Raw genomic sequence first — 112,398 nt, 5'->3', positions numbered from 1 at the left:
GCACGTCGCCGGTGTCGCGCATCCAGTCGCGGACGGATTCTGCGCGCTTGAGCGAAAGCACCTGGTTGGATTTGTCGTCGCCGGTGCTGTCGGTGTGACCGGCTACCACGATGAGCCAGCCGGGTTTCGCCTTGATGCCCACCAGCGAGTTCACCAGCAGCTTCGTCGAGCCGGGCTTCAGCGCCCATTTGCCGGTGTCGAACAGCGACATGCTGTCGAGGCGTACGATTTTGGGGACCGGAGCAGGTTTTGGTGCCGGAGGAGGGACCCAGGTATCAATGGCCTGCTGCAACGCCAGCCACAGGCGCTGTCCCGGGTAATAGCCCAGCCCGTAACGGATCGGTTCCCCCTGCCGCTGCCAGCGCTCAAGCAGAAGTGCATCCTGTTTCAACACCGCCAGCGATTCAGCTTTAGGACCGTAACGGTTCATCGGGATCGCGTTCCAGCGCTGTAGATCGGTGCCCACCTGACGGATCAGATCCCGGTTGTTAAGCGCAGAGATACCCAGCGCCACCAGGGCACATAACCACATCAGAAGAACGAGACGGCGGGTACGCTGCCCGCCCTGCACCAGAGAGGCAAAAGGTGCCAGCAGCGGCAGAACAGCATCAGGGAATTGGCTGGCCGGAGCAGGCAAACTGGCCTTCCGGGAAAACTGCAGACAGGTGCGGGAACAGAGCCAGCCTGACCAGACGGACTGCGCCTCAGGATTAACGGAACCCAGACGCATTGCCACGGCAAAGGCGTGAACAGGTGGCGTTAACCGGTCGGATTTCTCCAGCTCATCAAGCAGGGTATTGCGGATAAACAAAAATGCCTGACCGAGCACAGGCAGCGCCTTGACGTTTTCACCTTCCTGCTGCCAGTCAATGAGCGCCTGCGGCGAGGCGTTGTCCGGATACGCTACCGGTTTGTCTCCGCGCACGAGCACCCACGGCGTTTCAGGCCCGGAAAACTCGGCGCTCACCACAACCGGTAATGTAAAGCCCGTCAGCGAATGTATCTGTTTACTCTGCTGGCGGAGGGTTTTCAGCGTGGAGCGCAGAACGGCCTCATCCTGATGCAGATCGGGCTGGCAGACGTACATCACCGAGAGTTCGCCGACCTGCCGTGGGAACTGAACCTGAATGCTGCGGACAACGTCAGTTAAGTGAGCGACATCACCCGCCCTCAGCCACCAGCCCTGCGCGGTTTTACGCAGAGGACTCCCCTGAAATAGCGCATCAAGGCGGTCACCGCACACCAGCACCACCGGCCCCTGATTGTCCAGCAACGGCAGATCAACGGTTGCAGCGCTGTGGTCGGATTCTTGATCCCCGCGTCGGCAGCTTTTTAAAACAGTCCAGCACGCCAGGCCAGCAAGCAGCAGCGTGCCCAGCCCTTTCATCACATTCCCTGCAGGGATGAAAGACCAGAGCAACCACAGCAGCGTGGCGAGGCCAACAAGCGTGTGCAGGACAACCGAAAAAATGACGGATTTACGCATTAGCCGTGCAGCTCCGGTAATTGCGCCGAGAGCAGCGCCTGCAGCCACAGATGGCCTCCCCACCAGACCACACCCGTCATGATGATGGCCAGTACAATCCAGAACCAGACGGATCGCATCAGGCTCCAGCGGTGTTTACCCGTCCGATGGACAACCAAGGAGAGACCCGCATCTGGCTGAGAAACGCGCTCAGAAAGGGCTTTAACCACCTCATCCCGCTGCGCCTGGCTGACGGCGTTCAGGCTGTACAACCCCTGAAATCCCAGAGCGATCACCCGGTGATAGCAGGTCAGAACAGCCGTATTGGGCGCTGGCTGGCGCAGAACTTCCGCAATACGGTCCCAGAGTGCTTCACCCGCCCGAAGTGAGCCAAAGAAGCGGGCCTGGAGTGGAGCCCTGCGCCATGCCATCTGTCCTTCATCGACGGCGCTTTCTTCACCTTCTCCGGTGTTTTCAGATTTACGGCTCATCACCGTCTCGTCCAGCAATGCGCACTGTGCATAAGAGATATGGTCCACGCTGGCATCGTCGTATCCGGCGCGCTCCAGCGCTTCACGCACGCTTTCAACCTGCCTGACACATTTATCGTAAAGCGCATTGCCATTGTGGGTGACGGCACCTTTCTTCAGCATGGTGACGGTGAGCCAGGTCTCCGTCATTAACTGGTCGATATCAATTTCCGTTCTCATGAGCGCAGCACCGCAAACAGTTCAAGCTCCAGGGCGCCCAGCAACTCGGGCACGTAGAACATACACACACCCTGCTCCTGCATTTCATGCGCAGCAGCGCTTTCCATATCAAGCGCAAAGTACTGGTTTTCCATACGTACCGGCAGCGCGGCAGGAACTCTGTTTACCGGGATCAATGGAATGCCCTTGAGTGCGGCCCCGTAAATGACATTGACGTCGTCAGGGGATCCCGCCTGACAGAGTGCCGGAAACTTTTCGGCGACCTGCCAGGCCGGAACATTTGAGCGTACAGAGAGATAAAGGTCAGCCTCTTCACGCAGACGAATATCGTGGAGGTTTGCCTTCCAGGTCTGTCCGTCCGGTCGGGACATTTCCAGAGCGATAACGCGGGATGGCAGGCTTGCCTCCAGCAGTTCTGTGACCAGGTCAAAGAGTGGAGGAAAAGCACTGGCCGGCTCTGCATGGTCATAGCCCGGAATCGCGTCAAGATCGTGTTCCAGCGAGAAGGTCAGCATGCTTCCTGCCAGACGAGCGAGTTCGGCCCATACCTGTTCAGGCGGCCGTGCCGGGAACCGTTCATATTCCGTCAGGACCCTGGCGTGCGAGTTAAGCGCATTGAGAAGCCAGAAAAGAGAGACATCGGCAACCGCGAAATCGGCGAGCCTTTCGTTACTTTCGCGACGCATGGTCATCAGCCGCTGGCGTCGGGAGCGCAGCTGGCGATTAAGCAGCACGAGACGTTCACGCAGAACCGGACTGGCGGAAAATGACGCAACAGGAGGAATGAAAGACGGATCCTGCCGCCAGGCGTTTTGCCCGTCACGGATGAGTCTTGCTACCGGGCAGACTTTCCAGGCGTCATTATTTTCATGGGCAAACCGGATCGTGTAATTGAAGCGGGCAACCGCCATGGACTCGTCTTCAGAACCAAAGGCATCCTGCACGGCTACCCACTCTTCGCGATAGCGAAGTGGACGATCGGCAGCAGTCCCCTCCTGTTCCACGTTAATCACGCCAGGCTGCATATGCGGTAGTGCAATAACGACCGTTACAGTATCAAGACCCGCCAGTTGAGCAGGATCCAGCTCGCGAGGAGCAGGCGGCAAATCGCTTCGTTGAGCATCAATCAGCGTACCGTCATCCAGCCACAGACGTAGCTGTGAAATCTGGATCAGGCCCGATGAAAGAAGGCTGTCGTTAAACGCGATCTTTTCCACTCCCCACGGGAAAGGAGAAACCAGTGCCGATACGCCGGCACTGCGAAAAGATTCCCACTCAGCCTGCTGCTGGAACTGCTGAGGGGACAGCAGCGCCCCCTCGTTCCACAGTGGACGATAAATTTTCATCCCTGATACCGCCTTACGCTTTCGCTTTCGGCATCTGGCTGACCAGAGACAGGTTCACGTCCATCCCTTCCACCTGGAAGTGCGGGATCGCGTACAGGCGCACGCGGAAGAAGCCCGGGTTGTCCTCGATGTCTTCCACCACCACCTTCGCGTCGCGCAGCGGGTGTGACGCCTGCAGCTCGTCGCCCGGATCGGTCATTTCCGTTACCAGCCCGCGAACCCAGGTGTTCAGCTCCAGCTCGAGCAGGCGACGGTCTTTCGTCGTGCCGATGTTTTCACGCTGAATCAGCTTCAGGTAGTGCGCGATGCGCGACAGCAGGAAGATGTACGGCAGGCGCGCGTTGATGCGGCTGTTGGCAGTCGCGTCGGCGGTGTCGTACAGGGCTGGCTTCTGGGTGGAGTTCGCCGAGAAGAAGCAGGCGTAGTCGCGGTTTTTGTAGTACGACAGCGGAATGAAGCCCAGGTTGGCGAACTCGAACTCGCGGGTTTCCGGGATCATCACTTCTGACGGGATTTTCACCTGGTTGCCGGTGCCGAGGTCGTACAGGTGGATAGGCAGGTCCTTCACCGCGCCGCCCGCCTGCGGGCCGCGGATCTGCACGCACCAGCCGTTGTTGATGAAGCTCTTCACCATGTTCGAGGCAAAGGCAAACGACGCGCTGGTCCACAGGTACTTCTCGTGATCCGGGCCCTTCACCTGCTCAACGTAGTTGAAGCTGCGCACCGGTACGGTGTCCGGACCGTACGGCAGGCGACCCAGCACGCGCGGCATTACCAGCCCGATGTAGCGGGAGTCGTCGGTGTCGCGGAAAGATTTCCACTTGATGTATTCGGCGCGGTCGAAGTAGTTGCCGATGTCCTTAATCGCGGCCACCTCTTCCATCGACTCTTTCAGGAAGAATTTCGGACCAACGGCGCCGATGAACGGCATGTGCGCGGCGGCAGACACCTTGGAGATGTTGCGCAGCAGGGCGATGTCCTGCGGGCTGGCGTCGAATTCGTAGGAGGAGATGACCGAACCGATCGGCTCGCCGCCCGGGGTGTCGTACTCGGCGGTGTAGGTGTGCCAGTACAGGCCGCTCTGGATCAGCTCCGGCGCGTCCTCGAAGTCCTGACGCAGGTCGTCTTTGGAGACGTCCAGAATTTCGGTTTTCACGTTCTGGCGGTAGTCGGTGTTGTCCACCAGCTGCTTCAGGCCGCGCCACAGGGATTCCACCTTCTGGAACTCTTCGTGGTGCATCACCGCGTCGAGCTGGCGGCTGATCTGGAAGTCCAGCTCGGCGATGTGGTGGTCAATCAGCGACTTGTCGAGCTTTTCCACCTGCTGGCCGGACTTGCGGATGCAGTCCATGAAGACCTGCATCGCGGCGGTCAGACGTTCGCCCGCAGGAGTTTCCGACAGCGCCGCATCGTCCAGAAACGCGTTGATATCGCCCAGGCTTGACGCCGGAGCAAGATTAATTTTTTCAAACAGGGAGGCGTAAACGCCCTCTTTCTCAAGAACCGTGGTTTGCCCCTGTGCCGGGCTTGTTTCAGTATTAACAGACATCAGCATTCTCTCGTGTAATCCATTAAAAAACGTGCGCGCGGCTTATTTCGGGGCAAGCGCACTCATCTCATCGCGTAATTCCTGGGACAGGGCCGGATCTTTAAGAATTTTCTCGAGCTCTTTTCTGAAAGTGGCGTTATCCAGCAGATTGGATTTGAGGTCGCGTAATAAATTACGCATCGCCAGCATGGCGCGCAGCTGTGGAATTTGGCGCGCAACCTGCTCTGGCTCGAAGTCTTTCATTTCGGAGAAGCTTAATTTCACGCTCTCCTCCGAACCGTCACCCGCCAGTGTATTCTTAACGGTGAGATTTACTTCCGGGTTAAATTCCGAAAGTACGCTGTTGAAGTTATTTTTGTTGACGTTAATTTTCTCACGTTCCGATAATGGCCGGGACTCTTTGCCATTACTGAAATCGCCAACGGTGAGTAATTTAAGCGGCAGTTCGACTTTCTTCTGCGCGCCCCCGGTATGAAGGCTTAATTTTAAATTAATACGTGCCTTAGGCACTTCGTTCTGGAATGTATCGGCCATAGCGATCCCTTTCCCTGAAGAATGAATGGTTGAATTAATAGAGTTTCTTAACAAAAGCATGTTAGAACAAAATGCCACTCAAGATCAACTTCTCAGGCCTTAAGTCCAATTTAAGACATTTATTAAGAGCCTTCCTCTAAATGTAAAAAAACAAAGAATGCTAAAAAGGCATTTCAGATACGAAAGCTCAACCATTTCCTTACAATAAAGCAAACATAAAAACTAACAAACACGTCATAGCTGAATACATACTAAATTTTTATAATTCATGGTCACAATTCAACGAAACTGGCAGACCATGATTACTATTGTTTTTTGAATAGTATTATTCACAGAATTTACATTTGGCTAATCGTATTACAGATCGCCACAGCGAAATAGCCCATGAATATATAATATATTCAAAAGCACCATAGAAAGGCCTGGATAAAATAACCTGTACTTTCCCTGCAAACATCAGCATTCAATCATACAGATATTTTTTCTGGCCAACGCTGGACGGATAAATTAACCACTCTGCCTGCGGAGAGTAAAGTACGTTTACGGATGACTAAAGTTATGATTATGCGGAGCCGGGAATAAAGCGATGACAGCCTTTCAACAGGCACGACTATCCCGGCAGCGCGATCGCCTGCTACGCTTTTCTTATGGACTGAGACATGAGATGACGATGGATGAAAAAAATAGCGATTATTGGCGCAGGCCCGACCGGAATCTATACCCTTCACGCGCTTCTGAAAAACAACGCGCCCCTTGCCATCACCGTTTTTGAAAAGGCAGACGAAGCGGGCGTCGGCATGCCCTACAGCGACGAAGACAACTCCCGCATGATGCTGGCAAACATTGCCAGTATTGAGATCCCCCCTGTCTTCATCAGCTATCTCGACTGGCTGAAAGAGCAAAGCGAAGCGCACCTTACCCGCTTCGGCGTGGATAAATCCACGCTCCACGACCGACAGTTTTTACCGCGCATCCTGCTCGGCGAGTATTTCCGCGACCGCTTCCAGGCGGTGGTTGACGAGGCCAGAAAGAAGGATTTCCAGATAACGGTGCATGAATCTACCGAAGTCACCGACCTGAAAACCACGCCTGAAGGGGTAACGGTGGTCGCGGAGGGATTTTCCGATCCGACACCGTTCGATCTGGCCGTTATCGCCACGGGCCACGTCTGGCCGGAAGAGGATGAAGCGACCCGCGCTTATTTCCCGAGCCCCTGGTCCGGGCTGATGGACGCCACCATTCCCGCCTGCCGCGTTGGCATCATGGGAACCTCCCTCAGCGGGCTGGATGCCGCGATGGCGGTGGTGCTTCAGCACGGCACATTCATTGAAGAGGCAAATCCCCCCACCGTGTTCCGGCTGGATGAAAGCAGCGAAGCGCTAAAAATCGTCCTGATGTCGCGCACGGGCATTTTGCCGGAAGCCGATTTTTACTGTCCGCTCCCGTATGAACCCCTCACTGTTCTCACCGACGCGGTGGTCGAGCGCGAAATTGCGAAGGGGCAGCAAGGGCTTCTGGACCGCATTTTTGCTCTGATGGTGGCAGAGCTTGAGCTTGCCGACCCCGACTGGTGTAACGACGTCGCCCTGCGCACGCTGGACGCGGACAGCATAAGGGGCGCCTGGTTTGCGGACCGTAAAAAGCACGATCCCTTCACGTGGGCAGAGGAGAATCTCAAAGAGGTCGAGCGCAACAAGCGCGAAAAGCGCACCGTCGCGTGGCGCTACACCGTGCTGCGTCTGCACGAGGCCGTGCAGGAGATGGTTCCTCTTCTCGACGAAAACGACCGCGCCCGCTTCAAAGCGGGCCTCGAGCGCATCTTCATTGATAATTACGCCGCCATACCGCCGCAGTCCATTCGTCGGCTGCTGGCGCTGCGCGAAGCCGGGATCGTCAGCGTCGCCGCGCTGGGTGATGATTACGAAAAAACGTTCAGCAGCGATCGCACCGTCATCAGCGCATCAGGCAAGACGTGGCAATTCGACGTCTTTATCGATGCCCGCGGGCAGAAGCCGTTGAAAACGAAAGACCTGCCCTTCCCCACGCTGCGCCAGCAGCTGCAGTCTACCGGAGAAGATATCCCAGAGGTGGGCGAAGATTACACGCTTAAAGATCCTGAGATCCTGCGCGGGAGAATCGCGTTTGGCGCCATACCGTGGCTGATGCACGACAGGCCATTCGTTCAGGGGATCGTTGAATGTGCGGAAATTGCGGAAGCGATGGCGAAATCAGCGGCGCAACTGGCTTCAGGGGCGCGGCGCAAGCTGCCGTGGGTGGAGCGCTAACGGGGCTTCCATGCCCTCCACGCGCGTTATTCGAAGAATACGCCCGGGTTTTCCGACAGAGATATGAAGGTTTTCGTCTCTTTGTCCAGCGCGCGAATGTCGCCGCTTTCGATGTCATATACCCAGCCGTGCAGGCGGATAGCGTTGTTGCGAAGGCCTACCGCAACGGACGGATGGGTTTTGATGTTGCTCAGCTGGGCGAACACGTTTTCCTGCACCATCGCGTTCACCTTGTCGATCGGCTTATCCCACGCTTTTTTCTCGACCACCGCTTTCGCCGCGTCGGAGTAACGCAGCCAGTGGGAAACCGCTGGCATCGGGCCGAGGTCGGCATTGTCGGCGATCGCCTTCATCGCGCCGCAGTTTGAGTGGCCGCAGATGACGATATCGGTCACGCCAAGCGCCACGACGGCGTATTCGATGGTTGCGGACACGCCGCCCGGCTCAGGCCCGAAAGGCGGCACGATGTTGCCAGCATTGCGAATGACAAAGAGCTGTCCTGGCTCCTGCTGCGTCACCAGCTCAGGGACCAGGCGGCTGTCGGAGCAGGAGATGAACAGCGCTTTGGGATTCTGGCTGGACGCCAGGCTGCGGAAAAGCTCTTTACGTTGCGGGAAAATCTCTTTTTGAAAGCTGAGAAAACCTTCAATGATATGTTGCATAGCAATATCTCTTTTATCTGTTTTAGTTTAGACATGATCGAGATCACGCTCTTAAAGTTTACCCACCGCGCTTTACTTCATACAAGCAATATATTTCTGGCCCGACCGGCGCACGATCTCGCTGGCCTCCGCGAGGATATTCTGGCCTTCAAACGCGCCGTAGAGGCGCGCGTACGCTTTGCCCTCAAGCCGCGCCGTTACCTGTTCCACCGTGCGCGCGGGCAGCGGGAGCATGTTCGGATAGCTCCACATAAACGAGACGGCATCCTTCCCCGGCGTCACCTGCAGAATATCGCCCGCCAGCAGTACGCCCTCGCCCTTCTGCCAGTGAAGCACCGTCCCACCCGCGAAATGGCCTCCGAGCCGCAGCAGCGTCACCTCAGGCATGACGTCAAGCGCATCGCCCTCCCAGAAGCGGATCGCCGGGCTTTCGCGCATCACCCACTCGCGATCGCTGGCGTGAAGATAGACGGGGGCAGCGAACGCGTCGGCCCAGTCCTGCAGCGTGGTGTAATAATGCGGATGCGAAATGGCGATGGCGCTGATGCCGCCCAGCGCGTCAATCAGCGCTTTGGTCGCCGCATCCAGGTTGGCGATGCAGTCCCACAGCACGTTGCCGTGCGGGGTACGCAGAAGCAGCGCGCGCTGGTTGATGGCAAACGCGGGGACGGTCTTAAGGCTAAGTAAGTCTGGCTCCAGCTGCTGCCATTTGTTGGCGTGGGTTGCGGTAACGGTGTCAAAATCGACCCACGCCTGGCCGGTAGCCGGAACGTACTGGCGTTCATCTTCGCAGATGGGGCAGTGGTCGGGCTGATGGTCGTAGGAGGTCCCGCAGGTTTTACACAGAATAATCATCGGCTTTCCTCAGCACCAAATCACTGAGTATGGCAGGGATTATCCTTATGTGCTGCGAGGTACATTGTCTCCGTTTTTTCCCCTATACTGTGCTGGTATCAAAAATTACATTACGCGGGTGTACTATGGAAATTGATCTCGATAACCTGGTCTTTAACGGCCTGGACGAAGCAGAAGAACGTAACGCAGAGCGTCTGGAAGACGCGGACAAAAAGGCTCAGGCGGTTATCGCCGATGACGACTGCGGCGATGCCTGCAAAATCTAAAGAAAAAGCACCGGTTTCCGGTGCTTTTTTTTCATCTCGCGTTTGCAGGCTTCAAATTTCCGGCGTCTTTTGGTACCCGGACAGCATCAGAATCAGCCCTTCAGGAGATGAGGCTGGCTCAAACTGATAATGATTCCCCTGACGATCGCCGCCGATATACCATGAGATCTCCGTTTTCCCCTGCGCCAGCGCCTTGCGCACGGCCTTATCGACATCGACCATCCGGTATTCACGCTTGTGGTTGAGGTACAGCACCGCATCGGATTTGTAGTTGCACGATGGCCGGGATCGCCAGTGCACGCTGGCCGGATCCCAGTCGTTGCTGGCCGGATAGAAGAAGATCTGGTCGGCCCCGTCGGTTTCCACTTTCCCGCCGTAGATACGCACGCGATATTTAAACAGGGACGGATCCTGTCCGGCCGGCAGCGCGGGGATCTTGAATTTCACCAGCGACAGGGTTTCGGCGTTTTTCATGCGCCCGCCGCTTTGCCAGTTGTCTTCCACCAGCAGATGCTGCGCGTTCGGCTGCGCGGCGTCCGGCTCAAGGCTGCTTAGCCAGACGTTCGCCTTCGCGTTTTCATAGCCGTAAGGAACGGTGGTACCGCAGTCCAGTCCGCGGTTCATGCACAGGTCGGTCATAAACCGGGCAGCATCCTCCGTCCAGCCGTTCATAAAGTCGGCGTGCGCCGTATACAGGCTGCCCCAGCGCTCTTCGCGTTCGTCGCCGCGCATGGTCGGATCGAGCGAAAGCTGGGCTTTGCTGGTGTCCAGCGACGATATCATCGGCAGCACGTAGGCGATGTTCATATTGACGGTTGGGATTTTCACCGGGTACGCATCCGGGCACACGCCCTTCACGTCGTAGGTGGCGTTGGCCAGGCCGTGAGCGGGCTTCAGGTTTACGCCGTCCCAGCAGTTCGGGAACTGAATGCCGATATTAAACTGCACCGCGTCTTTTGCCTTTCTCAGCCCGCAGACCTCGCCCACTTTGGTGGTGTAGCCTTTGCCGTTGGCGCATAAAAACGTGATGTGCGAATTGGGTGCCGCCCCGTGGTGATCCCCCGCCAGCAGCGCCAGCCCGGCCGGGAACGGCGTCAGCGGCGCGGTATCAACGTGCGACGCCTGATAATAGGTTTTCTGATAGGCCGGTTTTACCACCGTTCCGTCGGGCAGACGCAGCGACGGCGCCCAGTAGGCGGAGCTGTCGGCTTTGTTATCGCAGGTGGTGCGTTCAAGCCTGCGCAGGCTATCCCGGGTGGAATCCGCATCGGTATGGGCATTGCCAAAGAAGTCGTGCAGCATGGCATGGTTGGGCATGCCATACATCATGATGGCGTCATCGCCGAGGGTATGAGAGTAGCCGCACACCACGTGGGCCTGCGGCGCGGCGTGTGCCGCCTGCATAGCAAACAGTAAGACCGGGCACGCGAGCGCGGTAATTAGCATGGTCCGTTTCATCATTTTCTCCATGATATGAAAGGACACATTGGTAACAAAAGTGCGCTAACTCTCCGAGTATTTCAGCGCCTTATTTTACGTGCTAAATGTCTTTACACCCGCGCAGCACACCTCGTTCCAGTAGGTTTCGCGCGTGCGGCGCAGCTCAGCGTGACGTTTTGTCATGGAACCACTCCGGGTCAATGTTCGCGACGTCGACGCCGTACAGGCTGGCGACGGGCAGAATCGACTCCAGAACACGCTGCGCGCTGTTCTCCGCACTCGATGGCTCAGGCGCAAAAAACCGCCGTAACGTGCTTATCCACTTTTTCATCTTCTTTCCCCGTCGCTTAACGTACATTCAGTTAAGCACCCGCCGCGCGTCAGGGGAAATATGAATATCGACTGTTGATGTGCAGGATAAGCAAATGGCCGCGCGGCTTACCCGGCCAGCGCTTTCACCACCGTTTCCATCGCCTGGGTGGTGAGTTCGCTGCGCTTAACCCGCTGGTTCGCCAGCGCGGTCCGCACCACGCCCGCAATCACGATATGCTTTGGCTCCTGGCCTAAATCGCGCATCTCCAGCACCACCTTGCCGACAACCCGGCACATCTCCTGATACAGCGCTTCGTCTTTGGTCACGTTACCCATTGCCATCACTCCATTGCCCGAAAAACTCAGCTTAATTCATTCGCTGGCGCTATACAAAAAAGAAGCCCGGCGAGCGACTCGCCGGGCTTCATCTTGTAAATCAGGTAATTAATTATTTACCGGGATCACCGCGCCTTTGTATTTGGTGCGGATCCAGTCCTGAATCTCTTTCGAGTGCAGGACGTTCACCAGCGCGACGATATCTTTTTTCTTCTCGTCACCGCGATGCACGGTAATGATGTTGGCGTACGGGTTGTTTTCACCGCTCTCCACTGCAATCGGGTCGTGAACCGGGTCCAGACCGGCGTCAATCGCGTAGTTGGCGTTAATCACCACCGCCGCGCCTTCGTCGTTGTTATACATCTGCGGCAGCAGGGAGGCCTCCACGTTAGGCGTAAACTGCAGCTTTTTCGGGTTCTCGACGATATCGCTGATGCGCGCGGTCACTTTGTCGATGCCCGGCTTCAGCTTGATCACACCCTCTTTCTCGAAGATAGAGAGGATGCGCCCCTCTTCGGACACCGCGTCGCGCATGATGATTTTGCCGCCTTCCGGCAGATCCTTCAGCGACTTATATTTTTTCGAGTAGATGCCGATTGGCTCAATGTGGATCGCGCCCGCGCTGACGAAATCGTAATCCTTGTCGCCCGCGTGATCCTTCAGGACGCTGTTCAGGTAAGGAATATGCTGGAAGTAGTTGGCGTCGATGTCGCGGCCCGCCAGCGCGGTGTTCGGTAAGATGTAGTCCTGGAACGGTTTGATCTCCAGGTCGATGCCCTGCTTCGCCAGAATCGGCTTGGCCTGCTCGAGAATTTCCGCGTGCGGCGTGTTGGACGCGCCCACGGTCAGGGTGTCGGCCCAGGCGGCAAAGCTCAGGGCGCTCAGGGTTGCGGCGGCGATCAGCGTCAGCGTTTTTTTCATGATGATGGTTCCTGTGTGTTATTAGAGATTATCTTTTGTCTAACAGTGAAGTAATGACATCGCCGCAGAACTGGATAATGAAAACGATGATCAAAATGGTCACCGTTGCCACCAGCGTGACGTCACCGTGGTTGCGCTGGAATCCTTCCAGATAAGCCAGATTTCCCAAACCACCGGCGCCAATCACCCCTGCCATGGCGCTGTAGCTGACCAGCGCGATGAGCGTCACCGTAATACCTGAAACCAGTGCAGGTGATGATTCCGGCAGTAAAACCCGAAACACGAGCGTGCTCAGCCGCGCGCCCATTGAGCGCGTAGCCTCAATAACCCCTTTGTCGACTTCGCGCAGGGCAATCTCGACCAGGCGAGCGTAGAACGGCGCGGCGCCTACGATTAGCGCCGGTAGCGCCGCGTTTGCGCCGAGAATGGTCCCGACGATAGTCTTGGTGAACGGGATCAGCAGCACGATCAGGATGATGAACGGGATGGAGCGGAACACGTTCACCACGATCGAAATCACGCCGTAGACCGTGCGGTTCTGGAACAGCCCGCCGCGGGCGGTTAAAAACAGCGCCAGCCCCAGCACGATGCCGAGCACAAAGGTCGCCACGCCGGAAAGCGCGGTCATGTACAGCGTCTCCTGGGTGGCCGACCACAGCTGGTCCCACTTCAGGTGCGGAAAAAGATCCTCAGCCATGCTTAATTACCTCGCCTTCAATATCGCTTTGCTTCAGGTCGGCGAGGATATTGTTCAGTTGTTCATCTGATGCCACGACGTGAACCCAAAGCTGTCCGAAAACGCCGTGGGCGGTTTGCGTCATTTTTCCGTGCAGGATGTTGAACGGCAGGCCGTAGCGCAGCGTAAGCTCTCCTACGATCGGCCTGTGCGTGCTGTGCCCGGTAAACGTCAGCCTGATCACCGCGCCTTCCAGATCGTTTGCCAGCTCCGTATTAAAGGTCTCCTCTTCGGCGTACTGGCTGACCTGGCGGACAAACTGCCGGGTAATCGGCTGCTGCGGATGGGTAAAGACGCTCAGCACGTCGCCCTCTTCCACAACTTTGCCGTTCTCCATCACCGCCACGCGGTCGCAGATTTTGCGCACCACGTGCATTTCGTGGGTAATCAGCACGATGGTCAACTGAAAGCGACGGTTAATATCCAGCAGCAGATCGAGGATCTGATCGGTCGTCTGCGGATCGAGCGCGGAGGTCGCCTCATCGCAGAGCAATACGTCAGGACGGTTGGCCAGCGCGCGCGCAATGCCCACGCGCTGCTTTTGCCCGCCGCTCAGCTGCGACGGATAGGCGTTTTCGCGCCCCTTCAGGCCGACCAGCTCCACCAGCTCGGCCACCCGCGCCTGAATTTTGGCTTTAGGCACGCCCGCGATTTGCATTGAGAAGGCAATGTTTTCGTTCACCGTGCGCGACCACAGCAGGTTGAAGTGCTGGAAGACCATGCTGATCTTCAGGCGCGCCTGGCGCAGCGCCTCGCCCTTCGCGGCGGAGATCGTCTGCCCGTTGATGGTCACGCTGCCCTGAGTCGGTTTTTCCAGGCCGTTCAGCAGGCGGATCAGCGTGCTTTTCCCGGCCCCGCTGTAGCCAATAATCCCGTAAATCTGTCCCTGCTCAACCGTTAAGTTCACGTTGTCGACAGCGGTCAGCGCGACTTTGCCGTTGTCAAAAACCTTCGAAATATTCCTGAGTTCAATCATTCTTATTTAATATCCGTAACACATATGGCGGTTTAGCAGTATGGATGTCCAAACGATACTAATCAGGCTATCTGCGGATTTAAATGAACAAAAAGGCATGTCTTATAGCGCCAGGGAATAAGAAGCGAACTGTGCGGCGAGAAGCTAATAGAAGAATTTCAGCAATGGATATCCGACGGATGCATATCGCGCCTCGCTTCGGCGGCAAAAACGGTTAATTTATCCTCATTTCGTGGGGTTATGGCCATCCTCACATCCAGACAACTTTACGTCTTGCTGTCCTTACCTCCAAAAGCAGGCCAAATATTCCTTTCCGTTCTAAAGGCCAGTGAAACGTTCTTTATTGAGAAATTTTCATGGTCCTATCATCCGCTCATCACCTCCTGAAAGGACAAGACCATGACGATCTATCACTCCGTCACCGAACTGATTGGCCGCACGCCGCTCATCCAGCTGCACAAGCTTGATACCGGCCCCTGCTCGCTGTTTCTGAAGCTGGAAAACCAGAACCCCGGCGGCTCGATCAAGGATCGCGTTGCGCTGTCGATGATCAGCGAGGCCGAGCGCAGCGGCAGGCTGCAGCCCGGCGGGACCATCATCGAGGCCACGGCGGGCAATACGGGGCTGGGGCTGGCGCTTATCGCGGCGCAGAAAGGCTATTCCCTGATCCTGGTGGTGCCGGACAAGATGAGCCGCGAGAAGATTTTCCACCTGCGGGCGCTGGGGGCGCAGGTGGTATTGACCCGCTCGGACGTTAACAAGGGCCATCCGGCCTACTATCAGGATTACGCCCGGCGGCTGGCGGACGAGCTGCCCGGCGCGTTTTATATCGACCAGTTTAACAACGAGGCCAACCCGCTGGCCCACCGCACCACCACCGCGCCGGAGCTGTACGAACAGCTCGACGGCCACATCGACGCGATTGTCGTCGGGGTCGGCTCCGGCGGCACGCTCGGCGGGCTGCAGGCGTGGTTTGCCGAACACTCTCCCCACACCGAATTTGTGCTGGCGGACCCGGCGGGTTCGGTGCTGGCCGACCAGGTAGAAACGGGCGGCTATCACGACGCGGGCTCATGGCTGGTCGAGGGGATTGGCGAAGACTTCATCCCCCCGCTGGCGCACATCGAAGGCGTTAACCGCGCCCTGCGCATTAGCGATCGCGAAGCCTTCGCCACCGCCCGCGCGCTGCTGAAAACGGAAGGGATCCTGGCAGGTTCCTCCAGCGGCACCCTGCTGGCCGCCGCGCTGAAGTATTGCCAGGCGCAAACCGCGCCTAAACGCGTGGTCACCTTCGCCTGCGACAGCGGCAATAAATACCTGTCGAAAATGTTCAACGACGACTGGATGCGCCAGCAGGGGCTGATTGCGCGGCCGCGGGCGGGCGATCTCTCGGACTATATCGCCTTGCGCCACGATGAGGGCGCAACCGTCACCGCCGCGCCGGACGACACGCTCTCCACCGTGCTGGCGCGAATGCGCCTTTACGACATCTCGCAGCTGCCGGTGCTGGATAACGGTCGGGTCGTGGGCATCATCGACGAGTGGGATCTGCTGCGCCACATCGGCGGCGACGGCAGCCGCTTCGCCCTCCCCGTCACGCAGGCCATGACGCGCCAGGTGGAGTTTCTCGACAAGCGTGCGCCGGAAAGCGCCCTGCACGCCATCTTTGACCGGGGCCTGGTCGCCGTGATCAATGACAACGATCGTTTTCTGGGGCTGATTACGCGCAGCGACGTTCTGACCGCCTGGCGCAACCGCCTCTCACAATAAAGGAATACGCGATGAAAAATATAGCCACGCTAAGCGTGCACAGCGGCGAATTTACCGACCCGCACGGCGCGGTGATGCCGCCCATTTACGCCACCTCGACGTTTGCGCAACCCGCACCGGGGGAGCATACCGGGTATGAATACTCCCGCAGCGGTAACCCAACGCGCCACGCGCTGGAAACCGCCATCGCCGAGCTGGAGGGCGGCACGCGCGGCTATGCGTTTGCCTCCGGGCTGGCGGCGATTTCAACGGTGCTGGAGCTGCTGGACAAGGATAGCCACATCGTTGCCATTGACGACGTGTACGGCGGCACGTACCGGCTGATTGAGAACGTGCGCAAACGCTCCACCGGCCTGCGGGTCAGCTGGGTGAAGCCGGATGATATCGCTGGCCTTGAGGCCGCCATTCGCCCGGACACGCGGATGATCTGGGTCGAAACGCCCACCAATCCGCTGCTCAAGCTGGCGGATCTGGCGGCCATCGCCGACGTTGCCCGCCGACATAAGATTATTAGCGTGGCAGATAACACCTTTGCCTCTCCGGCGATCCATCGCCCGCTGGCGTTTGGCTTCGACATCGTGGTGCATTCCGCCACCAAATATCTTAACGGCCATTCCGACGTGGTGGCCGGGCTCGCCGTCGTGGGCGATAACCGCGCGCTGGCGGATAGCCTGGGCTATCTGCAAAACGCCGTGGGCGGCGTGCTCGACCCGTTCAGCAGCTTCCTGACGCTGCGCGGTATCCGCACGCTCTCGCTGAGGATCGAAAAGCACAGCGCCAACGCGCTGGCGGTTGCGCAATGGCTGGAGCAGCACCCTGCCGTTGAAAAAGTCTATTTCCCGTGGCTGGAATCGCACCCGCAGCAGGCGCTCGCGCACAGGCAGATGGCCCTGCCGGGCGGAATGATTTCCGTGGTCGTCAAGGGCGACGCGCAGCGGGCCAGCGAGGTTATCCGCAGGCTGAAGCTGTTTACCCTTGCCGAAAGCCTGGGCGGCTTAGAGAGCCTGGTCAGCCAGCCCTACAGCATGACGCACGCGTCTATTCCGCTGGAGCAACGTCTTGCAAACGGCATCGTGCCGCAGCTGATCCGCCTCTCCGTCGGCATTGAGGATAGCCGCGACCTGATCGCCGATCTGCAGCAGGCGCTCGATTAATGAGCAAAACGCGGCGGGTGACTCCCCCGCCGCGATAAGATTTTAATGTACCTTAACGCCTTGATAACAATATTGTGAGGTTCTGCACAGATTGTTTTTGAAACACCGTTTCCATTTTCCTTTTTGCAGAAAATCGGCGTATAATGCGCGCCTAATCCCTGGTGAATGGTTTCAGCGCTTGGACGATAAAAAACAACGTACACATTCTGCTCTCTCTCCTTGGGCTGAAACTCAGGCACACTTTCTTCTGCACGCTCATTTGATGTCACCTATCCTTACTGCGTGCCATAGTCAATTTTGCAACACAGGTTTGGCTCTGCGGCGGCGCGCCCCCGGAGCGAGATTTCCATATCCTTCCCAACTTAAAGACTAAGACTGTCATGAAAAAGACGAAAATTGTTTGTACCATCGGCCCAAAAACCGAATCCGAAGAGATGCTGAGCAAAATGCTGGATGCCGGCATGAACGTTATGCGTCTGAACTTCTCCCACGGTGATTACGCAGAACACGGTCAGCGTATCCAGAACTTGCGCAACGTGATGAGCAAGACCGGCAAAAAAGCCGCTATCCTGCTGGATACCAAAGGTCCTGAAATCCGCACCATCAAGCTGGAAGGCGGTAACGACGTCTCTCTGAAAGCGGGCCAGACCTTCACCTTCACCACCGACAAATCCGTTGTGGGTAACAGCGAAATCGTTGCCGTGACCTATGAAGGCTTCACCAGCGATCTGTCCGTAGGCAACACCGTGCTGGTCGACGATGGTCTGATCGGCATGGAAGTGACCGCGATCGAAGGTAAAAACGTTGTGTGTAAAGTGCTGAACAACGGCGACCTGGGCGAAAACAAAGGCGTTAACCTGCCGGGCGTTTCCATCGCGCTGCCAGCACTGGCTGAAAAAGACAAGCAGGACCTGATCTTCGGTTGCGAGCAAGGCGTTGATTTCGTTGCGGCCTCCTTCATCCGTAAGCGCTCTGACGTCGTTGAAATCCGTGAGCACCTGAAGGCGCACGGCGGCGAGAAGATCCAGATCATCTCCAAAATCGAAAACCAGGAAGGCCTGAACAACTTCGACGAAATCCTCGAAGCGTCCGACGGCATCATGGTTGCCCGTGGCGACCTGGGCGTTGAAATCCCGGTTGAAGAAGTGATCTTCGCGCAGAAGATGATGATCGAGAAATGCGTTCGCGCGCGTAAAGTGGTTATCACCGCAACGCAGATGCTGGACTCCATGATCAAAAACCCACGCCCTACCCGCGCAGAAGCCGGTGACGTGGCGAACGCCATCCTCGACGGTACCGATGCAGTTATGCTGTCCGGTGAATCCGCAAAAGGTAAATACCCGCTGGAAGCCGTTGGCATCATGGCAACCATCTGCGAGCGTACTGACCGCGTGATGACCAGCCGCCTGGACTTCAACAACGACAGCCGCAAGCTGCGCATCACCGAAGCCGTGTGCCGTGGTGCCGTTGAAACCGCAGAAAAACTGGACGCGCCGCTGATCGTGGTTGCTACCCAGGGCGGTAAATCAGCCCGTGCCGTGCGTAAATACTTCCCGGACGCCACCATCCTGGCGCTGACCACCAATGAAACTACCGCGCGTCAGCTGGTGCTGAGCAAAGGCGTTGTGGCGCACCTGGTTAAAGAAATCGCCTCTACTGACGATTTCTACATTCAGGGTAAAGCGATGGCGCTGGAAAGCGGTCTGGCTCAGAAAGGTGACGTTGTCGTTATGGTTTCCGGCGCGCTGGTACCAAGCGGAACAACCAATACTGCATCTGTTCACGTGCTGTAATAATTCCCGAACGAATTAATTTTGTGAAAAGCGCCCTCTGGGCGCTTTTTTATTTTCTGGCTTTAGCCAATTTCATTCAAAAAGCAAATCGGGTTTTTCTATTTAATTGCGATTTATCTAAGATGAATCCGATGAAAAATGCCTTTTTTAACATAGCTTTTTGTTCAAAAACGCCAAATCCGATGCTTCTTTGAGCGAACGATCAAAAATAGGCGTATTCCCATCAAAAAAATATTCTCAACCTAAAAAACTTTGTGTAATACTTGTAACGCTACATGGAGATTAACTCAATCTAGAGGGTATTAATAATGAATCGTACTAAACTGGTACTGGGCGCGGTAATCCTGGGTTCTACTCTGCTGGCAGGTTGCTCCAGCAACGCTAAAATCGATCAGCTGTCTTCTGACGTTCAGACTCTGAATGCTAAAGTTGACCAGCTGAGCAACGACGTGAACGCAATGCGTTCCGACGTTCAGGCTGCTAAAGACGACGCAGCTCGCGCTAACCAGCGTCTGGACAACCAGGCTACTAAATACCGTAAGTAATAGTACCTGTTAATAAAATGGCGCACATTGTGCGCCATTTTTTTTATCTCAATTCTGCAACGATTACTGCGTTACCTTCTCGCCTTCATTCTCTGCAATCGCCTCCGTCACGCGGCTGTTCTGTACCGACTGCACGCTGGTGCTGGCCGACGCGCTGCCCTGTGCATTTACCGCAACGGGGATCCCCGCCCGGCGCGCCAGGGCTTTATCAATAAGCGCTTTATCGCTCCCGGATTGCGAAACAAACGACGCAAACGCCGCCGAGTGCGTTATTGGCGAGGTTTGAGGATTTTCTCCCTCCTCCTGCGCCAGCGGCCTGTGCACCTCGATATAGCGCTTACCGTCCGGCTCGACGGCATATTTCACCGGCTCATTAATAATCTGCACGCGCGTGCCGACGCGCACCTGCGCAAACAGCGCCTGAATATCCGGCGCGTTCATCCGCATGCAGCCGGAGCTGACGCGCAGCCCAACGCTGTCCGGCGCGCTGGTCCCGTGGATAAGATATTCCCCATTACCAATACCTAAACGCAGCGCAAAGCGCCCCAGCGGGTTATTTGGCCCTGCGGGGACAACCGGAGGCAGCTTAATTCCCTGAGCCAGAGAGCGGGCTCTGATTCCGGCCGTTGGCGTCCAGGTCGGATTAGGTATTTTTTGACTGACGCGGGTCGTACTGACCGGCGTTTCAAGCCCCAGTTGCCCGATACCGAGCGGGAAAACCTGAACGATATTCTCGCCCGGCGGGAAATAATAGAGCCGCAGCTCCGCCAGATTGACGACGATGCCTTCGCGCGGCGTGTCGGGCAGCAGCATTTGTGAAGGAATGACGATCGCCGTTCCGGGCGCGGGATTGACCGGCGCAATGGTGTTATTGGTTTCGAGAATAAGCTGCGCGGCCGTATTAAACCGGCGAGCGATCGTTTGCAGCTTATTGTCCCCCTCCTGCACCGTATAGGTTTGGTTTTGACCAATAAGCCGGCTGCCCGCAGGCGGCAAGGGATAATCCACCGCCCAGGCCGAATTAAGGGCGTTGAGCGAACCAAGGAGTAATAGAGTTATTAGAGACGCGCGCTTCATGCTGAGATTCCTTATTCACTGACAGAACGCCAGAAAGCTGAAAAACCAGCGAGGCGGAAACCACCTCGCGAAACAGAATGAATGCTGTTTTTTAAGTCTAGCTAAGGATTGCGGCTTTGGCGCGAATGGCGCGAATCATTGCTTCCAGCCCCTGGGAGCGGGACGGGGTGAGGTGTTGGGCTAGCGCCATTTTTTCAAACCACGGGCGCACGTCGAACGCCACAATGTCCTGCGCCGACATCTTATGGTAAAGAATGAAGACGACGGCAATCAGCCCTTTGACAATGGCGGCGTCGCTGTCGCCGTGCAGTTCAATCGTGCCGTCGTCAGACTGCGTCATCACAATCCACACCTGGCTCTGGCAGCCCTGAATAATGTTCTCCGGGCTGTGCGCCTCTTCGCTGAGCGGCGGTAAGCGCTGCCCCAGCTCGATGATGTAGAGATATTTCTCTTCCCAGTTTGCGCAACGCCCAAAGTTACGCAGCAGCTTTTCTTTGTCCGGCAGCTCTGCCATCTCTTGCTCTCCCTTAGCCCAGAAGCTGGTGGATGCGCTTCAACCCCGCCACCAGCCTGTCGACCTCTTCCGTTGTGTTGTACATTACCAGCGACGCGCGGCACATTGCCGGCACCTGGTAAAACGCCATCAGCGGCATCGCGCAGTGGTGCCCGGTACGCACGGCGACGCCGTAGTTATCAAGGAAACTGCCAACGTCATAGGCGTGATGTTTCCCCAGATTGAAGGCTATCACGCCCTGGCGCTCCGCCGGGCCGTAGAGGGTCAGATCCGGCACGCTGGCCAGCTCCTGTAGCGCGTAGCGCATCAGCTGCTGTTCGTACGCCTGAATGGCGTCAAGGCCAATCGCAGAGACGTAAGAGATCGCCTCACCGAGCCCGATAATGCCGCCGGTGTTTGGCGTACCGGCCTCAAAGCGCCACGGCGCGCGCGCGTAGGTGGTGCCCTCGATCAGGCTGACGGTGGCAATCATCGAGCCGCCCCCTTCCCACGGCGGCATGGCCTGCAGGATATCTTCCTTCACGTACAGCACGCCGATGCCCGTCGGCCCGTAGAGCTTGTGGCCGGAGAAGACGTAAAAATCGCAGTCCAGCGCCTGAACGTCCACCGCGTGGTGCATCACCGCCTGCGCGCCGTCAATCAGCACCTTCGCGCCCGCCCGGTGCGCTTTACCGATAATCTCTGCCACCGGATTTTCGGTGCCCAGCACGTTAGAAACCTGCGTTACGGCAACCAGCCGCGTGCGCTCGTCAAGCAGAGCGTCAAGCTGCTCAAGCTGCAGCGTGCCGTCCTGATTCAGCGGGATCACCCGCAGCTGCGCGCCGGTGCGTTCACAGAGCATCTGCCACGGGACGATGTTCGCGTGGTGCTCCATCTGGGTGATGATGATGTTATCGCCCGCGTGGACCTGCGCGTTGCCCCAGCTGTTGGCCACCAGGTTGATGCCCTCCGTGGTGCCGCGCACGAAGACCAGCTCCTCCGGCGATCGTGCATTCAGGAAGCCAGCGGCCTGGGTGCGCACGTTTTCCATGCGCTGGGTCGCCTCGGCGCTCAGGGTGTGAATGCCCCGATGCACCGCCGCATAGCCGTGGCGATAAAATTCCGTTTCGGCGTCTATCACCTGATTCGGCTTCTGCGCGCTGGCCGCGCTGTCGAGATAGGCCAGCGGCAGGCCGTTTACCTCCCGGGCCAGAATGGGGAAATCGGCCCGGACTTTTTCTACCGGAAAACTCATGCATCGCCTCCAGGCAGACGCTGGCCAATCCGCGCCAGCACCTGCTGTTTTAACTCGCCGTCGCGCAGCGCTTCCGTCAGCTCGGCCGCAAAGGCGTAGATAATCATCTTCTGCGCAGACTGCCGGTCGATACCGCGCGAGCGCAGGTAGAACATCTGTTCGTCGTCGATTCGCCCAACCGTGGCGCCGTGGCTGCACTTCACGTCGTCGGCGTAGATCTCCAGCTGCGGCTTGGTATCCACCTCTGCCAGACGTCCCAGCAGAAGGTTGTTGTTGGTCATCTGCCCGTCGGTTTTAACGGCGTGCTGAGCCACGTTGATCAGGCCGTTAAACACCGCGCGGCCCTTATCGCTGACGATGGTTTTATGCAGCTGGCGGCTGTTGCAGTAGCCCTTGTTGTGCTCAAGCCAGGTGCGCGTGTCGCACACTTCGGACTTGACCGGCATCGCCAGGCTGTTGATGCGCAGCGTGGTGTTTTCCCCGTTAAGCTGCGTGCTGGTGTTGTGGCGCAGCACCGCGCCGCCGAGCAGGAAGCTGTGGCTGTAGGCCGCGGCGTCCTGGCCGAGCAAAATGTCGTTGTGGGCGAAGTGGTGGCTCGCCGGGTTTTCAAACGCCAGCTTGATGTGATGTAGCTGGGCGTTGGCCGCCACGTTCATGGTCAGCCGCGAACCGGTAAAGTGGCGGACCTCGTTGAGGCTGGCGTAATGCTCAATCACCGTCGCCTCCGCGCCCTCTGCCAGCTCAAGATGGTGACGATAGTGCGCCGTGTTGATCTCGTCGCCCTCCAGCCCCTGCGTGATGTGCAGCAGCAGCAGCGGCTTCGCCGGGCGCTGGTTGCGCTTCACGCGGATATGCGTGACCGTCTGCGCGAGGCTCTCGGTGAGGTGTAAGAACACCTCCGGCTGAACGGCGGCGGTCAGGCTCTGGCGCTCGTCGTTAATCGCAATCTCGAACCCGCTCTCCCGCGCGTCGTCGCTCAGCTCGGGGGAATAAACGCCGTCGACAAAAACCAGCCGCACCGCGTCCACGTTCAGCGCCAGCGCGTCGCGCTGGGCCGGACCGATCGCCGCGTGCCGGGTGACAAACTCGCCGCTCAGCAGGCCGTCGAGCGGCGTGTATTTCCAGTTCTCATGCTTGCGCGTGGGCAGGCCGAGGCGCAGCATCTGCTGCAGGTGCTGCTGGGCCTGCTCAGAGCGGGCATCGCCCTGCGCTTCAAACAGGCGGTGCCACTGCTGGAGCGCATTACTGCTGTTCGGTAAGCCAGCCATAGCCCTGCTCCTCCAGCTGTTTCACCAGCTTAAAATCACCTGATTTCACAATACGGCCCTGGTAGAGCACGTGGACGTAGTCCGGCTTGATGTAGTCCAGAATACGCTGGTAGTGGGTCACGATAATGAACGAGCGCTTGCCGTCGCGAAGCGAGTTCACGCCGTCGGCGACGATCTTCAGGGCGTCGATGTCCAAACCGGAGTCGGTTTCGTCGAGAATGCACAGCTCAGGCTCCAGCACCGCCATCTGCAGAATGTCGTTGCGCTTTTTCTCGCCGCCGGAGAAGCCCACGTTCACCGAGCGGGTCAGCAGATCTTCCGGCATCTTCAGCAACTTGATCTTCTCTTCCATCAGATCCTGGAAGTCAAAGCGGTCCAGCGCCTCGAGCCCGCGGTACTTGCGCACCGCGTTCAGCGCGGTTTGCAGGAAAAACTGGTTGCTCACGCCGGGAATTTCCACCGGATACTGGAAGGCCATAAAGATGCCCTCGCCCGCGCGATCTTCCGGCGACATCTCCAGCAGATCTTTGCCGTTGAACTCGACCGAACCGCCGGTCACTTCGTAATCTTCCCGTCCCGCCAGGGTCGCCGAAAGCGTACTTTTCCCGGAGCCGTTTGGCCCCATGATGGCGTGGACTTCGCCCGGCTTAACGTCAAAATTGAGGCCGCGCAGGATCGCTTTATCTTCGACGCCAACCTGTAAATCTTTAATGCTTAACATGTGCTTTCCTTAACCGACGCTGTGTTCAAGACTAATGGCGAGGAGTTTCTGAGCTTCTACGGCAAATTCCAGCGGCAGTTCAGAGAACACGTCCTTACAGAAGCCGTTCACAATCATTGAAATCGCATCTTCTTCGCTGATCCCGCGCTGCAGGCAGTAGAAGAGCTGGTCTTCCCCAATGCGCGAGGTGGTGGCCTCGTGCTCAAGCTGGGCGCTGTTGTTGCGGCACTCGACGTACGGGAAGGTATGTGCCCCGCAGTCCGCGCCGATCAGCATGGAGTCGCACTGGGTAAAGTTGCGGGCGTTGGTTGCCGTCGGCATGATTTTTACCAGCCCGCGGTAGCTGTTCTGGCTGTGCCCGGCGGAGAGCCCCTTCGAGATAATCGTGGATTTGGTGTTTTTACCAATGTGGATCATCTTGGTGCCGGTATCCGCCTGCTGATGGCCGCTGGTCAGCGCCACCGAGTAGAACTCGCCGATGGAGTTGTCCCCGCGCAGAATGCAGCTCGGGTATTTCCAGGTGATCGCCGAGCCGGTTTCCGACTGGGTCCAGGACATTTTGCTGTTTTCGCCTTCGCACAGCGCGCGCTTGGTGACGAAGTTGAGGATGCCGCCGGTGTTCCCGTCGCCGGGGAACCAGTTTTGCACCGTGGAGTATTTCACTTCGGCATCTTTATGGATGATGACCTCCACCACCGCCGCGTGCAGCTGATAGCTGTCGCGCACCGGCGCGGAACAGCCTTCGATGTAGCTCACGTAGCTGCCCTCATCGGCGACGAGGATCGTGCGCTCGAACTGGCCCGTTTTTTCCGCGTTGATGCGGAAATAGGTGGAGAGCTCCATCGGGCAGCGCACGCCTTTCGGCACGTAGATAAACGTCCCGTCTGACGCCACCGCCGCGTTGAGCGCCGCAAAGAAGTTGTCGTTGCTCGGCACCACGGTGCCGATGTATTTTTTCACCAGCTCGGGGTGATCGTGGATCGCCTCGCCGAAGGAGCAGAAAATGATTCCCTGCTCCGCCAGCTTTTCGCGGTAGGTCGTCGCCACCGATACGGAGTCAAAGATGGCGTCCACCGCCACCTCTCTCCCCTCGCGAACCGGAACGCCCAGCTGGTTAAAGGCCTCTTCAACCTCTTTGCTCAGGAAGCTGTTCTCGGCGCCCGTTTGCTGCACCGCGCCGGGCTGCGAGGCGCAGGTGTCGTCGCAGCTGCCGCAGGACGGCGCGGAGTAATAGCTGTAGTCCTGATAGTTAAGCTTGTCGTAGTGCGCCTTCAGCCAGTGCGGCTCTTCCATCTCCAGCCAGGCGCGGAAGGCGCTCAGGCGAAATTCAAGCATCCACTCCGGCTCGTTGCGCTTGGCCGAAATCGCGCGGACGACGTCCTCGTTAATGCCCTTCGCCAGCTCGTCCGTTTGAAGCTGCGTGAAGAACCCTTCTTTATAGTTGAGGTGTCCGCCGCTCCAGGTGTTCACATCGCTCGTTGCTTCAGTATGTCGAGACATAGTACCGCCTATACCCCAAAACTTTCGCCGCAGCCGCATTCGTTCTGGGCTTTCGGGTTATGAAATTTGAAAAGCTGATTTAAGCCTTCGCGCACGTAATCCACTTCCGTCCCGTCAATGAAGGGCATCGCCTGAAGGGCGACGTACAGCTTCGCGCCGTCGGTTTCAAAGACTAAATCGTCTTTTTCAGGCTCCGTGACCGTATCAAGAACATAGCCGAAGCCCGCGCAGCCGGTTTGCTTAACGCCCAGGCGCACGCCGAGAATGTCGGGCTTCTTCGCCACCAGCTCGTGAATATGTGCCGCTGCCGCAGGCGTAAGCGTAAGGCCACGCCAGGCAAAATCAGCAGGGTTAAAGGTTTCTGATTGTAATTCCATAGTTCCACCTCATGTCGAGAGCCGCAGGGGCATAACACCATGTTAGTGATAACGATTATCACTTCAACCCCCTGACAGCAGGGGCTTTGCGCGTAGTCGCCCTTTTTGGCACCTTTTACTAAGCATAGACCCTGTGAAGAGATAAGGTCGGCAGGAAATAAATTGTTCAATGCATTGATAAATAATGCATTTCATTCTGAGAAGAAAACGTCACAACGGAAAGTTAAAATATGCATCGAAAATGCCTATTTTTGAAATAGAGGATTATTTTTTGCGCAGGTCAGCGCGATCGAACGAAATCGGGAGATGGAGGAATAAATAAAAGGTCCTTTCGGACCCGTTAAATAGCAGGATGAAACGATATTGCGAAGCCTTGTTCACGCCAGTGATCAAGCTGCTCCTGCTGGCGAAGCGTCATCTGCTTGCCCGTCCAGACGAAGATTTTTTGCCCCGGAAAAAGCTCCGGACGCGGTGAATCAATAGGATCTGCCAGCACGTCGATATGCCAGCCGTTGTGTGCAAGGCGGGCGGCTTCCAACCAAAGGTGCGTACGATCGTCACACTCCCAGCCGATAAGCAGCGCATCTTTTCCCGCTTTTTTGCGCGATTCCGTCAGGCTGGCGATGGCAAACTCAATCAACACGCCGTCGAGCAGGCTTGCCATATGGCGCACCGTGTTCTGATCCTGATTCATTCGCTGGCGCACGGGCGTGATGATGTTGTCGATCAGCACGTCCATAGCGTGGTCACGCCGGAACTCGCCAATCTTCGCTCGCAGCTTCGCGGGGTTCGCGTAGCGCAGAACGGTCATCATCTCTTCCTGCAGCGTTGCCCAGTTCCCCTGAGTCAGCACTTCCTTATTGCCCAGCAGCGCTTTTACTTTTCCAACCGACACGCCGCTTTTCATCAGGCGCTTAATTTCTTCGATACGCAGGATATCTTCATCGTCGAACTGACGATGGCCCCCCTCGCTGCGCTGGGGTTTCAGTAACCCATAGCGTCGCTGCCAGGCACGCAGTGTAACGGGGTTGATACCGCATCGTTCGGCGACTTCACCGATACTGTAATAGGCCATTAACTCCCTCACGCTCAACACTTCCATACCTAACCGATCCAACCTTATCAGATTGTACAACGCTTTTGTATAACTAATACGTTGCTATGAGACAAGTGGATGGTGTAAAAACCCATCCACTCGTTAATACATTGTTGTATAAATTCGACGATGCGTACAGCTAAGCCGCAAGGTTTGTGTACAGCTTCATCAAAATCCGAACAGTTTTTCCGGCCAGGCTATCGCCGGAATGGCCCCCAGGCGCGGGCTGGCAAACAGGTTTCCCTGAAACTGGGAAATCCCCGCCGACTCAAGCCACATCCACTCTTCAGCCTTCTCCACGCCCACGGCGCAGAACTGAATTTCCAGCGACGTACAGCACTTGATGATCGCCTGAATAATCCCCTGTCGCGGGCCGCTCTTGTGCACGTCGATAATCATATCGCGGTTAATTTTTATTCTGTCCGGCTGGAACTGGGCCAGCAGCTGCAGCCCGGCAAAGCCCGCGCCGAAGTGGTCGATGGTCACGCTGATGCCCGCGCTTTTGAGCTGCCTTACCGCGCTGGTGAAATCTTCAAACCGGGAGATAGCTTCGCTCTCGGTAAATTCCACCACGATCTGTTCCGGTACGAAGCCATTCGCTTCGATGGCCGTGAGCAGGAAATCCACCGCGTTAGGCACATTGACCAGCGTCATCGGCAGTAAGTTAAGGGATATCGTTTGATTGCCCAGCCCCAGCGCGCTGGCCATCGACAGCGCGACCTGCTTGCTGTTCAGATCGCGCTCGTAGACTTCCTCTCGCGGTAAAGCCCCAAAGTAGGCTTCCGGCGAGCCGCCGTCTGGCGTGCGCAGAAGCGCTTCCCAGGAGACGACCTCCTGCATAAACGGGTCGACGATGGGCTGGAAGGCAAAGCTACAGTCTGCGCCCGGGGCGACAACTTCTGGCTGCGCGGAAAGCGGCGACGCCTCAGGAAGAAATTCCCAGGAATCCGCGGACGGCAGCTCGAAATAGTTCGCTTTTTCAGTGGCTTCAACGAAGGTGCGGAAAAACTTCAGCGCGCGATCGTTATAGGTCATCTGGTATTTGGTGGTGCCCTTGTCGAGAACCCGCTGAAGCACTTCATCCCTGTCGTATTGGCGTAAATCGAACAGCTCCATGCCGGCGTTACCAAAGCGCCGCAGCGGACCGTGATCGCTTAGCAGCTCGACCACGTTATGATGGCGCGGGTCACGGCAGATGTGCTGATAGATAGCCTGCACGCGATCTGCGGGCCCCTCAAGCAGCTGGAAAAAATGCGTGCCGTTGAATAACAAGATCCCGGTGACATCTTCCCGCCGGTTATGATTATTTGCAGCAGCTACCATGTCTTCCAGTGCTTTCACAGGCACGTCATCGCAGATATGACTGCGGTAAATGATGGTTGTTAGCATGCTATTCCTGAGGTGTGGGGTTGACCATAAAAACGTGCGTTTCGTGTACTGTTATAGCACATTATTTGCCTAACAAATAATTTACATCTCAATGATTTAACGTCATTCAATCCCCTTTGCCACCCCTTTGCCACCCCTTGTACAACTCTGTCCCTGAGCAACATCTTGTACAATATATCGCAACATTCATCGATAAAAAACAGCAGACGTAACGCATTGTATATAAATGACTTAATAAGAAAATATGACAATTCATTAAAAAATTGTACATTTTGCATGTACAGATTTGAAAAAAGTGTATACCTTAATTGTAACGTTAGTGATTACGGGTTTTAACAGGAGCGAAACATGCACCAGAACGGTTATGCCGGAGATTCCGCCGCAGCGATTGCGCAGTATTTCGATAAGGCAGCGCTTCCGACCCAGCAAGAGACGCTGGGCCAGGTGGTTGTAGAAATTCTGAGCGATGGGCGCAATCTCAATCGTAAATCGCTCTGCACCAAATTGTTAAGCCGCCTCGAAAAGGCCTCCAGCCCGGAAGAGGAACAACACTATCACATGCTGCTTGGCCTGCTTTTTGAGCGATAAATACGCCGCGATGAAAAGCAGTGACCTGGACAAGCTCACGGATGCACTGATTGGAGAGGCCGTTCTTTCTCTGCTGAAAGAGCGCGGCCCGCTGACGATAAGTGCATTGATTGAGCGTCTATGGAGCATCAAGACGCATGAAAAGGATCCCCGGCGGCGGGAACTGCTCGCAAGAGTTATCACCGACATTGGTGAAAACCGCGTCGCACTTAAGCGTCGCAAAGCCGCACACGGAACGACTGACGGAGAGGGATCTCTACGGATAAATAGAAACAATGTAGTGCCCTTGTTTGGTGATGGAAAACCGTCCAACCCAAAGAAAATACATTGACTACAACCTAACAGCTACGGTGAGAATAAATGAGACAGAATATTCAGATTCAACCCGAATACACATCAGCATTTAGCGACAGCCCTCTGTCGGAGTATTTCCGCCACGCCGGCGATCGTTTTGCTGAAGAGTCCGCTATTTTCTCTACGGCAGTACGTTGTGTCCAGGCCACTGAAGGGCATATCACCAACAAGGCGATTATCATGTGGCTGATCCAGACGCTTGAAGTGACGCAGGACGTCGTTCAGGCCGATGTTATCCGCAAAACCCTCGAAATCGTCGTGGGCTACACGATGGACGATCTTTAACCTGCCTTCATAACGTGTCATCGTCATTTGTGACGAATTTCCTGACGATGACACGCCTCCCCCTTCGATAACCCCTGTTATTCAACGCACCTGAATGTGGCACGGATCCTGCTATATGCCGGATACGGGACTGGATTTATCCGGTTAAACATCGCTTCATTTCTTAACAGGTCTGTTATTGATGAAAAAAATCGCCACCGTCTGCCCCTACTGCGGCGCAGGCTGCAAGCTTAATCTTGTCGTTGAAAATAACCGTATCATCCGCGCCGAAGCGGCAGACGGCGTCACCAACCAGGGCACGCTCTGCCTGAAAGGATTTTACGGCTGGGACTTTTTAAACGACACCCGCCTGCTCACCCCTCGCCTGACGCAGCCCATGATCCGCTATCGTAAGGGCGACCCCTTTACGCCGGTGACCTGGGAAGAGGCCATTCGCTATACCGCCCACAGGCTGAGCGGCATTAAGGCGGAGTTCGGCCCACGCGCCATCATGACCACCGGTTCGTCGCGCGGAACGGGGAACGAAACCAACTACGTAATGCAAAAATTTGCCCGCGCGGTGCTGCACACGAACAACGTCGACTGCTGCGCGCGCGTCTGCCACGGGCCGTCCGTTGCTGGCCTGCAGGAGACGCTCGGCAACGGCGCAATGAGCAACGCCATTAGCGATATCGAAAACTCAAAATGCCTGCTGATCTTTGGCTATAACTGCGCGGATTCCCACCCAATCGTCGCCAGGCGCGTGCTGAAGGCGCGTGAAAACGGCGCAAAAATTATCGTCTGCGATCCGCGCCGCATTGAAACGGCCCGCATCGCCGACCAGCACCTTCAGCTGAAAAACGGCAGCAACATGGCCCTGGTTAACGCCTTCGGCTATGTGCTGCTGGAAGAGGAGCTGTACGATAAAAACTACGTGGCGCGCTTTACCCAGGGGCTGGACGCCTACCGAAAAATCGTCGAGAACTACGCGCCGGAGCGCGTGAAGCATCTGACGGGCGTACCGGCCCAGGAGATACGCCAGGCGATGCGCACCTTCGCCGCCGCCCCGTCGGCGACGGTGATGTGGGGAATGGGCGTGACCCAGTTTGGTCAGGCCGTCGACGTGGTGAAAGGGCTTTCCAGCCTGGCGCTGCTAACCGGCAATCTGGGCCGTCCGGCCGTCGGCGTTGGCCCGGTGCGCGGGCAGAACAACGTGCAGGGAGCCTGCGACATGGGCGTCCTGCCCAACATGTTCCCGGGCTATCAGGAGGTTACTGACCCCGCGGTCAGGCAGAAGTTTGCCGATGCGTGGGGGATTGACGCCGACCAGATGGACGCCCGCGTCGGCACCCGCATCACCGAAGTCCCGCACCTGGCCCTGGAAGGCAAAATCAAGGCCTATTACATCATGGGGGAAGACCCGCTCCAGACCGAAGCGGATTTAGGCCTGGTTCGCCGCGGCTTCGACGCGCTCGATTTTGTGGTGGTGCAGGACATCTTTATGACCAAAACGGCGGAGGTGGCGGACGTGCTGCTCCCCGCCACCTCCTGGGGCGAACACGGTGGCGTATTCACCTGCGCCGACCGCGGCTTCCAGCGCTTCGGGAAGGCCATCGACGCCCGCGGCAACGTCAAGCGCGACTGGGAAATCATCAGCCTGCTCGCCAGCGAAATGGGCTATCCGATGCGCTACGACTCTGAACGCCAGATCTGGGATGAAATGCGCGAGCTGTGCCCGCTGTTCTACGGCGTGACCTACGAGAAAATGGGCGAAATGGGCCACGTGCAGTGGCCGTGCCCTACCCTCGATCACCCCGGCACGCCCTACCTGTACAAGGACAACCGCTTCGACACCGCGAGCGGCAAGGGGCAGCTTTTCGCCGCCGAGTGGCGCGCGCCCGCGGAGATCCCGGACGCGGACTATCCGCTGGTGCTGTGCACGGTGCGCGAGGTCGGACACTACTCCTGCCGCTCGATGACCGGCAACTGCGCGGCGCTGCAAAGCCTGGCCGACGAGCCGGGACGGGTGCAGCTAAACCCTGTCGATGCGGACAACCTCGGCATTGCCGACGGCCAGCTGGTGTGGGTCCGTTCGCGCAGGGGGAAAGTCATTACCCGCGCCAGCGTCAGCGAGCGCATCAACGTCGGGGCGGTCTACATGACCTATCAGTGGTGGATCGGCGCCTGCAACGAGCTGACGCAGGATAATCTCGATCCGGTCTCCAAAACGCCGGAGACGAAATACTGCGCGGTTCGGCTCGAGGCGATTGACGATCAGCGCTGGGCGGAGGATTTCGCCGCGGCGGCCTATCAGACCATGAAGACGCGCCTGCTCGACGCGGCAAACGTCTGATAAAAAAGAGGCTCGCGCGGCGGGCCTCTTCGCGTTTTAGCCAATCAGCAGCAGGCAAGAAAGATCGTCACCGCCGTTGATTTTATCGATCGCAAAATCCATACGCGCGTCGATGGTCTGGTTGTGGAGGGTCTTTTCCGAGAAGCTGGCAATGGTTTTCATCACCGTCTGCTGCTCAAGCTCATCGTGCATGGATTTGACGCTCAGGAACGTTTTTAAATAGAAGAAATCGAGGACGATGCGGTAGAACTGCCGCATGATCGTTGCCGTCTCTTTGCCGGGGAAATAGCCGCTATACAGTTTGTAGAGCAGATAGTTGCGCAGCACGTGCGGCTCTGAAATACAGGAATCCTGACACAGCCTCTGCCACTGCTGGTTAATGCCGACGAACTTCTCGTCAATCTCCCCCGGGTCGGCCAGGCTACTAACGTCAAGATACTGCGCGATTTGCCGGTGCCCTTCCAGAACGAAGCTATCCCGGGCCGAATCGCGGGCCACGTTGGTGCCCAGAATAGATAATGCGAGGTATTTCATCGTGCTTGAGCGCGCAACGTTGTTTGCATCCAGCAGCGATTTTCCGCTCTGCAGTTCCCGAAGAAGCCCCTCATAAAATTGCTCAACCTGCTCGTACTGGCCGTGCAGGTCAAAGCCGATATGCTGCAGCATCAGGATAAGCTGCGCCAGCGCCATCAGGTTTTCTTCCACGCCCTTCGAAGGCGATTGAATCAGATTCCAGGCCATAAGGTGGATCACCTGATTGGCCTGCGGAACGGACTGGCGCTGGCCGATAAGGTTGGTTTTATGCACCGCCAGCAGCGCATCCTGCTCCTGCAGCAGCATCGCCTCAGGGTCGAACAGCACGCGCCGCACCACTTCCGGACAGGAAAGCGTCATATTTTTGCGCGTTTCGTCCTGATAGCGTGACGATAATCGCGGGTACGTCGCGCAGGTTGGCGATAGCGCCTCTTCGCCTAAATCCCTGTGCACCCTGCACAGCTTATTCTCATCGATAAAAGGACAATCTCCCTTTTCGTCCAGCCTGATTACGGAATAATTATTTTTGCCTTTCCGCTGAGGGATCAGATTATCTTTTGCGATTGCGGCTATTTCCGGGTGTGCAGACAGGACATACTTTTGATGGGTTTTCTTATCAATACTGATTGTCCAGCCGCGGCAGCAGGAAATTAAGCATTCCGGGCCTACGCATTTGAACTTACTCACGAAAATCGGTGTGGTGGTTTTATGAATTTGCATCGTTAAAGGGTCACGTATAAAAAGCAAAAATTACCATGGCCCTCACGTTTATCTATAGGCGCATAACCAGACACTCTATTTCGCTATTCACGGCATCAGCCCCTGAGCGCCGAAGCCGCTGCGCTTTTCCACCATTCGATTTAAAAAAAGCGTCAGCTCGTAGTCGCTGCGCAACCTGTATTTCTCCATGACCGCATACTTATGGGAAAAGACCGTCTTAATGCCAATTCCCAACCGCTGCGCGGTATCGGCGATCGACTGCCCCTTATGCAGTTCATCCATCACCCTCACCTGCTGGGGCGTAAGGCCCCGGTGTCGGCAGTCAAAGCACGAGGAGGGACGGCGATAAACGTCATGCAGCAGGTGTCTTGCCCATGCCTTTTCCAGCGTCTGCCGCATCTGCGCCAGCGATGCGCGCCGCGAAATAAAAAGCATATCCTCAAAGCAGGAAGGCAGCGCATCCGCGTCAGGGCACGCGTCAACGATCCCGATCGCAACCCCCTTTCGGCTTGCCAGAGAGGGCGTGAAGCAGGTAAAGCACTCGCCGGGCGCGAGGGAAAGCACCAGCATATCCGCCAGCAGAATGCCCGCAGGCGAGGAATGCGCGTCAACGCGAATCTCCCGACCTCCCTTTTGCGCAAAGAAGTCGGCCAGCAGGCGCGTGAACCCATATTGAAACAGCCCGTCGGGCTCGTTAGTCGCGATGTTGAGCATAGTCGTCGGTTCCGATCAGTTGTACTGCAGGGTCAGCATCACCACCGCGCTAATCGTCCCTGCCGTGGCGCCTCCCGTCGTCGACGCGACCATCGCCTTCATCGGCATCGTCGCCGTTCGGTCAGCGGACACGCTTTGGGAAATGGACGAGCCCGTACCCTTAAGCTGCCCGCTTGTCGCGTCGATCATCGCAATCGCCACGCTGCGCGCGGTTCCGCTGTTGATGTAGTAGTCGTTGCCCGCGGCGGGATCGGGCGTGCCGGTGAAGGTAGCCGTCACGCTGCGGGTTCCCGCCGGACACTGGGTAAACGACAGGCTAAAGGGAACCGGCGCGGACGTTGAGCCCGGCGTCACCATGTTAGCGGCGTGTATATCGCCAAGATCGATATTCACCGCTGAGCTGCCGCTGTTGAAGAGGCAGGGGGAGGCCACGATATTCCCCGTTACGCTCACGTTCACGCCGTCCGCTGACAGCGCGCTCGCGCTCATCATCGCCGCTGCCGCGGCCAAACTCGCCAGGGTTTTCATGTCATTACGCCCCCTACTGATAGGTCACATTTAGCGTCGCAGACGCATTGGCAGAACCCGGCTCCACCGCGGTGCGGGTCTGGTAATACCGCGCCGTGATGGGAAAGGACTCTTGTCCACCGGCGGCGGCCTTGAGCGCGAGCCGCGCGTTCAGCGCCAGCGGCGTACCGTTATACAAAAGCTGGACCCCGACGCCCTTCGCGACGCCGTCCGCCCCCTGCCCGGTCAGGGCCAGAACGCTGGTATTGGCGATATCCGGATTCTGAATGCCGCTCAGGGTGACGTTCACGTTGGCGCCCGCATCGCAGTTCAGCCCGAGATTTTGCGTATTTTTCGCACCGGCTGGCGTCGTCCCTACCGTTGAACCAAACGTCGAGGCGGAAATATCCCCTATCGGAAAGGTCAGGCGGGGCGTGGTCATGGTGCAGGCCACCACGTTAATCACGCCGTCGGTTATCCGCGTCGTCAGGGCATCGCGAAACGCGCCGTCGGCGCCCTGAAGCGTCACCACGCCGACCACGCCGGGCGTTAGCGCGCCCGAGGCGACCGGCCCGGTGACCACCAGCTCAATTTTTCCGCCCCACCATTCGACGTAAGAGGTCTGCGGGCTGTAGGCGAACGTATAGGCCGGGTTTTCAAAGTAATTGCCGGATGAAAAGCGAATCCCTATCCCGGCAACGTTGGTGTTATAGACGTGGCTGCCGTAGGCGCTCGGCGTCGCGCTGAGGTAGCGCATGCTGAACCCGAGCGTTAAGGGGCTTGTGCACTCCGTCAGGTACGATTTGGTTGACGTCGCCGCGCGCGAAAAGATCACCGTGCCGACGGGCACGTCCCGCTGCACCGTCAGGGTCCCGACGGACAGCGTGGACTCCTGAGGCACAATGGTGTTACAGGTTCCGGCCTGCGCGGAATGCCATCCCGACGCGACGCAGAGCAGAACGCTTAAGAGTAGTGTTCTCATGATTGATTCCCTAAACGCAATTGACGTTAACTTCGGCTATGCCGTCCAGGCGTGACCGCGCGGGCAAAACGTACGGCGCGCGGCACTGCTGCCCCGCCTTCGCGCCCCACGTTACGAATAACGTGCCCTGCGTCTGCAGACCGGCGAGGTACACCTGGCCGTTGTCGCCGACGATGCCGCCGTTTTCGCCCCCCTTCATCTGCGCGGCGATGGCGCCAAAAGGAACGAACTGGCCGCGATGGATAATGCTCATCAGCACCCGCTGCCCGACCTTTGCCAGATACTCGGCCTTCACCACCGCGCCGCGCGTCGGTATTACCGTCCGGGTGGTCATCTCCAGCTCGACGTCGCCCGGCATCGTTTCCGGCGCGAGCGAAAGATCGTTTGTCCGGTAGTTCGACAGATTGCTGACGGCCGTATACCCCCGATAGTCCGTTCTGACGCCGGGCTGGTTGCGAATATCCACGTCGTGAGCGCCGGGCGCTTTCACCAGCGCGTTGGTCTCGCCCAGCGGCTGGGAGAACGTCACGCCATCCTCGTGAAGCAGAACGCCGCCCTGCAGGCCATAGTTCAAACGCTGACCGTTCTGGTCGTACCCGTAGCCCGTCGTGGCCTCGCCGTAGGTGCCCTTGTAGTCCGCGCTCAGGTTGCCGGTTGCGCCCGCGCCGCGGGTGCCGTAGCCCTGCTGCGCGCTCCAGCTTAACGCCCTGTTCTCCAGCGCCACGCCGTTCAGGCCGACGCTGTGGGTCGCGCCGCCATTCCTGCTGGCGGTCAGGCCGTAGCTGGCCCACGTCTGCGGCAGGAATTTATCCAGCGGCACGCTGAGGTTAAAGGCCAGCAGCCGATCGCTGTCGCCTTTCGTCTGGCTCCCCTCACCGCCCGCGCTGGCGTTTTGGCTGTAGGTCCAGGTGAGCCCGTAGCTCATGCCGCGCCAGGCGTTGTTATAGCCAAGGCTGTAGGACGCCGTAGACCTGCCCCCGTCCCAGTACGCGTCCCGCGCCGCGCTGACCATCAGCGCGCCCGCGTCGTCGCCCAGCGTCTGGCCTATCGTCACTTCTACCCGGTTCTTGCGCTGCTCCTGCGGCGCGCTGCCGTCGCCGTAGGCATCCAGAACCTCCTGCATGCTGTAAAAGCCGCGGGAAGAAAAGCGATACCCCGCAACGGTCAATTGCGTTCCGCTCGCCGCCCCGGTTTTGCTGTAGCGAACGCGCCAGGACTGGCCGCCAGACTTTCCGCCGTCGGGCAGCGCCGACCAGCCCTGGGTCACGTCGGCCGAGAACGCGCCGGCCTCCCCCAAGTTCTTGCCGAGGCCCAGCGCGAGCGCCCGATAGTGGCCCGACGACTGCGCGCCGCCGTAGGCGGTGACGCCCTGCGGCAGGCCGTAGATCCCCGAGGCCTGGGCAAACGCGGCCTTATCGACGCTGCTGTTCCAGGAACGGTACTGCCCGCCGGTGAGCGCATATTTTCCGCGCCCTTCCCGCTGCAGCACCGGCAGCGAGGCGTACGGCAGCGTAAAGCGCTGCTCGCTGCCGTCGGCTTCCAGAACGGTGACGTCCAGATCGCCCGCGCCGCCCGTGGGATACATATCCGTAATCTCAAACGCGCCCGGCGCGACAAACGTCTGGTAGATCTGATAGCCGTTTTGCCGCACGGTGACCTGCGCGTTGGTGCGGGCAATGCCCCGCACGACGGGAGCGTATCCTTTCAGCGAATCGGGCAGCATGTCCTCATCGGACGCCAGCTGCACGCCGCGAAACGGCACGCTGTCAAAAACGTCAGCGGGGGCGGAGCTGTCCCCGAGAGTCAGCTGCGCCTGAAGAGGGATGATGGCGCGCTGGGCATAGCTGTAGACCGTATCCCATGCGTTCTGCCCGTCATCACCGCGCGTCCAGGTCGAATAGCTGCGCAGCCGCCAGGGTCCGACGTTGATCCCCTGGCGCAGGTTGGCGTACTGGCTCCGGCTGCCGGAGCTCTCACCGGCATGTGACAAGGCGTTAGCCCCGTTCAGGCTGTAGTTCAGCATGGCCGCCGTGATGCCCTCGTCCCACAGTTCAGGAGAAACCTCGCCCCGGGCGGGCAGCGAGACCGCGGCCTGGGGAATGCTTAAGACCAGCCGCTGCGCGCCAAACTGAAAATCGGCGCGGGCGTCAGGGATCGCCTCGAGGCTGGCACAGGGGCTATTGGCCTTCTCGATCTGCGGAAACAGCGCGGTTTTAACGCCCCACGCCTTCAGCTGCACCACGCTCAGGCACGGCTGGAGCCGATCGGCACCGTCCTGGATAAACACGACGTCGCGGGTCTCCACCTGCCGTTCGTTAAGAATGATGTCAACGTGGTATGTCCCCGGCGCCTGTGAACCCGACTCAAAGGCCGATAAATCGGCTTTGCCCATCCCCGGGTTATCCAGCTCGACCAGCTCGGCGTTAAACGTTTCCCGCGCGCTGGCGTCAGGCGCAGCGGCCAGCGCAAGGGCGATATAACACGCCAGGCGCGCGGGCTGCCGCGTATCAATTTTCGTTGCCATCTTTCTTAACCTGACCGGTAGCCGCCGTGTCCCGTGCGCTAACGCTACAGGCTGGCGTGATGCGACGGTCCTGGACTCCCGTAGTCGTTAATTAATTTGAAGGTAATCTGCCCGCGTCCGCTGCCCGCCGGCAGCGCAAACGTCGCCGCCGCGCCGGGCAGAGCCCACGAGACGTCGTCCAGCTTTACTCCGCCCACGCTGATTTCATTGAAGTTCATCACGTACTGCGACGGGTTCGTCACCTGAAGGCGATCGCCATTGCGCGACCACACCAGCCTGTCCGCCTGCTCTTCGGGCATCGCGGCGCTCAGGCTCGCAGGACGATAGATAAGCTTGATGCGCGTTTTAACCGCAATCTGTAACGTGTTCACCTGCGTCGTCGCCGAAGGTATCGATTTAATATTCAGCCAGAACAGGCTCTCTTTATTCTGCGGCAGCGTGCCCGACAGCAAAATTCGCTCGATATTTTTTTGTCCGGCGTCCAGCCGATACAGCGGCGGCGTGACGATAAAGGGAGCCTTAGCGCCATTTCCCTCCGGCGACTCAACCCACGACTGAATTAAATACGGCGTTTTATCGATGTTATTTACGTCGATCGTTGCCTCTTTATTCGCGCCGGCGAAAATAACCCGCGTGCCGCCAATCACCACCCCGGCGTGAACAACCGACAGCGAGGCCATGAAAAGCGCCGCGGTTAAAAGGGTTCTATTACTTACTTTCATTATTCATCTCTAAAAGAGGGCTCAGTCAGGCCCCTGCTGACAGGCTGGCGGCACGGAAAAGGCGCGTTTAGTTATAAACCACCGAGAAGTTGGCCACGGAATTAGCGGGCCCCGCCGTCACCGACAGCGCCGTTGAAATATATTGCGCGTAAAAGTTAAGGGTATTATCCGCCGTGCTGCTCAGGGAATAGGCGTAGCTATTGCTGCCGTGCAGCGGCAGATCGACCTTGTCTGCGGTCATCAGGTTGATGGCAACGCCCGTTGCCGCCCCCTGGACCGAGGAGTCAATGGCCAGCAGGTTAGCGTTGCTGCCGTCCGGTGAGCCGTCGAACCGCACTTTGGCGGTGTTTACCGCGACCGGGCAGTTTTTCAGCACAATAGCGAACTGGGTGGCGGGCGTCCGCGAACCGGCTGCGGTAAAGTCGTTTTTGTAGTAATCCCCTAATACCACCACCTGATTCTGAGACGCCACGGCGACATCGCACGCCGAGTCCAGAATATTCCCGGAAAAATTAACCGTGCCCGCCGCGGCGAACGCGCCGGAGGCCGTTAATGTCAGGCACGCTGCGGCCAAAGCCTTATTAATCTTCATTATTTAATTATCTCTTCGCTTATTTATTCAAAATCATCACGCAGCAGAAACCGATAAAAGAACGATAGGCTCATTCTTTTATGACTCATTTTTTAATTGCGTAATCCATCAACTGGTCAAAATTTATATAATCACCTTCGCGAAAACAACTGATTTATGGTCTAGCTGTAGACCGCCATTTAACGAAAGAGCAACATTTTCTGCGTGGTTAAATTTATTGATTGGGTACATAGGTCTATTATTAGACCCAATGCCTTTATGATGAATTTCAGCGAGTTATATTTTTTACCGCATTGGGTCTATTTTTAGACTGCGGCAAACCATTCCCTGAATGATTAATTTTTAAGATAATTCTCTAGGCGATACGAAAAACGATCGCACCTGTAATATGAGGTATCTTATGAATACGCGCCTGGCCGCACCGCCGAACCGTTCCACGTCATCCGTTATTGAATTAAAGCCTTTAAATCATATTGAGAAGCTCGTTTCGCTGATTCTCCCTGGCGCAGAGAGAACGGTGCTCGGTCGGGGAGACGTTGTCCATTATTTCAAAGACGACGTTCGTCAGTGCTTCTTACTTTTACAGGGCAGCGTGGCGCTTCACCGCCGCGGCGACGGTATTGTCTTAAACTCTGAATCTGCGCCGTTTATTTTAGGCGTTAGCAGTCAATTCTCATCAGAGCACCTGTACGTTCGCGCCCTGGAAACATCAGAAATAGCCCGCGTACCGCTGGAGGCGTTTAATCAGATTATTGCGCAGCAGGATCTCTGGGAGCATTTTTCGAAGCTGCTGATCTATACCGCCTCGCGCGTGTATGAGCACTGCGCGAAAATATCGCAAATGTCGGCCTACGACATCATTCGCTTTCAGCTGGTTGAGCTGATGCAGGAAACGGAAACTATCCGCAACAATATTACGGCGGCGGCGTATATCAAAAGCCGTACCTATCTCTCACGCAGCGGAATTATGCGTATTTTGTCCGAGCTGCGTACCGGAAAGTACATCACGATGGAGCGCGGGGTGCTGCTGGACGTTCATCATTTGCCACGAAAATACTGACGGCGGGACGTGCCTGCAAATGAGAGTAACGCTATAATTAAAGAGGTCATTTTTTAGGTCATTGACGATGTCTTCTTCCGAAAATCCTCACCGCGGTTCCCCCTACGCGCAAGCGCTTATCAGCCACCTGCTGCCCCACTGCACGCCGCGCAAAGCCGCCCGCGGGGAACAGCTGGATTTCCAGGTTAACGGCCAGGGAATGTGCTATTTACTGCTGGAAGGCACGGTTGCCCTCTATCGCAGAAGCGACACGATGATGTTGTCGACCGCGCGCGCCCCCGCCGTATTTGGCATCGCCAACCTGACGGATATTTACTTCGACGATTACTTTAAAACCGTCACCCCCTGCACGATTTGCGTTATTCCCGCTGAGCGCGTGCACGAGATTATCAATGAGAAATCGCTGTGGGACCTTTTCTCAAAGCAGCTGATGTTCGTATACAGCCGATTGTACAAAAATATCATGCCCCAGGGCGCGCCAACCTCCTACGAGATGATCCGTCAGCAGCTGCTTAAGCTGATGGACGAAGATGAACACTATCGGGCGAACATCACGGCCGAGCGCTATATCAGAGAGAAAACCCAGCTTTCGCGCAGCGGCGTAATGCGCATCTTGGCGGATCTGCGCACCGGGGGATTCATCGACATTGAGGACGGAAAGCTGATCAAGATTAACAAGCTTCCCGCAAGATACTGAACGTCAGAGACAAAAAAGGCCGCAAACGCGGCCTTTTTCTCAGGGTCAATGGACGTGAACGCCCAACCGCCAGGCAAAGTAAATCTCTTCTTTAAGCTCGTTAGAAGAGAGCGCGAGCAGATCGGCAAACTCAAGCTCAAGCTGTTTCAGCTTTTTCAGGTACTGAGCCGGAGAGAGGTTGCTCTTGTCGCGACGTAAATATTCAATGGCCAGCTGGGTTGGGGTTATATCGGTATCCATAATGTCCTCGGTGTTAGTACAAAACGTCGCCAGTATATCACACTTTGCTGACGATTTTTTGACCAGAGGCAAAATAGCGTAGAACGTTACACCACCGCCGTCGTCAGCCGCGACGAGCAGCAGAGCCGTTCCTGCTCGTCGAGAATGTCGATTTGCCAGACCTGATGGCGACTGCCGGCGTGGAGCGCGCGGCAGATGCCCCGCACGCGCCCGCTGCGCACCGAGCGGAGGTGGTTGGCATTCACCTCCAGCCCGACGACCTTCTGTTCCCCTTCGGTGCATAGATACCCCGCCACCGACCCCAGCGTTTCGGCCAGCACCACCGACGCCCCGCCGTGCAGCAGGCCAAACGGCTGATGGGTACGGCTATCAACGGGCATGGTGGCTTCCAGTTCGTTCTCGCCGATGCGGGTAAACTGGATATCCAGCAGGCCGACCATGTTCTCTTTGCCCATCGCATTGAGCGCCTCAAGCGTCACCGAGCGTTTCCAGATCATCCGATAATCTCCAGTAAAGCCTGTAGAGGGTGGCGCACGCCGTTGCCTTCAACGCGCTTCACCTGGCTGCGGCAGGAATAGCCGGTCGCCAGACAGCGGTTTCGCGGCAGGCGCTGCATCGCCTGATGCCATGACAGCTCGTAGATGCCGAGCGAGCTGGCGTGATTTTTCACTTCATGTCCGTAGGTTCCCGCCATGCCGCAGCAGCCGACGCTGACGTTCTCCAGCTTCGCGCCAACGCGCGCGAAAATCGATGACCACTGCGCGGGCGCGCCCGGCAGCGCCGTCAGCTCGGTGCAGTGGCCGAACAGGTACCAGGGTTCGCCGCTGATATCCGCGCGGGTCGAATCCTGCAGCACCGAAGGCAGCCATTCGTGGACCAGCATCACGTGGAAATCCCCGCGCTGTTCGCCGAGCGTCTGCCTGTACTCGTCGCGATAGCACAGCACCAGCGCCGGATCGACACCCACCATCGGCATGCCGAGCTGCGCCACACGGTTAAGGAACTCCGCGGTTTTACGCGCGGTTTTGGCGAAGCGGGTCAGGAAGCCTTTAATGTGCTGCGCTTTGCCGTTGGGCGAAAACGGCAGCACAACCGGCTGATAGCCCAGCTTTTCCGCGAGGCGTATAAAATCGGCCACCACCTGCGCATCGTAATAGCTGGTAAACGGATCCTGCACCACCAGCACCACGCGGGACTTCTGCTCCGGCGTGAGCGCCTCAAGCTGTTCCAGGGTCATGTTCGCCGAGCGGTGCCCCACCAGCTGGCGCTGGAGCGACGGCGCTGAGAGCAGCGGCAAATCCACCATCCCAATGTGCTTTTCGGACAGCTTGCGCACCAGGGGCTGGTTAATAAAGAAGTTGAAGGTCTTCGGCGCGCGCGCCATCAGCGGGGCGTAGCTTTCCACCGTCGCCACCAGATGATCGCGCATCGGGCGCAGATAGCGCGTGTGGTAAAGCTGGAGGAAGCGGGAGCGGAACTCCGGCACGTCGATTTTAATCGGGCACTGGGTCGAGCAGGCTTTACAGGCCAGGCAGCCGGACATCGCCTCTTTCACCTCGTGGGAAAAGTCGTATTCCCCTTTGTTCGCGTGCCAGCTGTTGCGGGTGCGCTCGATAAGCGAGCGCAGGCTGGCGCGTTTTTCCGGCAGATCTTTTTCAAGCTTCAGCGGATCGACCCCGCGGTCGGCCAGCAGGCGCAGCCACTCGCGCACCAGCGTCGCGCGGCCTTTCGGGGAGTGAATGCGGTTGCTGGTGATTTTCATCGACGGGCACATCGGGCTGTTCACGTCGAAGTTAAAGCACAGGCCGTTGCCGTTGCACTCCATCGCGCCGCGCCAGGCGCCGCGCACGGCAACCGGGATCTGACGGTCGTACGTGCCGCGCTTGACCGCATCGACCTGCATCATCGGTGCGTCCACCCCTTCCGGCGGACAAATTTTTCCGGGGTTGAGGCGGTTATCCGGATCGAATGCCGCCTTCACCTTGCGCAGTTCGCCGTAAAGCTGTTCGCCGAAGAACGCCGGGCTGTACTCCGCGCGGAAGCCTTTACCGTGCTCGCCCCACAGCAGGCCGCCGTACTTCGCCGTCAGGGCGACAACCTCGTCGGAGATCTGCTTCATCAGGATCTCCTGCTGCGGGTCGCACATGTCCAGCGCCGGGCGCACGTGCAGGACGCCCGCGTCAACGTGGCCGAACATGCCGTAGCTCAGGCCGTGGTTGTCCAGCAGCGCGCGAAACTCAACGATATAGTCCGCCAGATGCTCGGGCGGCACGCAGGTATCTTCGGCAAACGGAATCGGCTTGGCGGCCCCTTTGGCATTCCCCAGCAGGCCAACCGCTTTTTTACGCATCGCGTAGATACGCTCAATGCCGGAAAGTTCGTTACACTGCTGCCAGCCGATTACCCCGCCCTCGCTGCTGGCGATAAGCGCGTCGAGGCGCTGGCAGAGCGTGGTGACCTGCTCGTCAATCAGCGCTTCGTCATCACCGGCGAACTCCACGATGTTGAGGCCGAGCATCTCGCTGTCCGGCACGTCAGCAATCAGCTCGCTCACCGAATGCCAGACGATGTCTTCCCGCGCCAGGTTCAGCACTTTGGAGTCGACGGTTTCCACCGACAGCGCCCGCGCCTCCACCATAAACGGCGCGTTGCGCAGCGCGGAATCAAAGGAGTTGTATTTGACGTTCACCAGGCGACGCACCTTCGGCAGTCGGGTAATGTCCAGACGCGCCTCGGTAATAAACGCCAGCGTGCCTTCGGAACCGGTCAGCACGCGGGTCAGGTCAAACTGGCTCAGATCGTCGTTAAACACGTGGCGCAGATCGTAGCCCGTCAGGAAGCGGTTCAGCTTCGGGAATTTATCGAGGATCAGCTGTCGGTTGTCGCGGCAGCGCTCCAGCACGGTGCGGTAGATGCGCCCGGTCACGGTGCTCTCCTGCGCCAGCGTTTCCGCCAGCGCCACCGGCATTGGCCGGGTATCAAGAATATCGCCTCCCAGCAGCACGGCGCGCACGCCCATCACGTGGTCGGAGGTTTTGCCGTAGACCAGCGATCCCTGGCCGGAAGCGTCGGTGTTGATCATCCCGCCGAGCGTGGCGCGGTTGCTGGTCGACAGCTCCGGCGCGAAAAAGTAGCCGTAGGGTTTTAAAAACTGGTTGAGCTGGTCTTTAATGACGCCCGCCTCGACGCGCACCCACCCTTCTTCCGGGTTGATTTCGATGATGCGGTTCATATAGCGGGACATGTCAACGATAATGCCCTGGTTCAGCGCCTGCCCGTTGGTGCCCGTGCCGCCGCCGCGCGGCGTGAAGATTAAAGAGGTAAAGCGCTCCTGCGACGCCAGGCGAGCAATCAGCGCGACGTCCGCCGTCGAGCGGGGAAAGACCACCGCGTCCGGAAGCAGCTGGTAAATACTGTTGTCGGTCGCCATCGTCAGCCGGTCGGCGTAGCTCGTGGCGGTATCACCTGTAAAACCCTGTTGCTCCAGCGCCTGCAAAAAATTAAGCACCAGCTGAACGACGCCGGGTGCTTGAGAAATTTGTGGGATCATGACCGTCGACCCTAATTAGAGGTGTGAAATCGTTTGCGTTGTGTCACAACTTTTTATCACATTTTTTTCGTATGTGCTTAGCTGAATTACAGGCACAATCCGCCTGTCAAAAATAGCCGCTATCACCAATGATGAGAGATAAGTGGCTCTGGTTTCCGCCAGCCGTTCTGGCGTTTATTAAGGAAAGATGCTTTTATGGTCAATCTTCGTCAGCCCAGGGACGTTGCGCAGATATTGCTGTCGGTGCTGTTTCTGGCCCTCATGATTATTGCATGTCTGTGGATTGTTCAGCCTTTTATTCTCGGATTCGCGTGGGCGGGCACGGTGGTGGTGGCCACATGGCCGCTGTTGCTCCGCCTGCAGAAGCTGCTCTTTGGTCGCCGCGGCCCTGCGGTGCTGGTCATGACGCTGCTGCTGTTCCTGCTCTTTATTATCCCTATCGCCCTGCTGATCAACAGCCTCGTTGACTCCAGCGGCCCGGTAATTCGCGCGGTCACCAGCGGCGATCTGACGCTGCCGGATCTGGCCTGGCTTAACGGCATCCCGGTCATTGGCGCCAAGCTTTACAGCGGCTGGCACAGCCTGCTGGAGATGGGCGGCAGCGCGATCATGGCAAAAGTGCGGCCATACATTGGCACTACCACCACCTGGTTTGTCGGCCAGGCGGCGCACATTGGGCGCTTTATGATGCACTGTGCGCTGATGCTGGTCTTTAGCGCCCTGCTGTACTGGCGCGGCGAGCGGGTGGCACTGGGCGTTCGCCACTTTGCCAGCCGTCTTGCGGGCCAGCGCGGCGACGCGGCCGTTCTGCTGGCCGCGCAGGCCGTTCGCGCCGTCGCGCTCGGCGTGGTGGTAACCGCGCTGGCGCAGGCCGTGCTGGGCGGAATTGGCCTGGCGATCTCCGGCGTGCCTTATGCGACCGTCTTTACCGTCATCATGCTGATGACCTGCCTGGCGCAGCTGGGGCCGCTGCTGGTGCTGGTTCCGTGCATCATCTGGCTGTACTGGACGGGGGATACAACGTGGGGAACGGTGCTGCTGGTCTGGAGCTGCGTTGTCGGCACGATGGATAACGTGATTCGCCCGATACTGATCCGCATGGGTGCCGACCTGCCGCTGATCCTCATCCTCTCCGGCGTTATCGGCGGGCTGATTGCCTTCGGCATGATTGGCCTGTTTATCGGCCCGGTACTGCTGGCCGTGACCTGGCGCCTGTTCTCGGCGTGGGTGCACGAAGTGCCGCCTCCGGGGACGGAACCTGACGTCATTCTTAGCGAGCTGGAAGCGCTGGAAGACCAGAACAAACAATAAGCGTTTTGCCGGGTGGGCGTGCTCGCCCGGCTATTTCACCCAAAATACATAAGCCTCGCTAAACAATATATTCTCTCACCACTGGTCCGACCCGCTATTTCAGCCACATAATCACACATGCACGCCATAAATCTTTACGTCTCTTTAACTATTGAGACGAATCTGATCGACGCAAAAAGTTGAGATGCCTACTATTAGTACACGGTTATAAATCAACATCTTGATTTATAAGCATGGAAATCCCCTGAGTGAAACAACGAATTGCTGTGTGTAGTCTTTGCCCATCTCCCACGATGGGCTTTTTTTTATTTAAAAATCGCCTATCGGCTGCTTCTCATTCCTTTTAACGAACCCTGTAATCATTAAAACCTGGCATATACCCTCATCCCATTCACCAACTAAATCATTGATTTAAATGAATTTGGTGTTATGGTTTTTTCACAAAAGGAGGGGGTATGTATCACAAACCTGTCAGGTTCGATCCCATAAAGCCGGGGGGATTACGCCTTTTAACACTGGGTGAAATTAACCTCGCCAGTTCGCTCTTTGATTTCAGCATTCACTACAGTCAGGTATGGATCCACAGAGGAAGCTACCTTCCTCTGAACCTGCAGGACAATCTCACCGCTATGACGCCAAACGGAGAAGTCTGGTTTCAGGAAGGTATTTATGAAGACGATTTTTCGATGCCGCTGCGAGACAGGGTGGGACAACAGCATTTGTTTCTTCATGAAATGATGCATGTGTGGCAGAAACAAAGGGGTATGTGGGTTAAAGCCAGGGGTACTTTCTCATGGGCCGCCGACTATTCATACTGCTTAGATAAGTGCTGTCTCGCTGATTACTCAATGGAACAGCAGGCCTGTATCGTAAGCGATTACTGGTTATTAAAGACCTATGGTTTTTATCAAAACCGTTATTTGATTAAGCTTAAAGACTATAACCCTTCCCTGCATGACGGTACTTTATTGGATGACTACAGGCGAGTGTTAGGAAATTTCCCATCATGAAGAGAAGTTTATCATTAGTAATACTCTTACTTACCGGTTGCCCTATGGGTGAATATTTAGGTGCCGGGGCATGGAGGCCTATTTATATAAACGGCAGCAACATCTGCTTTACTGTAAAAAAAGATGATGAATTACGTCGTTATTCGCTGGCCGAAAACGGGCGCAACTACAAGAAGCTGATTGGAGAAGAAGGGGTTAGTTTATTTTATCCCAATACCTGTTTCACTCTTCGCCTTGAGAAAGGCGTTATTTATGCTGCCACCTATACGATCGAGAATACTCATTACGCATACTCTTTTATTATTGACAATGAAGGGAATACGGTAGACTTAAGGAGATAGTGCAATGTCCCTACCCGCTTATATGTTTTTATATGACGAAAATGGAATGTTAGTGAGTGGCGCATGCTCAACACCAGGCAGGCTGGGGGGCGTCGAAATTATGAGTAGTAGTTTTGGTGTTGCCCAACCTGTAGATAGCCACACGGGAAGTATGACAGGGACTCGACAGCATCACCCTCTCGTTCTCCATAAGTACATTGATAAAATAAGCCCGTACCTAGCCGCATGCGTATGTGAAGGTCGCAGACTGCAAAAAGCCGTCATTAGATTCTACGAAATTAACGATGCCGGAATTGAACGCGAACTTTACCGAATCACTCTTGAAGGCGTTGTTATTATGAGCGTAAACGCGAACCACAGCTACATTCCAGGCTCTCACTCAGCCAATATGCTTGAAACAGTGTCCATCCGTTTCAGAGGCATCGAGTGGCTCTATCTGGATGGCGTAATCAAATATAGTGATTCCTGGCTTAGAAAACAGGAACAGTAAAACATTAAACATGCGATACGATTTCCTAGAAAAATGAAAAGGGGGAGAGCCTGCGCCCATCCCCCTTCAATTGGATAATTATTTAACGTTACTTATTCAGCTCTGCCAGGCTCAGCCAGGTTTGCACCACGGTGTCCGGGTTCAGGGAGAGGCTATCGATGCCCTCTTCCATCAGCCAGGCGGCAAAGTCTTCGTGGTCAGACGGACCCTGACCGCAAATCCCGACGTATTTCCCCTGCTTCTTCGCCGCGCGAATAGCCATTGAGAGCAGCGCCTTCACCGCCTCGTTGCGCTCGTCGAACAGCTCGGAGACCACGCCGGAGTCGCGGTCCAGGCCCAGCGCCAGCTGCGTCATGTCGTTGGAGCCGATAGAGAAGCCGTCGAAGTGCTCAAGGAACTGGTCCGCCAGCAGGGCGTTGGACGGGATTTCGCACATCATGATGATCTTCAGCCCGTTCTCGCCGCGCTTAAGCCCCTGACGCGCCAGCTCGTCAACCACCGCTTTCGCCTGATCCACGGTACGCACGAACGGCACCATGATTTCAACGTTGGTCAGCCCCATGTCGTTGCGCACGCGCTTCACCGCCTCGCACTCCAGCGCGAAGCAGTCGCGGAAGCTGTCGGACACGTAGCGTCCGGCGCCGCGGAAGCCCAGCATCGGGTTCTCTTCTTCCGGCTCGTAGCGCTCGCCGCCGATCAGGTTTGCGTATTCGTTAGACTTAAAGTCCGACAGGCGCACGATAACGCGTTTCGGGTAGAACGCCGCGCCCAGCGTCGCAATTCCCTCCGTCAGGCGACCGACGTAGAACTCTTTCGGCGAGTCGTGGCCCTTCATCATCTCGCGGATTTCGTTCTGCAGCGCGGCGTCCTGGTCGTCAAACTCCAGCAGCGCGCGCGGGTGAACGCCAATCATGCGGTTGATGATGAACTCCAGACGCGCCAGCCCAACGCCCTCGTTCGGCAGGCAGGCAAAGTCAAACGCGCGATCCGGGTTGCCGACGTTCATCATGATCTTCAGCGGCAGGTCCGGCATGGTATCGACGCTGGAGCTTTTCACGCTGAAGTCGAGAATATCGGCATACACGTAGCCGGTGTCGCCTTCCGCGCAGGAGACGGTCACCTTCTCATCGTCCTTCATGCGCTCGGTCGCATCGCCGCAGCCAACCACCGCCGGAATGCCCAGCTCGCGGGCGATGATCGCCGCGTGGCAGGTACGCCCGCCGCGGTTGGTGACGATAGCGGCCGCCTTCTTCATGATCGGTTCCCAGTCCGGGTCGGTCATGTCGGTCACCAGCACGTCGCCCGGCTGGATGCGGTTCATTTCGCTGATATCGTGGATCACTTTCACCGGGCCCGCGCCGATGCGGTGGCCGATTGCGCGGCCTTCGGCAACGATTTTACCCTGCGCGTGCAGCGTATAGCGCTCCATCACCTGCCCGCGCGAGCGAACGGTTTCCGGGCGCGCCTGCACGATGAACAGCTTGCCGGTGTGGCCGTCTTTCGCCCATTCGATGTCCATCGGACGGCCGTAGTGTTTCTCAATCTGCACCGCCTGCTTCGCCAGCTCTTCCACCTCGGCGTCGGTCAGCGAGAAGCGGTCGCGCTGCTCCTGCGGCACGTCTTCAATCTTCACCTGCTTGCCATGCTCCTGGGTCGGGGCATAGATCATGCGGATTTTTTTCGAGCCCATGGTGCGGCGAACTACCGCCGGTCGGCTAGCCGCAAGCGTTGGCTTGTGAACGTAAAATTCGTCAGGGTTTACCGCGCCCTGCACCACCATTTCGCCCAGCCCCCACGCGGAGGTGATAAACACCACCTGGTCGAAGCCGGATTCGGTATCAATCGAGAACATCACGCCGGAGGAGCCCACGTCGGAGCGCACCATGCGCTGCACGCCCGCAGAAAGCGCGACGCCGCGGTGATCATAGCCCTGGTGCACGCGATAGGAGATGGCGCGGTCGTTGAACAGGGAAGCAAACACGTGCTTCACCGCCACCAGCACCGCGTCGTAGCCCTGAACGTTGAGGAACGTTTCCTGCTGACCGGCGAAGGAGGCGTCCGGCATGTCTTCCGCAGTGGCGGAAGAACGCACGGCAAACGAGGCCTGCGCGTCGTCCGCGGAGAGCTGGTTGTAAGCATCGTGAATGGCTTTTTCCAGTTCCGGCTGGAAAGGTGTGTCGATAATCCACTGGCGGATTTGCGACCCGGCTTTGGCAAGCGCGGTGACGTCATCAATATCCGTTTTATCCAGCAGGTCGTAAATGCGCTGGTTTACGCCGCTCTGGTCTAAAAACAGGTTAAACGCATCGGCAGTTGTGGCAAACCCGTTCGGTACGGAAACGCCCATACCCGACAGATTTGTAATCATTTCACCCAGGGAGGCATTTTTGCCCCCAACTCTGTCTACATCATTCATGCCGAGTTGGTTATACCAAAGCACCAGCGGTGACGAGCCATTGTTGGACATCGAAACAATCCTTTTGTGATATTTGATCGGAGTAAGAAACACCTGACTACGTATTTATACTGGCATATTTATTTCCGCTAAAAAAACGGTGAATCGTGTAAGCAATTTAAATTTTCAACTTTTCGGACAGATTCCCATCACCCGCTAACCCGATGATTCCTATAGATTCGGGCAAAAACCACAAAAATAAAGCCGCTATTCGAAAAATGAAATCCACTTTTCAGGAAAATCAAAAACACCGTTTCACTTATAATTATGAGAAGTTCCTTGCTGTCGAAATTACTTTTTTAATTTATGCTTTCAGGCAATTAGGTACGCTATTCAGGGTGAATAAAATGGATAATGCTGTCGATCGCCACGTTTTTTATATTTCTGATGGTACGGCGATCACCGCCGAAGTGCTGGGGCACGCGGTGATGTCGCAGTTTCCGGTTTCGATTAACAGCATCACGCTGCCGTTCGTGGAAAATGAGAGCCGCGCCCGGGCCGTAAAGGACCAGATCGACGCCATCTTTCAGCAGACCGGCGTGCGCCCGCTGGTCTTCTACTCCATTGTTATTCCCGAAATTCGCGACATCATTCTGCAAAGTGAAGGCTTTTGTCAGGATATCGTGCAGGCGCTGGTCGCTCCGCTTCAGAGCGAGCTGAAGCTCGACCCGACGCCGATTGCGCACCGAACCCACGGTCTGAACCCCGGCAACCTGATTAAGTACGACGCCCGCATCGCCGCCATTGACTACACCCTGGCCCACGATGACGGCATTTCAATGCGCAACCTCGATCAGGCGCAGGTGATTTTGCTCGGCGTCTCGCGCTGCGGAAAAACCCCCACCAGCCTCTACCTGGCGATGCAGTTTGGCATCCGCGCGGCCAATTACCCCTTTATTGCTGACGACATGGATAACCTCGTTCTGCCCGCCGCGCTTAAGCCGCTGCAGCACAAGCTTTTTGGCCTGACCATCAACCCGGAGCGGCTGGCCGCCATCCGCGAAGAGCGGCGCGAGAACAGCCGCTATGCCTCCATGCGCCAGTGCCGAATGGAAGTGTCAGAAGTCGAGGCGCTGTACCGCAAGAACCAGATCCCGTGGCTGAACAGCACCAACTATTCCGTGGAAGAAATTGCCACCAAAATCCTCGACATCATGGGGCTGAATCGCCGCATGTACTAATATGCTAGTACATTAATTACATTTCAGGTATCATGATGCGCATCGTCGGGGCACGTTCGCCCCGAACTTGAAATCAGCAGGGATTGGTTTAATGTGATGCCCATCACTTCCCGGTAGTCTGCCGATGAAGCAAAAAATTTCTGAGATATCCCATGAATAAAACCGACGAACTCCGCACGGCGCGCATTGATAGCCTGGTCACACCGGCCGAACTGGCGCAGCGGCACCCCGTATCCACTGAGGTGGCGGAACACGTGACGGCCTCCCGCCGCCGCATTGAAAAAATCCTCAACGGCGAAGACAAGCGTCTTCTGGTCGTCATCGGGCCCTGCTCCATCCACGATCTGGATGCGGCAATGGACTACGCGAAACGCCTTCAGGGCCTGAGCGAAAAGCACCAGGATCGCCTTGAGATCGTTATGCGCACCTATTTTGAAAAGCCGCGCACCGTCGTGGGCTGGAAAGGGCTGATTTCCGATCCAGACCTCAACGGCAGCTACCGCGTGAATCACGGCATTGAGCTGGCGCGCAAGCTGCTGCTGCAGGTTAACGAGCTGGGCGTTCCAACCGCCACCGAGTTCCTGGATATGGTGACCGGACAGTTTATCGCCGATCTCATCAGCTGGGGCGCGATTGGCGCACGCACCACCGAAAGCCAGATCCACCGCGAGATGGCCTCGGCCCTCTCCTGCCCGGTCGGCTTTAAAAACGGCACCGACGGCAATACGCGCATTGCGGTGGACGCCATTCGCGCGGCGCGCGCAAGCCACATGTTCCTCTCCCCGGACAAGAGCGGGCAGATGACCATTTACCAGACCAGCGGCAACCCGTACGGCCATATCATCATGCGCGGCGGCAAAAAGCCTAACTACCACGCGGACGATATCGCCGCCGCGTGCGAAACGCTGGCGGAGTTCGACCTGCCGGAACATCTGGTGGTGGATTTCAGCCACGGCAACTGCCAGAAGCAGCACCGCCGCCAGCTGGACGTGTGCGATGAGATCTGTCAGCAGATCCGCAGCGGCTCCACCGCCGTCGCGGGCATCATGGCAGAGAGCTTTATCAAAGAAGGCACGCAGAAAATCGCGGCCGGGCAGCAGATGGTTTACGGCCAGTCCATTACCGATCCGTGCCTGAGCTGGGAAGACAGCGAGCTGCTGGTGGAAAAACTGGCGGCTGCGGTCGAAACGCGCTTCTGACATCCAGCCCTTCTCCCTCTCCCTGTGGGCTGAGGGATCCCCACAAATTGCAGCCTGGCACAGAATACTCCCTCTCCATTCAGGGAGAGGGCAGGGGTGAGGGGGAGCATGCGACTCAGGTGGTTGTTCCGTTCACCTTAAGTTCTGCACTTCTCTGTCTGCAGCGTCACCCGTGAACGTGTGAAGGGGGCTCGCCGCCGCCCCCTTCACAATCCCGGCTCCCGGCAAAGAAAATCGCCGCTTCGCGGTACCTTCGGCTTATTCCCTTCGGCTATCGGGTCGGGCGTGATCCTACATCCATGTAGGTCACGCCCTCTCGGCGCATCCGTGCGCCTCGCCCCGGCCTACGGTCAACGCCTTAGCGATTTTCAGCCGGACCAGGGGACCGCTGTAAGTGTTTTATTATCCAGTAATTTTTTCATTGCTTTAAGAGCAAGAAAATTACTGGGGAACCCTCAGCCCTGTGGGAAAGGCTCGGGGTAAGGGCATCAGACCGCCCCTCACCCCCAAATTTGATCCCGTCACACTTTTTTCACAAAAACGCTTGCCGTGATTTTGCAGTTTATTGATAATGATTATCATTGTTACATTGATTGTTATTTATAAACATTATGTCACCTTCGGATAACGCCGCGGCTACAGCGAAAAAAAATCACACAGCGCCTTCCCCCGCTCCCGACGATCGTCGTATCGACAGCAAAACGCTGCTGGGAGAGGCCGGAAGGGTGATCATCGAGCATGACGGCCAGCACTACCTGCTCCGCCAGACCCATGCCGGAAAACTGATCCTCACAAAATAAGCTAAATAAAAACCACGCCAGCCACCCAGGTGATCCCCAGGCAGCCAGCGCTTTCGATTCTTAATGGAGAGTTGCTATGCCACACCTGCATTCCGCGTCTTTGCGCCCTTCACTTCTGGCGCTGGCGATTGTCAGCACCCTGCCGGGCGTCGCGTTTGCTGCCGCAGATGATATTACCGTTACCGCCACGGGCAACGCCCGCAGCGCCTTTGAAGCGCCGATGATGGTCAGCGTCATTGACGCCACCGCGCCCGAAAACCAGACCGCCAGCTCTGCCGCCGACCTGCTGCGCAAGGTGCCGGGCCTGACGCTGGACGGCACCGGGCGCACCAACGGTCAGGACGTTAACCTGCGCGGCTACGACCGCCGCGGCGTGCTGGTACTGGTCGACGGCGTGCGCCAGGGCACCGACACCGGGCACCTTAACAGCACCTTCCTCGATCCGGCCCTGATCAAGCGTATTGAAGTGGTGCGCGGTCCGTCCGCGCTGCTGTACGGCAGCGGCGCGCTGGGCGGCGTGATCGCCTACGATACCGCCGATGCGAAAGATCTGCTGGAGCCAGGTAAAAACAGCGGCTACCGCGTGTTTGGCACCGGCGCAACCGGGGATCATAGCCTCGGCATGGGTGCCAGCGCCTACGGCCGCACCGATACGCTCGACGGGCTGCTGTCCTGGTCGAGCCGCGACCGCGGCGATCTCCGCCAGAGCAACGGGACAACGGCGCCAAACGATGAATCCATTAACAACATGCTGGCGAAAGGCAGCTGGAAAATCGACCCGGCCCAGACGCTGAGCGGCTCCCTGCGCTACTACAATAACGACGCCCAGGAACCGAAAAACCCGCAAACCCCGGACGCCAGCGCCAGCAGCAACCCGATGACCGACCGATCCACCATCCAGCGCGACGCGCAGCTTGGCTACAGCATCGCGCCGGAAGGGAACGACTGGCTGAACGCGGACGTGAAGGTCTACTGGTCGGAAGCGCGCATCAATGCGCAAAACGTTGACGGCACGGGCGAATTTCGCAAGCAGACCACCAAAGGCGGCAAGGTGGAAAACCGCACCCGCCTGTTCAGCGACTCCTTCGCCTCGCACCTGCTGACCTACGGCGGAGAGTATTACCGTCAGGAGCAGCATCCGGGCGGCGCAACCACCGGCTTCCCGGACGCCAAAATCGATTTCAGCTCCGGCTGGCTGCAGGATGAAATCACCCTGCGCGACCTGCCGGTCACCCTGCTCGGCGGCACCCGCTACGACAGCTACCGCGGCAGCAGCCAGGGCTATGACGACGTGGATGCGGACAAATGGTCCTCCCGCGCCGGGTTAACCGTCAGCCCTACCGACTGGCTGATGCTGTTCGGCTCGTACGCGCAGGCGTTCCGCGCGCCGACGATGGGCGAAATGTATAACGACTCAAAGCACTTCTCCATCGGCAGCTTCTACACTAACTACTGGGTACCGAACCCTAACCTGCGCCCAGAAACCAATAAAACGCAGGAGTTCGGGATGGGCCTGCGCTTTGACAACCTGCTGCTGGCAAACGATGCCCTAGAGTTCAAGGCGAGCTATTTCGATACCAGGGCTAAAGACTACATCTCCACCGCCGTCGATTTTGCCGCCGCGACCACCACGTCCTACAACGTTCCTGACGCCAAAATCTGGGGCTGGGACGTGATGACCAAATATTCGACGGACCTGTTCAACCTGGACGTGGCCTACAACCGCACGCGCGGGAAAGACACCAATACCGGCGAGTACATCTCCAGCATCAACCCGGACACCGTGACCAGCAAGCTGGATATTCCCGTGGCGCAAAGCGGCTTCTCCGTGGGCTGGGTCGGGACGTTCGCCGACCGCTCCACGCACGTTAGCAGCAGCTACAGCAACCAGCCCGGCTACGCGGTGAATGATTTTTACGTCAGCTATAAGGGCCAGGCGCAGCTGAAAGGCGTGACCACCACGCTGGTGCTGGGCAACGCCTTCGATAAAGCGTACTGGTCACCGCAGGGCATCCCGCAGGACGGGCGCAACGGCAAGATTTTTGTAAGCTATCAGTGGTAATCCCCTCGCCCCGCCGCGCCGGGGCGCATATTGATAAGGAAGAGACAATGCATCACTACACACGCTGGCTTGAGCTAAAAGAGGAAAACCCGGGCAAATACGCGCGGGATATCGCAGGCATGATGAATATCAGCGAGGCGGAGCTGACCTTTGCCCGCGTCGGCCAAGACGCCTGGCGTCTTCATGGCGATATCCGCGACGTTCTGGGCGCGCTGGAAGCCGTGGGCGAAACCAAGTGCATCTGCCGCAACGAATACGCGGTTCACGAGCAGGTGGGCGCGTTTACAAACCAGCACCTTAGCGGCCACGCCGGGCTGGTGCTCAACCCGCGCGCGCTGGATCTGCGCCTGTTCCTCAACCAGTGGGCGAGCGCGTTCCACATCAGCGAAACCACGGCGCGCGGCGAGCGTCAGAGCATTCAGTTTTTCGACCACCAGGGCGATGCGCTGCTCAAGGTCTACACCACGGATAACACCGATGTTTCCGCCTGGGCCAACGTGCTGACCCGCTTTATCGTTGCCGATAACCCGCCGCTCGCGCTGAAGCCAGCAGACGCTCCCGCCCACGCTGAAAACGCCGAGGCCGTCACCGTGGATAAAGAGTGGCGCGCCATGACCGACGTGCACCAGTTCTTCAGCCTGCTGAAGCGCCATAACCTCAGCCGCCAGCAGGCGTTTCGCCTCGTGGGCGACGATCTCGCCTGTCAGGTTGAGAACACCGCGCTGGCGCAGCTGCTGGACACCGCGCGCCAGGACGGCAACGAGATCATGGTCTTCGTGGGCAACCGCGGCTGCGTGCAGATCTTTACCGGCGTGGTTGAAAAAGTGGTGCCGATGAAGGGCTGGCTGAATATTTTCAACCCTGCCTTCACCCTGCACCTGCTGGAAGAAACAATCGCGGAGACCTGGGTCACGCGTAAGCCAACCGCGGACGGGCACGTCACCAGCCTCGAGCTGTTCGCGGCAGACGGCACGCAAATTGCCCAGCTGTACGGCCAGCGTACCGAAGGCGAGCCGGAGCAGGCCCGCTGGCGCAGCCAGATTGACGCCCTCACCTCCACGGGGCTTGCCGCATGAAAACGTGGCTGGCCCTGCTCGGCGCCCTGCCGCTGATGGCGCTGGCCTCCGCGCAGGAACGAATGGTGACGCTCGGGGGAGACGTCACCGAGATCGTCTACGCCCTTGATGCGCAATCGTATCTGGTAGGCCGCGACAGCACCAGCCAGTGGCCGCAGGCGGCGAACGCGCTGCCGGACGTCGGCTATTTGCGCCAGCTTAACGCGGAAGGGATCCTCTCTCTTCGCCCGACGCTGGTGCTGGCGAGCGCGCAGGCGCAGCCCTCTCTGGCGCTAAAGCAGGCCGAGCAGAGCGGCGTGAAGGTGGTTACCGTTCCCGGCAGCAACGCGCTGAGCGCGATAGATGAAAAGGTGCGGGTCATCGCCGAAGCAACCCATCGCGAAGCGCAGGGGGAAACCCTGCGCAAAACGCTGCGCGACGCGCTGGCGGCGCTGCCCGCGACCCCGCTCAACAAGCGGGTGCTGTTTATCCTCAGCCACGGCGGAATGACCGCCATGGCCGCGGGGCAGCAGACCGGCGCGGACGCGGCCATTCGCGCGGCCGGGCTGCAAAACGCCATGCAGGGCTTTAACCGCTATCAGCCGCTGTCGCAGGAAGGTGTCATCGCCAGCCGCCCGGATCTGGTGGTGATTTCTCAGGACGGCGTGAAGGCGCTGGGTGGTGAAGAGAGCCTGTGGGCGCTGCCAGGACTGGCGCACACCCCGGCGGGCCGCAACCGGCAGGTGCTGGAAATTGACGACATGGCCCTGCTGGGCTTTAGCGTGCGCACGCCGAAGGCCATTCAGGCCCTGCGCGCCAAAGCGGAGCAACTGCCCTGATGACCCGGCGCACCGCGTTTTCGCTGTGGGCGCTTGCCGCGCTGCTGGCGGGCATGACGCTCGCGGCGACCGGCTTTGGCGCGCTGCGCCTCCCGCTCAGCCTGCTGTGGAGCCACGGCGATGAGGCGCTCCGCCAGATCTGGCTAACCATCCGCCTGCCCCGCGTGCTGCTGGCGCTGGTCATCGGCGGATCGCTGGCCCTCGCGGGCTGCGTGATGCAGGGGCTGTTTCGTAACCCGCTGGCCGACCCCGGCCTGCTTGGGATCAGCAGCGGCGCGGCGCTGGCCGTGGCCCTGTGGGTGGTACTCCCGCTCTCCCTGCCGGCGCTGGTCATGCTCTACGCGCCCATGCTCGCCGCGTCTCTTGGCGCGCTGGCGGCAACGATCGTGATATTTATCTTAAGCCAGCAGCGCGACGGCTCGCTCTCGCGCCTGCTGCTGGTGGGGATTGCGATAAACGCCCTGTGCGGCGCGGCGGTTGGCGTGCTGTCGTGGCTTAGCAATGACGCCCAGCTGCGCCAGCTTTCACTCTGGGGCATGGGCAGCCTCGGCCAGGCGCAGTGGTCAACGCTGCTGGCCGTTGCCTCACTGATGATCCCAACGGTGCTGGTTATCTGGCGGATGGCCGGGGCGCTCAACCTGCTTCAGCTGGGTGAGGAAGAGGCGCATTACCTGGGGGTAGACGTTGCCGTCGTTCAGCGCGTGCTGCTGCTGTGCAGCGCGCTGCTGGTGGCCGCCGCCGTTGCCGTTAGCGGCGTAATCGGCTTTGTCGGCCTGGTGGTGCCGCACCTGATGCGCATGTGGCTTGGCGCGGATCATCGCGCGACAATTCCCGGCGCGGTGCTCGCGGGGGCGTTGCTGCTGCTGATCGCGGACACGATCGCCCGCACGCTGGTCGCACCGGCGGAGATGCCGGTCGGCCTGCTGACCAGCCTTCTCGGCGCGCCGTGGTTCCTGTGGCTTATTTTTCGTCGTGGAGGCCAGCATGGCTGAACGGTACTGCGCGGATAACATCACGTTTGCCCGGTCGGGCCGCGTGCTGATCGATAACGTTTCTCTCACGCTTTCTCCCGGCGAAATGGTCGCGCTGATTGGGCCAAACGGTGCGGGGAAATCCACCCTGCTTCGCCTGCTGACGGGCTATCTGACGCCAACCGGCGGCGCGTGCGCCCTGGCAAATAAGCCGCTGAGCGAGTGGTCGCCTGAAACGCTTTCGCGCTACCGGGCGGTAATGCGCCAGCACGCGCAGCTCGGCTTTGACTGGCCCGTCGAGGCCGTAATTGGCATGGGGCGGGCGCCGTGGAGCAGCCGCCCCGAGCCGTCGATCGTGGATGAGGTGATGCGCCTGACCGGCTGTTCACCGCTGGCGGGAAGGCAGTACAACGCCCTTTCCGGCGGCGAGCAGCAGCGCGTCCAGCTCGCCCGCGCGCTGGCGCAGCTCTGGCATCGCGGCGCGCCGCGCGGCTGGCTGTTTCTTGACGAGCCCACGTCGGCGCTGGATCTCTACCACCAGCAGCATCTGCTGCGCCTGTTAAAATCGCTGACCCGCCAGGAGCAATTGCACGTCTGCGTCGTGCTGCACGATCTTAACCTCGCCGCGCTGTGGGCCGACCGCATCCTGCTGCTGCACGAGGGCCGGATGGTGTCGCAGGGCACGCCGGAGCAGGTTCTGCAAGCCGACGCGCTGGCGCGCTGGTATGGCGCCCAGGTCCACGTCGGATTGCATCCTTCCCACGCCGTGCCGCAGGTTTTTCTCTCGCCCTAGCTTGAGCAGCTCACTTCCAGCCGCTTGCCCCAGTCCGGCGGGCGGCTGGCGTAATCGTCATCGCGATCCGCGAACGGCGTGCGCAACGCCGCGTGCAGGCGATGAAGCTCGTCGTACTCGCCCTTTTCCGCCTGTTCAATCGCGCGCTGCGCCAGCCAGTTGCGCAGCACCATCGCCGGATTGACCGCCTTCATGTTTGCCTGCCGCACATCGTCATCAACCTGTTCCTGCTGAAGGCGCGCGCGGTAAAGGGCAAACCAGTCGTCAAACGCCTGCCGGTCGATAAACTCGTCGCGCAGCGGGGACGCCGCGTCGCGCTGCGCCGTTTCGCTCAGCATGCGGAAGGTGCGCGTGTAGTCGCTGCCCTCGCGGGCCATCAGCGAGAACAGGCCGTTCAGAATGTCGTTATCGCCCTTCTCCTGCGTCGCCAGGCCAAGCTTAGCGCGCATCAGCAGGCCATATTCACGCAGCAAAACCTCCTGATAGCCGTCGAGCGCGTCGTTTAGCGCCTCTACGTCAATAAACGGCGACAGGGTTTGCGCCAGGCGCTGGAGGTTCCACAGCCCGACAGCTGGCTGGTTGTCAAAGCTGTAGCGCCCCTGATAGTCGGAGTGGTTACAGATGTAGCCCGGCTGGTAATCATCCAGAAAGCCAAACGGGCCGTAGTCGAAGGTCAGCCCCAGCAGGGACATGTTATCGGTATTCATCACGCCGTGGGCAAAGCCCACGCTTTGCCAGCGGGCAATCATCGACGCGGTGCGGGCGACGATATCCCGGAACCAGAGAACATAGGGGTTGTCTTCTGTAAGCAGATGCGGCCAGTGGCGGCGGATGGCGTAATCGGCAAGCTGGCGCACTTTTTCCGGCTCGCGGCGATAGTAGAAGTGCTCGAAATGGCCGAACCGAAGATGGCTTTCCGCCACGCGCATCAGCATGGCGCCCTGCTCGACGGTTTCGCGGTAGACCGGCGTATTGCTGGTCACTATCGACAGCGCGCGCGAGGTGGGTATACCCAGGGCATGCATCGCCTCTGACGCCAGCGCCTCCCTGATCGTGGAGCGCAGTACCGCGCGGCCATCGCCCATCCGCGAGTACGGCGTCAGGCCAGCGCCTTTCAGGTGCCAGTCTACGGCGCTGCCGTCGGCGAGCTGCTGTTCACCCAGCAGTATGCCGCGACCATCGCCCAGCTGGCCAGCCCAGACGCCAAACTGGTGTCCGCTGTAGACCTGTGCCAAAGGCTGCATGCCGGGGAGCAGCGTTTCGCCTCCCCATACGCCCGCCCCCTGCGAGGGTTCAAATAACGTGGCGGGAATGGCGAGCGCATCCGCCAGCGCGGCGTTATGCCAGATGAGGCGAGCGTTCTGTAAGGGTGTTGGTTTTAGCGCGGTGTAAAAGCCGGGCAGTTCGTCATGCCAGCGTGCAGTAAAAGACAGGGTCATAGGTCCTCCTGCTTTTAGTGTAGAGGGTTTACCTGCACTTAAACACGGGCGAAAAGGAGGGTTATCCCTGAACGAGCGTCGTCACGCGTTCTGCCGTGACGGCAGGCCAAAGGTTGCCCTGCATGGCAAAGAAGTTAAACGGCAGAACCTGCTGCAGCAGGGCGTGGTCGTCAATACCGGATACCATCACCGACTGACAGTGCGGCGTAATTTGCCAAAAAATCGCGCGCATAAAAGGTTCGAAAGAGAGTTCCGAGGCGCGCTGTTGAATAAAACCTTTATCAACAATCACGCGTTTAAACAATCCATCAAAAACGGCTTTAAGAGATGCGCCACCGGCACCGAAGTTTGCCAGCACCAGCGGAAAATGGATTACCATCCTTGCCAGATTAAGATCGTCTTTCCCGCTATTTAAACCTGGATAGTTCTCATTAACAGTTAACTCAAGAAACGGATAGCGATTCAATAAAGAAACCGCATTATCGTCAGTTAATAAGTACTCAACAATTGCAGGTGTAATATTTATCCAGGCAATTAACTGCTGCTGAATAAAGAACAGCTGGCAGTTTTCAATCAATTGCAGTTTTTCCTGAAAAAGCGCTAACTCTTCTTCAGGAGAAAGGTGCGGGAGTACCAGCTCGGTGGGGATCCTTACGTCCGTGCCCACGCCAGTAAAGTTTGCCGAAACGTCTAAACCTTTAAGCTCACCTACACTATTGCGCGCAGGTAGCAAAAAAAGTTCAGACTGATAAGCATTATCTAGCGTGATAATCATCGCGCTCGCCCCGCATTAAAGATGAGAGAGGACATCCTGGAGCAATTGCCGACACAATTCCACTGTATTGATTTTAATAAGATTAATTTCATCAGTTCCGTATTAATTTTCAGATTTATCCCTGAACCTAAAATAATCTTATCCTGGAAACAGCCTAATAGCTAGTTTTAGATAAAACAGAGATATAGCGGCATAACTAATTCATCACAAATTTAACTTTAATCATGTTTTGATGAACCTGGCAGAGATTATTCATACCAGGTCATCGGAATATTCGCAAGTGCGTATTGTGTTAAATACGTCTCGCCTGCCAAAAGTTTTTACGCCAGTACACATTATCTAACGACGAGCGCATCACCCCACGACTGGTTGACGCGTGAATGAACTGGTTGTCTGTATCATATATCCCAACGTGGAGACCGCTCTCGCCCGCCCCCGTTTTGAAAAAGACCAGATCGCCGGGCAGCAGTTCGTCTTTATCAATCTCCGTGCCGATCTCGGCCTGGCTGCGCGTTTCTCGCGGCAGCTGCAGATCGAATTTATCCCGGAAGGTCATCAGCACGAACCCGGAACAGTCCACGCCGCCACGGCTCATTCCACCATAGCGATACGGCGTGCCGCGCCAGTTGCTTAGCTGATCGTTCAGGCTGGCGATCACCGTGATTGAATCCGACAGGCGCGGATTAGGCGGGGGCGCGCGATGACTACTGCACCCCGCAAGAATTAGCGCTGCCACAAGGAGAAACCAGAATCGCATTTTCAGACGAATCCTCTGCTTTTTTTGTTCTTTCCGTAATTTAGCGTGCAATTGTCCAGCCGCGCAAGAAACGGTTACTCGTGCGCGGTGGAAATCAGCATCCTGTGCCCTTCTATATCCAGGCGGCGGAACGGCATGTGATACGCGCGCGCCAGATTCGGCGGCGTCAACACGCTATCCCGCGTCCCGCTGGCAATCATTTTCCCGCGCGCCAGCAGCCAGACCCGGTGCGCGTGGCGCAGGGTGTGGTTCAGGTCGTGGCTGCTCATCACGACGGCAATGCCCTGAGCAGAAAGCGTACTCAGCAGCGCGTCCAGCGCGGCCTGCTGGGCAACGTCCAGCCCGCTCATCGGCTCATCGAGCAGCAGCAGCCTCCCCTGCGGATTCCCCGCCGGGTGGATCTGCAGCACCACCGCCGCCAGCCGCACGCGCTGCCACTCTCCTCCTGAGAGCTGGCTGGCATGCCGGTCCAGCTTGTCTTCCAGCCCAAGGGCGGTCGCCACCTCGGCGAGCAGCGCGGTGCGGGTTTTGTCGTGCAGATGCAGCGTCAGGTAGTGCCAGACGGGCATGGCAAAGGGAGGCATCTGCTGCTGGACTAAGTAGCTTCGCCGCTGCGCCAGAGCGGCCGCTGGCCAGTCGCTGAGCGAACGGTCAAGCAGCGTTATCGCCCCTTCGCCCGCGCTCAGCCCCGCCATCCGCGACAGCAGCGTGCTTTTACCCGCGCCGTTAGGCCCGACAAGATGCAGGATTTCGCCTGCATTCAGGGATGCGGTTAAAGGCTCCAGACGTCCCTTCTCAGCGACGTCCGTGAGCTGCATCAGCGGCGTCATTATTTCGCCAGCGCCAGCTTGATAGACTCCATCACGATCGGATCTTCAGGGGTCATGTCCGGGGAGAAGCGCTGGACAACCTGACCGTCGCGGCCGATGAGGAACTTCTCGAAGTTCCACAGAATATCGTCGGGATAGAGCGGCGCGCGGCCTTTGCTTGCCATACGCTCGTAGAAACCGCTGCCTTCTGGCGCAACGGCGGTCGGCGCGGCGGCAACCAGCTTCGCGTACAGCGGATGGCGATCTTCACCGTTGACGTCGATTTTGCTGAACATCGGGAACGTCACGCCGTAGGTGGTGCTGCAAAACGTTTTGATCTCCTCGTCGCTGCCCGGCTCCTGGCCCAGGAACTGGTTGCAAGGGAAGCCCAGCACGGTGAAACCGTCTTTATCCCAGGCCTTTTGAATGTTCTCCAGCTGCTCGTACTGCGGCGTCAGGCCGCATTTGGACGCCACGTTGACGATAAGCAGCACGTTGCCTTTATAGCCTTCCAGCGTGGTCTTCTCACCATCAATGGTGGTCACTTCGGTATTCAAAATATCAGACTGCATAGCATTCCCTCAGGTTGTCTTATGGGGGGTTTAACGCCCGGCCTTTAATAATAGCCAGATAAACACCGGCGCGCCCAGCGTCGCGGTGACAACGCCGATGGGCAGTTCTGCCGCGGTTAGCGCGAGCCGGGCGATGATATCGGCAAACAGAAGCGCGGCCGCTCCGGCAACAGCGGACGCAGGAAGTAAAGCGCGATGATCGGTGATACCGCACAGCCGCAGCATGTGGGGGATCACCAGCCCGATAAAGCCAATCGCCCCCGCCAGCGCCACGCTAACGCCCACCATCCAGCCGATGGCAATCACCAGCACGTTGCGCCAGAGGCCAAGCGCCATGCCAAGCTGCCTTGCCGAGGTTTCACCCAGCGCGAGAAGATTCAGCGGCCGGGACTGGCAGCATGCCCACAGCACTGCCGGGACAAGCAGCACCATGAGCCAGCCCTGCTGCCAGTCAACGCCGCCGAAGCCGCCCATCATCCAGTACATCAGCTGGCGCAGATCAAAGGAGGTGGAAAAATAGACCGCCCAGGTCATCAGCGCGCTGCAGATAATGCCCAGCGCCACGCCCGCGAGCAGCAGCCTGCTGGTTGAGAGATGGCGTCTGGCGAACCGCAGCAGGATGAGCGTGATGAGCAGAGCGCCGAGGATCGCGCTCAGGCTCACTTCCCAGAGCGAAAGCGCCCCGCCGCCCAGCATCACTGCCGCAATCAGCCCAACGCCCGCACCGTTAGAGACGCCCAGCAGCCCCGGCTCCGCCAGCGGGTTTTCGAACAGCGCCTGCATCATCGTGCCGCTGACCGCCAGCGCGGCGCCAACCAGAATTACGGCCAGAGTGCGCGGCAGGCGGATTTGCCAGACGAAGAGCTGGCCGTCCGGGCTCAGCCAGCTTTCTGGCCCCAGCCAGCGATCGCCGGCGCACAGGCTGACCGTGACGGCGACGATGAGCAGCACCGCAAGCGCAATCAGGCTACGGCGATCGGAACGGTGCTGACGACGGGCGAAATCAAGCATAGGTAGTGTGTTTTCAGGATGAGATGTAATTGATTTTACGGTGAATTTGTTAACTCGCGCAAAGAAAAAAGGCCGCGACTGCGGCCTTTTTGGTTAGCTCATATTACTCTGCTTTGGGCGTTGCGTTCTCGACGCGGCTCTTTAACTTCTGGCCGGGTCTGAAGGTCACCACGCGGCGGGCTGTAATGGGAATATCTTCCCCCGTCTTCGGGTTACGACCCGGACGTTGGTTTTTGTCTCGCAAATCAAAATTACCAAAACCGGAGAGTTTTACCTGCTCACCATTTTCCAGAGCACGACGGATCTCTTCGAAAAACAGCTCTACCAGCTCTTTGGCATCCCGTTTGCTAAGCCCAAGCTTATCAAACAGATATTCTGACATTTCAGCTTTTGTAAGCGCCATAGGTTCAATCCCTCAATGATGCCTGGAATCGCTCTTTTAATGCCTCTACACATTTGGCGACGGTAGCGGCAATCTCCTCTTCTTCGAGTGTACGGCTGGTATCCTGAAGGATAAGGCTAATAGCAAGACTCTTGAAACCTTCTGCTACGCCCTTGCCGCGGTACACGTCAAATAAGTTTACGCCAACTACCTGATTTACGCCAACTTTCTTACATTCGGCCAAAATATCTGCTGCGGGAACGTTTTCCGCCACGACAACGGCAATATCACGGCGGTTGGCCGGGAAGCGAGAGACATCCTGTGCCTGAGGAATCACGCGGTCTGCAACCGGGCTCCACTCCAGCTCGAACACGATGGTACGGCCGTTCAGGTCGAATTTGCGCTCCAGCTCAGGGTGCACAACGCCAATGAAACCAACGCGTTTGCCTTCTAAATAGATAGCTGCGCTTTGGCCAGGATGCAAGGCTGGAATCGCTTCTGCACGAAATTCAATTTCAGACAATTTACCGGTCAGATCGAGGATGGCTTCCAGATCGCCCTTCATATCGTAGAAATCAACGGTGCCTTTTGCCTGGTCCCAGTGCTCTTCGTAGCGGTTGCCGCTAATGGCCCCTGCCAACATAAGATCCTGACGGATGCCTAAATTTGCCTGATTATCCGGCACAAAGCGTAAACCGCTCTCGAAAATGCGCACGCGGTTTTGCTGACGATTCTGGTTATAGACGATAGTCCCCAGCAGGCCGGTCCACAGGGACAGGCGCATCGCCGACATTTCGCTGGAAATTGGGCTTGGCAGGATTAACGCCTCTTCCCCCGGGTGGACCAGCTGCTGCAGCTTAGGATCGACGAAGCTGTAGGTGATCACTTCCTGGTAGCCTTTGTCGTTCAGCATGGTTTTCACACGCTTCAGGGACAGATCGGCTTCGCGATGGGTACCCATCACCAGCCCAGCCTGTACCGGCTCGTCAGGAATGTTGTTGTAGCCATACACGCGGGCCACTTCTTCCACCAGATCTTCTTCAATCTCCATGTCGAAACGCCAGGACGGTGCAACGGCCTTCCACTCGTCCTGACCTTCAGTCACTTCGCAGCCCAGACGGCGCAGAATGTCGGTGACCTGCGCATCGGCAACGTGGTGGCCAATCAGACGATCCAGCTTGCTGCGGCGCAGCGTAATGGTTGCGCGCTTAGGCAGCGTGGCGTCATTCGTCACGTCGATAACCGGACCGACTTCACCGCCGCAGATATCAATCAGCAGGCGGGTCGCACGCTCCATCGCCTTGTGCTGCAGCGCCGGATCAACGCCGCGCTCGTAGCGGTGAGAGGCGTCGGTGTGCAGGCCGTGGCGGCGCGCGCGACCGGTGATGGAGAGCGGGCTGAAGAACGCGCACTCCAGCAGCACGTTCTGGGTTTCATCATTCACGCCAGAGTGCTCACCGCCGAAGATACCGCCCATCGCCAGCGCTTTGTTATGGTCAGCAATGACCAGCGTATCCGCGCTCAGCTTCGCTTCGCTGCCGTCCAGCAGAACCAGGGTTTCCCCCTCTTTCGCCATGCGCACAACGATCCCGCCTTCGATACGATCTTTATCGAACGCGTGCATTGGCTGGCCCAGCTCCAGCAGAACGTAGTTGGTTACGTCAACCACGGCGTCGATGGAACGAATACCGCAGCGACGCAGCTTCTCTTTCATCCACAGCGGCGTTGGCGCCTTAACGTTGATGCCTTTTACCACGCGGCCCAGGTAGCGCGGGCAGGCGTCTGCGGCTTCAACCTTGATAGGCAGCGTATCGGTGATGGTTGCCTCAACCGCCACGATGTCCGGCGCGTTGAGTTCGGTCTGGTTTAGCACGGCCACGTCGCGCGCAACGCCGATAATACCCAGGCAGTCAGCACGGTTCGGCGTGACGCTGATTTCGATGGTGTTGTCATCAAGCTTCAGGTATTCGCGGATGTCAGTGCCGATAGGCGCATCCAGCGGCAGCTCAATAATGCCGTTGTGGTCGTCGGAAATGCCCAGCTCGGAGAATGAGCACAGCATCCCTTCGGACGGCTCACCGCGCAGCTTTGCAGCTTTAATTTTGAAATCGCCCGGCAGCACCGCGCCCACGGTTGCCACGGCCACTTTCAGCCCCTGGCGGCAGTTTGGCGCACCGCAGACGATATCCAGCAGGCGATCGCCACCCACGTTCACTTTTGTGACGCGCAGCTTGTCGGCGTTAGGATGCTGGCCGCACTCCACGACTTCACCGACAACCACACCGGTGAACGCGCCGGAAACCGGCTCAACGCCGTCCACTTCCAGACCCGCCATCGTGATTTGATTGGAAAGCGCTTCGCTGTCGAGGGTGGTGTTCACCCATTCGCGTAACCACAGTTCACTGAATTTCATTGTTCTGTCCTGCCCTTATTTAAACTGTTTGAGGAAACGCAGATCGTTTTCGAAGAATGCGCGAAGATCGGTAACGCCGTAGCGCAGCATGGTCAGACGCTCCATGCCCATGCCGAACGCAAAGCCGGAGTAAACTTCCGGATCGATTCCCACGTTGCGCAGCACGTTCGGGTGAACCATGCCGCAGCCCAGCACTTCCAGCCATTTGCCGTTTTTACCCATCACGTCGACTTCAGCGGACGGTTCGGTGAACGGGAAGTAGGAAGGACGGAAACGAACCTGCAGATCTTCTTCAAAGAAGTTGTTCAGGAAGTCGTGCAGCGTGCCTTTCAGGTTGGTGAAGCTGATGTTTTTATCAACGATCAGGCCTTCCATCTGATGGAACATCGGGGTGTGCGTTTGGTCGTAGTCGTTACGGTATACGCGACCCGGCGCGATGATGCGAATCGGCGGCTCCTGATCCTTCATGGTGCGGATCTGTACGCCGGAGGTCTGAGTACGCAGCAGACGCGTGGCGTCAAACCAGAAAGTGTCGTGGTCAGCACGTGCCGGATGATGGCCAGGAATGTTCAGCGCGTCGAAGTTGTGGTAATCATCTTCGATTTCCGGGCCGGTCGCCACGGTAAAGCCGAGCTCACCGAAGAAACTTTCAATACGATCGATGGTGCGGGTAACAGGGTGCAGTCCGCCGTTTTCAATACGACGACCGGGCAGCGAAACGTCGATGGTTTCAGCGGCCAGGCGTGCATTCAGCACCGCGCTCTCCAGCTCGGCCTTACGGGCGTTGAGCGCCTGCTGAACCTGCTCTTTGGCTTCGTTGATCACCGCACCCGCTGCCGGACGCTCTTCCGCTGGCAGCTCACGCAGGGTAGTCATTTGAAGGGTCAAATGCCCTTTCTTGCCCAGATATTCGACGCGGACATTGTCTAACGCGGCAACATCTGAGGCCTGGTTAATGGCAGCCGTTGCACTGGCAACCAGCTCTGCGAGATGTGTCATGGTTTTCCTCATTATGTCGGTTCAGACACCGATTTGGTGGACTTATTCTCTCGAATTTAGACACAAAAAAAGCCTCCATCGGGAGGCTTAATTGGCGCTGTTTTTCGTTTCATCTTTCACGCGCTAGCCTCCTGAGTTCAGGTGCTAAAGTAAAAGAAGAAGCGGAAAATAGCAGCATTCATGCTTGCGTTACCTTGTGTGGTAAAAAACCGTTGAGACCTTATTGAAAAGCCTGCACGGATAAATGTCAATCATCTGATAGGGTTATACCCTAAATAATAAAAGAGGGAGCAAAGCCCCCTCTCTCAACTGGCTTATGCCAGTGCTGCTTTCGCTTTTTCGACCAGAGCGGTGAACGCTACTTTGTCGAATACTGCGATGTCAGCCAGGATCTTACGGTCGATTTCAACAGAGGCTTTTTTCAGGCCGTTGATGAATTTGCTGTAAGAAATACCGTTCTGACGTGCTGCTGCGTTGATACGCGCAATCCACAGTTGACGGAACTGACGCTTACGCTGACGACGGTCACGGTAAGCGTACTGACCTGCTTTGATAACAGCCTGGAAGGCAACGCGGTATACGCGTGAACGCGCACCGTAGTAGCCTTTAGCTTGTTTCAAAATTTTCTTGTGACGTGCACGTGCAATTACACCACGTTTTACGCGAGCCATATGTGCTCTCCTGTATCTATATTCTTAGTAAAAAAATTAAACGTTAACGGCTTATGCGTACGGCAGGCACGCGATAACCAGACCCAGATCGCCTTTAGAAACAAGGCCTTTTGGACGCAGGTGACGTTTACGCTTAGTAGATTTTTTGGTCAGAATATGACGCAGGTTTGCGTGCTTACGCTTAAATCCACCACCACCGGTTTTTTTGAAGCGCTTAGCAGCACCGCGTACGGTCTTAATTTTTGGCATCTTAATAACTTCCACTTCGCATTGTTAAATAAACGAAACATAGGCGAACAAAACCTATGAGACCCGAAGGCTTCACAGGTTTTGCTACTTGAAGGCCTTACTGTTTCTTCTTAGGAGCGAGCACCATGATCATCTGGCGGCCTTCGATCTTCGTAGGGAAGGATTCGACTACTGCCAGTTCACTCAGATCGTCACGAACACGCGTGAGCACTTCCATACCGATCTGTTGGTGGGCCATCTCACGACCGCGGAAACGCAGTGTGATCTTGGCCTTATCGCCATCTTCCAGAAAGCGAATCAGGCTGCGGAGTTTTACCTGATAATCGCCATCGTCGGTACCAGGACGGAATTTAATTTCCTTAACCTGGATAACTTTTTGTTTCTTCTTCTGTTCCTTAGAAGACTTACTCTTTTCATAAAGGAACTTGCCGTAGTCCATAATACGACAAACTGGCGGTTCGGCGTTAGGGCTGATTTCAACTAAATCTACTCCAGCTTCTTCAGCCTTTTCGATCGCTTCTCTCAGACTCACAATCCCCAGCTGCTCGCCTTCCAGACCTGTTAAGCGAACTTCCTGGGCGCGAATCTCGCCATTGATACGATTCGGACGTGCCGTTTGAACTCGTTTTCCGCCTTTAATACCTTATTCCTCCAGTTGTTGAAGACTGCGGCTGCGAATCTCTTGTTGCAGCTTCTCAATCACTTCACTTACGTCCAGGCTCCCAAGGTCTTTACCACGGCGGGTGCGAACGGCAACTTTGCCTGCTTCCACCTCTTTATCACCACAGACCAACATATACGGGACACGACGTAAAGTGTGCTCGCGGATTTTAAAGCCAATCTTCTCATTTCTCAAGTCTGCTTTTACGCGAATGCCCGCATTTTGTAGTTTCTGCGTCAATTCTTTAACGTAATCCGCCTGAGAATCGGTAATGTTCACCACCACCACCTGCACTGGCGCAAGCCAGGTTGGGAAGAAGCCCGCGAACTCTTCGGTCAGGATGCCGATGAAGCGCTCCAGTGAACCGAGAATGGCGCGGTGAATCATAACCGGTACCTGACGTTCGTTGTCTTCGCCAACATAAGAGGCGCTTAAACGCTGCGGCAGGGAGAAGTCCAGCTGTACAGTACCGCACTGCCATGCGCGATCGAGGCAGTCATACAGGGTAAATTCAATTTTCGGACCGTAGAATGCACCCTCGCCCAGCTGGTATTCGAACGGAATACCGTTCTCTTCCAGCGCGACGGCGAGATCCGCTTCTGCACGATCCCATGTCTCATCGCTACCGATACGTTTTTCCGGACGCGTTGAGAGCTTGACGACGATCTTCTCGAAGCCAAAGGTGCTGTACATATCGTAGACCATACGGATACAGGCGTTAACTTCATCACGTACCTGATCTTCCGTACAGAAGATATGCGCGTCATCCTGAGTAAAGCCACGAACGCGCATCAGACCGTGCAGCGCACCTGATGGCTCGTTACGGTGGCAGCTACCGAACTCCGCCATACGCAGCGGCAGGTCGCGGTAGGATTTCAGACCCTGGTTGAAGATCTGAACGTGGCCCGGGCAGTTCATTGGCTTGATGCAGTATTCACGGTTCTCAGACGAGGTGGTGAACATCGCATCTTTGTAGTTGTCCCAGTGGCCGGTTTTTTCCCACAGCACACGGTCCATCATGAACGGGCCTTTCACTTCCTGATACTGATACTCTTTGAGCTTGGAGCGTACAAAGGTTTCCAGCTCGCGGAAGATAGTCCAGCCGTCGTTATGCCAGAAAACCATGCCCGGCGCTTCTTCCTGCATATGATACAGGTCAAGCTGCTTGCCGATTTTACGGTGGTCGCGCTTAGCGGCCTCTTCCAGACGCTGCAGATAGGCATTCAGGGCTTTTTTATCTGCCCACGCGGTTCCGTAGATACGCTGCAGCATCTTGTTGTTGCTGTCGCCGCGCCAGTAGGCGCCCGCGATTTTCATCAGTTTGAAGTGATGACAGAAACGCATGTTCGGCACGTGCGGCCCGCGGCACATGTCGACGTATTCTTCGTGATGATACAAGCCAGGCTTGTCATCATGCGAGATGTTCTCGTCAAGAATGGAGACTTTATAGTTCTCGCCACGCTTCACGAAGGTTTCACGCGCTTCGTGCCAGCTGACTTTTTTCTTGATGACGTCGTAGTTAGTTTCGGCGAGCTCGTGCATACGTTTTTCGAGCGCGTCGATATCTTCCTGAGTCAGGGTATGGTCAAGATCAACGTCATAATAGAAGCCGTTGTCGATGACCGGGCCGATCGCCATTTTGGTGTTGGGCCACAGCTGCTTAATCGCATGACCTAACAGGTGCGCACAGGAGTGACGAATGATCTCCAGACCTTCTTCGTCCTTCGCCGTGATAATTGCAAGCGTGGCATCGTTCTCGATCAGATCGGATGCATCCACCAGCTCACCGTTTACGCGGCCAGCGATAGTCGCTTTTGCAAGTCCAGGACCGATGTCGAGGGCAACATCCATTGGGCTAACAGCATGGTCGAAATGGCGTTGGCTGCCATCAGGAAGAGTAATTACAGGCATTTTATATCCTTATTTGCAGTGATGCCCCACACATAAGAGCATATACAAAGAAAATAATCGTGGTTTAACAATAGATTACGAAACCATCTGACCAACAATCGTCAAATTGGCTCGTCATCATACGCCTGCCAAAATCAGATTAATGCGGATTTACGGCAAGCCCTACAATGCTACCATTAATACCAGATGAATTGCATCCTCTCTGACCAGATCGTGCTTCTCATGCTTTGGTATGAGTTTGTTCGCTTCGCCAGACGGAGGCTCGCAAATCCCTAACCCTGAGCTATTCTTGAACATGCCTTAACCCTTCAGAGGGCTTTATATGAACGTATCCAGTCGAACCGTAGTGATTTTGAACGTAATTTCAGCTGCCGGTTTGGTGTTGATTCTGGCTAATAGATTCAACTGGTTCTGAAATTAATTGTGGGTTGTGAACGCATAACCTGTACTCCCGAATAATGCGCAAATTGCGGCATACTTTGATAGAATCGGTTTATCAAATGTCAGGGGTCAGGTTATGCCAACGAAACGATTTGCCGCGAAACACTGGAAGATGGTGCTGGTTTTGATAGCGATTTGCGGCGCGATGCTGCTGTTGCGCTGGGCTGCGATGATATGGGCGTAAAGAACATCTAAGAATATTCTTATAATCATCAATTAGCCACCTGGCTAAATGAACCGTCGACATCCGGAGCAGGTTTCTGCTGTTTTTTTATTTTCCATTCCGTTTTAATAGACCAACTGTTTATTATGCTGCGCCCTGATTATCTATTATCCGACCTTCTTTTTTCTCATTGATGACGCGTAAACCACATCCCAGTTAATAATAAAAAAGGGCCGAAAATATTCGGCCCATCGGTATTACATTTTATAGCCTAAAGAAATACTGGTCCTGCGGTCGGTGTGATCCGGAGCAGTATCAGGAGGCGAAGAGTTCCAGGTGACGTTATAGGCCACTTTCAGCCCAAAGTGCTCGTTAATCGCCACGTTCAGCGCGGTCTCGGAGTTCAGCGTCGTATCATCTGCACCAAACACCGATACGCCCTGCGTAAATTTCGTTGTATCGGTCATCTGCCAGGCGTAGGTGCCAGACGCATAGCCTAACGGCTGCGTTTTGGTATCGCCGTTGGTGTACTTGTCATAACGTACGCCCGGACCAAATTCGAAGCGAAGGCTGTGCACCGGTCCGTTAAGGAACTGGCGACCATAACCCGCCGTAAACACATCGCGATCGCGATAGCCGTTATAACGGTCGGTTAACCAGCTTGCCTGGCCAAAGAGATAGTCAAAATCCGTCATGTTGTAGCGGGAACGTCCGCCTACGGCATATTTCTCTGAAGATCGCTCATCGTTCGCGGACGTGTTGCTGGCATTGCCCCACAGCGACCATGCGGTGGTATTCCCATACCAGGTCAGGGTGCTGTCGGCGGTCAGAGAGGAACTTTTGGTGTTACCGGATTGCGCCAGGTACCCTGCGTTAAGGTTACCCTCGAACGGTTTTTGCGCGGTGGCAGGATCGTCCATGACAGTAAAAACGGAATCATCGGCGGCGGCATTCATTGACGCAAACACGCCACCCGCCAGCATCAGTGCAGCGGGTACTGTCTTCAAAAGCTTCATTTTATTAAGGAGTCCGTACAACAAAAAAAGAGACCATCACGGTCCCGGAAACTTTCTTGAGGATCAATGACAAGGCGTCCAGAGAAAGGTAACAAATTATAAAAAGCCGCAAATAACATAGCAATGATTTCTTATTTCATTTTTTGAATAAGAACGATCTCAAAAAGTCATTTCGTTTATATATCGCCATTCATTTTTTGTCAGTATTCGTATTTAAAATCATACTGTTATTTACTTTCCCTTCCTGCCGATAGGTGCCATGCTTAAGGATACCCTTACGAAAAGGAGGTAATGATGGACGTTATTTATACGCTAACCCTTTCCCCTTCCCTCGATTCCGCCACCCTCACGCCGCACATTTATCCGGAAGGTAAACTACGCTGCAGCGCCCCCGTGTTCGAGCCGGGCGGCGGCGGGATCAACGTAGCGCGGGCGATTACGCACCTCGGCGGAAAAGCCACGGCAATTTTCCCCGCGGGTGGTGCAACCGGCGAACACCTGGTCTCGCTGCTTGACGATGAACGGGTAGCGGTCTCAACGGTCGAGGCGCAGGACTGGACCCGCCAAAACCTGCACGTTCACGTAGAGTCCAGCGGCGAGCAGTACCGCTTCGTGATGCCCGGCGCACGGCTGTCCGATGATGAGTTTCGCCAGCTGGAAGAGAAAGTGCTGGCCATACCCCGCGGCGCGCTGCTGGTGATCAGCGGCAGCCTGCCGCCCGGTGTGAAAACGGAAAAACTCACGTCGCTCGTTCAGGCAGCACAGCAGCGCGGCATTCGGTGCATTGTCGACAGCTCCGGTGAGGCGCTGCACGCGGCGCTCGCGGTGGGCCAGCTTGAGCTGGTGAAGCCGAACCAGAAAGAGCTCAGCGCGCTGGTCAGTCGCGATCTTACTCAGCCAGACGACGTTCGCTCTGCCGCAGAGGAGCTTGTACGCAGCGGCAAGGCCCGACGCGTTGTGGTTTCGCTCGGTCCTCAGGGCGCGCTTGCGGTGGACGAAAGCGGATGTGTACAGGTCGTCCCGCCGCCGGTGAAGAGTCAAAGCACCGTGGGCGCGGGGGACAGCATGGTCGGCGCCATGGCGTTAAAGCTGGCTCAGGGAGCATCCCTTCTGGAAATGACGCGCTATGGCGTCGCCGCGGGGAGTGCCGCCACCCTGAACCAGGGCACGCGCCTGTGCTCGCTGGCCGACACCCAAAAAATTGTCGATTACCTGTCCAGAAGCTAGCCCTTTCCCCCCCTTCTTCACTGAGGGGGGATTACGCGCGCGGGTCGCCAAACGCGCGCCATCGACTATGCTAAGAAAACTTTCACAATAACAATGAGGTGAAATATGAGCAGTGGTGATCTCACCCGCTATGTGGTTACCGTCAAGATTCATGAAGCGTCGCTGACTGAACTGAATGAACTTAACAACGCCTTTTCGCAGGCCAAATTCCTCCTGACGCTGACGGACGAGGATGGCAATACCCACGATCTCGGGCCGATGACCTTTGGCCTGATAAGCCCCCTCGATCCGAATGACGTTAAGGAGCTGGCAAGCAGCCTTGCCGAGGGCGTTACCGATAAAGCCACCGCCATCGAGGTGGAAACCTGGGAGGCGTGGCACAAAAAAGAACATTAAGTGCCCTGTCTGGCTTTAAACCGCTCAGGTGTGCGTTAGTTCGTATTTTATACAGCCGTTTTGCGCTAACTTTATGATCTGGCAGACAACATGGGAGAGGCATCATGTGGCAGGCTATCAATCATCTTTTAAGTGAACAGCTGGGTGAAGGTGAAATCGAACTGCGTACCGAACTGCCGGGCGGAGAAATCCACGCCGCGTGGCATTTACGCTACGCGGGGCGCGATCTTTTCGTTAAGGCCGACGAGCGGGAATTGCTGCCCATTTTTACCGCCGAAGCCGATCAGCTTGAGCTGCTGTCACGCAGCAAGACGGTTGCGGTTCCTCAGGTGCTGGCCGTTGGGAGCGACCGCGACTACAGCTTTCTGGTCATGGACTATCTTCCGCCCCGCCCGCTGGATGCCCACAATGCCTTTATCCTCGGACAGCAGATTGCCCGGCTGCACCAGTGGAGCGATCAGCCTCAGTTTGGCCTGGATTTCGACAACGATCTTTCCACCACGCCGCAGCCAAACGCCTGGCAGCGCCGGTGGTCCACCTTCTTTGCCGAGCAGCGCATAGGCTGGCAGCTGGAGCTGGCGGCCGAAAAGGGGCTGGCGTTTGGCAATATCGATGCGATAGTCGAGCACGTCCAGCAGCGCCTTGCGTCACATCAGCCGCAGCCTTCCCTGCTGCATGGGGATTTATGGTCTGACAACTGCGCGCTTGGACCAAACGGGCCGTATATCTACGACCCCGCCTGCTACTGGGGTGACAGGGAGTGCGACCTCGCCATGCTGCCGTTGCATCCAGAACAGCCGCCGCAGATTTATGATGGGTATCAATCCGTATCGCCGCTACCGGCCGGTTTTCTCGATCGTCAGCCGGTCTATCAGCTGTACACCCTGATCAACCGCGCCATTCTGTTTGGCGGTCAGCATCTGGTCAATGCCGAGCGCGCGCTGGAACGCGTGCTCGCGGCGTAGCGCTGAACGGGTGGCCTTGCGCCACCCGCCGTCTTTACAGGAAGCCGAGCAGCTTAAAGAAAAAGTATCCAGCCACGATGATGATAACGGGCAGGATATAGAGCGGGAAAATTTGCAGGAAAATGGTGTGGCGCGGCACAACAATGCGCGCTTCAATCTGCTCGCGGCTCAGCCCCTCCGCGCCCTTCGCTTTCTCCAGGATCAGCTGGTCCTCCACCCCTTCGCGTAAAAAACGCGTCTGGCGGCTCATGCGCGCGCCGGAGGCCTGCAGCGCCATGGCGACGAAGATCAGGGCGTAGATGATCCAGAACCCGATATTCAGCTGCTGGTGGAAATCCGGCGTCGGCGAGTTAAACCAGAAAACGTTCAGGAACGGCGTGTTAAAGCGCATCATTTCTATCATGACGTGCGCAAAATCAAGCATGACCGCGTTAATCCCTGCCTGCTTTTCGCTGTGGTCGTACATAAACTTGAGCACGGAGATCAGCGTGGAAATGACCGCCGGTATAAAAATAATCCACCCGGCAATACGTTTTAAGACTGCAATGCGTCCAGCTTGTTGATACGTCATCAGTTCCCCTTCAAAAGACGCGCTATTTTTGCGTAAGTTTACCTGCTACCCATCATTTTCGCCCGTTCTTTAAAGGCGTTATGCTAAATTGCGGTGAGCACCTAGCACTTATCGTCTGTCGTACACCCTAAAAAAGGAGACGTTGTGATGTCGACACCGCGCCAAACTCTTGCCGCAATTTTTGACATGGATGGATTACTTATCGATTCCGAGCCCCTGTGGGATCGTGCCGAACTGGACGTCATGGCCAGCCTTGGCGTTGATATTAGCCGCCGTCACGAGCTGCCCGATACGCTGGGACTGCGTATCGATATGGTGGTTGAACTCTGGTATGCCCACCAGCCATGGGCGGGCCCGGATCGCGCCGAGGTGACGGCACGCATCATCAGCCGCGCCATTTCGCTGGTCGAAGAGAGCAAGCCGCTCCTGCCCGGCGTTCGCGAGGCGGTGGCCCTGTGCAAGGCCAACGGCCTCAAGGTTGGACTGGCCTCCGCGTCGCCGCTGCATATGCTGGAAAAAGTGCTGACCATGTTTGACCTGCGCGACAGCTTTGACGCGCTGGCCTCTGCGGAAAAGCTGCCCTACAGCAAGCCGCACCCGCAGGTCTATATGGACTGCGCCGCCAAACTCGGCCTCGACCCGCTCACCTGCGTGGCGCTGGAGGATTCCGTTAACGGCATGGTAGCGTCCAAAGCCGCACGCATGCGCTCGATCGTCGTCCCTGCCGAAGAGGGCCAGCACGACCCGCGATTCGCGCTTGCTGACGTCAGGCTCAAATCGTTAACCGAACTCACTGCCCGTCATCTCCTCGGCGAGTAGCGTAAATGCCCGCGCCCACCGCGCACGGCCTCTGTGGGCGCGGGTTAATCGCTCTAAGCGATTTGTGACAAAGAGTTACACCGTCACCTCTTTCATGTACTGTATAAAAACCCTATACTGGATGAATTGACAGTCTCCAGGGTTTTATCATGACGGCGGAAGGCCACCTGCTTTTTTCAATCGCATGCGCAGTGTTTGCTAAAAACGCTGAGCTGACGCCCGTGCTGGCGCAGGGCGACTGGTGGCATATCGTCCCCTCGGCCGTACTGACCTGCCTTCTGCCCGATATCGATCACCCAAAATCGTTCCTTGGGCAGCGGCTGAAATGGATCTCGAAGCCGATTGCCAGAGCCTTCGGGCACCGCGGATTTACCCACAGCCTGCTGGCGGTGTTCGGTTTATTAACGCTGTTCTACCTGAAGGTGCCCGAGAGCTGGATCGTCCCCGCCGACGCCATTCAGGGCATGGTGCTCGGCTACCTGAGCCATATCCTTGCAGACATGCTCACCCCGGCCGGCGTCCCGCTGCTGTGGCCCTGCCGCTGGCGCTTTCGCTTACCCATTCTCGTGCCGCAGAAAGGCAACCAGCTGGAGCGCGTGCTATGCATGGCGCTCTTTGCGTGGGCGGTGTGGATGCCGCAGAGCCTGCCCGAAAATGGTGCAGTGCGCTGGTCGTCCCAGATGATCAATTCGCTGCAATTTCAGTTCAACCGATTTATTAATCACCAGATTGAACATTAAACCGACAAAACCATCCCATTTGTCATAAACCATTCCATTTGGATATAAGCGCCACATCACACTTCTGATAACCTTGCGCCAACAGGATCGGTAAAAACCGACCGTAAAATAAATCAGGAGAACGGGGATGAATTTTCCACTTATCGCGAACATTGTCGTGTTCGTCGTATTGCTATTGCTTCTCACGCAGACGCGTCACAAACAGTGGAGCCTGGCGAAGAAGGTGCTCGTCGGTCTGGGAATGGGCGTTGTATTTGGTCTGGCACTGCAGGCTATTTACGGTTCTGATAACCCGGTAATGAAAGACTCCATCCAGTGGTTCAACATCGTCGGCAACGGCTACGTGCAGCTGCTGCAGATGATCGTGATGCCGCTGGTGTTTGCCTCTATTCTGAGCGCCGTCGCGCGCCTGCACAACGCCACTCAGCTGGGCAAAATCAGCTTCCTGACCATCGGCACCCTGCTGTTCACCACGCTGATTGCGGCGCTGGTGGGCGTGCTGGTGACCAACCTGTTTGGTCTGACCGCAGAAGGTCTGGTACAGGGTTCGGCTGAAACCGCGCGTCTTACCGCGATCCAAACCAACTACGTTGGCAAACTGGCGGACCTGACCGTACCGCAAATGGTGCTCTCCTTTATTCCGAAGAACCCGTTTGCCGACCTCACCGGCGCAAGCCCAACTTCTATTATCAGCGTAGTGATCTTTGCGGCATTCCTTGGCGTGGCCGCGCTGAAGCTGCTGAAAGACGACGCGCCGAAGGGCGAACGCGTGCTGATCGCTATCGATACCCTGCAAAGCTGGGTGATGAAGCTGGTACGTCTGGTGATGCAGCTGACGCCTTACGGCGTGCTGGCCCTGATGACCAAAGTGGTTGCGGGCTCTAACCTGCAGGACATCATCAAGCTGGGCAGCTTCGTTATCGCTTCCTACCTGGGCCTGGGCATTATGTTTGTTGTCCACGGCATCCTGCTGGGCGTAAACGGCGTGAGCCCGCTGAAGTACTTCCGCAAAGTGTGGCCAGTGCTGACCTTCGCGTTCACCAGCCGTTCCAGCGCGGCGTCTATCCCGCTGAACGTGGAAGCGCAGACCCGTCGTCTGGGCGTGCCGGAATCAATTGCCAGCTTCTCCGCGTCCTTTGGTGCGACCATTGGTCAGAACGGATGTGCGGGCCTCTACCCGGCCATGCTGGCGGTGATGGTTGCTCCTACTGTTGGAATTAACCCGCTGGATCCGGTATGGATTGCGACTCTGGTCGGCATTGTGACCATCAGCTCAGCGGGCGTTGCGGGCGTGGGCGGCGGTGCGACCTTCGCCGCGCTGATCGTGCTTCCCGCGCTGGGCCTGCCGGTAACGCTGGTTGCGCTGCTGATCTCCGTTGAACCGCTGATCGACATGGGCCGCACGGCGCTGAACGTCAGCGGCTCAATGACCGCCGGGACGCTGACCAGCCAGTGGCTGAAGCAAACCGACAAAACGATTATGGACAGCGAAGAGGACGCCGAGCTGGCGCACCGCTAATCGCTTTCGAGATAAAAAAACCGCCATTCGGCGGTTTTTTTTGTCTGTTACTCTTCAACCTCGTCGTCCTGACGGATTTGAACAGCCCAGCGCTGGGCCGACTCCGGCACGGAAAACGCGGGGGAGCGGCGAAAATGTTCGCCCATCAGCACAAAGGCCACGTATTTGCCACGCAGCTGCCAGACATCACGAAAACCATCGACCTTCAGGGCGTGTTCAGGCGGCGCAGGTTCGACGCGCGGCACGTAGCTAATGACTCGACGGTTTTGTTGACGAAATGGTTTCATAAGCGACTGGTTCACTAAAACAAAATCGGGAAGCAGGAAAATCCTATCATAGCCGATTCTTCCCCGCGGCGTCGCGCCCGGCTCGCGTCGTTTAGCTCCTTTCGCTAAGTTCTGTATATGAAAACTCTTAGTTCCCCAGCCAATCCGCGATGTTGTTCTATGCTTAGTAGGGTTTTTAGCAATGGATAAAGGAGAAGCGTGCAATGTCGAACAAAGATAAATCACATCAGTCACCCATTCATGGCACCGAAGAATCACAACCGGGGATGGACTCTCTCGCACCTGCGGATGGTTCTCACCGCCCGACTCCCGGCCACTCGGCGCCCGGGGAACAGCCTACCGCACCGGGCAGCATGAAATCACCGGACGCGGGCAATGACAAGGTAGACTCGCTCGAGCCGCACCGCAAAGGGGGCGAAGGCTTTGCGCTGACGACCAATCAGGGCGTGCGCATCGCGGACGATCAAAACTCGCTGCGCGCGGGCAGCCGCGGCCCCACGCTGCTGGAAGATTTTATCCTGCGGGAAAAAATCACCCATTTTGACCACGAGCGCATTCCGGAGCGCATCGTCCACGCGCGCGGCTCTGCGGCACACGGCTATTTCCAGCCGTATAAGAGCCTGAAAGCGATCACCAAAGCGGACTTCCTCTCCGATCCCAATAAAAAAACGCCGGTATTTGTGCGCTTCTCCACCGTTCAGGGTGGCGCGGGCTCGGCCGATACGGTGCGCGATATTCGCGGCTTCGCCACCAAGTTCTATACCGATGAAGGCATTTTTGACCTGGTAGGCAACAACACCCCCGTCTTCTTCATTCAGGATGCGCATAAGTTTCCTGACTTTGTCCATGCGGTAAAACCGGAGCCCCACTGGGCGATACCGCAGGGACAAAGTGCGCACGACACCTTCTGGGACTACATCTCGCTGCAGCCTGAAACGCTGCACAACGTCATCTGGGCGATGTCGGACCGCGGCATTCCGCGCAGCCTGCGCACGATGGAAGGCTTCGGTATCCACACCTTCCGCCTGATCAACGCCGAAGGTAAAGCCACGTTTGTCCGCTTCCACTGGAAGCCCGTTGCGGGCAAAGCGTCCCTGGTGTGGGATGAAGCGCAGAAGCTCACCGGGCGCGACCCGGACTTCCACCGCCGCGAGCTGTGGGAATCGATTGAAGCGGGCGATTTCCCGGAATACGAGCTTGGGCTGCAGCTGATCCCCGAAGAGGACGAGTTCAAGTTCGACTTCGATCTGCTCGACCCAACGAAGCTCATTCCGGAGGAGCTGGTGCCGGTTCAGCTGGTGGGCAAAATGGTGCTCAACCGCAACCCGGACAACTTCTTTGCCGAAAACGAGCAGGCGGCGTTCCACCCGGGCCATATCGTTCCCGGTCTGGATTTCACCAACGATCCGCTGCTGCAGGGTCGCCTGTTCTCGTACACCGATACGCAGATCAGCCGCCTCGGCGGGCCGAACTTCCATGAAATTCCGATCAACCGTCCAACCTGTCCGTACCACAACTTCCAGCGCGACGGGATGCACCGCCAGGATATCGACACCAACCCAGCGAACTACGAGCCGAACTCAATTAACGATAACTGGCCACGCGAAACGCCGCCGGGACCAAAGCGCGGCGGCTTTGAGTCTTATCAGGAGCGCGTCGACGGCAACAAAATTCGCGAGCGCAGCCCGTCCTTTGGTGAGTATTACGCCCACCCTCGCCTGTTCTGGAACAGCCAGACGCCGATTGAGCAACAGCATATTATCGGCGGCTTTAGCTTCGAGCTGAGCAAGGTGGTGCGCACCTATATCCGCGAGCGCGTCGTCGATCAGCTGGCGCGCATCGACATTCAGCTCGCGCAGGGCGTGGCAGACAATCTGGGCATCACGCTTACCGACGAGCAGCGAAACGCCGCGCCGCCGAAAGACGTGAACGGCGTGAAGAAAGATCCTTCGCTTAGCCTGTACGCCGTGCCGGGTGGCTCAATCAAAGGTCGCGTGGTGGCCATCCTGCTGAACGACAAAACCCGCGCCAGCGACGTGCTGAGCATCATGAAGGGGCTGAAGTCCAAGGGCGTTCACGCGAAACTGCTTTACTCGCGCATGGGTGAAGTCACCGCCGATGACGGCTCCGTGCTGCCGATCGCGGCGACCTTCGCGGGCGCACCATCGCTGACGGTGGATGCCGTTATCGTGCCGTGCGGGGATATTCAGAGCCTGCAGAACAACGGCGATGCGGCCTATTATCTGCTTGAAGCCTATAAGCACCTTAAGCCGATTGCGCTGGCGGGCGACGCGCGCCAGTTTAAATCGCTCCTGAAGGTAGCCGATAAGGGCGAAGACGGCATCGTGGAAGGTGATAAGGTCGACGATGCGTTTATGACGAAGCTGTTTGATCTGCTTGCCGCGCACCGCGTCTGGTCGCGCAGCAGCAAGATCGATCAGATACCGGCGTAAAAAAATACCCTCACCCGGCCTCTCCCTGAAAGGGAGAGGGAGACATGCAGGCCTGTGCTCGCAGTCCCCTCGCCCCTTTGGGGATAGGGTGAGGGGCAATTTTCACAAATCCCTGAACGTCCCCAAACGATACCCACGTTCGGCAATCGCATATTTCAGCGACGCCGACGTCAGCACGTCCAGCTCCGCCAGGCGCGGCCAGCAGTAGGCGCTTTTGCGCACGATGTTATCGACAAACGCCGGATGCGCCATCACTTCAAGCGAGCGTTCGCCGCGCGCGGCGGAATCATCCAGCACCTTCAGGAACAGCGCCTCGCTGATATCGTCACCGTAAAACGCGCTGCTGAAGCCGTCCGTCGTCTGCACGTCCGGCACGGCAGCTTCCTGCGGAACGCTGCGATCCACGCGCATCGCCACGCCTTTACGCCTGGCGAACTCGGCAACAATTGGGTAAATCGCCGGGATCATGTGCACGTGGTGATGGCTGTCGATATGCGTTGGCTCGCGGCCAAACAGGTCAACGAATCGGTTGAACTGGCAGTCCAGCTCGCGGGCAATTTCGTCGAGCGGCAGCGCGCCCTGCTCCGCCATCTCCCAAATCCACTTACCCAGCTGCCCTTCGCGCGTCAGCCCCGGCATCGCAGAGAGCGGCATCCCGAGCGTCAGCACGAAGTGCATCCCCACGCCCAGCTCGGGAGCCTCGCGGCTCAGCTGAACCGCATGTTCAACCGCCTCGCCGTTGATTAACGCCGTCGTGGAGGTCACGACGCCGCGGCGACAGGCTTCAATGATGCCGTAGTTCTGCCCCTTCGACAGGCCAAAATCATCGGCATTAACGATCAGCAGGTTTTCCATCGTTCTCCCCTTAGCGGTGATTGGACTTGAGCTTCTCGACCGTTGCGGCAAAGTTGGGAAGCCATTTTTCATGGGCCAGGATCATCTCGCTTGCCAGCACTTCCGCATCGCGGTCGGAATGCACCAGCGGGCTGAGGTTCAGCGCCAGCAGCACGTCGTTCAGCTCGCCGCTGAGCGCCGCGTTGCTCGCCGCCACTTCGAACCCTTTGATGGTGTGGATCAGGCCCATCACTTTGTCATCAAAATGGGTAATGCGCGGATGCGGTTTTGCGCCGTCGCGGCCCAGGATGCAGGTCATCTCAACGGCCCAGTCTGCCGGAATGTTGTCGATATGGCCGTGGTGCGGCACGTTAACGTAGTGCTCGGCCTGCTTGTCGTTATAAATGGCGTTAATCACTTCGCACGCGGCGTCAGAATAGTACGCCCCGCCGCGCTGCTCCAGCTCTTTTGGCTTCACGTTCAGGTCAGGATCTTTGTACAAATCAAAGAGCTGCTTTTCAACCTTCTGCACCACCTGCGCGCGCGCGCCGCCCTTGTAGTACTCGCCCATTTCGATGGCCAGCATCTCTTTCTGCTTAAAGTAGTAAAGCAGATACGAGCACGGCAGCAGGTTCAGGGAGCGGATCAGCCCCTCGCTGAACGGCAGATCGAAGATATTTTTCACCGACGCCGCGGTGAGGCGGCCGGAAGCCACGCCGTCCAGCAGCTCGTCAAAGCGCGACGTGCCGTTCACAATCACGTCTTTGATAAACACCATGTGGTTCAGGCCGAACAGATCGATGGAAAGATCGTCGCTGTCGGTCAGCTCCAGCACGTCGCGGATAAACATCTTCATGCCGATTGGGATGTTGCACACGCCGATGAAGCGCTTAAAGCCGGTATGGCGATAAACGGCCTCGGTCACCATGCCCGCCGGGTTGGTAAAGTTAATCACCCACGCGTTCGGGCAGATCTCTTCGACGTCTTTAATAATGTCAAAAATGACCGGAATGGTACGCAGGCCCTTAAACAGGCCGCCCGCGCCGTTGGTTTCCTGGCCCAGGTAGCCGTGGCTCAGGGGAATACGCTCGTCCAGCTCGCGCGCCTTCAGCTGGCCGACGCGCAGCTGGGTCGTGACGAAATCGGCATCTTTCAGCGCCAGGCGGCGGTCCAGCGTTTTATGCACGGTGAGCGGAACGCCCGCCTTGGCAACCATGCGCTGGCAGAGGTCAAAAATAATATTCAGCTTCTCTTGCCCTTCCTCAACGTCCACCAGCCATAATTCGCTGACCGGTAATTCGTGATAACGTTTCAGAAAGCCTTCCAGTAATTCCGGGGTATAGCTGCTGCCGCCACCAATGGTTACGACTTTTAATTTCTGTTGCATAATATCTCCCTTAGCGTATCAGGTTAACCGCCTGCAAGGTATAGCGGACTCTTCCCGCTATTTGGGCAAGCAATTAAGTCAATATTCGTGACGGACTCTCCGTCTGCCGTTAATTAATTACCGTCAGATTCTTGCGGTAACTGTTCGGTGTGAATGACGTAAATTTTTTAAAGGTTTTAATAAACAGGCTGGGGCTACTGTAACCCGATTCATAAGCAATATCGGTCACCGAGTAGTTGGTTATTTCCAGCTGCTTCTTGGCAAAGTTAATGCGGATTTCATTAATGATTTGCACCGGCGTTTTACGATAATAACGCTGGGTCGCGCGGGTTAAATATTCCTGCGATTTACCCGACAGCGCCACCATATTTTCCAGCGCGCTATCGCTGAATTGCCCTTTATCGTGCATCAGCTCAACGGTGCTGCGCAGCCACTGGGGAATATCATCCACCACCTGCTGCTCCTCTCTATGGTGGCGAAGGCGGTTCATAACGTAGAAGGTGACCGTTTCGATAAACTCATCAAATTCGCTGTCGCGGAAGTTGAGCGAGGCGATAACCGTCTCAATCCAGGTCATAAACTCGCTTTTAACGCGATAAACCTGTGATGCGACGAAGCAGAACGGCACCAGCGGCAGGTAGTGCTTCTCGAAGAAGCGCTTGCTGACGCCAACATTAAGGATGCGGGTTGCGCCAAACTCGTAAAAGCTCTGGTGGTACGACCCCATGGGCAGGAAGACGAAATCGCCGCGTTCGAGCAGGACCCGCTTACCGTTGATCTCCTGATAGTAGCGGCCGGTCAGAACAATCGTGAACTCGTAGTAGTCGTGCTGGTGCAGACCGCTGGCGCTCTCCGTTTTGTTGTAAATAACCACGTGAAAATTTTTGCCGTTAAACAGCTGCTGCTCAAGTGCGGTTTTAATTTCCATCGTGCTGACCTCCTGCTACCTAATCTGCCTTACTGCATTTTTTCGTGAAGCTCGATGAGCTCTGCCACCAGCTCGCGGGCCAGCATGGAGGTCATCAGGTGATCCTGCGCATGCACCAGCACCAGGCTCACCTTCATTTTGCCTTCGCCCTGATCGCCCTCAATCAGCTTCGTCTGTACCAGGTGCGCTTCATTCAGCGCGGTGCGGGACTGGTCCATCATGGTCTTCGCCGCGGCAAAATCACCCTGCTTGGCCTGCTTGAGCGCCGCATAGGCCAGGCTGCGCGCCTGCCCCGAGTTGATGATAAGCCCCATCACCACCTCTTCCAGATCGTTCTCTTCGGTTTCTTCTGCAACAATGCTGTCCAAATCTAACATCTTTAAGCTCCTTATGACCGGCGCGGGCTGCCCCGCGCCGTGCAACTTTAGAATTTCAGTGCGAGGGCGATATCCTCTTCGCTCTCTTCTTCGTCGATAACGGTTTGCGCTTTGTTCGCAATCGCCACGAACGGCATGTAGAGCAGCGTGGCTATACCGAGGTTGAATATCGCCAGCAGGAAGGCGGCGACGCTACCGTTGGTGTTAAAGAATGCGCCCAGACCGGCCGGCATGGTCCACGGTGCGATGTTGGTGACCGGCGGGATAATACCCAGGTAGTACGCGGTCAGGGTAATCGCGGCCAGCAGCGGCTGAATCAGTACGAACGGAATGAACATCACCGGGTTCATGATGATCGGCAGACCAAACAGAATCGGTTCGTTAATCTGGAAGATACCTGACGGCAGCGCCAGCTTCGCAACCTGACGGTGGTCAGCGCGACGAGAGACAATAAAGACCGCGATGATCAGACCCAGCGTCGCCCCGGTACCGCCCAGGAAGATATAGGAGTCCAGCATCGGCTTCGCCCACACATGGAAGGTTTTACCGGCCGCCAGCGCCGCGTCAACGGAGCCGTACTGCTGGTAAAGCGCAACGTTTTCCAGTGCCCACGGGGTCATGATACCGCTGTCCAGCGCCGCCAGTGCCAGTGAACCATGCACGCCGAAGAACCACAGCAGGGAGGTAAAGATGACATACGCCCAACCGACCACGCTACCCATCGACGCCAGCGGCGTTGAGATAGAGTCCATGATGATCTGGTGGAAGTTCGTGCCCCAGTGAGAGAGCGCCCAGGCGATAATCCCCATGATGGAGAGGATAATGAAGCCCGGAATCAACGCGGAAAAAGAACGAGATACAGAGGCCGGAACGCTATCCGGCAGGCGAATAACCCAGTTGCGGCGAATGATGAAGGTGAACATTTCTGCCACCACCAGGCCAATCAGAATACCGGAAATAATGTTTGCGCCACCGAGCCAGTTGGCCCCTACCGCATAGGCATCACCTACGCTATACGGCGTCACGGTCATAAATGCGGCAACGGATAATAATCCCGCGGCCAGCGGATCCACTTTACGCTCTTCCGCCAGCGCCATCCCAATAAAGAAAGGCGCCATCAGCGACATAATACCTAACGTACCGTTATATACGTTGCCGCCGATGGCTTTTAAACCATTAAGGGTTTCAATGGTGGAAGCGTCTAACCGTATTCCTAATGAATAAAAGAAGGAACCTTCGCCAAAGCTCAGGAAAACGTTGTTAATTAAAACGAACATGGCCCCGGCCAGCGTTAACGGCATTAATTTAATAAAGCCGTTTTTGATGGCATTAACGTGAGGCTGCTTTCCTATTTTAACAGCAAAAGGAAGGAGTACCTTTTCAAGTGAAGCGATGACTTTACTCATAGGTAAATACCCTTAAATGCCGCAACAAGCGTTACGGCGTATTGTGTGTGAAATTACTCTTTGACGGGAAAAATAAAATAATTAATTTGCAGCTTTTTTAATCGCTGCAACAGCAGCTTTCAGAACACCTAAACCATCAATCTTGCCGTACAGCCCGGAGTCAATAACCTCTACCGGCTTGTTTGGCAGCAAACGCTGAATTTCGGGCAGCATGTAGGCAATCTGCGGCCCCAGCAGCACGACGTCCGCTGCCTGTCCCTTCTCACCCGCCAGGGTTTCCGGAAACGCTTCAATTACCACGGGAACTTCATACTTTTCAGCCTGCGCGCGCATTTTGGACACCAGCAGTGAGGTTGACATGCCCGCAGAGCAAAACAGATAAATATGTTTCTTTTCCATCGCAACTTCCCTCTTGTTTGACCACCCGCCGTCGTGCTATCACTCGACTCGCTATCCTGGCTGACGGGCAGTTTGCTTAACATTGTTTGTCGTTGAAGTGAGTATACGCAATGGTACAGGCGGAGGATAATTCTGAACAGACTCAAATTGTCTCTCATTGACCTGGCTTGTTGACTCCCTTCACATTTCGGCCAAATAATTCGCGGGAAGAAATAAGATTCGTACGGGCGTAAAAAAACCGGCCTGCTGGCCGGTTTGTTAACATCCTCAGGCTGAAAGGGTTACTGAGCCTTAGGTGCCTGTGGATCGGTGTCGTATTCAGAACAGGTCTGGTAACCTGAATTGATGACGTGTCCGGTATCATCCAGCGCGACGAAATAGGTCTCTGCCTTACCATCACGTTGACCCAGGATGTAGGTCTGGCAGGTACCACGCGCGTGGATCATGGTGACTTCCGACGAAGGTTTACCGGCAATCGCGGCAACCTGCGAGCGGGTCATGCCCTTTTTAACGTCCTTCACCACTGGCTGAGTAAACTGATCCTTGGTGCGATCGTAAGCCGTACACCCTGCCAGCATAGTCAGAACCGCCGCTGCACTTAAAATTCCTGCTACATTCTTTTTCATTTTCCGTCCTCTTGTTTATCAGCGTGTTAACTAAGCATGGAATAAAAATCACGATTCATCAACTTTGTGATTTTCGCCAGACGAATTTCGGAAAATTCCAATAAAACAACGATAACCTGCTAAAACGTCGCAAATTAGCGCACTCAAAACTGTGATCCTTGTCGTTTCTCGCCCAAACGGGTAGTTTTAACGGATTATACTTTCTGTTTCGTTCTGCATAGGGAGGGCGTTATGGCTCTGCAACAAGACATTATTCAGGCGCTGGGCGCAAAGCCTGCGGTTGATGCGCAAGAAGAGATCCGCCGAAGCGTTGATTTTTTGAAGTCATATCTGAAAAAAAACGCGTTCCTGAAATCCATCGTGCTGGGCATCAGCGGCGGTCAGGATTCCACCCTCACCGGCAAGCTGTGCCAGATGGCCATCACCGAGTTGCGTGAAGAGACCGGCGACAGCGCGCTGCAGTTTATCGCGGTTCGCCTCCCCTACGGCGTGCAGGCAGACGAACAGGACTGTCAGGACGCGATTGCCTTTATCCAGCCCGACCGCGTGCTGACCGTCAATATTAAGGGCGCGGTGCTGGCAAGCGAACAGGCGCTGCGCGAGGCGGGCATCGAGCTGAGCGATTTTGTGCGCGGCAATGAAAAAGCGCGCGAGCGCATGAAGGCGCAGTACAGCATTGCAAGCATGACCAAAGGCGTGGTGGCGGGTACGGATCACGCGGCGGAAGCCATCACCGGCTTCTTCACCAAGTACGGCGATGGCGGCACGGACATTAACCCGATTTTCCGTCTGAACAAGCGCCAGGGCAAGCAGCTCCTTGCCGCCCTGGGCTGCCCTGAGCATCTCTATAAGAAAGCGCCAACGGCTGACCTCGAGGACGATCGCCCCTCCCTGCCGGACGAAGCCGCGCTCGGCGTGACCTACGATAACATTGATGATTATCTGGAAGGCAAAACGCTGGATGAAGCGACCGCAAAAATCATCGAAGGCTGGTATCTGAAAACCGAGCACAAGCGCCATACGCCGATTACGGTGTTTGACGATTTCTGGAAATAAAAGCAAGCATTTTCTCCCTCTCCCGTGGGAGAGGGTTGGGGTGAGAGCATCAGTCCGCACATACCAGCGCCACCCGGCTCTTTTTTAACCACCCAACACCTGCTACACTGTATACCTGAACAGTATACGGAGCACTATGTGAGCAGGCGTCAATCCGCCCCGCGTCTTGAGTTCGAAGCGGCGGCCATCTATGAATATCCCGAGCATCTTCGCCCCTGGCTTGAAGCGCTGCCAAAGCAGCCTGGCGTCTATTTTTTTCATGGCGAAAGCGACACCATGCCGCTCTATATTGGCAAAAGCGTCAATATCCGCAGCCGGGTGCTCTCGCATCTGCGCACGCCGGATGAAGCCGCGATGCTGCGCCAGTCGCGTCGCATCACCTGGGTTCAGACGGCGGGCGAACTCGGCGCGCTGCTGCTCGAAGCCCGGCTCATCAAGGAGCAGCAGCCGCTGTTCAACAAGCGTTTGCGCCGCAATCGCCAGCTCTGTTCGCTGCAGATCGTCGACGGCAGGCCGCAGGTGGTGTACGCCCGGGAAGTCGATTTCTCCCGCACGCCAAACCTGTACGGGCTGTTTGCCAACAAGCGCGCCGCGCTGCAGACGCTGCAAACCCTCGCCGACGAGCTTAAGCTCTGCTACGGCCTGCTGGGGCTGGAAGCCACCACCCGCGGGCGCGCCTGCTTCCGTTCTGCGCTCAAGCGCTGCGCGGGCGCGTGCTGCGGAAAAGAGCCCGTCGAGGATCATCAGGCGCGGCTTATGGCCGGACTGGCATCGATTAGCGTCAACTGCTGGCCGTGGGAAGGCGCCGTTGCGCTGAAGGAGTGCGGCGATGGCCTTACGCATTATCACATCATTCACAACTGGCTGTGGCTGGGCGCGGTTGAAAATTTAACCGACGCCGCCGGGCTGCTGCGCGCCCCCGCCGGATTCGATCAGGACGGCTATAAAATCCTCTGCAAGCCGCTGTTAGGCGGCCAATACGAGATCGTTTCGCTTAGTGGCCCGGCAGCCAGGTAATCTCGCTGAACAGCAGCCTGCCGCTGGACTCCAGCAGGCGGAGGGTGTGTACGCCCTCCTCCCAGCACGCCCCCTGCTCGGCGGTCAGCAATTTCTCGCCAAGCTGCCACGCCCCGCTTAGCACAAAAATCACTCCGCCCCGCGAGCCGAAGGTGGTGAAGGTGCGATCGGCCACGCGCACCTTCGCCTGGCAATGCTCCCGGCGGGTCATGATATTGAAATCCATCGACATCCGGCCTTCGGTGAGCTGCGCCTTAACCGGCAGATCGCCAGAAAAACGGTACGGCTGATGGTGTTTGAGGGTATGGCAAAACGCGCGGCCCGCGTCCAGCGTAACTTCGCCGCCCTCAAGAAGGGTAATCACCCGCTCGACGCCCGGAAAAGAGGAAAATTCGCCGTTGCTGGCGAGAGAAGCGATGCTGGCGCGCCACGAAAAATCACGCGTCGCGGGAGGAAAACAGCAAATCTCGCGCGTCTCTCCGGCACCGTTGCGCCACAGGCTGACCGGCATCTTGCGAATATCAAAGAATTCCATCACCACTCCTGAAGGGCGCAACCTGCGCCAAAGCCGCGGTTCGCCACCGCGGCGGTTTCGATTGTTATCGTTAGCTATTATCGGCAGCGGAGGGGCATGCCTTAGCCGGGCGTAAAAAAAATCTAACGCCATGACTCTGCTGAACATTCTTTGAGGCGTTGCGACGGAAATACCGCGCTTATTGCGCCTGGCAAGCGGGGCATAGAAAAACCGCCGGTCCTGCCCACAGCGGTTACGCTTTTGTGGACAGGATCCCGGCGGTCTTAAGAGAGTGAGCCGATTATTCGGCTGGTGCTGGCATTTTACCTTCCGGCGCGTGACGTTCTGTCAGACGCTTCTCAAAATTGGCATTAAACTGCTTTTTCTGTTCCGGGGTCAGAATGTTGTAGATCTTATTCTGGGTCTCCATGCGGGACAGCATCATTGCCTTGTGCTGCGCGGCCATCTTATCGATCTGCGCTTCGGCTTTTGCCTTATCGAAGCTGTCGCTGGCGATAATGTCATGCATTGCGCGGCGCTCTTCCAGCGGCGGACGCTTCATCTGGTCGCGCTGGCCTTTCATGATGTCGCGCACCTGCTGCTTCTGCGCGTCGGTCAGGTTCAGGTCTTTAAACATCATGTCGTGATGCATACCCGGCTTGCCTTTATGGTGCATCATCATTTTGCCTTCAGCAGGCGCGGCCGTGGTGGTAGCGGTGTCCGCTGCGAACGCCGTACCTGCAGCGCCCAGAGCCAGGGTAGAAGCAACAAACAGTGCAGTTAACTTACGCATAATTATTTCCTTACTTTCAGTTATTCTTCGGCGTGTTGCCGTGTTGACGAGATTAACTTTACGGGGTTTATCGTCAATTAGTCAGAGCAACGGTAAAACAATGAAAGTGTATAAAACAGTTTTCCGCCAAATATGGAGAAATTAAGGATAAAGCGTGGAGAGTTGCAACGAAAATATTCAAACAGATGATTTTAAAGAGATTATGAAGAAGTATATCCAAAGAGAGATTATTAATAAAGCAATTCTCCAGGAATAATCTGCAAAAGATCGGCAATCGCGCTTATGCTCAAGAAAAATAAAACGCCTGCGGCCCCTCGCATTAAAAGAGAGGGTCCGCAATCAGGCTATTTTCTCCAGCATCAGCCCGGCCCGGAGGCCAAACGCCACGGCGGGATTCGGGAAGAGAACATACTCCGTCGTTTTCTGCACCTCGTAGCGCTCCTCTCCGTCCTCGGCCAGCAGCACGCCCTGGCGGAACGGCGTAAAGTTCAGCGTGTGCGCGGCCATATGCAGGCGGAAATCCTCGCTGCGGCGCGTAATTTGCTGCACCACGCGATAGCGCACCGGGGGCTCGGGCGAGCGTTCACACGCGGTCCCGCCCAGCAGCGCCCGCAGCGCGGCGTGGGTTGGCGCAAAGCGCGCGAGGTCGTTATGCCCGAACGGCAGCGCTTTCCCCAGCTCCAGGGTGCAGGCCAGCGCGCCGTGCTTTTCGCAGGTGAAGTGGGTAAAGGTGCCGCCGGGCGCCTGGTGGAAGACCAGCGCCTCCAGCCCCGCGTCGCCAAGCCAGCCCAGGAAATCGTCATCCCATGGTCGATCGCGCTGGGGCAGCACGCCGAAGCGCACGTGGTACGACGCGCGGATCGCCGTGTGCAGGTCAAGATGCCAGCGGTCCGGCCCGGCGGCGGCAAAAAACGCGCTCACCGCCTGCTCGAGCCGCTGCGCGCGCGCCGTCTCTTCCCCCTGCGGGAACTGCGCCCAGCGCCCCCCGAACATGCGGTTAAGATCGCTTTCGAGGTAGCGCTTATTCTGCGCCAGCGCCGGCGGGTTGCCGAGCACCACCAGTACGCGGCAGCGCAGGCTAATCTCACCGCGGTACAGCGCGCGCAGCAGCAGGTCGACAATCTCGACCGGTGCGGTTTCGTTGCCGTGAATGCCGGACGAGAGCAGCAGCGACCGCTCGCCCTCCTCAAACGGCGTCAGCTCCAGCACGCCGCGCTCCAGCCAGCGCCAGCGAAATGAGGGGCCTTCCCCCTCGCGCTGCGCCGGTACGTCGTTCGCCAGCGTCAGCGCCAGTAAATTTTCCATACCCTCCCCTTAGCGCTGGAACGGATAAACCGATCCCAGGCGCAGGATTTTGGTCAACGCGTCCAGCGCCTCGCGCCCTTCGCGCAGCAGCTGCGGGTCAACCAGGTCGGCCTGGGTGAGCCGGTCGCGATAGTAGCGCTCCACCCAGTCGTTAAGGCTGTTAAACAGCGCGTCGTTCATCATCACCGCAGGATTGACCGCCTGCATTTCATCCTGCGTCAGCACCACGCGCAGGCGCAGGCAGGCCGGACCGCCGCCGTTGGCCATGCTTTCGCGCAGATCAAACACCCGCAGCTCGTCGATCGGGTTATCGTCTTGCACCAGCTCGCTCAGATAGCGCCACACGCCGTCGTGGTTGCGCGACTCCTGCGGCAGAACCAGCGTCATGCTGCCGTCATCCCGGCTCAGCAGCTGGCTATTAAAGAGGTAGGTTTCGACCGCATCCTGCACGCTGACCGCCCCAGCGGGCACCTGAATCGGCGTAAAGCCGGGCACCCGCTCGCGCAGCGCGGCGAGCAGCCTGTCCTGATGGGCAAACGCCTGCTCGTGGCAGAACAGCACCTGGCGGTTGGAGACGGCGATCACGTCGTTATGGAACACGCCCTGGTCGATAACGTGCGGATTTTGCTGGGCAAACATCACCTGCGACGGATTCACCTGGTTCAGACGCGCGACGGCCTGGCTTGCCGCCAGCGTCTGGCGCGCCGGATAGCGCGTCGGGGCAGAATGGCCACCCTCTTCGCGCCCGTAGATAAAGAGCTGAAGGCCCGGCTCGCCGTAGTCACCGCCCAGGCGGTTATGGTTCGCGGCGCCTTCGTCGCCAAACATCGCCACCTGCGGCAGCGCCTGATGCACTTCGAAATGGGCGTCATGATCAAAAATGGCGCGCAGCACCCGCTCGGTGGTTTCCGCTTCCGTGGCGCGGTGGAACTTGTTGTTGAGGTTAGCGACCGTCAGGTGGACCTTGCCGTCCAGCGTATCCGCCGACGGCGCGACGGTTGCCGCGTTAGCCACCCACATAGAGGACGCCGAGCTGGCCGCCGAGAGCAGATGCGGCGTATGCGCGCCCGCCTTTTCGACCACCTGCTCATCAGTGCCGCTAAAGCCGAGCTGGCGCAAAACGGTCACGTTCGGGCGCTCCTGCGGCGGGATCACCGCCTGCGGGAAACCGGCGTCCGACAGCGCCTTCATCTTGAGCAGCCCCTGCTTCGCCGCCAGCTTCGGATTGGAGACCTGAAAGCGGTGCTTCGTCGAGGCCTCATTGCCAAACGACAGCCCGGCGTAGTGGTGCGTCAGCCCCACCAGCCCGTCAAAGTTAACCTCACGCGCTTTCATGATCGTCTCCCTGCGAAAAATCCAGGCCAGGGCTGAGCGTGCCGGGCAGCGTCAGGGCGGGCGTTTCCAGGCTCGCCATCGGCCACGCGCAGTAATCAGCGGCATACCACGCGCTGGCGCGATGGTTGCCCGACGCCCCCACGCCGCCAAACGGCGCGGTGCTCGCCGCGCCGGTCAGCGGTTTGTTCCAGTTGACGATCCCGGCGCGCGCCTCCAGCAGCAGCTGGTCAAACTTCTCGCGCTGCGGCGAAATCAGCCCGCTCGACAGGCCGTAGCGGGTGTTATTGGCCATCGCGATAGCGCTGTCAAAATCGTCATAGCGCCAGACGCACAGCAGCGGGCCGAAGACCTCTTCGTCCGGCACGCGGCTTGCGCCGCTCATCTCAATAATGCCCGGCGTCAGCAGCGACGTCCCCGGCTCAACCAGCTTCGGCTCCAGCAGGGTTTTCGCCCCGCGCGCAACGTGCTCCTGCCAGGCTTTCAGCACGTTCTGCGCCGCCTGCCCGGAGATCAGCCCGCCGATAAACGGCTGCGGCTCGGCGTCCCATTTTGCCGGAACCAGCCGCGCGCTCACCTCGACGAGGCGCTTGAGGAACGCATCCCCCTGCGCCCCGCGCTTCACCAGCAGGCGGCGCGCGCAGGTGCAGCGCTGTCCGGCGGTAATAAAGGCCGACTGGATGGTCAGATGCACCGCCGCATCAATATCGTCGGGATCTTCCACGATCAGCGGATTGTTGCCGCCCATCTCCAGCGCCAGAATTTTTTCCGGCTGCCCGGCCAGCTGGCGGTGCAGCTGATAGCCCGTTCCGGCGCTGCCGGTAAACAGCAGGCCGTCAACGTCGGCGAGCCCGCTCAGCGCCTGACCCGTTTCGCGCCCGCCCTGCACCATGTTCAGCACGCCCGGCGGCAGGCCCGCCTGCTCCCAGAGCTTCACCACCGCCTCTCCGGTCAGCGGCGTGAGCTCGCTCGGCTTGAAGATCACGGTGTTGCCCGCCAGCAGCGCGGGCACGATATGCCCGTTCGGCAGGTGGCCGGGGAAGTTATACGGGCCAAACACCGCCAGCACGCCGTGCGGCCGGTGGCGCAGCGTGGCGGCGCCGTCGGGCATCTCGGTGTGCTGCTCGCCGGTGCGGGTGTGGTAAGCCTTCACCGAAATCGCGACTTTGCCGATCATCGCCGTCACCTCGGTTGCCGCCTCCCAGCGCGGCTTGCTGGTCTCGGACGCGATAATGCGCGTCAGCTCGGCTTTGTTGGCCTCCAGCAGTCCGGCAAATTTTTCAACGATCGCCTGGCGCGCGGAGAAAGGCTGTTTGGCCCACGCCGGGAACGCGCGGCGGGCGGAGGTGCAGGCCAGCTCAACCTGCCCCGCGCTGGCGTCGTTGCCCTGCCAGAGCACCTCGCTGCCCACCGGATTGGTTTTAACCCGCGCTTCGCCCTCGCCCGTGACCCAGTCACCGTTAATCCATAAAGTCATGCTGTTTTCTCCTCAGGACAGAGCCGCACCAGGCGAACCGCGTCGCCGGCATTGCATTTCAGGGCATCGAGCTGCGCGGCGGTCAGCACCAGGCGCTCGCATTTCGGGTTGGTTCGCACCAGCATGGCGCGGAAGTTTTCGTAATGCTCGTTTGCCACCAGGCAGGCGGGCCAGTCGCCCGGCGCGGGCTGGCCTTCTGCCACCTGCACGAGGCGGCTTTTGCGGATCGCGCGCACGCGGTCGATGTCGCACTCCAGCGTCGGCCCGCCGTCAAAGATGTCGACGTAGTTGCGGTAGCGGAATCCCTCTTTCTCCAGCACCGCGCGCGCAGGCGCGGTTTGCGGATGGACTTCGCCAATCACCGCCTGCGCTTCCGGGGTTAAGAAATGGGTATAGATAGGATGCTTCGGCATCAGCTCGGCGATGAACGCCTTCTGCCCGGTTCCGCACAGATAGTCCGCGCGGCTAAACTCCATCGAGAAGAAGCGTTCGCCCAGGCTTTCCCAGAACGGCGAATAGCCGGTGTCGTCGATCACGCCGCGCATTTCGGCGACCACCTTTTCGTTAAAGCGGTCGCGAAAGGCGGCCATAAACATAAAGCGCGATTTCGAGAGCAGGTAGCCGTTGCCCTCCCTGCGCCAGTCCGGGTCGAGAAACAGCGTGCAGAGCTCGCTGGCGCCGGTGTGATCGTTACAAAGAAACAGCGTCGGCAGCGCGTTGTAGACGTTCAGCTCTTTCGAGGCGTGAACCATGGTGCCGACGCGGTAGTTGTACCACGGGTCGTTAAGCCCCACCGCCACCTCAATGGCGCAAATCCCGGCGACCGTTCCGGTCTCGGTATCTTCCAGCACGAACACGTAGCCCTGTTCGCTTTTTGGCAACGTCCCCTGCCAGGTTTGCAGGGCGCGCTCGATGCGCGCCGACAGCGTTTTCTCATCAACGGGAAGCGAGGTCAGCCCGCCTCCCGTCTTACCGGCAAGCTGCATGAGCGCCGCGATATCGCCGCGCTCAACGGGACGGATGACCATCATGATGACACCTCAGACTTCACTTTTTCACAGGCCAGCGCGAAGCGATCTAACCCGGTGCGAATTTCTTCTTCGCTTACGACCAGCGCCGGAGCAAAGCGCACCACGCTGGCACCGGCAATTAGCACCATCACGCCCAGCTTCGCCGCTTCCTGTGAAATCAGCTTCGCTTTTCCGGCAAACTCCGGCGCAAGCTCGCAGCCGATCAGCAGGCCCAGGCCGCGGATCTCTTTGAACAGGCCGGTCTTCGCGTTGATGGCGTTCAGGCGCTCCACGAACCACGCGTGGCGCTGCTTCACGCCGCTGAGCACCTCCGGCGTATTGATGATATCGAGCACCTGCCCGGCTACCGCCGTGGCCAGCGGGTTACCGCCGTACGTCGTGCCGTGCGTGCCGACAACCATCACGCTGGCGAATTTATCGGTGGTCAGCATCGCCCCTACCGGGAAGCCGCCGCCCAGCGCCTTCGCCGTGGAGAGCACGTCCGGCGTGACGGCGTAGTGCATGTAGGCATACAGCTCGCCGGTGCGGCCCACGCCGGTCTGGACTTCGTCAAAAATCAGCACCGCGTTGTGGCGATCGCACAGCTCGCGCAGCCCCTGCAGGAAGGCCTTCTGCGCGGGCACCACGCCGCCCTCGCCCTGCATCGGCTCGACGATCACCGCGCAGGTGTTGTCATCAATCAGCTCGCGGGCAGAGTCGAGATCGTTATAGGCCGCGTGGCGAATGTCCGGCGGCAGCGGCGCAAAGTCCTGCGAGTAGGACGGCTGGCCGCCCGCGCTCACGGTAAACAGCGTGCGGCCGTGGAAGGCGTTCTTAAACGCCACGATGCCGCTCTTGTGCGCGCCAAACTTATCGTGGGCGTATTTGCGCGCCAGCTTGAGCGCCGCCTCGTTGGCTTCCGCCCCCGAGTTACAGAAAAAGACTTTCTCCGCGAAGGTGGCGTCGATCAGCTTTTTCGCCAGGCGCAGCGCAGGCTCGTTGGTATAGCCGTTGCCGGTATGCCAAAACTTTGCCGCCTGGTCGTTCAGCGCCTGACGCAGCGCCGGGTGCGCGTGGCCCAGCGCATTCACCGCAATCCCGCCCGCAAAGTCGATATACTCTTTGCCCTGCTGATCCCACAGGCGCGAGCCTTCCCCACGTACCGGAATAAAAGCCGCCGGGGCGTAAACCGGCATCATCCATTCATCAAAGTTTTCACGCGTAATTGACAGAGACATAGCGACCTCATCCGGTAAATAAAAAGTTGTTTAAATGTTAAATATTTGAGTGTTTGCACTGTGAATGTAGATTGCAGCCTTCGTGCCAGCCAGCGATAAAATGCATAAACGGGTTGAGCCGACAGAATATCAAAGGGTTACAATATGGATTTATTCACTGTTATTGCATAAAAAGTGAATATTTTTATGACAAGCGGCGCTTTGCCGCACGAAAATCAGAAAGAGTATGCAGAGGCCAAATATAATTCTGGAATTGTGATCGCTCGCGAAATTTACGGGTCGTTTACGCCCCTTTCGGGGGCAGCGCGCATCGAAATGGTGCAAATATTGCACCGTTGGCGTTATCTGTTGCAGTTATTGGTCGATCCCGATACCAGACGCGGCAAATTCTGCTACCATCCCTGCACTATTCACCTTGCATTGGCAGCGACTATGAAATTTGTCTCTTTTAATATCAACGGCCTGCGTGCCCGCCCTCACCAGCTTGAAGCGATTGTTGAGCAACATCAGCCTGACGTGATCGGCCTGCAGGAGACAAAGGTCCACGACGATATGTTCCCGCTCGAAGAGGTGGCGAAGCTGGGCTATAACGTCTTCTATCACGGGCAGAAAGGCCACTACGGCGTGGCGCTGTTAACCAAAGAGACGCCGGTATCGGTGCGTCGCGGCTTCCCGGGCGATGACGAAGAAGCGCAGCGCCGCATAATCATGGCGGAAATTCCGTCCCCGCTGGGCAACATCACGGTGATTAACGGCTATTTCCCGCAGGGCGAAAGCCGCGATCATCCTACCAAGTTCCCGGCCAAGGCGAAGTTTTATCAGGACCTGCAAAACTACCTGACCACCGAGCTGAAAAAAGAGAATCCGGTGCTGATCATGGGTGATGTGAATATCAGCCCGACCGATCTGGACATCGGCATCGGTGAAGAGAACCGCAAGCGCTGGCTGCGCACCGGCAAATGCTCCTTCCTGCCGGAAGAGCGCGAGTGGATGGACCGCCTGATCGGCTGGGGCCTGGTGGATACCTTCCGCGCCGCTAACCCGGAGACGCAGGATCGCTTCTCATGGTTCGACTATCGCTCAAAAGGCTTCGACGACAACCGCGGCCTGCGCATCGACCTGCTGCTGGCAAGCTCGCCGCTGGCCGAGCGCTGCGTTGAAACCGGGATTGACTACGACATCCGCAGCATGGAAAAACCGTCGGACCATGCGCCGGTATGGGCGAAATTCAAGCTGTAACGCCGCGTGACCATGCGTAAAATTTTCTTCCTGTGCGCCCTTCTGGGCGCCTTTATTCTTGCGTTTCACTTTCTGCCGCCCGGCACGCTCTCGCTCGATACCGTCAAAGCTCACCAGCACGCGCTGATTGCGCAGGTTAATCACGCGCCGGTTCTGAGCGCGCTGCTCTACTTTGCGGTGTACGTGCTGGTTTCCGCGCTCTCGATTCCGGGCGCGGCGATCCTGACGCTGCTCGGCGGCGCGCTGTTCAGCCTGTGGCAGGGCGTGCTGCTGGTGTCGTTTGCCTCCACGCTCGGCGCGACGCTGGCGATGCTCGCCAGCCGCTACCTGCTGCGCGACTGGGTCCAGCAGCGGTTTGCCGCGCAGATGAAAACGGTCGACGCCGGTATGGATCGCGACGGCGCGCGCTATCTTTTTGCCCTGCGCCTGATGCCGCTGTTCCCCTTTTTCCTGGTCAACCTGCTGATGGGGCTGACGCGCCTTGGCGTGCGCCGCTACTGGTGGGTTAGCCAGCTGGCGATGCTGCCCGCCACGGTTATCTTCCTTAACGCCGGACGCGCATTAGGTAATATCACCTCACTGCGCGATATTCTGTCGCCTGGGCTGATCGTTGCCTTTACACTGCTGGGGTTATTTCCGCTGGTTACCCGCCGGCTCTTTTCCCGTTATCCCTCTTCGACCAAAAAGTGAGGCATTATGCGCCGTGTGCGTTTTTGCGCGATTCTGACGGGCCTGCTCTTCGCGGCCCCCGCTATGTCAGCGGACGGCTGGCACGCCGTTCAACAGCAGGCTAAAGGCCAGACGGTCTGGTTTAACGCCTGGGGCGGCGACCCGGCGGTAAACCGCTATCTCGACTGGGTAAGCGGCGAGATGAAAACCCACTACGCGATTAACCTGAAGATCGTGCGCCTGGCTGACGCCGCCGACGCGGTCAAGCGCATTCAGACGGAACATGCCGCGGGGCGCGACGCCAACGGCTCGGTCGACCTGCTGTGGGTTAACGGAGAGAATTTCCGCACGCTGAAGGAGGCCGGTCTGCTGCAAACCCAGTGGGCGCAGGCGCTGCCGAACTGGCGCTACGTCGATACCCAAAAGCCGGTGACGGAAGATTTTGCGGTTGCCACCGAGGGGGCGGAATCCCCGTGGGGCGGCGCGCAGCTCACCTTCATCGCCCGCCGGGCCAGCACGCCGACGCCGCCCGCCGATCCGCAGGCGCTGCTGGCGTACGCGCAGCAGCATCCGGGCAAGGTGAGCTACCCTCGCCCGCCGGACTTTACCGGCACCGCGTTTCTTGAGCAGATGCTCCTGACGCTGACCGAACGCCCTGACGCGCTAAAAAAAGCGCCGTACGCCGACTTCGCGCAGGTCACCGCGCCGCTGTGGGCCTGGCTCGACGCCCTGCACCCGCTGCTGTGGCGCGAGGGGAAAGATTTTCCGCCGTCACCCGCCAGGATGGACGCGCTGTTAGCCAGCGGCAGCCTCAATTTCTCGCTGACCTTTAACCCGGCCCACGCTCAGCAGAAGGTGGCCAGCGGCGAGCTTCCGTCAGACAGCTATAGCTTCGGCTTTCGTAACGGCATGCTCGGCAACGTCCACTTCGTGGCGATCCCGTCAAACGCCAGCGCCAGCGCAGGGGCGAAGGTGGTCGCCAACTTCCTGCTCTCCCCGCAGGCGCAGATCCGCAAGGCCGATCCCGCCGTCTGGGGCGATCCGAGCGTGCTGGACGCGAGCAGGCTTCCCGCCGATGAGGCAAAAGCGCTTGCCGCCTTTACGCCCGCGGGCCTGCCGCCGGTGCTGGCCGAACCGCACGCCGCCTGGGTCAACGCGCTGGAGCAGGAATGGCTTCGCCGCTACGGTACGCGCTAGGCGGCCTTGCCCGGCTGGCGATGGCGGTGATTTACGTGCCGCTCGTGCCCGCGGTCATTATGCTGCTGGCTCCGGCGTTCTCCTCTGCCGGGTGGCAGTTGCTTCTCGGCGATCCGCAGCTGTCCCAGGCGCTGGCCGCCACGCTGGTTTCCACCCTGATTGCCACGCTCGGCGCGCTGCTTATCGCGCTCGGGTTCGTCGCCCTGCTCTGGCCCGGCGAGCGCTGGCAGCGCCTGAGCGGCCGCCTGCCGTGGCTGCTGGCCGTGCCCCACGTCGCGTTTGCCACCAGCGTGCTGCTGGTGTTTGCCGAGGGCGGCCTTTTTTACCAATTCTGCACGCTCTGCACGCCCCAGCTGGACCGTTACGGCGTGGGGCTTGGGATCGCGCTCGCCGTTAAGGAGAGCGCCTTCGTGCTGTGGGCCATCTGCGCGGTGCTGCCGGAGCAGCGGCTGGCACAGCAGAACGTGGTCTTGCAAACCCTCGGCTACGGGAGGCTGCAGCGCCTGGCCTGGCTGGTCATTCCGGCAATTGCCCCGGCGCTGGGCGCGGTGATGCTCGCGGTTCTGGCCTGGTCACTTTCGGCCGTCGACGTGGCGATCGTTCTCGGGCCGGGGAACCCGCCGACGCTGGCGGTGCTGGCCTGGCACTGGCTGAGCCAGGGCGATGAGGCCCAGCAGGTTAAGGGCACGCTGCTGTGTCTGCTTCTGCTGGCGCTTTTGGCGGCGCTGGCCGCGCTGGGCTACGGCCTGTGGAGAGCCTGGCGGCGCGCGGTGCCGAACCTGTCCGGCGTTCGACGGATATCGCACGCCCCGCTTCCCGAACGCGCGCTGGGCTGGCTGCTGCCCGCCTGCGGCATCCTGTGTACGGTCGTGCTGGTTGCGCTGGCGCGCGACGACGGTGCCGCCCTGGCGCTTGTCAGCACCAGCCTGTCCCTGGGCCTGCTGTCGAGTACGATCGCCCTGGCGGTTATTTTCCTCTGGCTTGAGTGGGGCCCCCGGCGCGGTGCGCTGTGGATCTGGCTGCCGCTGGCGCTTCCCGCCCTTCCGCTCGTTTCAGGCCAGTACGCGCTGGCGCTGCGGCTCGGCCTGGACGGGGAATACGCCGCCGTGCTGTGGAGCCACCTGCTGTGGGTGCTGCCGTGGATGCTGCTGATGCTGCAGCCCGCGTGGCGCAGGCTCGATCCCCGGCTGATCCTGACCGCCAGAACGCTGGGCTGGTCGCGCGGAAAAATCTTCTGCCTGCTAAAATGTCCCCTGCTGCTTCGCCCGGCGCTACTGGCGTTCGCCACCGGGTTTTCGGTGAGCATGGCCCAGTACATGCCCACGCTGTGGCTCGGCGCGGGACGCTTCGCCACCCTGACCACCGAGGCCGTCGCGCTCAGCAGCGGCGGCAGCGTGCCGGTGCTCGCCAGCCGCGCGCTGGGGCTGTTGCTGTTAACGGGCGGCGCGTTCGGCGTGGCCGCGCTGCTGTCCCGCCTCGCCGGGCGCTATCGACAAGGATTACGCTGATGCTGAACGTTACCGACCTCACCATTGAACCGCTGTTTCGCGGGGTGAATTTTAGCGTGCCGCGCGGCGAGATTGTCACGCTGATGGGCCCCTCCGGCAGCGGGAAATCAACGCTATTTTCGTGGATGGCGGGCGCGCTTTCCGCCGATTTTCAGGCGCAGGGCGAGCTATGGCTGGACGATCGCCGCTGCGACGGGTTGCCCACGGAGCAGCGGGGAATCGGCGTTCTTTTTCAGGACGCGCTGCTGTTTGACCACTTCAGCGTTGGGCAAAACCTGCTGCTGGCGCTGCCCGCGCGCGCGGCCGGAAAGGCGCGTCGGGAGGCGGTACAGGCGGCGCTGGCGTCGGCCGGGCTGAATCATCATTATCACAGCGATCCCGCAACGCTCTCCGGCGGCGAGCGTGCCCGGGTGAGCCTGCTGCGCGCCCTGCTTGCCGAGCCGCGCGCGCTGCTGCTGGACGAGCCGTTCAGCCGCCTCGACAGCGCGCTGCGCGCCACCTTCCGCGCGTGGGTCTTTGACGCCCTTCGCGCGCGCAATATCCCGGCGGTGCTGGTCACGCATGATGAAAACGATATACCGCCCGGCGGCCAGGTGATCGCGCTTTCTCGCTGGCAATAATGTGCTAACGCAATGTTTTCCGCGACGGGAAAGACGACAATGACGCCCTCAATTTTCTGTGTCAGGATTTTCGATGAAACGTGTTTCTCAACTGACCGCGCTGGCCCTGCTCTGCGGCCTCGCCTCATTCTCTTCCCTGGCGGCCAACATGCCCCACTCCCTCACGCTTGAGCAGCTGCAACAGCAGCACGGCGCGGTGATTGATACCCGCCCCAGCGCGTTCTATAACGGCTGGCCGCAGGCGCTGAGCGCGCCTTCCGGGCATGAACCCGACGCGCTGAACCTTTCCGCCTCGTGGCTCGGTGCGATGAGCGACGCGCAGATTGCCGCGTGGGCAAAAGGCCATCAGCTTGCCGCCGACAGGCCGATTGCGCTCTACGGCAGCGAAAGCGATAACCAGGCCGTCCGGGCCCGGCTGGAAAAAGCGGGCTTTACGCAGATTTCCGCGTTGAGCGACGCCCTCCAGTCCGCCGAGCGCCTGCAGCGTTTGCCGCACTTCGAGCAGCTGGTTTATCCGCAGTGGATCCACCAGCTGCAGCAGGACAAACCGGTGGTTGCCGCGCCGAAGGGCGACTGGAAGGTGATTGAAGCCGCCTGGGGCGCGCCGAAATTTTATCTGCTGAACCATATCCCCGGCGCGGACTACATCGATACCAACGACGTCGAGAGCGAGCCGCTGTGGAATAAGGTCTCCGACGACAGGCTGAAAGCGCTGCTGGCAAAACACGGCATTCGCCACGACACCACGGTGATCCTCTACGGCCGCGACGTCTACGCGGCGGCGCGCGTGGCGCAGATTATGCTGTACGCGGGCGTTAAGGACGTGCGTATTCTGGATGGCGGCTGGAAGAGCTGGTCAGATTCCGGGCTGCCGGTCGAGCGCGGCATGCCGCCGAAGGTGAAACCGGCCCCCGATTTTGGTGCCCCCATCCCCGGCCAGCCTCAGCTGATGGTCGATATGGAACAGGCGCGCGGCATGCTCAATCGACAGGACGCGTCGCTGGTCAGCATTCGCTCGTGGCCGGAGTTTATCGGCGAAACCAGCGGCTATAGCTACATCAAGCCAAAAGGTGAAATTGCGGGCGCGCGCTGGGGACACGCGGGCAGCGATGCGACCCACATGGAAGATTTCCACAATCCTGACGGCACCATGCGCAGCGCGGACGACATCGCCGCGATGTGGAAAACCTGGAATATCCTGCCGGAGCAGCACGTAGCGTTCTACTGCGGTACGGGCTGGCGCGCGTCGGAAACCTTCATGTACGCGCGGGCGATGGGCTGGAAAAACGTCTCCGTGTACGACGGCGGCTGGTACGAATGGAGCGCCGACCCGAAAAACCCAACCGTCACCGGCGAGCGCGGGCCGGAGAGCGTGCGCTAGGGCCTGAGTGCCTTCAGCGTCACGTAGCCGCTCCAGATGCGCGTTGTGGTGGTCAGCCAGCACAGCGCGCCAAACGCCCACGCAAACAGCGCGAAGTGCGCCGGAAACAGGCAGCACAGCACGAACAGCGCGATCGTCTCCGTCCCTTCCGTTAACCCGCCGATGTAGTAAAACGACTTATGCGCATAGCCGGGGTTATCAATATCGTGCTTCGCGGCCAGCGCCGCAAACGCCAGGAAGCTGCTCCCGGTGCCGATAAACGCGAACAGCAGCCAGGCGGCCGCCAGCGCGTTCTCAGCGGGCGCGGCGAGGGCGAAGCCAAACGGCACCAGCGCGTAGAACAGAAAATCGAGCGCGATATCCAGAAATCCCCCGGCGTCGCTCAGCCCTCTGCGGCGCGCCAGCGCGCCGTCCAGACCGTCCAGCAGGCGGTTTAAGACAATGGCGGCCAGCGCCGCTTGATACCATCCCAGCGCCAGAAACGGCAGCGCCAGCACGCCGATGGCAAACCCGGTCAGGGTGAGGCCATCCGGTGAGATAAAAGGCGTATCCAGCGCGGCGGCCAGGCGGCCGAGCGCGGGCTTGACGCGCGGGTGCAGGTGACGATCAAGCATGCGGCTTTCCTTTGGCTCTGTCGCACAGCCCCTGCGCGGGGATCTCCAGCGCGGCGTTAAAGCGGGCGGAGAGGTTCTGGAACGCAATCAGCGCCGTCATCTCGGTAATGGCGGCATCCGTAAAGTGGCGCTTGAGGTCGGCCTTTGTGGCCTCGTCCACGCGGGGCGGCGTGGCGGTGACCGCGTCGGCATAGGCCAGCGCCGCGCGCTCTTCCTCGCTGAACAGCGCGGAGGCGTGCCAGTCGCTCACGGCCTGCACTTTATCCAGCGCGCCCGCTCGCTCCGCCAGGCGCAGGCTGTTGGCATCAATACAGAACGCGCAGTGGCAAAGCTGCGACACGCGGGTCATCAGCAGCGAGCGCAGCACCGGGCTAAGGCGCGCGCCGCGCCGCTCCAGAAAGCCGACGAACAGCGCCACCAGCCAGAACAACCGCGGCATGCGGCCCCACCAGCGGGTGGGATTGAGCACCGCGCCGAAATGCTTTTTCTGCATGGCGGCGATAGGCTTAAGGCTGGCGGGAATGTTGTTGATGGGGCTCACCCAGGCGGACGTCTCTTTCACCTGATTCTCCTGACGGCTGGACTCTTTGAAGGGGCACGATAATATGTCGGTTTTGATTATTAAGTATTGACACTTATGCTGAAAACACTCGAAGTTGTGGCGGCCATTATTGAAAAAGACGGCAATATTTTACTGGCCCAGCGCCCTGCCCACGCCGACCAGCCGGGAATGTGGGAGTTCGCGGGCGGAAAAGTGGAGGCCGGGGAGACCCAGCCGGAGGCGCTGATCCGCGAGCTTCGCGAAGAGCTGGGCATCGAGGCCCGGCCCGCGGATTACGTGGCGAGCCACCAGCGCGAGGTGTCGCAGCGCCTGATAAACCTCCACGCCTGGCACGTGCCGACCTTTTGCGGCGAGCCCACGGCGCATTACCACGCGCGGCTGGCGTGGTGTACGCCGGAGGAGGCGTTTGGCTACGATCTGGCCCCCGCCGATATTCCCCTGCTTGAGGCGTTTATTCTTTTACGCGCCGCCAGACCAGCGGGTTCGTGCTGACGGTGCGCTCGTCGCGCTGGCACTGGAGAAGAACGCCCTCGGCCTTTACCACCGCCCCTTCCGAATAATTCTGATCCTGATAAATACAGCACCGGTTGCACGGCTGCGCGCGCTGCCCGCTGGAGCTAAACACCTCTGGCGGCACGTTGACCTCCACGTCCGGGCGAATGCGGTCGGCCTGCGCGCCTGCGGTTAAAAGGGCCAGCAGCGCGGTAATTACATAACGATTCATAGACGTCTCTTCCTGTTGTCTTCTGATAATGACTATAACGGTAAAAAACGGCCCGACCTTTAATTTATCTCGCCATCGCTTTTGGTTATGACAGACGCCGCGTAATGAATTTCCCTTTCTGGCGGAATTTCCGCTTGCCTCGCGAAGCGGTGCGGGTGGTATAGTCAAAAAAACAACACAAAACATCTACGCATTATAAGAGGTTCTTATATCTATGGATCAGACACGCTCTCTGGAAGATTTTCTTAACCATGTTCAACGGCGCGACCCGCATCAAAGCGAGTTTGCGCAGGCCGTACGCGAAGTAATGACCACCCTGTGGCCGTTTCTTGAAGAGAACCCGCGCTATCGCCAGATGTCGCTGCTCGAGCGCCTGGTCGAGCCGGAGCGCGTCATTCAGTTCCGCGTGACGTGGGTCGACGACCGCAATCAGGTGCAGGTCAACCGCGCGTGGCGCGTGCAGTTTAACTCGGCGATCGGCCCGTTTAAGGGCGGAATGCGCTTCCACCCTTCCGTGAACCTCTCGATTTTAAAATTCCTCGGCTTCGAGCAGACGTTTAAAAACGCGCTGACCACCCTGCCGATGGGCGGCGGCAAAGGCGGCAGCGATTTCGATCCGAAAGGCAAAAGCGAAGGGGAAGTGATGCGCTTCTGCCAGGCGCTGATGACCGAACTTTATCGCCACCTGGGGCCGGATACCGACGTGCCCGCGGGCGATATCGGCGTGGGCGGTCGCGAAGTCGGCTTTATGGCCGGGATGATGAAAAAGCTCTCCAACAACAGCGCCTGCGTCTTTACCGGCAAGGGGCTGTCGTTCGGCGGCAGCCTGATTCGCCCGGAAGCGACGGGCTATGGCCTGGTCTACTTCACCGAGGCGATGCTCAAGCGTCACGGCCTGAGCTTCGAAGGGATGCGCGTGGCGGTGTCCGGCTCCGGCAACGTGGCGCAGTACGCTATCGAAAAAGCGATGGAATTTGGCGCGCGGGTCATTACCGCCTCGGACTCCAGCGGCACGGTGGTAGACGAGGCCGGCTTTACGGCGGAGAAGCTGGCGCGACTGTGTGAAATCAAAGCCAGCCGCGACGGCCGCGTGGCCGACTATGCCCGCGAGTTTGGCCTGACCTACCTGGAAGGTAAACAGCCGTGGGCGGTGCCGGTGGATATCGCCCTGCCGTGCGCCACGCAGAACGAACTGGACGCCGAGGCCGCGCGCACGCTCATCACCAACGGCGTAAAGGCGGTGGCGGAAGGCGCAAACATGCCGACCACCATCGAAGCCACCGACCTGTTCCTTGACGCGGGCGTGCTGTTCGCGCCGGGCAAGGCCGCGAACGCGGGCGGCGTGGCGACGTCCGGCCTGGAGATGGCGCAAAACGCCGCGCGCATGGGCTGGAAGGCGGAGAAAGTGGATGCGCGCCTGCACCACATCATGCTGGATATTCACCACTCATGCGTGGAGTACGGCGGCGAGGCGTCGCAGACCAACTACGTGCGCGGCGCGAACATTGCCGGGTTCGTGAAGGTGGCGGACGCGATGATTGGGCAGGGCGTGATTTAAGGTTTCGCTGCATTCTTGCCCCTGTAGGCCCGGTAAGCGTTAGCGCCACCGGGCTTTTTTCAGGCCGCAGAACTGCTTTTCGCCGGGTGGCGGCTTCGCCTTACCCGGACTACGGTTTAAGAGGCTGCCGCACTCTTTTTCTTTTTGAACGGCTTCTTCGCGCCGCCGCCCGGCGCAACCATTCCTCTGAACCGCTTCACCGGCGTGCTGCGCGCCTGATCGATCAGTTGATACAGCGTGCCGACCAGCGGCTGCATAAAGTCCTGATAGCGGCACTGCTTTTCGCTGATTTGCGTCAGCACCGACTCCCAGTGCGCCGTCATGTCCGGCCTGGCGGCCAGCTCCGGCAGGGAGTGGATCAGCGCCCTGCCCGGCTCGGTAGAGTGAATATAGCGCCCCTTTTTCTCCAGGAACCCGCGCTTGAACAGCAGCTCGATGATCCCCGCGCGCGTCGCTTCCGTGCCTAAACCGTCCGTCGCGCGCAGGATCTTTTTCAGATCTTTGTCCTGCACGAAGCGGGCAATCCCGGTCATGGCTGAGAGCAGCGTAGCGTCGGTGAAGTGGCGCGGCGGCTGGGTTTGACGCTCAACCACTTCGCCCTTCTCGCACAGCAGCTCGTCGTCTTTCGCCACCACCGGCAGCGGCGTGCCGTCGTTTTCCTCGTCGCGCTCCTTGTTGCCGAGCAGCGTGCGCCAGCCCGCCTCCGCGAGGAAGCGCGCCTTGGCAACGAACTTGCCTTTGGCAATCTCCAGCTCGATGGTGCACTTGCGGAACACCGCGTCCGCGCAGAACTGCATCAGGTACTGGCGGGCGACCAGGCCATAAACCTTCGATTCGTTCTCGGTCAGATTAACGCTGCTGGTACGCGCCGTCGGGATGATGGCGTGGTGAGCATCCACCTTTTTGTCATCCCAGCAGCGGTTGTGGGTGTCCGGGTTAACGGCAGGCTGCGGCAGCAGGTCAGGCGCATGCACGCCGATAGCGTTCATCACCGAGTGGCGTCCGGCAAAGTGTTCTTCCGGCAGATAGCGGCTGTCCGAGCGCGGATAGGTGATCAGCTTGTGGGTTTCGTAAAGCTTCTGGCAGATATCCAGCACGTTTTGCGCGCTCATGCCGAACTTTTTGGCCGCCTCAATCTGCAGGGCGGACAGCGAGAACGGCAGCGGCGCGGGTTCTGATTCCCGTTTATCGTTATAGCTGGTGACGATGGCGGGCTGGCCGGTAATGCGGTTGACCACGTGATCCGCCAGCGGGCGGTGCAGCAGGCGCCCCTCTTCATCCTGGTACGATTCGCAGGCGTCGCTCGGCTGCCAGACGGCGGTAAAGCGCTCCTCTTTCGGGGTGACGATGTGCGCCTTCACCTCAAAGAAATCTTTGGCGACGAAGTTCTCAATCTCCTCGTCGCGGCGCACCACCAGCCCAAGTACCGGGGTCTGCACGCGCCCAACGGAGAGCACGCCCTGATAGCCCGCGTTACGCCCGAGAATAGTGTAGGCGCGGGTCATGTTGATTCCGTAGAGCCAGTCGGCACGGGCGCGGGCCAGCGCCGAAACGCACAGCGGGATAAATTCGCTGTTGGCGCGCAGGCGCGAGATGGCGCGCTCGACCGCCTGCGGGTTGAGGTCGTTGATCAGGCAGCGCTGCACCTGCTGGCGCTTCTCCGGCGCCAGCTCAAGGTAATCCAGCACTTCGTCCACCAGCAGCTGCCCTTCCCTGTCCGGGTCACCCGCGTGGATAACTTCAGACGCTTCGTGCAGGAAGCGCTTAATCACGTTGAGCTGCTTGGTGACGGAGGGACGCGGCTGAAGGCGCCATTTTTCCGGCACGATGGGCAGATCGTTGAGGTTCCAGCGCGCGTAGCGGCTGTCGTAGACGTCCGGCTGCGCCTGCTCGAGCAGGTGACCAATACACCAGGTGACCACCTGCCCGTTACCACATTCGATAAAGCCATCGCCTTTACGGTGCGGCTTAGGCAGCACGTCGGCAATGGCGCGGGCCAGGCTCGGCTTTTCGGCAATAAACAACCGCATCGACTTAGCGGATCTCAATCATCGGACGGCCGCCGCGGGCGGTAACCAGCTCGCCGATGACGGTCAGGGTGATGCCGAACTCCGCGGCCGTTGCCTGTACCTCGGCTTCAGATTCCGGCGTGACCGCCAGCAGCAGGCCGCCGGAGGTTTGCGGATCGCACAACAGATCGCGCCACTCGCCCGGCATGTCGCCCATCAGGTGACCGTAGCTGGCAAAGTTGCGCTGCGTTCCGCCCGGCACCGCGCCCTGCGCGATGTACGCTTCCACGCCCGGCAGCTTCGGCACGTCCTGATACCAGACCTGCGCCTGTACGCCCGCGCCCTGGCATACTTCGCTCAGGTGGCCGAGCAGGCCGAATCCGGTTACGTCGGTCATCGCCTTCACGCCGTCGATATTGGCGAACGCCGCGCCCGCGAGGTTCATCTGGCACATCACCTCCGTCGCCAGCCCAACGTGCTCCGGCTTTAACAGGGATTTTTTCTCGGCGGTGGTCAGCACGCCAATGCCCAGCGGCTTGGTGAGGAACAGCTTACAGCCCGCCTGCGCGGTGCTGTTGCGCTTCACGCGCTCGGTCGGCACTACGCCGGTGACCGCCAGGCCAAAGATCGGCTCCGGCGCATCGATAGAGTGGCCGCCCGCCAGCGCAATGCCCGCCTGCTGGCAGGCAAAGCGCCCGCCCTCAATCACGTCGCGGGCAATTTCCGGCGGAATGGTATTGATTGGCCAGCCCAGGATCGCGATCGCCATGATCGGCTTGCCGCCCATCGCGAAAATATCGCTGATGGCGTTGGTGGCCGCGATGCGCCCGAAATCGAACGGGTTATCGACGATCGGCATAAAGAAATCGGTGGTGCTGATAATGCTGGTGCCGTTACCCAGGTCATACACCGCGGCGTCGTCGCGCGTTTCGTTACCGACAAGCAGGTTCGGGTCGACAAACTTCGCCTGCTCGCTGTGCAGGATGGTTTCCAGCACCTTCGGGGAAATTTTACAACCGCAACCGGCTCCGTGGCTGTATTGCGTTAAACGAATGGTTTGCTCGCTCATGGACATCTCCTGTCATTGCAATCGCGCTATGGTAGCGCTCATTCCATAAAGAGGTAAGTATGACTGTCTGAATTCTGCGGCAGATGCTCAGAATCCAGACAGTTTAGCGCGGGTTATCAGAAGCGGCTGACGAAAGGTGAGGTATCTGGCACGCTAATGGTGCTGGAGGCTTTAAGCTGCGGAGTGCCAAGATAGAGGAAGCCGACGATTTTATCGTGCTCGCCGCAGGATAAACCTTCCCGCACGGTCTGGCTTTCGGTGAGCGGGCCGGTGCGCCAGATGCCGTTGAAGCCCTGCGCGAGGGCCGCCATCTGCATTGCCATCACCGCGCACCCGGCGGACATCTCCTGTTCCCAGACGGGAACCTTGTGCCCGGCCTGGCATTTCGCTACCGCGACGATGATCATCGGCGCGCGGAACGGGCCGCTGCGCGCTTTCTCGATGCCCTTCTCATCCTGCCCGGCTGCCACCGCGCCTTTTTCCAGCAGGGCGCTGAAGCGCTCGCGGCCTTCACCTTCAATAATGAAGAAGTGCCACGGCTGAAGCGTGCCGTGGTCCGGCGCG

112 protein-coding genes, 1 other RNA gene, 1 pseudogene and 1 other annotated feature (2 of these 115 cut by a window edge) are annotated in these 112,398 nt (G+C 58.2%); of the genes and pseudogenes, 44 read left to right on the top strand and 70 right to left on the bottom strand.

The window, feature by feature from the left end:
• The 5 genes in view from AB8804_RS12090 to tssB are tightly spaced (at most 42 nt apart) and all read right to left on the bottom strand, a layout consistent with a single transcriptional unit that may run on beyond the window.
• Positions 1–1,486: the 5' portion of an OmpA family protein gene (locus AB8804_RS12090; RefSeq protein ID WP_371186390.1), read on the bottom strand. It extends 194 nt beyond the left edge of the window; the window shows 1,486 of its 1,680 coding nt (coding positions 1–1,486); the start codon lies at positions 1,484–1,486; the stop codon falls past the left edge of the window.
• Positions 1,486–2,175 carry a type VI secretion system protein TssL, short form gene (gene tssL, locus AB8804_RS12085; RefSeq protein ID WP_371186388.1) on the bottom strand — a complete coding sequence of 230 codons (690 nt, stop codon included), beginning with the start codon at positions 2,173–2,175 and terminating at the stop codon, positions 1,486–1,488. Before tssL ends, AB8804_RS12090 begins: the two co-directional genes overlap by 1 nt.
• Positions 2,172–3,521, bottom strand: coding sequence for a type VI secretion system baseplate subunit TssK (gene tssK, locus AB8804_RS12080; RefSeq protein ID WP_371186386.1), 1,350 nt, complete (start codon positions 3,519–3,521; stop codon positions 2,172–2,174). Before tssK ends, tssL begins: the two co-directional genes overlap by 4 nt.
• 13 nt (positions 3,522–3,534) lie before the next feature.
• On the bottom strand, positions 3,535–5,070 hold the full coding sequence (gene tssC, locus AB8804_RS12075) for a type VI secretion system contractile sheath large subunit (protein ID WP_371186384.1): 1,536 nt from the start codon (positions 5,068–5,070) through the stop codon (positions 3,535–3,537).
• A gap of 42 nt (positions 5,071–5,112) precedes the next feature.
• The gene (tssB, locus tag AB8804_RS12070) at positions 5,113–5,604 is read right to left on the bottom strand and encodes a type VI secretion system contractile sheath small subunit (protein ID WP_371186382.1); all 492 of its coding nucleotides are present in this window, start codon (positions 5,602–5,604) and stop codon (positions 5,113–5,115) included.
• Positions 5,605–6,278: 674 nt separating this feature from the next.
• Between tssB and AB8804_RS12065 the strand changes: the two genes are divergently transcribed.
• Positions 6,279–7,889 (top strand): FAD-NAD(P)-binding protein, encoded by a 1,611-nt coding sequence (locus AB8804_RS12065; RefSeq protein WP_371186380.1) that lies wholly within the window; start codon positions 6,279–6,281, stop codon positions 7,887–7,889.
• A 26-nt stretch (positions 7,890–7,915) separates the two neighbouring features.
• Here AB8804_RS12065 and AB8804_RS12060 read toward each other — a convergent pair whose 3' ends face one another.
• On the bottom strand, positions 7,916–8,551 hold the full coding sequence (locus AB8804_RS12060) for a carbonic anhydrase (RefSeq protein ID WP_371186378.1): 636 nt from the start codon (positions 8,549–8,551) through the stop codon (positions 7,916–7,918).
• 72 nt (positions 8,552–8,623) lie between these two features.
• Positions 8,624–9,406, bottom strand: coding sequence for an MBL fold metallo-hydrolase (locus AB8804_RS12055; RefSeq protein WP_371186375.1), 783 nt, complete (start codon positions 9,404–9,406; stop codon positions 8,624–8,626).
• A 125-nt stretch (positions 9,407–9,531) separates the two neighbouring features.
• Here AB8804_RS12055 and AB8804_RS12050 point away from each other — a divergent pair, with 125 nt between their 5' ends.
• Positions 9,532–9,672 carry a hypothetical protein gene (locus AB8804_RS12050; protein ID WP_371186373.1) on the top strand — a complete coding sequence of 47 codons (141 nt, stop codon included), beginning with the start codon at positions 9,532–9,534 and terminating at the stop codon, positions 9,670–9,672.
• 51 nt (positions 9,673–9,723) lie between these two features.
• Here AB8804_RS12050 and AB8804_RS12045 read toward each other — a convergent pair whose 3' ends face one another.
• The 6 genes from AB8804_RS12045 to AB8804_RS12020 form a co-directional block, all read right to left on the bottom strand.
• The gene (locus tag AB8804_RS12045) at positions 9,724–11,130 is read right to left on the bottom strand and encodes a DUF1996 domain-containing protein (protein WP_371186442.1); all 1,407 of its coding nucleotides are present in this window, start codon (positions 11,128–11,130) and stop codon (positions 9,724–9,726) included.
• A 145-nt stretch (positions 11,131–11,275) separates the two neighbouring features.
• Complete coding sequence (locus tag AB8804_RS12040) at positions 11,276–11,443, bottom strand: hypothetical protein (protein ID WP_371186371.1); 168 nt, start codon at positions 11,441–11,443, stop codon at positions 11,276–11,278.
• Positions 11,444–11,550: 107 nt separating this feature from the next.
• Complete coding sequence (fumD, locus tag AB8804_RS12035; protein ID WP_371186369.1) at positions 11,551–11,760, bottom strand: fumarate hydratase FumD; 210 nt, start codon at positions 11,758–11,760, stop codon at positions 11,551–11,553.
• Positions 11,761–11,868: 108 nt separating this feature from the next.
• Positions 11,869–12,681: a MetQ/NlpA family ABC transporter substrate-binding protein gene (locus AB8804_RS12030; protein WP_371186367.1), complete on the bottom strand. Its 813-nt coding sequence runs from the start codon at positions 12,679–12,681 to the stop codon at positions 11,869–11,871.
• 28 nt (positions 12,682–12,709) lie between these two features.
• Positions 12,710–13,378, bottom strand: a complete 669-nt coding sequence (locus AB8804_RS12025; protein ID WP_371186365.1) for a methionine ABC transporter permease — start codon at positions 13,376–13,378, stop codon at positions 12,710–12,712.
• Complete coding sequence (locus tag AB8804_RS12020) at positions 13,371–14,393, bottom strand: methionine ABC transporter ATP-binding protein (RefSeq protein WP_371186363.1); 1,023 nt, start codon at positions 14,391–14,393, stop codon at positions 13,371–13,373. Before AB8804_RS12020 ends, AB8804_RS12025 begins: the two co-directional genes overlap by 8 nt.
• A gap of 399 nt (positions 14,394–14,792) precedes the next feature.
• On the opposite strand from AB8804_RS12020, the gene AB8804_RS12015 reads away from it, so the two are divergent.
• From AB8804_RS12015 to lpp, 4 genes are all read left to right on the top strand, one after another.
• Positions 14,793–16,163, top strand: a complete 1,371-nt coding sequence (locus AB8804_RS12015; RefSeq protein ID WP_371186361.1) for a pyridoxal-phosphate dependent enzyme — start codon at positions 14,793–14,795, stop codon at positions 16,161–16,163.
• Positions 16,164–16,174: 11 nt separating this feature from the next.
• Positions 16,175–17,317 carry a PLP-dependent aspartate aminotransferase family protein gene (locus AB8804_RS12010; RefSeq protein WP_371186359.1) on the top strand — a complete coding sequence of 381 codons (1,143 nt, stop codon included), beginning with the start codon at positions 16,175–16,177 and terminating at the stop codon, positions 17,315–17,317.
• 380 nt (positions 17,318–17,697) lie between these two features.
• On the top strand, positions 17,698–19,110 hold the full coding sequence (gene pykF, locus AB8804_RS12005; protein WP_371186357.1) for a pyruvate kinase PykF: 1,413 nt from the start codon (positions 17,698–17,700) through the stop codon (positions 19,108–19,110).
• 308 nt (positions 19,111–19,418) lie between these two features.
• The gene (lpp, locus tag AB8804_RS12000; RefSeq protein ID WP_001082307.1) at positions 19,419–19,655 is read left to right on the top strand and encodes a murein lipoprotein Lpp; all 237 of its coding nucleotides are present in this window, start codon (positions 19,419–19,421) and stop codon (positions 19,653–19,655) included.
• 63 nt (positions 19,656–19,718) lie between these two features.
• Here the strand turns inward: lpp and AB8804_RS11995 are convergent, their stop codons facing one another.
• The 9 genes from AB8804_RS11995 to AB8804_RS11955 all read right to left on the bottom strand — a co-directional run bounded on the left by AB8804_RS11995 (position 19,719) and on the right by AB8804_RS11955 (position 28,831).
• Positions 19,719–20,732, bottom strand: coding sequence for a L,D-transpeptidase family protein (locus tag AB8804_RS11995; protein ID WP_371186327.1), 1,014 nt, complete (start codon positions 20,730–20,732; stop codon positions 19,719–19,721).
• Between the two features lie 97 nt (positions 20,733–20,829).
• Complete coding sequence (gene sufE / locus AB8804_RS11990) at positions 20,830–21,246, bottom strand: cysteine desulfuration protein SufE (RefSeq protein ID WP_371186325.1); 417 nt, start codon at positions 21,244–21,246, stop codon at positions 20,830–20,832.
• Between the two features lie 13 nt (positions 21,247–21,259).
• A complete protein-coding gene (sufS, locus tag AB8804_RS11985; RefSeq protein ID WP_371186323.1) occupies positions 21,260–22,480 on the bottom strand; it encodes a cysteine desulfurase SufS in 1,221 nt (406 codons plus the stop codon).
• On the bottom strand, positions 22,477–23,748 hold the full coding sequence (gene sufD, locus AB8804_RS11980; protein ID WP_371186321.1) for a Fe-S cluster assembly protein SufD: 1,272 nt from the start codon (positions 23,746–23,748) through the stop codon (positions 22,477–22,479). Before sufD ends, sufS begins: the two co-directional genes overlap by 4 nt.
• The gene (sufC, locus tag AB8804_RS11975; RefSeq protein ID WP_371186319.1) at positions 23,723–24,469 is read right to left on the bottom strand and encodes a Fe-S cluster assembly ATPase SufC; all 747 of its coding nucleotides are present in this window, start codon (positions 24,467–24,469) and stop codon (positions 23,723–23,725) included. The genes sufD and sufC overlap by 26 nt, the downstream gene beginning before the upstream one ends.
• A gap of 9 nt (positions 24,470–24,478) precedes the next feature.
• Entirely contained in the window at positions 24,479–25,969 is a 1,491-nt protein-coding gene (gene sufB / locus AB8804_RS11970; protein WP_371186317.1) for a Fe-S cluster assembly protein SufB, read from the bottom strand.
• A gap of 8 nt (positions 25,970–25,977) precedes the next feature.
• Complete coding sequence (gene sufA, locus AB8804_RS11965; protein WP_152084347.1) at positions 25,978–26,346, bottom strand: Fe-S cluster assembly scaffold SufA; 369 nt, start codon at positions 26,344–26,346, stop codon at positions 25,978–25,980.
• Positions 26,347–26,686: 340 nt separating this feature from the next.
• Complete coding sequence (locus AB8804_RS11960; RefSeq protein WP_371186315.1) at positions 26,687–27,421, bottom strand: MerR family transcriptional regulator; 735 nt, start codon at positions 27,419–27,421, stop codon at positions 26,687–26,689.
• 189 nt (positions 27,422–27,610) lie between these two features.
• The gene (locus AB8804_RS11955; protein WP_371186313.1) at positions 27,611–28,831 is read right to left on the bottom strand and encodes a diguanylate phosphodiesterase; all 1,221 of its coding nucleotides are present in this window, start codon (positions 28,829–28,831) and stop codon (positions 27,611–27,613) included.
• A 348-nt stretch (positions 28,832–29,179) separates the two neighbouring features.
• On the opposite strand from AB8804_RS11955, the gene ycgZ reads away from it, so the two are divergent.
• The 4 genes from ycgZ to fdhF all read left to right on the top strand — a co-directional run bounded on the left by ycgZ (position 29,180) and on the right by fdhF (position 32,390).
• Positions 29,180–29,419 carry a regulatory protein YcgZ gene (gene ycgZ, locus AB8804_RS11950; protein WP_371186311.1) on the top strand — a complete coding sequence of 80 codons (240 nt, stop codon included), beginning with the start codon at positions 29,180–29,182 and terminating at the stop codon, positions 29,417–29,419.
• 10 nt (positions 29,420–29,429) lie between these two features.
• Positions 29,430–29,750 (top strand): hypothetical protein, encoded by a 321-nt coding sequence (locus AB8804_RS11945; RefSeq protein WP_371186440.1) that lies wholly within the window; start codon positions 29,430–29,432, stop codon positions 29,748–29,750.
• A gap of 29 nt (positions 29,751–29,779) precedes the next feature.
• Positions 29,780–30,058, top strand: coding sequence for a biofilm development regulator YmgB/AriR family protein (locus tag AB8804_RS11940; protein WP_371186309.1), 279 nt, complete (start codon positions 29,780–29,782; stop codon positions 30,056–30,058).
• A 181-nt stretch (positions 30,059–30,239) separates the two neighbouring features.
• On the top strand, positions 30,240–32,390 hold the full coding sequence (gene fdhF / locus AB8804_RS11935) for a formate dehydrogenase subunit alpha (protein ID WP_371186307.1): 2,151 nt from the start codon (positions 30,240–30,242) through the stop codon (positions 32,388–32,390).
• Between the two features lie 36 nt (positions 32,391–32,426).
• On the opposite strand, the gene fliB is transcribed toward fdhF, so the two are convergent.
• From fliB to AB8804_RS11900, 7 genes are all read right to left on the bottom strand, one after another.
• Positions 32,427–33,644: a flagellin lysine-N-methylase gene (gene fliB, locus AB8804_RS11930; protein ID WP_371186305.1), complete on the bottom strand. Its 1,218-nt coding sequence runs from the start codon at positions 33,642–33,644 to the stop codon at positions 32,427–32,429.
• Between the two features lie 87 nt (positions 33,645–33,731).
• Complete coding sequence (locus AB8804_RS11925) at positions 33,732–34,358, bottom strand: helix-turn-helix transcriptional regulator (protein ID WP_371186303.1); 627 nt, start codon at positions 34,356–34,358, stop codon at positions 33,732–33,734.
• A gap of 15 nt (positions 34,359–34,373) precedes the next feature.
• Positions 34,374–34,886, bottom strand: coding sequence for a fimbrial protein (locus tag AB8804_RS11920; protein WP_371186301.1), 513 nt, complete (start codon positions 34,884–34,886; stop codon positions 34,374–34,376).
• Between the two features lie 13 nt (positions 34,887–34,899).
• Positions 34,900–35,847: a fimbrial protein gene (locus AB8804_RS11915; RefSeq protein ID WP_371186299.1), complete on the bottom strand. Its 948-nt coding sequence runs from the start codon at positions 35,845–35,847 to the stop codon at positions 34,900–34,902.
• Positions 35,848–35,857: 10 nt separating this feature from the next.
• Positions 35,858–38,371: a fimbria/pilus outer membrane usher protein gene (locus AB8804_RS11910; RefSeq protein ID WP_371186297.1), complete on the bottom strand. Its 2,514-nt coding sequence runs from the start codon at positions 38,369–38,371 to the stop codon at positions 35,858–35,860.
• Between the two features lie 44 nt (positions 38,372–38,415).
• Positions 38,416–39,093 (bottom strand): molecular chaperone, encoded by a 678-nt coding sequence (locus AB8804_RS11905; protein ID WP_371186295.1) that lies wholly within the window; start codon positions 39,091–39,093, stop codon positions 38,416–38,418.
• A gap of 67 nt (positions 39,094–39,160) precedes the next feature.
• On the bottom strand, positions 39,161–39,685 hold the full coding sequence (locus tag AB8804_RS11900) for a fimbrial protein (RefSeq protein WP_371186293.1): 525 nt from the start codon (positions 39,683–39,685) through the stop codon (positions 39,161–39,163).
• Between the two features lie 400 nt (positions 39,686–40,085).
• On the opposite strand from AB8804_RS11900, the gene AB8804_RS11895 reads away from it, so the two are divergent.
• Entirely contained in the window at positions 40,086–40,745 is a 660-nt protein-coding gene (locus AB8804_RS11895) for a helix-turn-helix domain-containing protein (protein WP_371186291.1), read from the top strand.
• A 67-nt stretch (positions 40,746–40,812) separates the two neighbouring features.
• Entirely contained in the window at positions 40,813–41,442 is a 630-nt protein-coding gene (locus AB8804_RS11890) for a helix-turn-helix domain-containing protein (protein ID WP_371186289.1), read from the top strand.
• Between the two features lie 45 nt (positions 41,443–41,487).
• Here the strand turns inward: AB8804_RS11890 and AB8804_RS11885 are convergent, their stop codons facing one another.
• From AB8804_RS11885 to AB8804_RS11875, 3 genes are all read right to left on the bottom strand, one after another.
• On the bottom strand, positions 41,488–41,682 hold the full coding sequence (locus AB8804_RS11885) for a YdiH family protein (protein WP_371186287.1): 195 nt from the start codon (positions 41,680–41,682) through the stop codon (positions 41,488–41,490).
• 86 nt (positions 41,683–41,768) lie between these two features.
• Entirely contained in the window at positions 41,769–42,179 is a 411-nt protein-coding gene (menI, locus tag AB8804_RS11880) for a 1,4-dihydroxy-2-naphthoyl-CoA hydrolase (RefSeq protein WP_371186284.1), read from the bottom strand.
• Entirely contained in the window at positions 42,176–45,232 is a 3,057-nt protein-coding gene (locus AB8804_RS11875) for an FAD-binding and (Fe-S)-binding domain-containing protein (RefSeq protein WP_371186282.1), read from the bottom strand. Before AB8804_RS11875 ends, menI begins: the two co-directional genes overlap by 4 nt.
• Positions 45,233–45,427: 195 nt before the next feature.
• Here AB8804_RS11875 and ydiK point away from each other — a divergent pair, with 195 nt between their 5' ends.
• The 5 genes from ydiK to AB8804_RS11850 all read left to right on the top strand — a co-directional run bounded on the left by ydiK (position 45,428) and on the right by AB8804_RS11850 (position 48,384).
• On the top strand, positions 45,428–46,543 hold the full coding sequence (ydiK, locus tag AB8804_RS11870) for an AI-2E family transporter YdiK (protein WP_371186280.1): 1,116 nt from the start codon (positions 45,428–45,430) through the stop codon (positions 46,541–46,543).
• Positions 46,544–46,744: 201 nt separating this feature from the next.
• Positions 46,745–46,852: antisense sRNA RprA (gene rprA, locus AB8804_RS11865), an RNA gene on the top strand.
• Positions 46,853–46,998: 146 nt separating this feature from the next.
• Entirely contained in the window at positions 46,999–47,553 is a 555-nt protein-coding gene (locus AB8804_RS11860; protein ID WP_371186278.1) for a type IV secretion protein Rhs, read from the top strand.
• Entirely contained in the window at positions 47,550–47,894 is a 345-nt protein-coding gene (locus tag AB8804_RS11855; RefSeq protein ID WP_371186276.1) for a putative T6SS immunity periplasmic lipoprotein, read from the top strand. The genes AB8804_RS11860 and AB8804_RS11855 overlap by 4 nt, the downstream gene beginning before the upstream one ends.
• A 4-nt stretch (positions 47,895–47,898) precedes the next feature.
• Positions 47,899–48,384, top strand: a complete 486-nt coding sequence (locus AB8804_RS11850) for an Hcp family type VI secretion system effector (RefSeq protein WP_371186274.1) — start codon at positions 47,899–47,901, stop codon at positions 48,382–48,384.
• Positions 48,385–48,472: 88 nt separating this feature from the next.
• On the opposite strand, the gene ppsA is transcribed toward AB8804_RS11850, so the two are convergent.
• Complete coding sequence (gene ppsA, locus AB8804_RS11845) at positions 48,473–50,851, bottom strand: phosphoenolpyruvate synthase (RefSeq protein WP_371186272.1); 2,379 nt, start codon at positions 50,849–50,851, stop codon at positions 48,473–48,475.
• A 335-nt stretch (positions 50,852–51,186) separates the two neighbouring features.
• On the opposite strand from ppsA, the gene AB8804_RS11840 reads away from it, so the two are divergent.
• The 8 genes from AB8804_RS11840 (at position 51,187) to AB8804_RS11805 (ending at position 59,739) form a co-directional block, all read left to right on the top strand.
• Positions 51,187–52,020 (top strand): pyruvate, water dikinase regulatory protein, encoded by an 834-nt coding sequence (locus AB8804_RS11840; protein WP_371186270.1) that lies wholly within the window; start codon positions 51,187–51,189, stop codon positions 52,018–52,020.
• 152 nt (positions 52,021–52,172) lie between these two features.
• Entirely contained in the window at positions 52,173–53,219 is a 1,047-nt protein-coding gene (aroH, locus tag AB8804_RS11835; protein WP_371186268.1) for a 3-deoxy-7-phosphoheptulonate synthase AroH, read from the top strand.
• A 611-nt stretch (positions 53,220–53,830) separates the two neighbouring features.
• The gene (gene hemP / locus AB8804_RS11830) at positions 53,831–54,019 is read left to right on the top strand and encodes a hemin uptake protein HemP (RefSeq protein ID WP_371186266.1); all 189 of its coding nucleotides are present in this window, start codon (positions 53,831–53,833) and stop codon (positions 54,017–54,019) included.
• Between the two features lie 76 nt (positions 54,020–54,095).
• On the top strand, positions 54,096–56,081 hold the full coding sequence (locus AB8804_RS11825; RefSeq protein ID WP_371186264.1) for a TonB-dependent hemoglobin/transferrin/lactoferrin family receptor: 1,986 nt from the start codon (positions 54,096–54,098) through the stop codon (positions 56,079–56,081).
• A 47-nt stretch (positions 56,082–56,128) separates the two neighbouring features.
• The gene (gene chuS, locus AB8804_RS11820) at positions 56,129–57,157 is read left to right on the top strand and encodes a hematinate-forming heme oxygenase ChuS (RefSeq protein ID WP_371186262.1); all 1,029 of its coding nucleotides are present in this window, start codon (positions 56,129–56,131) and stop codon (positions 57,155–57,157) included.
• A complete protein-coding gene (locus AB8804_RS11815) occupies positions 57,154–57,975 on the top strand; it encodes a hemin ABC transporter substrate-binding protein (RefSeq protein WP_371186260.1) in 822 nt (273 codons plus the stop codon). The genes chuS and AB8804_RS11815 overlap by 4 nt, the downstream gene beginning before the upstream one ends.
• Positions 57,975–58,967: a FecCD family ABC transporter permease gene (locus AB8804_RS11810; protein WP_371186258.1), complete on the top strand. Its 993-nt coding sequence runs from the start codon at positions 57,975–57,977 to the stop codon at positions 58,965–58,967. Before AB8804_RS11815 ends, AB8804_RS11810 begins: the two co-directional genes overlap by 1 nt.
• Entirely contained in the window at positions 58,960–59,739 is a 780-nt protein-coding gene (locus tag AB8804_RS11805; protein ID WP_371186256.1) for a heme ABC transporter ATP-binding protein, read from the top strand. The genes AB8804_RS11810 and AB8804_RS11805 overlap by 8 nt, the downstream gene beginning before the upstream one ends.
• Here the strand turns inward: AB8804_RS11805 and selO are convergent.
• From selO to thrS, 14 genes are all read right to left on the bottom strand, one after another.
• Entirely contained in the window at positions 59,736–61,178 is a 1,443-nt protein-coding gene (selO, locus tag AB8804_RS11800; protein ID WP_371186253.1) for a protein adenylyltransferase SelO, read from the bottom strand. The two genes, AB8804_RS11805 and selO, sit on opposite strands and share 4 nt — an antisense overlap.
• A gap of 61 nt (positions 61,179–61,239) precedes the next feature.
• Complete coding sequence (locus AB8804_RS11795; RefSeq protein WP_371186251.1) at positions 61,240–61,953, bottom strand: EAL domain-containing protein; 714 nt, start codon at positions 61,951–61,953, stop codon at positions 61,240–61,242.
• Positions 61,954–62,245: 292 nt separating this feature from the next.
• On the bottom strand, positions 62,246–62,710 hold the full coding sequence (locus tag AB8804_RS11790; protein WP_371186249.1) for an NlpC/P60 family protein: 465 nt from the start codon (positions 62,708–62,710) through the stop codon (positions 62,246–62,248).
• 74 nt (positions 62,711–62,784) lie between these two features.
• The gene (gene btuD / locus AB8804_RS11785; protein WP_371186246.1) at positions 62,785–63,540 is read right to left on the bottom strand and encodes a vitamin B12 ABC transporter ATP-binding protein BtuD; all 756 of its coding nucleotides are present in this window, start codon (positions 63,538–63,540) and stop codon (positions 62,785–62,787) included.
• A complete protein-coding gene (locus tag AB8804_RS11780) occupies positions 63,540–64,091 on the bottom strand; it encodes a glutathione peroxidase (RefSeq protein ID WP_371186244.1) in 552 nt (183 codons plus the stop codon). Before AB8804_RS11780 ends, btuD begins: the two co-directional genes overlap by 1 nt.
• A 30-nt stretch (positions 64,092–64,121) precedes the next feature.
• Entirely contained in the window at positions 64,122–65,102 is a 981-nt protein-coding gene (btuC, locus tag AB8804_RS11775; RefSeq protein WP_371186242.1) for a vitamin B12 ABC transporter permease BtuC, read from the bottom strand.
• A 103-nt stretch (positions 65,103–65,205) separates the two neighbouring features.
• The gene (ihfA, locus tag AB8804_RS11770) at positions 65,206–65,505 is read right to left on the bottom strand and encodes an integration host factor subunit alpha (protein WP_003857805.1); all 300 of its coding nucleotides are present in this window, start codon (positions 65,503–65,505) and stop codon (positions 65,206–65,208) included.
• Positions 65,506–65,509: 4 nt separating this feature from the next.
• A complete protein-coding gene (gene pheT, locus AB8804_RS11765) occupies positions 65,510–67,897 on the bottom strand; it encodes a phenylalanine--tRNA ligase subunit beta (protein WP_371186238.1) in 2,388 nt (795 codons plus the stop codon).
• Between the two features lie 15 nt (positions 67,898–67,912).
• The gene (gene pheS, locus AB8804_RS11760) at positions 67,913–68,896 is read right to left on the bottom strand and encodes a phenylalanine--tRNA ligase subunit alpha (RefSeq protein ID WP_371186236.1); all 984 of its coding nucleotides are present in this window, start codon (positions 68,894–68,896) and stop codon (positions 67,913–67,915) included.
• 62 nt (positions 68,897–68,958) lie between these two features.
• Positions 68,959–69,083, bottom strand: a sequence feature (Phe leader region).
• Positions 69,034–69,078 (bottom strand): pheST operon leader peptide PheM, encoded by a 45-nt coding sequence (pheM, locus tag AB8804_RS11755; protein ID WP_001386830.1) that lies wholly within the window; start codon positions 69,076–69,078, stop codon positions 69,034–69,036. Its footprint overlaps the feature before it by 45 nt.
• A gap of 127 nt (positions 69,084–69,210) precedes the next feature.
• Positions 69,211–69,567, bottom strand: coding sequence for a 50S ribosomal protein L20 (gene rplT, locus AB8804_RS11750; RefSeq protein ID WP_000124850.1), 357 nt, complete (start codon positions 69,565–69,567; stop codon positions 69,211–69,213).
• A gap of 51 nt (positions 69,568–69,618) precedes the next feature.
• Complete coding sequence (gene rpmI / locus AB8804_RS11745; protein WP_003030583.1) at positions 69,619–69,816, bottom strand: 50S ribosomal protein L35; 198 nt, start codon at positions 69,814–69,816, stop codon at positions 69,619–69,621.
• A 97-nt stretch (positions 69,817–69,913) separates the two neighbouring features.
• On the bottom strand, positions 69,914–70,456 hold the full coding sequence (infC, locus tag AB8804_RS11740) for a translation initiation factor IF-3 (RefSeq protein ID WP_043000875.1): 543 nt from the start codon (positions 70,454–70,456) through the stop codon (positions 69,914–69,916).
• 3 nt (positions 70,457–70,459) lie between these two features.
• Positions 70,460–72,388, bottom strand: coding sequence for a threonine--tRNA ligase (gene thrS, locus AB8804_RS11735; RefSeq protein WP_371186227.1), 1,929 nt, complete (start codon positions 72,386–72,388; stop codon positions 70,460–70,462).
• Positions 72,389–72,710: 322 nt separating this feature from the next.
• Between thrS and yncL the strand changes: the two genes are divergently transcribed.
• Positions 72,711–72,803 (top strand): stress response membrane protein YncL, encoded by a 93-nt coding sequence (yncL, locus tag AB8804_RS11730; RefSeq protein WP_371186225.1) that lies wholly within the window; start codon positions 72,711–72,713, stop codon positions 72,801–72,803.
• A gap of 102 nt (positions 72,804–72,905) precedes the next feature.
• Positions 72,906–73,013, top strand: a complete 108-nt coding sequence (yniD, locus tag AB8804_RS11725; protein ID WP_371186223.1) for a small membrane protein YniD — start codon at positions 72,906–72,908, stop codon at positions 73,011–73,013.
• A gap of 236 nt (positions 73,014–73,249) precedes the next feature.
• Here the strand turns inward: yniD and AB8804_RS11720 are convergent, their stop codons facing one another.
• On the bottom strand, positions 73,250–74,008 hold the full coding sequence (locus AB8804_RS11720; RefSeq protein ID WP_371186221.1) for a YdiY family protein: 759 nt from the start codon (positions 74,006–74,008) through the stop codon (positions 73,250–73,252).
• A 294-nt stretch (positions 74,009–74,302) separates the two neighbouring features.
• Here AB8804_RS11720 and pfkB point away from each other — a divergent pair, with 294 nt between their 5' ends.
• The 3 genes from pfkB to AB8804_RS11705 all read left to right on the top strand — a co-directional run bounded on the left by pfkB (position 74,303) and on the right by AB8804_RS11705 (position 76,596).
• Positions 74,303–75,235 carry a 6-phosphofructokinase II gene (gene pfkB, locus AB8804_RS11715; RefSeq protein WP_371186437.1) on the top strand — a complete coding sequence of 311 codons (933 nt, stop codon included), beginning with the start codon at positions 74,303–74,305 and terminating at the stop codon, positions 75,233–75,235.
• A gap of 105 nt (positions 75,236–75,340) precedes the next feature.
• Positions 75,341–75,631 carry a type V toxin-antitoxin system endoribonuclease antitoxin GhoS gene (ghoS, locus tag AB8804_RS11710; RefSeq protein ID WP_371186219.1) on the top strand — a complete coding sequence of 97 codons (291 nt, stop codon included), beginning with the start codon at positions 75,341–75,343 and terminating at the stop codon, positions 75,629–75,631.
• A 104-nt stretch (positions 75,632–75,735) separates the two neighbouring features.
• Complete coding sequence (locus AB8804_RS11705; protein WP_371186217.1) at positions 75,736–76,596, top strand: fructosamine kinase family protein; 861 nt, start codon at positions 75,736–75,738, stop codon at positions 76,594–76,596.
• Positions 76,597–76,630: 34 nt separating this feature from the next.
• Here AB8804_RS11705 and AB8804_RS11700 read toward each other — a convergent pair whose 3' ends face one another.
• Entirely contained in the window at positions 76,631–77,167 is a 537-nt protein-coding gene (locus AB8804_RS11700; RefSeq protein ID WP_371186215.1) for a YniB family protein, read from the bottom strand.
• A gap of 147 nt (positions 77,168–77,314) precedes the next feature.
• On the opposite strand from AB8804_RS11700, the gene hxpB reads away from it, so the two are divergent.
• The 3 genes from hxpB (at position 77,315) to AB8804_RS11685 (ending at position 80,245) form a co-directional block, all read left to right on the top strand.
• Positions 77,315–77,986, top strand: a complete 672-nt coding sequence (gene hxpB / locus AB8804_RS11695) for a hexitol phosphatase HxpB (RefSeq protein ID WP_371186212.1) — start codon at positions 77,315–77,317, stop codon at positions 77,984–77,986.
• Positions 77,987–78,135: 149 nt separating this feature from the next.
• On the top strand, positions 78,136–78,726 hold the full coding sequence (locus AB8804_RS11690) for a metal-dependent hydrolase (RefSeq protein WP_371186210.1): 591 nt from the start codon (positions 78,136–78,138) through the stop codon (positions 78,724–78,726).
• Positions 78,727–78,853: 127 nt separating this feature from the next.
• Positions 78,854–80,245, top strand: a complete 1,392-nt coding sequence (locus AB8804_RS11685) for an L-cystine transporter (RefSeq protein WP_371186207.1) — start codon at positions 78,854–78,856, stop codon at positions 80,243–80,245.
• A 47-nt stretch (positions 80,246–80,292) separates the two neighbouring features.
• Here the strand turns inward: AB8804_RS11685 and cedA are convergent, their stop codons facing one another.
• On the bottom strand, positions 80,293–80,532 hold the full coding sequence (gene cedA, locus AB8804_RS11680; RefSeq protein WP_371186205.1) for a cell division activator CedA: 240 nt from the start codon (positions 80,530–80,532) through the stop codon (positions 80,293–80,295).
• Positions 80,533–80,735: 203 nt separating this feature from the next.
• On the opposite strand from cedA, the gene katE reads away from it, so the two are divergent.
• Positions 80,736–82,985, top strand: a complete 2,250-nt coding sequence (gene katE, locus AB8804_RS11675) for a catalase HPII (RefSeq protein ID WP_371186203.1) — start codon at positions 80,736–80,738, stop codon at positions 82,983–82,985.
• A gap of 102 nt (positions 82,986–83,087) precedes the next feature.
• On the opposite strand, the gene chbG is transcribed toward katE, so the two are convergent.
• The 7 genes and pseudogenes from chbG to osmE all read right to left on the bottom strand — a co-directional run bounded on the left by chbG (position 83,088) and on the right by osmE (position 88,942).
• Positions 83,088–83,840, bottom strand: a complete 753-nt coding sequence (chbG, locus tag AB8804_RS11670) for a chitin disaccharide deacetylase (RefSeq protein WP_371186201.1) — start codon at positions 83,838–83,840, stop codon at positions 83,088–83,090.
• Between the two features lie 10 nt (positions 83,841–83,850).
• Entirely contained in the window at positions 83,851–85,206 is a 1,356-nt protein-coding gene (locus tag AB8804_RS11665) for a 6-phospho-beta-glucosidase (RefSeq protein WP_371186199.1), read from the bottom strand.
• Between the two features lie 109 nt (positions 85,207–85,315).
• Positions 85,316–86,134 (bottom strand): transcriptional regulator ChbR, encoded by an 819-nt coding sequence (gene chbR, locus AB8804_RS11660; protein WP_371186197.1) that lies wholly within the window; start codon positions 86,132–86,134, stop codon positions 85,316–85,318.
• 29 nt (positions 86,135–86,163) lie between these two features.
• Entirely contained in the window at positions 86,164–86,511 is a 348-nt protein-coding gene (gene chbA, locus AB8804_RS11655) for a PTS N,N'-diacetylchitobiose transporter subunit IIA (RefSeq protein ID WP_131634378.1), read from the bottom strand.
• A gap of 47 nt (positions 86,512–86,558) precedes the next feature.
• Complete coding sequence (gene chbC / locus AB8804_RS11650; RefSeq protein WP_371186194.1) at positions 86,559–87,917, bottom strand: PTS N,N'-diacetylchitobiose transporter subunit IIC; 1,359 nt, start codon at positions 87,915–87,917, stop codon at positions 86,559–86,561.
• A gap of 81 nt (positions 87,918–87,998) precedes the next feature.
• Positions 87,999–88,328 (bottom strand): annotated as a pseudogene (locus AB8804_RS11645) (PTS sugar transporter subunit IIB); the annotation flags it as partial.
• A 269-nt stretch (positions 88,329–88,597) separates the two neighbouring features.
• The gene (gene osmE, locus AB8804_RS11640) at positions 88,598–88,942 is read right to left on the bottom strand and encodes an osmotically-inducible lipoprotein OsmE (protein ID WP_371186192.1); all 345 of its coding nucleotides are present in this window, start codon (positions 88,940–88,942) and stop codon (positions 88,598–88,600) included.
• A 231-nt stretch (positions 88,943–89,173) separates the two neighbouring features.
• On the opposite strand from osmE, the gene nadE reads away from it, so the two are divergent.
• Together nadE and cho are read left to right on the top strand one after the other, a co-directional pair.
• Complete coding sequence (gene nadE / locus AB8804_RS11635; protein ID WP_371186190.1) at positions 89,174–89,998, top strand: ammonia-dependent NAD(+) synthetase; 825 nt, start codon at positions 89,174–89,176, stop codon at positions 89,996–89,998.
• Positions 89,999–90,136: 138 nt separating this feature from the next.
• Positions 90,137–91,015, top strand: coding sequence for an excinuclease Cho (cho, locus tag AB8804_RS11630; protein WP_371186188.1), 879 nt, complete (start codon positions 90,137–90,139; stop codon positions 91,013–91,015).
• Here cho and ves read toward each other — a convergent pair.
• The 7 genes from ves to AB8804_RS11595 all read right to left on the bottom strand — a co-directional run bounded on the left by ves (position 90,993) and on the right by AB8804_RS11595 (position 98,684).
• Complete coding sequence (gene ves, locus AB8804_RS11625; RefSeq protein WP_371186186.1) at positions 90,993–91,550, bottom strand: environmental stress-induced protein Ves; 558 nt, start codon at positions 91,548–91,550, stop codon at positions 90,993–90,995. The genes cho and ves overlap by 23 nt on opposite strands.
• Positions 91,551–91,830: 280 nt before the next feature.
• Complete coding sequence (gene spy / locus AB8804_RS11620) at positions 91,831–92,322, bottom strand: ATP-independent periplasmic protein-refolding chaperone Spy (RefSeq protein WP_371186184.1); 492 nt, start codon at positions 92,320–92,322, stop codon at positions 91,831–91,833.
• A 339-nt stretch (positions 92,323–92,661) separates the two neighbouring features.
• Complete coding sequence (gene astE, locus AB8804_RS11615) at positions 92,662–93,627, bottom strand: succinylglutamate desuccinylase (RefSeq protein WP_371186182.1); 966 nt, start codon at positions 93,625–93,627, stop codon at positions 92,662–92,664.
• Between the two features lie 9 nt (positions 93,628–93,636).
• Positions 93,637–94,962, bottom strand: coding sequence for an N-succinylarginine dihydrolase (gene astB / locus AB8804_RS11610; protein ID WP_371186180.1), 1,326 nt, complete (start codon positions 94,960–94,962; stop codon positions 93,637–93,639).
• Positions 94,949–96,436, bottom strand: a complete 1,488-nt coding sequence (gene astD, locus AB8804_RS11605) for a succinylglutamate-semialdehyde dehydrogenase (protein WP_371186178.1) — start codon at positions 96,434–96,436, stop codon at positions 94,949–94,951. The genes astB and astD overlap by 14 nt, the downstream gene beginning before the upstream one ends.
• A complete protein-coding gene (gene astA / locus AB8804_RS11600) occupies positions 96,433–97,467 on the bottom strand; it encodes an arginine N-succinyltransferase (RefSeq protein WP_371186176.1) in 1,035 nt (344 codons plus the stop codon). The genes astD and astA overlap by 4 nt, the downstream gene beginning before the upstream one ends.
• Positions 97,464–98,684, bottom strand: a complete 1,221-nt coding sequence (locus AB8804_RS11595; protein WP_371186174.1) for an aspartate aminotransferase family protein — start codon at positions 98,682–98,684, stop codon at positions 97,464–97,466. The genes astA and AB8804_RS11595 overlap by 4 nt, the downstream gene beginning before the upstream one ends.
• 432 nt (positions 98,685–99,116) lie before the next feature.
• Between AB8804_RS11595 and xthA the strand changes: the two genes are divergently transcribed.
• The 6 genes from xthA (at position 99,117) to AB8804_RS11565 (ending at position 105,298) form a co-directional block, all read left to right on the top strand.
• The gene (xthA, locus tag AB8804_RS11590; protein ID WP_371186172.1) at positions 99,117–99,923 is read left to right on the top strand and encodes an exodeoxyribonuclease III; all 807 of its coding nucleotides are present in this window, start codon (positions 99,117–99,119) and stop codon (positions 99,921–99,923) included.
• A gap of 12 nt (positions 99,924–99,935) precedes the next feature.
• The gene (locus AB8804_RS11585; RefSeq protein ID WP_371186435.1) at positions 99,936–100,613 is read left to right on the top strand and encodes a TVP38/TMEM64 family protein; all 678 of its coding nucleotides are present in this window, start codon (positions 99,936–99,938) and stop codon (positions 100,611–100,613) included.
• 15 nt (positions 100,614–100,628) lie between these two features.
• Positions 100,629–101,789 carry an ABC transporter substrate-binding protein gene (locus AB8804_RS11580; RefSeq protein WP_371186433.1) on the top strand — a complete coding sequence of 387 codons (1,161 nt, stop codon included), beginning with the start codon at positions 100,629–100,631 and terminating at the stop codon, positions 101,787–101,789.
• Positions 101,762–103,297 (top strand): thiamine ABC transporter permease, encoded by a 1,536-nt coding sequence (locus AB8804_RS11575; protein ID WP_371186170.1) that lies wholly within the window; start codon positions 101,762–101,764, stop codon positions 103,295–103,297. The genes AB8804_RS11580 and AB8804_RS11575 overlap by 28 nt, the downstream gene beginning before the upstream one ends.
• Positions 103,297–103,917 (top strand): ATP-binding cassette domain-containing protein, encoded by a 621-nt coding sequence (locus tag AB8804_RS11570; RefSeq protein WP_371186168.1) that lies wholly within the window; start codon positions 103,297–103,299, stop codon positions 103,915–103,917. Before AB8804_RS11575 ends, AB8804_RS11570 begins: the two co-directional genes overlap by 1 nt.
• 73 nt (positions 103,918–103,990) lie before the next feature.
• Entirely contained in the window at positions 103,991–105,298 is a 1,308-nt protein-coding gene (locus tag AB8804_RS11565) for a rhodanese-like domain-containing protein (protein ID WP_371186166.1), read from the top strand.
• Here AB8804_RS11565 and AB8804_RS11560 read toward each other — a convergent pair.
• Positions 105,295–105,912 carry a CDP-alcohol phosphatidyltransferase family protein gene (locus AB8804_RS11560; protein ID WP_371186164.1) on the bottom strand — a complete coding sequence of 206 codons (618 nt, stop codon included), beginning with the start codon at positions 105,910–105,912 and terminating at the stop codon, positions 105,295–105,297. The two genes, AB8804_RS11565 and AB8804_RS11560, sit on opposite strands and share 4 nt — an antisense overlap.
• Positions 105,905–106,474: a carboxymuconolactone decarboxylase family protein gene (locus AB8804_RS11555; RefSeq protein WP_371186162.1), complete on the bottom strand. Its 570-nt coding sequence runs from the start codon at positions 106,472–106,474 to the stop codon at positions 105,905–105,907. The genes AB8804_RS11560 and AB8804_RS11555 overlap by 8 nt, the downstream gene beginning before the upstream one ends.
• Before the next feature lie 75 nt (positions 106,475–106,549).
• Here AB8804_RS11555 and AB8804_RS11550 point away from each other — a divergent pair, with 75 nt between their 5' ends.
• Complete coding sequence (locus AB8804_RS11550; protein WP_371186160.1) at positions 106,550–106,966, top strand: pyrimidine (deoxy)nucleoside triphosphate diphosphatase; 417 nt, start codon at positions 106,550–106,552, stop codon at positions 106,964–106,966.
• Here AB8804_RS11550 and AB8804_RS11545 read toward each other — a convergent pair.
• The gene (locus AB8804_RS11545) at positions 106,926–107,198 is read right to left on the bottom strand and encodes a YnjH family protein (protein ID WP_371186158.1); all 273 of its coding nucleotides are present in this window, start codon (positions 107,196–107,198) and stop codon (positions 106,926–106,928) included. The two genes, AB8804_RS11550 and AB8804_RS11545, sit on opposite strands and share 41 nt — an antisense overlap.
• A gap of 214 nt (positions 107,199–107,412) precedes the next feature.
• Between AB8804_RS11545 and gdhA the strand changes: the two genes are divergently transcribed.
• On the top strand, positions 107,413–108,756 hold the full coding sequence (gdhA, locus tag AB8804_RS11540) for an NADP-specific glutamate dehydrogenase (RefSeq protein ID WP_371186156.1): 1,344 nt from the start codon (positions 107,413–107,415) through the stop codon (positions 108,754–108,756).
• 116 nt (positions 108,757–108,872) lie between these two features.
• Here the strand turns inward: gdhA and AB8804_RS11535 are convergent, their stop codons facing one another.
• The 3 genes from AB8804_RS11535 to AB8804_RS11525 all read right to left on the bottom strand — a co-directional run.
• Positions 108,873–110,786, bottom strand: a complete 1,914-nt coding sequence (locus AB8804_RS11535) for a DNA topoisomerase III (RefSeq protein WP_371186154.1) — start codon at positions 110,784–110,786, stop codon at positions 108,873–108,875.
• A 4-nt stretch (positions 110,787–110,790) separates the two neighbouring features.
• A complete protein-coding gene (selD, locus tag AB8804_RS11530; RefSeq protein WP_371186151.1) occupies positions 110,791–111,834 on the bottom strand; it encodes a selenide, water dikinase SelD in 1,044 nt (347 codons plus the stop codon).
• A gap of 116 nt (positions 111,835–111,950) precedes the next feature.
• Positions 111,951–112,398, bottom strand: partial view of an NAD(P)H nitroreductase gene (locus tag AB8804_RS11525; RefSeq protein WP_371186149.1) — the 3' portion only. Its footprint extends 104 nt past the window's final position; 448 of the gene's 552 nt are visible here — the last part of the coding sequence; its start codon lies off the right edge, out of view; its stop codon occupies positions 111,951–111,953.

This window comes from Enterobacter sp. KBR-315C3_2022 (assembly GCF_041399425.1).
Lineage (GTDB): Bacteria > Pseudomonadota > Gammaproteobacteria > Enterobacterales > Enterobacteriaceae > Enterobacter.
Note: the sequence above shows the minus strand (reverse complement) of the source record. Positions and strands in the feature narration are given on the sequence as shown.

Bases quoted from the DNA above. Each gene is read 5' to 3' on its own strand.
- tssL (WP_371186388.1), bottom strand. From the start codon at position 2,175: ATGAGAACGGAAATTGATATCGACCAGTTAATGACGGAGACCTGGCTC.
- tssK (WP_371186386.1), bottom strand. From the start codon at position 3,521: ATGAAAATTTATCGTCCACTGTGGAACGAGGGGGCGCTGCTGTCCCCT.
- tssC (WP_371186384.1), bottom strand. From the start codon at position 5,070: ATGTCTGTTAATACTGAAACAAGCCCGGCACAGGGGCAAACCACGGTT.
- tssB (WP_371186382.1), bottom strand. From the start codon at position 5,604: ATGGCCGATACATTCCAGAACGAAGTGCCTAAGGCACGTATTAATTTA.
- AB8804_RS12065 (WP_371186380.1), top strand. From the start codon at position 6,279: ATGAAAAAAATAGCGATTATTGGCGCAGGCCCGACCGGAATCTATACC.
- AB8804_RS12060 (WP_371186378.1), bottom strand. From the start codon at position 8,551: ATGCAACATATCATTGAAGGTTTTCTCAGCTTTCAAAAAGAGATTTTC.
- AB8804_RS12055 (WP_371186375.1), bottom strand. From the start codon at position 9,406: ATGATTATTCTGTGTAAAACCTGCGGGACCTCCTACGACCATCAGCCC.
- AB8804_RS12050 (WP_371186373.1), top strand. From the start codon at position 9,532: ATGGAAATTGATCTCGATAACCTGGTCTTTAACGGCCTGGACGAAGCA.
- AB8804_RS12045 (WP_371186442.1), bottom strand. From the start codon at position 11,130: ATGAAACGGACCATGCTAATTACCGCGCTCGCGTGCCCGGTCTTACTG.
- AB8804_RS12040 (WP_371186371.1), bottom strand. From the start codon at position 11,443: ATGAAAAAGTGGATAAGCACGTTACGGCGGTTTTTTGCGCCTGAGCCA.
- fumD (WP_371186369.1), bottom strand. From the start codon at position 11,760: ATGGGTAACGTGACCAAAGACGAAGCGCTGTATCAGGAGATGTGCCGG.
- AB8804_RS12030 (WP_371186367.1), bottom strand. From the start codon at position 12,681: ATGAAAAAAACGCTGACGCTGATCGCCGCCGCAACCCTGAGCGCCCTG.
- AB8804_RS12025 (WP_371186365.1), bottom strand. From the start codon at position 13,378: ATGGCTGAGGATCTTTTTCCGCACCTGAAGTGGGACCAGCTGTGGTCG.
- AB8804_RS12020 (WP_371186363.1), bottom strand. From the start codon at position 14,393: ATGATTGAACTCAGGAATATTTCGAAGGTTTTTGACAACGGCAAAGTC.
- AB8804_RS12015 (WP_371186361.1), top strand. From the start codon at position 14,793: ATGACGATCTATCACTCCGTCACCGAACTGATTGGCCGCACGCCGCTC.
- AB8804_RS12010 (WP_371186359.1), top strand. From the start codon at position 16,175: ATGAAAAATATAGCCACGCTAAGCGTGCACAGCGGCGAATTTACCGAC.
- pykF (WP_371186357.1), top strand. From the start codon at position 17,698: ATGAAAAAGACGAAAATTGTTTGTACCATCGGCCCAAAAACCGAATCC.
- lpp (WP_001082307.1), top strand. From the start codon at position 19,419: ATGAATCGTACTAAACTGGTACTGGGCGCGGTAATCCTGGGTTCTACT.
- AB8804_RS11995 (WP_371186327.1), bottom strand. From the start codon at position 20,732: ATGAAGCGCGCGTCTCTAATAACTCTATTACTCCTTGGTTCGCTCAAC.
- sufE (WP_371186325.1), bottom strand. From the start codon at position 21,246: ATGGCAGAGCTGCCGGACAAAGAAAAGCTGCTGCGTAACTTTGGGCGT.
- sufS (WP_371186323.1), bottom strand. From the start codon at position 22,480: ATGAGTTTTCCGGTAGAAAAAGTCCGGGCCGATTTCCCCATTCTGGCC.
- sufD (WP_371186321.1), bottom strand. From the start codon at position 23,748: ATGGCTGGCTTACCGAACAGCAGTAATGCGCTCCAGCAGTGGCACCGC.
- sufC (WP_371186319.1), bottom strand. From the start codon at position 24,469: ATGTTAAGCATTAAAGATTTACAGGTTGGCGTCGAAGATAAAGCGATC.
- sufB (WP_371186317.1), bottom strand. From the start codon at position 25,969: ATGTCTCGACATACTGAAGCAACGAGCGATGTGAACACCTGGAGCGGC.
- sufA (WP_152084347.1), bottom strand. From the start codon at position 26,346: ATGGAATTACAATCAGAAACCTTTAACCCTGCTGATTTTGCCTGGCGT.
- AB8804_RS11960 (WP_371186315.1), bottom strand. From the start codon at position 27,421: ATGGCCTATTACAGTATCGGTGAAGTCGCCGAACGATGCGGTATCAAC.
- AB8804_RS11955 (WP_371186313.1), bottom strand. From the start codon at position 28,831: ATGCTAACAACCATCATTTACCGCAGTCATATCTGCGATGACGTGCCT.
- ycgZ (WP_371186311.1), top strand. From the start codon at position 29,180: ATGCACCAGAACGGTTATGCCGGAGATTCCGCCGCAGCGATTGCGCAG.
- AB8804_RS11945 (WP_371186440.1), top strand. From the start codon at position 29,430: ATGAAAAGCAGTGACCTGGACAAGCTCACGGATGCACTGATTGGAGAG.
- AB8804_RS11940 (WP_371186309.1), top strand. From the start codon at position 29,780: ATGAGACAGAATATTCAGATTCAACCCGAATACACATCAGCATTTAGC.
- fdhF (WP_371186307.1), top strand. From the start codon at position 30,240: ATGAAAAAAATCGCCACCGTCTGCCCCTACTGCGGCGCAGGCTGCAAG.
- fliB (WP_371186305.1), bottom strand. From the start codon at position 33,644: ATGCAAATTCATAAAACCACCACACCGATTTTCGTGAGTAAGTTCAAA.
- AB8804_RS11925 (WP_371186303.1), bottom strand. From the start codon at position 34,358: ATGCTCAACATCGCGACTAACGAGCCCGACGGGCTGTTTCAATATGGG.
- AB8804_RS11920 (WP_371186301.1), bottom strand. From the start codon at position 34,886: ATGAAAACCCTGGCGAGTTTGGCCGCGGCAGCGGCGATGATGAGCGCG.
- AB8804_RS11915 (WP_371186299.1), bottom strand. From the start codon at position 35,847: ATGAGAACACTACTCTTAAGCGTTCTGCTCTGCGTCGCGTCGGGATGG.
- AB8804_RS11910 (WP_371186297.1), bottom strand. From the start codon at position 38,371: ATGGCAACGAAAATTGATACGCGGCAGCCCGCGCGCCTGGCGTGTTAT.
- AB8804_RS11905 (WP_371186295.1), bottom strand. From the start codon at position 39,093: ATGAAAGTAAGTAATAGAACCCTTTTAACCGCGGCGCTTTTCATGGCC.
- AB8804_RS11900 (WP_371186293.1), bottom strand. From the start codon at position 39,685: ATGAAGATTAATAAGGCTTTGGCCGCAGCGTGCCTGACATTAACGGCC.
- AB8804_RS11895 (WP_371186291.1), top strand. From the start codon at position 40,086: ATGAATACGCGCCTGGCCGCACCGCCGAACCGTTCCACGTCATCCGTT.
- AB8804_RS11890 (WP_371186289.1), top strand. From the start codon at position 40,813: ATGTCTTCTTCCGAAAATCCTCACCGCGGTTCCCCCTACGCGCAAGCG.
- AB8804_RS11885 (WP_371186287.1), bottom strand. From the start codon at position 41,682: ATGGATACCGATATAACCCCAACCCAGCTGGCCATTGAATATTTACGT.
- menI (WP_371186284.1), bottom strand. From the start codon at position 42,179: ATGATCTGGAAACGCTCGGTGACGCTTGAGGCGCTCAATGCGATGGGC.
- AB8804_RS11875 (WP_371186282.1), bottom strand. From the start codon at position 45,232: ATGATCCCACAAATTTCTCAAGCACCCGGCGTCGTTCAGCTGGTGCTT.
- ydiK (WP_371186280.1), top strand. From the start codon at position 45,428: ATGGTCAATCTTCGTCAGCCCAGGGACGTTGCGCAGATATTGCTGTCG.
- AB8804_RS11860 (WP_371186278.1), top strand. From the start codon at position 46,999: ATGTATCACAAACCTGTCAGGTTCGATCCCATAAAGCCGGGGGGATTA.
- AB8804_RS11855 (WP_371186276.1), top strand. From the start codon at position 47,550: ATGAAGAGAAGTTTATCATTAGTAATACTCTTACTTACCGGTTGCCCT.
- AB8804_RS11850 (WP_371186274.1), top strand. From the start codon at position 47,899: ATGTCCCTACCCGCTTATATGTTTTTATATGACGAAAATGGAATGTTA.
- ppsA (WP_371186272.1), bottom strand. From the start codon at position 50,851: ATGTCCAACAATGGCTCGTCACCGCTGGTGCTTTGGTATAACCAACTC.
- AB8804_RS11840 (WP_371186270.1), top strand. From the start codon at position 51,187: ATGGATAATGCTGTCGATCGCCACGTTTTTTATATTTCTGATGGTACG.
- aroH (WP_371186268.1), top strand. From the start codon at position 52,173: ATGAATAAAACCGACGAACTCCGCACGGCGCGCATTGATAGCCTGGTC.
- hemP (WP_371186266.1), top strand. From the start codon at position 53,831: ATGTCACCTTCGGATAACGCCGCGGCTACAGCGAAAAAAAATCACACA.
- AB8804_RS11825 (WP_371186264.1), top strand. From the start codon at position 54,096: ATGCCACACCTGCATTCCGCGTCTTTGCGCCCTTCACTTCTGGCGCTG.
- chuS (WP_371186262.1), top strand. From the start codon at position 56,129: ATGCATCACTACACACGCTGGCTTGAGCTAAAAGAGGAAAACCCGGGC.
- AB8804_RS11815 (WP_371186260.1), top strand. From the start codon at position 57,154: ATGAAAACGTGGCTGGCCCTGCTCGGCGCCCTGCCGCTGATGGCGCTG.
- AB8804_RS11810 (WP_371186258.1), top strand. From the start codon at position 57,975: ATGACCCGGCGCACCGCGTTTTCGCTGTGGGCGCTTGCCGCGCTGCTG.
- AB8804_RS11805 (WP_371186256.1), top strand. From the start codon at position 58,960: ATGGCTGAACGGTACTGCGCGGATAACATCACGTTTGCCCGGTCGGGC.
- selO (WP_371186253.1), bottom strand. From the start codon at position 61,178: ATGACCCTGTCTTTTACTGCACGCTGGCATGACGAACTGCCCGGCTTT.
- AB8804_RS11795 (WP_371186251.1), bottom strand. From the start codon at position 61,953: ATGATTATCACGCTAGATAATGCTTATCAGTCTGAACTTTTTTTGCTA.
- AB8804_RS11790 (WP_371186249.1), bottom strand. From the start codon at position 62,710: ATGCGATTCTGGTTTCTCCTTGTGGCAGCGCTAATTCTTGCGGGGTGC.
- btuD (WP_371186246.1), bottom strand. From the start codon at position 63,540: ATGACGCCGCTGATGCAGCTCACGGACGTCGCTGAGAAGGGACGTCTG.
- AB8804_RS11780 (WP_371186244.1), bottom strand. From the start codon at position 64,091: ATGCAGTCTGATATTTTGAATACCGAAGTGACCACCATTGATGGTGAG.
- btuC (WP_371186242.1), bottom strand. From the start codon at position 65,102: ATGCTTGATTTCGCCCGTCGTCAGCACCGTTCCGATCGCCGTAGCCTG.
- ihfA (WP_003857805.1), bottom strand. From the start codon at position 65,505: ATGGCGCTTACAAAAGCTGAAATGTCAGAATATCTGTTTGATAAGCTT.
- pheT (WP_371186238.1), bottom strand. From the start codon at position 67,897: ATGAAATTCAGTGAACTGTGGTTACGCGAATGGGTGAACACCACCCTC.
- pheS (WP_371186236.1), bottom strand. From the start codon at position 68,896: ATGACACATCTCGCAGAGCTGGTTGCCAGTGCAACGGCTGCCATTAAC.
- rplT (WP_000124850.1), bottom strand. From the start codon at position 69,567: ATGGCTCGCGTAAAACGTGGTGTAATTGCACGTGCACGTCACAAGAAA.
- rpmI (WP_003030583.1), bottom strand. From the start codon at position 69,816: ATGCCAAAAATTAAGACCGTACGCGGTGCTGCTAAGCGCTTCAAAAAA.
- thrS (WP_371186227.1), bottom strand. From the start codon at position 72,388: ATGCCTGTAATTACTCTTCCTGATGGCAGCCAACGCCATTTCGACCAT.
- yncL (WP_371186225.1), top strand. From the start codon at position 72,711: ATGAACGTATCCAGTCGAACCGTAGTGATTTTGAACGTAATTTCAGCT.
- yniD (WP_371186223.1), top strand. From the start codon at position 72,906: ATGCCAACGAAACGATTTGCCGCGAAACACTGGAAGATGGTGCTGGTT.
- AB8804_RS11720 (WP_371186221.1), bottom strand. From the start codon at position 74,008: ATGAAGCTTTTGAAGACAGTACCCGCTGCACTGATGCTGGCGGGTGGC.
- pfkB (WP_371186437.1), top strand. From the start codon at position 74,303: ATGGACGTTATTTATACGCTAACCCTTTCCCCTTCCCTCGATTCCGCC.
- ghoS (WP_371186219.1), top strand. From the start codon at position 75,341: ATGAGCAGTGGTGATCTCACCCGCTATGTGGTTACCGTCAAGATTCAT.
- AB8804_RS11705 (WP_371186217.1), top strand. From the start codon at position 75,736: ATGTGGCAGGCTATCAATCATCTTTTAAGTGAACAGCTGGGTGAAGGT.
- AB8804_RS11700 (WP_371186215.1), bottom strand. From the start codon at position 77,167: ATGACGTATCAACAAGCTGGACGCATTGCAGTCTTAAAACGTATTGCC.
- hxpB (WP_371186212.1), top strand. From the start codon at position 77,315: ATGTCGACACCGCGCCAAACTCTTGCCGCAATTTTTGACATGGATGGA.
- AB8804_RS11690 (WP_371186210.1), top strand. From the start codon at position 78,136: ATGACGGCGGAAGGCCACCTGCTTTTTTCAATCGCATGCGCAGTGTTT.
- AB8804_RS11685 (WP_371186207.1), top strand. From the start codon at position 78,854: ATGAATTTTCCACTTATCGCGAACATTGTCGTGTTCGTCGTATTGCTA.
- cedA (WP_371186205.1), bottom strand. From the start codon at position 80,532: ATGAAACCATTTCGTCAACAAAACCGTCGAGTCATTAGCTACGTGCCG.
- katE (WP_371186203.1), top strand. From the start codon at position 80,736: ATGTCGAACAAAGATAAATCACATCAGTCACCCATTCATGGCACCGAA.
- chbG (WP_371186201.1), bottom strand. From the start codon at position 83,840: ATGGAAAACCTGCTGATCGTTAATGCCGATGATTTTGGCCTGTCGAAG.
- AB8804_RS11665 (WP_371186199.1), bottom strand. From the start codon at position 85,206: ATGCAACAGAAATTAAAAGTCGTAACCATTGGTGGCGGCAGCAGCTAT.
- chbR (WP_371186197.1), bottom strand. From the start codon at position 86,134: ATGGAAATTAAAACCGCACTTGAGCAGCAGCTGTTTAACGGCAAAAAT.
- chbA (WP_131634378.1), bottom strand. From the start codon at position 86,511: ATGTTAGATTTGGACAGCATTGTTGCAGAAGAAACCGAAGAGAACGAT.
- chbC (WP_371186194.1), bottom strand. From the start codon at position 87,917: ATGAGTAAAGTCATCGCTTCACTTGAAAAGGTACTCCTTCCTTTTGCT.
- osmE (WP_371186192.1), bottom strand. From the start codon at position 88,942: ATGAAAAAGAATGTAGCAGGAATTTTAAGTGCAGCGGCGGTTCTGACT.
- nadE (WP_371186190.1), top strand. From the start codon at position 89,174: ATGGCTCTGCAACAAGACATTATTCAGGCGCTGGGCGCAAAGCCTGCG.
- ves (WP_371186186.1), bottom strand. From the start codon at position 91,550: ATGGAATTCTTTGATATTCGCAAGATGCCGGTCAGCCTGTGGCGCAAC.
- spy (WP_371186184.1), bottom strand. From the start codon at position 92,322: ATGCGTAAGTTAACTGCACTGTTTGTTGCTTCTACCCTGGCTCTGGGC.
- astE (WP_371186182.1), bottom strand. From the start codon at position 93,627: ATGGAAAATTTACTGGCGCTGACGCTGGCGAACGACGTACCGGCGCAG.
- astB (WP_371186180.1), bottom strand. From the start codon at position 94,962: ATGAAAGCGCGTGAGGTTAACTTTGACGGGCTGGTGGGGCTGACGCAC.
- astD (WP_371186178.1), bottom strand. From the start codon at position 96,436: ATGACTTTATGGATTAACGGTGACTGGGTCACGGGCGAGGGCGAAGCG.
- astA (WP_371186176.1), bottom strand. From the start codon at position 97,467: ATGATGGTCATCCGTCCCGTTGAGCGCGGCGATATCGCGGCGCTCATG.
- AB8804_RS11595 (WP_371186174.1), bottom strand. From the start codon at position 98,684: ATGTCTCTGTCAATTACGCGTGAAAACTTTGATGAATGGATGATGCCG.
- xthA (WP_371186172.1), top strand. From the start codon at position 99,117: ATGAAATTTGTCTCTTTTAATATCAACGGCCTGCGTGCCCGCCCTCAC.
- AB8804_RS11585 (WP_371186435.1), top strand. From the start codon at position 99,936: ATGCGTAAAATTTTCTTCCTGTGCGCCCTTCTGGGCGCCTTTATTCTT.
- AB8804_RS11575 (WP_371186170.1), top strand. From the start codon at position 101,762: ATGGCTTCGCCGCTACGGTACGCGCTAGGCGGCCTTGCCCGGCTGGCG.
- AB8804_RS11570 (WP_371186168.1), top strand. From the start codon at position 103,297: ATGCTGAACGTTACCGACCTCACCATTGAACCGCTGTTTCGCGGGGTG.
- AB8804_RS11565 (WP_371186166.1), top strand. From the start codon at position 103,991: ATGAAACGTGTTTCTCAACTGACCGCGCTGGCCCTGCTCTGCGGCCTC.
- AB8804_RS11560 (WP_371186164.1), bottom strand. From the start codon at position 105,912: ATGCTTGATCGTCACCTGCACCCGCGCGTCAAGCCCGCGCTCGGCCGC.
- AB8804_RS11550 (WP_371186160.1), top strand. From the start codon at position 106,550: ATGCTGAAAACACTCGAAGTTGTGGCGGCCATTATTGAAAAAGACGGC.
- AB8804_RS11545 (WP_371186158.1), bottom strand. From the start codon at position 107,198: ATGAATCGTTATGTAATTACCGCGCTGCTGGCCCTTTTAACCGCAGGC.
- gdhA (WP_371186156.1), top strand. From the start codon at position 107,413: ATGGATCAGACACGCTCTCTGGAAGATTTTCTTAACCATGTTCAACGG.
- AB8804_RS11535 (WP_371186154.1), bottom strand. From the start codon at position 110,786: ATGCGGTTGTTTATTGCCGAAAAGCCGAGCCTGGCCCGCGCCATTGCC.
- selD (WP_371186151.1), bottom strand. From the start codon at position 111,834: ATGAGCGAGCAAACCATTCGTTTAACGCAATACAGCCACGGAGCCGGT.